103 protein-coding genes, 1 tRNA gene and 2 pseudogenes (2 of these 106 only partly in view) are annotated in these 114583 nt (G+C 67.6%); 51 read left to right on the forward strand and 55 right to left on the reverse strand.

What is annotated here, in order from left to right:
* Positions 1-813, forward strand: the 3' portion of a protein-coding gene (locus AC5Y4C_RS04195) for an SDR family oxidoreductase (RefSeq protein WP_499961991.1). 39 nt of this gene lie to the left of the window's left edge; 813 of the gene's 852 nt are visible here — the last part of the coding sequence; its start codon lies off the left edge, out of view; its stop codon occupies positions 811-813.
* Here AC5Y4C_RS04195 and AC5Y4C_RS04200 read toward each other — a convergent pair.
* The 5 genes from AC5Y4C_RS04200 to AC5Y4C_RS04220 form a co-directional block, all read right to left on the reverse strand.
* Positions 810-1358: a hypothetical protein gene (locus AC5Y4C_RS04200; RefSeq protein ID WP_499949966.1), complete on the reverse strand. Its 549-nt coding sequence runs from the start codon at positions 1356-1358 to the stop codon at positions 810-812. The two genes, AC5Y4C_RS04195 and AC5Y4C_RS04200, sit on opposite strands and share 4 nt — an antisense overlap.
* Before the next feature lie 99 nt (positions 1359-1457).
* The gene (locus AC5Y4C_RS04205; RefSeq protein ID WP_499905441.1) at positions 1458-2657 is read right to left on the reverse strand and encodes an O-succinylhomoserine sulfhydrylase; all 1200 of its coding nucleotides are present in this window, start codon (positions 2655-2657) and stop codon (positions 1458-1460) included.
* Complete coding sequence (locus tag AC5Y4C_RS04210) at positions 2654-3067, reverse strand: rhodanese-like domain-containing protein (protein WP_499905439.1); 414 nt, start codon at positions 3065-3067, stop codon at positions 2654-2656. The genes AC5Y4C_RS04205 and AC5Y4C_RS04210 overlap by 4 nt, the downstream gene beginning before the upstream one ends.
* 122 nt (positions 3068-3189) lie before the next feature.
* Complete coding sequence (gene purT, locus AC5Y4C_RS04215; protein ID WP_499962066.1) at positions 3190-4377, reverse strand: formate-dependent phosphoribosylglycinamide formyltransferase; 1188 nt, start codon at positions 4375-4377, stop codon at positions 3190-3192.
* Positions 4378-4431: 54 nt separating this feature from the next.
* On the reverse strand, positions 4432-4725 hold the full coding sequence (locus AC5Y4C_RS04220; RefSeq protein ID WP_499961989.1) for a UBP-type zinc finger domain-containing protein: 294 nt from the start codon (positions 4723-4725) through the stop codon (positions 4432-4434).
* 19 nt (positions 4726-4744) lie between these two features.
* On the opposite strand from AC5Y4C_RS04220, the gene AC5Y4C_RS04225 reads away from it, so the two are divergent.
* Positions 4745-6343 carry a Na+/H+ antiporter gene (locus AC5Y4C_RS04225; RefSeq protein WP_499961988.1) on the forward strand — a complete coding sequence of 533 codons (1599 nt, stop codon included), beginning with the start codon at positions 4745-4747 and terminating at the stop codon, positions 6341-6343.
* Here the strand turns inward: AC5Y4C_RS04225 and AC5Y4C_RS04230 are convergent.
* Positions 6340-6828 carry a MarR family winged helix-turn-helix transcriptional regulator gene (locus AC5Y4C_RS04230; RefSeq protein WP_499961986.1) on the reverse strand — a complete coding sequence of 163 codons (489 nt, stop codon included), beginning with the start codon at positions 6826-6828 and terminating at the stop codon, positions 6340-6342. The two genes, AC5Y4C_RS04225 and AC5Y4C_RS04230, sit on opposite strands and share 4 nt — an antisense overlap.
* 56 nt (positions 6829-6884) lie before the next feature.
* Here AC5Y4C_RS04230 and AC5Y4C_RS04235 point away from each other — a divergent pair, with 56 nt between their 5' ends.
* Positions 6885-8948 (forward strand): MMPL family transporter, encoded by a 2064-nt coding sequence (locus AC5Y4C_RS04235; protein WP_499961985.1) that lies wholly within the window; start codon positions 6885-6887, stop codon positions 8946-8948.
* On the opposite strand, the gene AC5Y4C_RS04240 is transcribed toward AC5Y4C_RS04235, so the two are convergent.
* Positions 8905-10020 (reverse strand): VIT1/CCC1 transporter family protein, encoded by a 1116-nt coding sequence (locus AC5Y4C_RS04240; protein WP_499961983.1) that lies wholly within the window; start codon positions 10018-10020, stop codon positions 8905-8907. The genes AC5Y4C_RS04235 and AC5Y4C_RS04240 overlap by 44 nt on opposite strands.
* Before the next feature lie 149 nt (positions 10021-10169).
* On the opposite strand from AC5Y4C_RS04240, the gene AC5Y4C_RS04245 reads away from it, so the two are divergent.
* The 3 genes from AC5Y4C_RS04245 (at position 10170) to AC5Y4C_RS04255 (ending at position 13636) form a co-directional block, all read left to right on the forward strand.
* Positions 10170-11423, forward strand: coding sequence for an alpha/beta hydrolase (locus AC5Y4C_RS04245; RefSeq protein ID WP_499961981.1), 1254 nt, complete (start codon positions 10170-10172; stop codon positions 11421-11423).
* Positions 11424-11515: 92 nt separating this feature from the next.
* Entirely contained in the window at positions 11516-12988 is a 1473-nt protein-coding gene (locus AC5Y4C_RS04250) for an alpha/beta hydrolase (RefSeq protein WP_499961979.1), read from the forward strand.
* 123 nt (positions 12989-13111) lie between these two features.
* Positions 13112-13636 carry a MarR family winged helix-turn-helix transcriptional regulator gene (locus tag AC5Y4C_RS04255; protein WP_499961977.1) on the forward strand — a complete coding sequence of 175 codons (525 nt, stop codon included), beginning with the start codon at positions 13112-13114 and terminating at the stop codon, positions 13634-13636.
* Between the two features lie 20 nt (positions 13637-13656).
* On the opposite strand, the gene AC5Y4C_RS04260 is transcribed toward AC5Y4C_RS04255, so the two are convergent.
* From AC5Y4C_RS04260 to AC5Y4C_RS04275, 4 genes are all read right to left on the reverse strand, one after another.
* A complete protein-coding gene (locus tag AC5Y4C_RS04260; RefSeq protein WP_499961975.1) occupies positions 13657-14103 on the reverse strand; it encodes an STAS domain-containing protein in 447 nt (148 codons plus the stop codon).
* A gap of 278 nt (positions 14104-14381) precedes the next feature.
* Positions 14382-15158, reverse strand: a complete 777-nt coding sequence (gene modA / locus AC5Y4C_RS04265; RefSeq protein WP_499961973.1) for a molybdate ABC transporter substrate-binding protein — start codon at positions 15156-15158, stop codon at positions 14382-14384.
* A 25-nt stretch (positions 15159-15183) separates the two neighbouring features.
* Positions 15184-15813, reverse strand: coding sequence for a PaaI family thioesterase (locus AC5Y4C_RS04270; protein ID WP_499905398.1), 630 nt, complete (start codon positions 15811-15813; stop codon positions 15184-15186).
* Positions 15810-17108 (reverse strand): adenylosuccinate synthase, encoded by a 1299-nt coding sequence (locus tag AC5Y4C_RS04275; protein ID WP_499905396.1) that lies wholly within the window; start codon positions 17106-17108, stop codon positions 15810-15812. The genes AC5Y4C_RS04270 and AC5Y4C_RS04275 overlap by 4 nt, the downstream gene beginning before the upstream one ends.
* A gap of 73 nt (positions 17109-17181) precedes the next feature.
* Between AC5Y4C_RS04275 and AC5Y4C_RS04280 the strand changes: the two genes are divergently transcribed.
* From AC5Y4C_RS04280 to AC5Y4C_RS04290, 3 genes are read left to right on the forward strand one after another with little or no spacing between them, the layout of a single operon-like run.
* Positions 17182-17880, forward strand: coding sequence for a peptidase M50 (locus tag AC5Y4C_RS04280; RefSeq protein ID WP_499961971.1), 699 nt, complete (start codon positions 17182-17184; stop codon positions 17878-17880).
* A 38-nt stretch (positions 17881-17918) separates the two neighbouring features.
* Complete coding sequence (locus AC5Y4C_RS04285; protein WP_499961969.1) at positions 17919-18698, forward strand: site-2 protease family protein; 780 nt, start codon at positions 17919-17921, stop codon at positions 18696-18698.
* Between the two features lie 52 nt (positions 18699-18750).
* Positions 18751-19644 (forward strand): cation diffusion facilitator family transporter, encoded by an 894-nt coding sequence (locus AC5Y4C_RS04290; protein WP_499961967.1) that lies wholly within the window; start codon positions 18751-18753, stop codon positions 19642-19644.
* Between the two features lies 1 nt (position 19645).
* Here the strand turns inward: AC5Y4C_RS04290 and AC5Y4C_RS04295 are convergent, their stop codons facing one another.
* Positions 19646-20059 (reverse strand): DUF3151 domain-containing protein, encoded by a 414-nt coding sequence (locus AC5Y4C_RS04295; protein WP_499905383.1) that lies wholly within the window; start codon positions 20057-20059, stop codon positions 19646-19648.
* 124 nt (positions 20060-20183) lie between these two features.
* Between AC5Y4C_RS04295 and AC5Y4C_RS04300 the strand changes: the two genes are divergently transcribed.
* Positions 20184-20969, forward strand: a complete 786-nt coding sequence (locus AC5Y4C_RS04300; protein WP_499905380.1) for an Rv0361 family membrane protein — start codon at positions 20184-20186, stop codon at positions 20967-20969.
* A gap of 16 nt (positions 20970-20985) precedes the next feature.
* Here AC5Y4C_RS04300 and fbaA read toward each other — a convergent pair whose 3' ends face one another.
* Entirely contained in the window at positions 20986-22023 is a 1038-nt protein-coding gene (gene fbaA / locus AC5Y4C_RS04305; protein ID WP_499905377.1) for a class II fructose-bisphosphate aldolase, read from the reverse strand.
* Between the two features lie 81 nt (positions 22024-22104).
* On the opposite strand from fbaA, the gene AC5Y4C_RS04310 reads away from it, so the two are divergent.
* The 3 genes from AC5Y4C_RS04310 (at position 22105) to AC5Y4C_RS04320 (ending at position 25674) form a co-directional block, all read left to right on the forward strand.
* On the forward strand, positions 22105-22758 hold the full coding sequence (locus AC5Y4C_RS04310; protein WP_499905374.1) for a DedA family protein: 654 nt from the start codon (positions 22105-22107) through the stop codon (positions 22756-22758).
* Positions 22759-22804: 46 nt separating this feature from the next.
* The gene (locus AC5Y4C_RS04315; protein ID WP_499961965.1) at positions 22805-24181 is read left to right on the forward strand and encodes an FAD-dependent oxidoreductase; all 1377 of its coding nucleotides are present in this window, start codon (positions 22805-22807) and stop codon (positions 24179-24181) included.
* A gap of 125 nt (positions 24182-24306) precedes the next feature.
* Positions 24307-25674 carry an HNH endonuclease signature motif containing protein gene (locus AC5Y4C_RS04320; RefSeq protein ID WP_499961964.1) on the forward strand — a complete coding sequence of 456 codons (1368 nt, stop codon included), beginning with the start codon at positions 24307-24309 and terminating at the stop codon, positions 25672-25674.
* A 19-nt stretch (positions 25675-25693) separates the two neighbouring features.
* Here AC5Y4C_RS04320 and AC5Y4C_RS04325 read toward each other — a convergent pair whose 3' ends face one another.
* The 9 genes from AC5Y4C_RS04325 to clpB form a co-directional block, all read right to left on the reverse strand.
* Entirely contained in the window at positions 25694-28264 is a 2571-nt protein-coding gene (locus AC5Y4C_RS04325) for a helix-turn-helix transcriptional regulator (protein ID WP_500008014.1), read from the reverse strand.
* 33 nt (positions 28265-28297) lie between these two features.
* Positions 28298-29398, reverse strand: coding sequence for a glycoside hydrolase family 76 protein (locus AC5Y4C_RS04330; protein WP_499961962.1), 1101 nt, complete (start codon positions 29396-29398; stop codon positions 28298-28300).
* 15 nt (positions 29399-29413) lie between these two features.
* Positions 29414-30055: a TrmH family RNA methyltransferase gene (locus AC5Y4C_RS04335; RefSeq protein WP_499961960.1), complete on the reverse strand. Its 642-nt coding sequence runs from the start codon at positions 30053-30055 to the stop codon at positions 29414-29416.
* Positions 30048-31418: an alpha/beta hydrolase domain-containing protein gene (locus AC5Y4C_RS04340; RefSeq protein WP_499962064.1), complete on the reverse strand. Its 1371-nt coding sequence runs from the start codon at positions 31416-31418 to the stop codon at positions 30048-30050. The genes AC5Y4C_RS04335 and AC5Y4C_RS04340 overlap by 8 nt, the downstream gene beginning before the upstream one ends.
* A 45-nt stretch (positions 31419-31463) precedes the next feature.
* Positions 31464-32360 carry a hypothetical protein gene (locus tag AC5Y4C_RS04345; protein WP_499905356.1) on the reverse strand — a complete coding sequence of 299 codons (897 nt, stop codon included), beginning with the start codon at positions 32358-32360 and terminating at the stop codon, positions 31464-31466.
* A gap of 12 nt (positions 32361-32372) precedes the next feature.
* Positions 32373-33158, reverse strand: a complete 786-nt coding sequence (locus AC5Y4C_RS04350) for an SDR family oxidoreductase (protein ID WP_499961958.1) — start codon at positions 33156-33158, stop codon at positions 32373-32375.
* Entirely contained in the window at positions 33145-33921 is a 777-nt protein-coding gene (locus AC5Y4C_RS04355) for an SDR family NAD(P)-dependent oxidoreductase (protein WP_499905350.1), read from the reverse strand. Before AC5Y4C_RS04355 ends, AC5Y4C_RS04350 begins: the two co-directional genes overlap by 14 nt.
* 6 nt (positions 33922-33927) lie before the next feature.
* Positions 33928-34782 carry a trehalose monomycolate transport factor TtfA gene (gene ttfA, locus AC5Y4C_RS04360; protein ID WP_499961956.1) on the reverse strand — a complete coding sequence of 285 codons (855 nt, stop codon included), beginning with the start codon at positions 34780-34782 and terminating at the stop codon, positions 33928-33930.
* An 85-nt stretch (positions 34783-34867) separates the two neighbouring features.
* Positions 34868-37414 (reverse strand): ATP-dependent chaperone ClpB, encoded by a 2547-nt coding sequence (gene clpB, locus AC5Y4C_RS04365; protein ID WP_499961954.1) that lies wholly within the window; start codon positions 37412-37414, stop codon positions 34868-34870.
* A gap of 187 nt (positions 37415-37601) precedes the next feature.
* On the opposite strand from clpB, the gene AC5Y4C_RS04370 reads away from it, so the two are divergent.
* Genes AC5Y4C_RS04370 through AC5Y4C_RS04380 form a run of 3 tightly spaced genes read left to right on the forward strand, consistent with a single transcriptional unit; the run spans position 37602 to position 40453 of the window.
* The gene (locus AC5Y4C_RS04370; protein WP_499961952.1) at positions 37602-38270 is read left to right on the forward strand and encodes a GAP family protein; all 669 of its coding nucleotides are present in this window, start codon (positions 37602-37604) and stop codon (positions 38268-38270) included.
* Positions 38271-38324: 54 nt separating this feature from the next.
* On the forward strand, positions 38325-39491 hold the full coding sequence (locus tag AC5Y4C_RS04375) for an FAD-binding oxidoreductase (protein ID WP_499961951.1): 1167 nt from the start codon (positions 38325-38327) through the stop codon (positions 39489-39491).
* Positions 39492-39550: 59 nt separating this feature from the next.
* Complete coding sequence (locus AC5Y4C_RS04380; RefSeq protein WP_499962062.1) at positions 39551-40453, forward strand: aldose 1-epimerase; 903 nt, start codon at positions 39551-39553, stop codon at positions 40451-40453.
* Here AC5Y4C_RS04380 and AC5Y4C_RS04385 read toward each other — a convergent pair.
* The 5 genes from AC5Y4C_RS04385 to AC5Y4C_RS04405 all read right to left on the reverse strand — a co-directional run bounded on the left by AC5Y4C_RS04385 (position 40450) and on the right by AC5Y4C_RS04405 (position 45037).
* Entirely contained in the window at positions 40450-40842 is a 393-nt protein-coding gene (locus AC5Y4C_RS04385; protein ID WP_499905327.1) for a heat shock protein transcriptional repressor HspR, read from the reverse strand. The two genes, AC5Y4C_RS04380 and AC5Y4C_RS04385, sit on opposite strands and share 4 nt — an antisense overlap.
* A 27-nt stretch (positions 40843-40869) precedes the next feature.
* Positions 40870-42039, reverse strand: a complete 1170-nt coding sequence (gene dnaJ, locus AC5Y4C_RS04390) for a molecular chaperone DnaJ (RefSeq protein WP_499905323.1) — start codon at positions 42037-42039, stop codon at positions 40870-40872.
* Between the two features lie 32 nt (positions 42040-42071).
* On the reverse strand, positions 42072-42734 hold the full coding sequence (gene grpE / locus AC5Y4C_RS04395) for a nucleotide exchange factor GrpE (RefSeq protein WP_499905318.1): 663 nt from the start codon (positions 42732-42734) through the stop codon (positions 42072-42074).
* Positions 42731-44584 carry a molecular chaperone DnaK gene (dnaK, locus tag AC5Y4C_RS04400; protein ID WP_499905314.1) on the reverse strand — a complete coding sequence of 618 codons (1854 nt, stop codon included), beginning with the start codon at positions 44582-44584 and terminating at the stop codon, positions 42731-42733. Before dnaK ends, grpE begins: the two co-directional genes overlap by 4 nt.
* A 204-nt stretch (positions 44585-44788) precedes the next feature.
* Positions 44789-45037 (reverse strand): Rv2628 protein family, encoded by a 249-nt coding sequence (locus tag AC5Y4C_RS04405; protein ID WP_499961949.1) that lies wholly within the window; start codon positions 45035-45037, stop codon positions 44789-44791.
* Between the two features lie 144 nt (positions 45038-45181).
* Between AC5Y4C_RS04405 and AC5Y4C_RS04410 the strand changes: the two genes are divergently transcribed.
* The 3 genes from AC5Y4C_RS04410 to AC5Y4C_RS04420 are packed head-to-tail and all read left to right on the forward strand — an operon-like array spanning position 45182 to position 46754.
* On the forward strand, positions 45182-45724 hold the full coding sequence (locus AC5Y4C_RS04410) for a hypothetical protein (RefSeq protein WP_499961948.1): 543 nt from the start codon (positions 45182-45184) through the stop codon (positions 45722-45724).
* A 31-nt stretch (positions 45725-45755) separates the two neighbouring features.
* Positions 45756-46166 carry a hypothetical protein gene (locus AC5Y4C_RS04415; protein ID WP_499961946.1) on the forward strand — a complete coding sequence of 137 codons (411 nt, stop codon included), beginning with the start codon at positions 45756-45758 and terminating at the stop codon, positions 46164-46166.
* A 27-nt stretch (positions 46167-46193) separates the two neighbouring features.
* Positions 46194-46754 (forward strand): hypothetical protein, encoded by a 561-nt coding sequence (locus AC5Y4C_RS04420; RefSeq protein ID WP_499905302.1) that lies wholly within the window; start codon positions 46194-46196, stop codon positions 46752-46754.
* Positions 46755-46835: 81 nt separating this feature from the next.
* Here the strand turns inward: AC5Y4C_RS04420 and AC5Y4C_RS04425 are convergent, their stop codons facing one another.
* From AC5Y4C_RS04425 to AC5Y4C_RS04445, 5 genes are all read right to left on the reverse strand, one after another.
* On the reverse strand, positions 46836-47282 hold the full coding sequence (locus AC5Y4C_RS04425; protein ID WP_499961945.1) for a hypothetical protein: 447 nt from the start codon (positions 47280-47282) through the stop codon (positions 46836-46838).
* Positions 47283-47287: 5 nt separating this feature from the next.
* Entirely contained in the window at positions 47288-48766 is a 1479-nt protein-coding gene (locus AC5Y4C_RS04430) for a dynamin family protein (protein ID WP_499905297.1), read from the reverse strand.
* A gap of 9 nt (positions 48767-48775) precedes the next feature.
* Complete coding sequence (locus AC5Y4C_RS04435; protein WP_499961943.1) at positions 48776-50656, reverse strand: dynamin family protein; 1881 nt, start codon at positions 50654-50656, stop codon at positions 48776-48778.
* A 99-nt stretch (positions 50657-50755) separates the two neighbouring features.
* The gene (locus AC5Y4C_RS04440) at positions 50756-51787 is read right to left on the reverse strand and encodes an IniB N-terminal domain-containing protein (protein ID WP_499950045.1); all 1032 of its coding nucleotides are present in this window, start codon (positions 51785-51787) and stop codon (positions 50756-50758) included.
* Positions 51788-52057: 270 nt separating this feature from the next.
* Entirely contained in the window at positions 52058-52591 is a 534-nt protein-coding gene (locus tag AC5Y4C_RS04445) for an Rv0340 family IniB-related protein (protein WP_499961941.1), read from the reverse strand.
* 200 nt (positions 52592-52791) lie between these two features.
* Here AC5Y4C_RS04445 and AC5Y4C_RS04450 point away from each other — a divergent pair, with 200 nt between their 5' ends.
* The 4 genes from AC5Y4C_RS04450 (at position 52792) to AC5Y4C_RS04465 (ending at position 61436) form a co-directional block, all read left to right on the forward strand.
* The gene (locus AC5Y4C_RS04450) at positions 52792-54666 is read left to right on the forward strand and encodes an Hsp70 family protein (protein WP_499961939.1); all 1875 of its coding nucleotides are present in this window, start codon (positions 52792-52794) and stop codon (positions 54664-54666) included.
* Between the two features lie 7 nt (positions 54667-54673).
* A complete protein-coding gene (gene iniR, locus AC5Y4C_RS04455; RefSeq protein WP_499961937.1) occupies positions 54674-57160 on the forward strand; it encodes an isoniazid response ATPase/transcriptional regulator IniR in 2487 nt (828 codons plus the stop codon).
* 102 nt (positions 57161-57262) lie between these two features.
* The gene (locus AC5Y4C_RS04460; RefSeq protein ID WP_500008021.1) at positions 57263-60121 is read left to right on the forward strand and encodes a heterodisulfide reductase-related iron-sulfur binding cluster; all 2859 of its coding nucleotides are present in this window, start codon (positions 57263-57265) and stop codon (positions 60119-60121) included.
* 22 nt (positions 60122-60143) lie between these two features.
* Positions 60144-61436, forward strand: coding sequence for a pyridoxal phosphate-dependent aminotransferase (locus tag AC5Y4C_RS04465; protein ID WP_499906304.1), 1293 nt, complete (start codon positions 60144-60146; stop codon positions 61434-61436).
* On the opposite strand, the gene rfbA is transcribed toward AC5Y4C_RS04465, so the two are convergent.
* From rfbA to dcd, 7 genes are all read right to left on the reverse strand, one after another.
* The gene (gene rfbA / locus AC5Y4C_RS04470; protein ID WP_499905275.1) at positions 61437-62303 is read right to left on the reverse strand and encodes a glucose-1-phosphate thymidylyltransferase RfbA; all 867 of its coding nucleotides are present in this window, start codon (positions 62301-62303) and stop codon (positions 61437-61439) included. It abuts the gene before it with no gap.
* Between the two features lie 9 nt (positions 62304-62312).
* Positions 62313-62681, reverse strand: coding sequence for a nuclear transport factor 2 family protein (locus tag AC5Y4C_RS04475; RefSeq protein WP_499961934.1), 369 nt, complete (start codon positions 62679-62681; stop codon positions 62313-62315).
* A 14-nt stretch (positions 62682-62695) separates the two neighbouring features.
* Complete coding sequence (locus AC5Y4C_RS04480; RefSeq protein ID WP_499961933.1) at positions 62696-63430, reverse strand: maleylpyruvate isomerase family mycothiol-dependent enzyme; 735 nt, start codon at positions 63428-63430, stop codon at positions 62696-62698.
* Between the two features lies 1 nt (position 63431).
* The gene (locus AC5Y4C_RS04485; RefSeq protein WP_499961932.1) at positions 63432-64718 is read right to left on the reverse strand and encodes a cytochrome P450; all 1287 of its coding nucleotides are present in this window, start codon (positions 64716-64718) and stop codon (positions 63432-63434) included.
* A gap of 5 nt (positions 64719-64723) precedes the next feature.
* On the reverse strand, positions 64724-66058 hold the full coding sequence (locus AC5Y4C_RS04490) for a UDP-glucose dehydrogenase family protein (RefSeq protein ID WP_499961930.1): 1335 nt from the start codon (positions 66056-66058) through the stop codon (positions 64724-64726).
* A 74-nt stretch (positions 66059-66132) separates the two neighbouring features.
* Positions 66133-67710: a DUF7159 family protein gene (locus AC5Y4C_RS04495; protein WP_499961928.1), complete on the reverse strand. Its 1578-nt coding sequence runs from the start codon at positions 67708-67710 to the stop codon at positions 66133-66135.
* Positions 67711-67935: 225 nt separating this feature from the next.
* Positions 67936-68523 (reverse strand): dCTP deaminase, encoded by a 588-nt coding sequence (gene dcd, locus AC5Y4C_RS04500; protein WP_499961926.1) that lies wholly within the window; start codon positions 68521-68523, stop codon positions 67936-67938.
* A 153-nt stretch (positions 68524-68676) separates the two neighbouring features.
* Here dcd and AC5Y4C_RS04505 point away from each other — a divergent pair.
* Positions 68677-68750 (forward strand) — tRNA-Gly (locus tag AC5Y4C_RS04505).
* A gap of 92 nt (positions 68751-68842) precedes the next feature.
* Here AC5Y4C_RS04505 and AC5Y4C_RS04510 read toward each other — a convergent pair.
* Positions 68843-70063 carry a cytochrome P450 gene (locus AC5Y4C_RS04510; RefSeq protein ID WP_499961925.1) on the reverse strand — a complete coding sequence of 407 codons (1221 nt, stop codon included), beginning with the start codon at positions 70061-70063 and terminating at the stop codon, positions 68843-68845.
* Positions 70064-70250: 187 nt separating this feature from the next.
* Between AC5Y4C_RS04510 and AC5Y4C_RS04515 the strand changes: the two genes are divergently transcribed.
* Positions 70251-70796 (forward strand): TetR/AcrR family transcriptional regulator, encoded by a 546-nt coding sequence (locus AC5Y4C_RS04515; protein ID WP_499905250.1) that lies wholly within the window; start codon positions 70251-70253, stop codon positions 70794-70796.
* Between the two features lie 254 nt (positions 70797-71050).
* On the forward strand, positions 71051-71329 hold the full coding sequence (locus tag AC5Y4C_RS04520; protein WP_500008054.1) for a WGxxGxxG family protein: 279 nt from the start codon (positions 71051-71053) through the stop codon (positions 71327-71329).
* A gap of 117 nt (positions 71330-71446) precedes the next feature.
* Here the strand turns inward: AC5Y4C_RS04520 and AC5Y4C_RS04525 are convergent, their stop codons facing one another.
* A complete protein-coding gene (locus AC5Y4C_RS04525; RefSeq protein ID WP_499961921.1) occupies positions 71447-72112 on the reverse strand; it encodes a VldE C-terminal domain-containing protein in 666 nt (221 codons plus the stop codon).
* 626 nt (positions 72113-72738) lie between these two features.
* Here AC5Y4C_RS04525 and AC5Y4C_RS04530 point away from each other — a divergent pair.
* Both AC5Y4C_RS04530 and AC5Y4C_RS04535 read left to right on the forward strand, forming a co-directional pair.
* Positions 72739-75000, forward strand: a complete 2262-nt coding sequence (locus AC5Y4C_RS04530) for a glycoside hydrolase family 183 protein (protein ID WP_499961919.1) — start codon at positions 72739-72741, stop codon at positions 74998-75000.
* 10 nt (positions 75001-75010) lie between these two features.
* The gene (locus AC5Y4C_RS04535) at positions 75011-75517 is read left to right on the forward strand and encodes a hypothetical protein (protein ID WP_499961918.1); all 507 of its coding nucleotides are present in this window, start codon (positions 75011-75013) and stop codon (positions 75515-75517) included.
* A gap of 6 nt (positions 75518-75523) precedes the next feature.
* Here the strand turns inward: AC5Y4C_RS04535 and purU are convergent.
* Both purU and AC5Y4C_RS04545 read right to left on the reverse strand, forming a co-directional pair.
* Positions 75524-76433 (reverse strand): annotated as a pseudogene (purU, locus tag AC5Y4C_RS04540) (formyltetrahydrofolate deformylase).
* Positions 76408-76794 (reverse strand): Rv0313 family protein, encoded by a 387-nt coding sequence (locus tag AC5Y4C_RS04545; RefSeq protein ID WP_499961916.1) that lies wholly within the window; start codon positions 76792-76794, stop codon positions 76408-76410. Before AC5Y4C_RS04545 ends, purU begins: the two are co-directional and overlap by 26 nt.
* 104 nt (positions 76795-76898) lie before the next feature.
* Here AC5Y4C_RS04545 and AC5Y4C_RS04550 point away from each other — a divergent pair, with 104 nt between their 5' ends.
* Positions 76899-77969: an NAD(P)H-dependent amine dehydrogenase family protein gene (locus tag AC5Y4C_RS04550; protein WP_499961915.1), complete on the forward strand. Its 1071-nt coding sequence runs from the start codon at positions 76899-76901 to the stop codon at positions 77967-77969.
* Between the two features lie 2 nt (positions 77970-77971).
* Here the strand turns inward: AC5Y4C_RS04550 and AC5Y4C_RS04555 are convergent, their stop codons facing one another.
* Together AC5Y4C_RS04555 and AC5Y4C_RS04560 are read right to left on the reverse strand one after the other, a co-directional pair.
* Positions 77972-79594 (reverse strand): virulence factor Mce family protein, encoded by a 1623-nt coding sequence (locus AC5Y4C_RS04555; RefSeq protein WP_499961913.1) that lies wholly within the window; start codon positions 79592-79594, stop codon positions 77972-77974.
* 149 nt (positions 79595-79743) lie between these two features.
* Complete coding sequence (locus tag AC5Y4C_RS04560) at positions 79744-81360, reverse strand: right-handed parallel beta-helix repeat-containing protein (RefSeq protein WP_499961912.1); 1617 nt, start codon at positions 81358-81360, stop codon at positions 79744-79746.
* A 67-nt stretch (positions 81361-81427) separates the two neighbouring features.
* On the opposite strand from AC5Y4C_RS04560, the gene AC5Y4C_RS04565 reads away from it, so the two are divergent.
* A complete protein-coding gene (locus AC5Y4C_RS04565) occupies positions 81428-81904 on the forward strand; it encodes a nuclear transport factor 2 family protein (RefSeq protein ID WP_499962060.1) in 477 nt (158 codons plus the stop codon).
* A gap of 10 nt (positions 81905-81914) precedes the next feature.
* Here the strand turns inward: AC5Y4C_RS04565 and AC5Y4C_RS04570 are convergent, their stop codons facing one another.
* From AC5Y4C_RS04570 to AC5Y4C_RS04580, 3 genes are all read right to left on the reverse strand, one after another.
* Positions 81915-82562 carry a L,D-transpeptidase family protein gene (locus AC5Y4C_RS04570; protein WP_499961911.1) on the reverse strand — a complete coding sequence of 216 codons (648 nt, stop codon included), beginning with the start codon at positions 82560-82562 and terminating at the stop codon, positions 81915-81917.
* Positions 82563-82674: 112 nt separating this feature from the next.
* Positions 82675-83103, reverse strand: a complete 429-nt coding sequence (locus tag AC5Y4C_RS04575) for an ankyrin repeat domain-containing protein (protein ID WP_499961910.1) — start codon at positions 83101-83103, stop codon at positions 82675-82677.
* Complete coding sequence (locus AC5Y4C_RS04580) at positions 83103-83282, reverse strand: hypothetical protein (protein WP_499905201.1); 180 nt, start codon at positions 83280-83282, stop codon at positions 83103-83105. Before AC5Y4C_RS04580 ends, AC5Y4C_RS04575 begins: the two co-directional genes overlap by 1 nt.
* Before the next feature lie 130 nt (positions 83283-83412).
* Here AC5Y4C_RS04580 and AC5Y4C_RS04585 point away from each other — a divergent pair, with 130 nt between their 5' ends.
* The 3 genes from AC5Y4C_RS04585 (at position 83413) to AC5Y4C_RS04595 (ending at position 89451) form a co-directional block, all read left to right on the forward strand.
* On the forward strand, positions 83413-84909 hold the full coding sequence (locus tag AC5Y4C_RS04585) for a bifunctional phosphatase PAP2/diacylglycerol kinase family protein (RefSeq protein ID WP_499961909.1): 1497 nt from the start codon (positions 83413-83415) through the stop codon (positions 84907-84909).
* A gap of 69 nt (positions 84910-84978) precedes the next feature.
* On the forward strand, positions 84979-86133 hold the full coding sequence (locus tag AC5Y4C_RS04590) for an oxygenase MpaB family protein (RefSeq protein ID WP_499961908.1): 1155 nt from the start codon (positions 84979-84981) through the stop codon (positions 86131-86133).
* An 84-nt stretch (positions 86134-86217) separates the two neighbouring features.
* Entirely contained in the window at positions 86218-89451 is a 3234-nt protein-coding gene (locus AC5Y4C_RS04595) for an ATP-binding protein (RefSeq protein ID WP_499961907.1), read from the forward strand.
* Here the strand turns inward: AC5Y4C_RS04595 and AC5Y4C_RS04600 are convergent, their stop codons facing one another.
* The 3 genes from AC5Y4C_RS04600 to AC5Y4C_RS04610 all read right to left on the reverse strand — a co-directional run bounded on the left by AC5Y4C_RS04600 (position 89452) and on the right by AC5Y4C_RS04610 (position 92236).
* Positions 89452-90309 carry a DUF5995 family protein gene (locus AC5Y4C_RS04600; protein ID WP_499961906.1) on the reverse strand — a complete coding sequence of 286 codons (858 nt, stop codon included), beginning with the start codon at positions 90307-90309 and terminating at the stop codon, positions 89452-89454.
* A 184-nt stretch (positions 90310-90493) separates the two neighbouring features.
* Positions 90494-91165 carry a phosphatase PAP2 family protein gene (locus tag AC5Y4C_RS04605; RefSeq protein WP_499961905.1) on the reverse strand — a complete coding sequence of 224 codons (672 nt, stop codon included), beginning with the start codon at positions 91163-91165 and terminating at the stop codon, positions 90494-90496.
* A gap of 12 nt (positions 91166-91177) precedes the next feature.
* Positions 91178-92236, reverse strand: coding sequence for an amidohydrolase family protein (locus AC5Y4C_RS04610; RefSeq protein WP_499961904.1), 1059 nt, complete (start codon positions 92234-92236; stop codon positions 91178-91180).
* 86 nt (positions 92237-92322) lie between these two features.
* Here AC5Y4C_RS04610 and AC5Y4C_RS04615 point away from each other — a divergent pair, with 86 nt between their 5' ends.
* The 5 genes and pseudogenes from AC5Y4C_RS04615 to AC5Y4C_RS04635 all read left to right on the forward strand — a co-directional run.
* Positions 92323-93702, forward strand: a complete 1380-nt coding sequence (locus tag AC5Y4C_RS04615) for a sulfatase family protein (protein WP_499961902.1) — start codon at positions 92323-92325, stop codon at positions 93700-93702.
* Between the two features lie 65 nt (positions 93703-93767).
* A complete protein-coding gene (gene stf0, locus AC5Y4C_RS04620; RefSeq protein WP_499905179.1) occupies positions 93768-94571 on the forward strand; it encodes a trehalose 2-sulfotransferase in 804 nt (267 codons plus the stop codon).
* Positions 94568-95491 (forward strand): sulfate adenylyltransferase subunit CysD, encoded by a 924-nt coding sequence (cysD, locus tag AC5Y4C_RS04625; RefSeq protein WP_499905177.1) that lies wholly within the window; start codon positions 94568-94570, stop codon positions 95489-95491. Before stf0 ends, cysD begins: the two co-directional genes overlap by 4 nt.
* 1 nt (position 95492) lies before the next feature.
* A complete protein-coding gene (gene cysC, locus AC5Y4C_RS04630; RefSeq protein ID WP_499961901.1) occupies positions 95493-97397 on the forward strand; it encodes an adenylyl-sulfate kinase in 1905 nt (634 codons plus the stop codon).
* Positions 97398-97501: 104 nt separating this feature from the next.
* Positions 97502-97870, forward strand: a pseudogene (locus tag AC5Y4C_RS04635) (amidohydrolase family protein); the annotation flags it as partial.
* A gap of 14 nt (positions 97871-97884) precedes the next feature.
* On the opposite strand, the gene AC5Y4C_RS04640 reads toward AC5Y4C_RS04635, so the two are convergent.
* Entirely contained in the window at positions 97885-98679 is a 795-nt protein-coding gene (locus AC5Y4C_RS04640) for a trans-aconitate 2-methyltransferase (protein ID WP_499961900.1), read from the reverse strand.
* Between the two features lie 105 nt (positions 98680-98784).
* Here AC5Y4C_RS04640 and AC5Y4C_RS04645 point away from each other — a divergent pair, with 105 nt between their 5' ends.
* Genes AC5Y4C_RS04645 through AC5Y4C_RS04655 form a run of 3 tightly spaced genes read left to right on the forward strand, consistent with a single transcriptional unit; the run spans position 98785 to position 101163 of the window.
* Positions 98785-99144, forward strand: coding sequence for a hypothetical protein (locus tag AC5Y4C_RS04645; protein ID WP_499961898.1), 360 nt, complete (start codon positions 98785-98787; stop codon positions 99142-99144).
* Positions 99145-99198: 54 nt separating this feature from the next.
* Positions 99199-100395, forward strand: coding sequence for an alpha/beta hydrolase family protein (locus AC5Y4C_RS04650; protein ID WP_499961897.1), 1197 nt, complete (start codon positions 99199-99201; stop codon positions 100393-100395).
* A 51-nt stretch (positions 100396-100446) separates the two neighbouring features.
* The gene (locus AC5Y4C_RS04655; RefSeq protein ID WP_499962058.1) at positions 100447-101163 is read left to right on the forward strand and encodes an MgtC/SapB family protein; all 717 of its coding nucleotides are present in this window, start codon (positions 100447-100449) and stop codon (positions 101161-101163) included.
* Positions 101164-101216: 53 nt separating this feature from the next.
* On the opposite strand, the gene AC5Y4C_RS04660 is transcribed toward AC5Y4C_RS04655, so the two are convergent.
* The gene (locus AC5Y4C_RS04660) at positions 101217-102101 is read right to left on the reverse strand and encodes an oxygenase MpaB family protein (RefSeq protein WP_499905162.1); all 885 of its coding nucleotides are present in this window, start codon (positions 102099-102101) and stop codon (positions 101217-101219) included.
* Positions 102102-102180: 79 nt separating this feature from the next.
* On the opposite strand from AC5Y4C_RS04660, the gene AC5Y4C_RS04665 reads away from it, so the two are divergent.
* Positions 102181-102798, forward strand: coding sequence for a TetR/AcrR family transcriptional regulator (locus tag AC5Y4C_RS04665; protein WP_499905157.1), 618 nt, complete (start codon positions 102181-102183; stop codon positions 102796-102798).
* Here AC5Y4C_RS04665 and AC5Y4C_RS04670 read toward each other — a convergent pair.
* Entirely contained in the window at positions 102795-103370 is a 576-nt protein-coding gene (locus tag AC5Y4C_RS04670; protein WP_499961896.1) for a VOC family protein, read from the reverse strand. The two genes, AC5Y4C_RS04665 and AC5Y4C_RS04670, sit on opposite strands and share 4 nt — an antisense overlap.
* A 75-nt stretch (positions 103371-103445) precedes the next feature.
* On the opposite strand from AC5Y4C_RS04670, the gene AC5Y4C_RS04675 reads away from it, so the two are divergent.
* The 4 genes from AC5Y4C_RS04675 to AC5Y4C_RS04690 are packed head-to-tail and all read left to right on the forward strand — an operon-like array spanning position 103446 to position 108387.
* A complete protein-coding gene (locus AC5Y4C_RS04675) occupies positions 103446-104084 on the forward strand; it encodes a TetR/AcrR family transcriptional regulator (RefSeq protein WP_499961894.1) in 639 nt (212 codons plus the stop codon).
* 1 nt (position 104085) lies between these two features.
* Positions 104086-105210, forward strand: a complete 1125-nt coding sequence (locus tag AC5Y4C_RS04680; protein ID WP_499961893.1) for an alpha/beta hydrolase — start codon at positions 104086-104088, stop codon at positions 105208-105210.
* Complete coding sequence (locus AC5Y4C_RS04685; protein ID WP_499961891.1) at positions 105186-106145, forward strand: 2-hydroxyacid dehydrogenase; 960 nt, start codon at positions 105186-105188, stop codon at positions 106143-106145. Before AC5Y4C_RS04680 ends, AC5Y4C_RS04685 begins: the two co-directional genes overlap by 25 nt.
* A 43-nt stretch (positions 106146-106188) precedes the next feature.
* On the forward strand, positions 106189-108387 hold the full coding sequence (locus tag AC5Y4C_RS04690) for an acyl-CoA dehydrogenase family protein (protein ID WP_499905135.1): 2199 nt from the start codon (positions 106189-106191) through the stop codon (positions 108385-108387).
* 55 nt (positions 108388-108442) lie between these two features.
* Here the strand turns inward: AC5Y4C_RS04690 and fadD2 are convergent, their stop codons facing one another.
* Positions 108443-110119, reverse strand: a complete 1677-nt coding sequence (gene fadD2 / locus AC5Y4C_RS04695; protein ID WP_499905131.1) for a long-chain-fatty-acid--CoA ligase FadD2 — start codon at positions 110117-110119, stop codon at positions 108443-108445.
* Positions 110120-110174: 55 nt separating this feature from the next.
* Between fadD2 and AC5Y4C_RS04700 the strand changes: the two genes are divergently transcribed.
* The 5 genes from AC5Y4C_RS04700 to AC5Y4C_RS04720 form a co-directional block, all read left to right on the forward strand.
* Positions 110175-111416, forward strand: a complete 1242-nt coding sequence (locus AC5Y4C_RS04700; RefSeq protein ID WP_499961889.1) for a DNA polymerase domain-containing protein — start codon at positions 110175-110177, stop codon at positions 111414-111416.
* A 113-nt stretch (positions 111417-111529) separates the two neighbouring features.
* Positions 111530-111964, forward strand: coding sequence for an Hsp20/alpha crystallin family protein (locus AC5Y4C_RS04705; protein WP_499905123.1), 435 nt, complete (start codon positions 111530-111532; stop codon positions 111962-111964).
* 133 nt (positions 111965-112097) lie between these two features.
* Positions 112098-112769, forward strand: coding sequence for a hypothetical protein (locus AC5Y4C_RS04710; protein ID WP_499905120.1), 672 nt, complete (start codon positions 112098-112100; stop codon positions 112767-112769).
* Between the two features lie 87 nt (positions 112770-112856).
* Positions 112857-114146, forward strand: a complete 1290-nt coding sequence (locus AC5Y4C_RS04715) for a bifunctional glycosyltransferase family 2/GtrA family protein (RefSeq protein WP_499962056.1) — start codon at positions 112857-112859, stop codon at positions 114144-114146.
* On the forward strand, positions 114143-114583 hold the 5' portion of the coding sequence (locus tag AC5Y4C_RS04720) for an ArnT family glycosyltransferase (protein WP_499961888.1). Its footprint extends 1518 nt past the window's final position; 441 of the gene's 1959 nt are visible here — the first part of the coding sequence; its start codon is at positions 114143-114145; its stop codon lies beyond the right edge, outside the window. Before AC5Y4C_RS04715 ends, AC5Y4C_RS04720 begins: the two co-directional genes overlap by 4 nt.

Consider the following 114583-nt stretch of genomic DNA (forward strand, 5'->3'; position numbering starts at 1 on the left):
GCCGCACGGGGCATCGGCCACGCGACCGCTCAGGCGCTGCTGCGGCGCGGCGCGCGGGTGGTGATCGGCGACCGCGACGTCAACGCGCTCGAAACCGCGGTGTCGGCGCTGGACCGGCTGGGACCTGTGTCGGCCTACCCGCTGGACGTCACCAATCGGCAGTCGTTCGGGGAATTCCTCGACAAGGCGCGCAGCGAGGGCGGCGGGCACATCGACGTGCTGATCAACAACGCCGGGGTGATGCCGATTGGGCCCTTCTTGCAGCAGTCCGAGCAGGCGATCCGCTCGGCGATCGAGGTCAACTTCTACGGCGTGCTGAACGGCTGTCAGTTGGTGCTGCCGGAGATGGTGGCCCGCCGCAGCGGACACATCGTCAACATTGCGTCGATGGCCGGCATGACAGCGGTGCCGGGTCAGGTGGTGTACGCGGGTACCAAGTTCGCGGTCGTCGGGCTGTCCACGGCAATGGCCGACGAATTCGCACCGGAGGGAATAGAAGTCAGCGCGATCCTTCCGACGTTCACCAACACCGAGTTGATCGCGGGCACGCACACCAGCTCCGCGCAGAAGCCGGTGCAGCCGGAAGACATTGCCGCGGCAGTGGTCAAGGTGCTGGACAGGCCGACCACGCTGGTGTCGGTGCCGCGGCAATTGCGGTTCATTGCCGCGCTGGCGCAGATGCTCGGTCCGCGAGGCCGGCGCTGGCTGAACCGCAAGCTCGGCAACGATCGCGTGTTCTTGGAATTCGACTCGACGGCTCGGCAACCTTACGAGGACCGCGCCCAGCACGCGTTGGGGGTCGACGACGGCTAGAGCTGCGGCCGCGGCCGCCCCGGCCGATGCGCCTCGATCGCCTCGATGTTCTCGAAGAAGCGGTCAGGTGAAAGCCGCAGCGCGACGCCGCTCGCGTCGGCGCCGACCAGGATCACCGACACGCTGTCGGGGAAGTCGTCGTGATCCTCGAGCTCGCTGTCGATGGTGAAGAACACCCGCGTGACCGCCTCGACGTCGTCGTCGTCGGGCTCGAAACCCGACGGCGCGAAGTGCCACACCGCCAGGCCGTGGATTGAATGTTCAGCGTCAAATGTCCAGCCGCGCTGGGTGATTCGGCGGTCGAAGCGGTCAGCCTGTGCCAGCAGATCCAACAGTTCGTCGGGGTGGCTGTCGTCGATTCCCTCCCCGACACCCAGTACGACGTCCGTGATGTCGCGCGCGTGGACGACGGTCAGTGCCCGGTCGAGCAGGTCCTCTTCGATCTCGTCGACCTCCTCCAGCAGCGACGTCAACGCCACCCATTCGGCACGCCGGCTCTGCCGCCTTTTACGACGCGCCTTCTTCGCGGCGCTCGGCTTGGACATGTGCCAGATGCTACGACGGCGTGCCGCGAAGTTGTCGGAACCGACGACCATCATGCCGGCATGGGCGAGGTCATCCGAGGCAGCGAGGCCGCACCAAAGCTACTTCAGCGCTTGGTCGAGGTCGTCGATCAAGTCGTCAGTGCCTTCGAGGCCGACCGAGATGCGCACCACGCCGTCGCCCAGGCCGATCGCCGCCCGGCCCTCGGGGCCCATCGCTCGGTGTGTCGTGGTGGCCGGGTGCGTGATCAGCGACTTCGCGTCGCCGAGGTTGTTACTGATGTCGATCAGCCGCAGCCTGTCCAGCACCTCGAACGCACGCTCCTTGGTGCCGCCTTGCAGCTCGAAGGTGATGACGGTGCCGCCGCCGGTCATCTGCCGCTTGGCCAGGTCGTACTGCGGATGCGAGGGCAGAAACGGGTAGCGCACCCAACTCACCGCCGGGTGGTTTTCCAGGAACTCCGCGATCCGCAATGCCGACGCGGTGCTGTACTCCATCCGCACCGCCAACGTCTCCAGAGCCTTGAGCAGCAGCCACGCGTTGAACGCACTGATCGCCGGCCCGGTGTGACGCATGAGCTTTTGCACCGGCCCGTCGATGTACTCCTTGTCGCCCAGGATCGCACCGCCCAGCACCCGGCCCTGCCCGTCGATGTGCTTGGTCGCCGAGTAGACGACCACGTCGACGCCCAGCGGAAAGCCCTGCTGCAGCAACGGTGTCGCAAAGACGTTGTCCAGCACCACTTTTGCACCCGCCGCGTGCGCCAGCTGGCACACCGCTTCGATGTCCACCAGCGACTGCATCGGATTCGACGGCGTCTCGAAGAACACCGCCTGCGTGGGCACCGACAGCGCTTCTTCCCACTGCGAGAGGTCGTCACCGTCGACGAACACGGTCTCCACACCCCAGCGCGGCAGGATCTCGTCGCACACCACGAAGCACGACCCGAACAGGCTGCGGGCCGCCACCAGCCGGTCGCCCGCTCCCAGCAGCGCCCCCAACGAAGTGAATACCGCAGCCATGCCCGTCGCGGTCGCAAAGCATGCGGGCGCGCCTTCGATCAGCCGCAGCCGCTCCTCGAACATCGAGATGGTCGGGTTGCCGTACCGCGAATACACATAGCGATCGATGCCGCCGGCGAACGCCTCCTCGGCTTCGGCGGCGTTGGAGTACACGTACCCCGACGTCAGGTACATGGCCTCGGCCGTCTCCTCGAAGCCGGACCGCATCAGCGCGCCGCGCACGCCGATGGTCGCCTGGCTGACGCCCTCGGGCAGCTCGGCGGGATCTTTGATACTCATGTCTGCTTCCAGGGCAAACCCACTGCGCGCCAACCTGATCCGCCGCGGTGCCCGTGCTCGTCGAGGTGTCCCTCGAACCCGTCCAACACGTTGTACGACGGGCCGATGCCGGCTGCCGTCGCAGCCTTCGCGGCGCCGATCGACCGGTTGCCCGAGCGACACAGGAAGACGACGGGTCGTTCACCGGGCTCGACACCGGCCTGGATGAGTTCGTCGATGAACTTTTCGTTGTGTGTGCCGTCCACCCTCGACCACTCGACGTACACGACGTCACGGCCAAGATCCGAGATGTCGGGAACTCCGACGAACCGCCATTCGGCGTCGGTGCGGCAGTCCACGAGCACCGCGTCGGGGTTGTCGCTCAGCAGTTTCCAAGCCTCTTCGGGCGTGATGTCACCTGCGTAGCTCACGCTCCGAAGTCTCCCACAACTCCTTCTGCTCTTCGCGCGAGCGCTCGTCGCCCCGTTCTGCTCTTCGCGCGAGCGCTCATCGCCCTGTTCTGCTCTTCGCGCGAGCGCTCATCGCCCTGACATCACCAGAATTTCCGCAGAGCGGCGGCCACGCGGTGCACCCGCTCGCGAGCAGTGGTCACATCGGGTGCGGTGGCCAGCGCCACACCTTGGCGGCGGCGTGGATGAGACGCCGCGTGCCCGAAGATCCGCACGTCGCTTTCCGGCACGGCGAGCGCGTCCGTCAGCGCCTGCGTCGCCCGCTCGGTGTCGACGTCACCGTCGGGTGCGACGAGCTGGCTGTGGGCGTAGACCACCTGCCCGGCGCCGGGCGTGATCATGATCGTGTCCAGCGGCAGGCCCAGGATCGCGCGGGCGTGCAGCTCGAACTGCGACAGCCGCTGCGAGCGCAGTGTTACCAGCCCGGTGTCGGTGGGCCGGGGGCTGACGTCGACGAAGTACACCTCGTCGCCCTTCACCAGCAGCTCCACCCCGTACACCCCGCGGCCGCCGAGGCCGTTGACAATCCGCGCCGCAACGGACTTGGCCGCGTCCCTGGCCGCCGCCGTCATGGTCTGCGGCTGCCAGCACTCCAGCAGTCCGCCGTCGACCTGCCGGTGCCCGATCGGCGCGCAGAACTGCACCTCGCCGCGCCCGGCGCCGCGCACGGTCAGCAGCGTCACCTCATGGTCGATGTCCACCATGGTTTCGGCCATCACCCGCGTGTTGGCCACTCGACCACCCGCCGCGGCCGCCCGGTCCCATGCCGGTGCCACGTCCTCCGGCCGCAGCAGCACCGACTCGCCCTCCCCCGGGCTGCCGCTCACCGGCCGCACCACCAGCGGGAAGCCTGCGTGCTGCGCGACCGCGGCCAGCTCGTCGGCCGACCCGGCGAACCAGAACGGCGCGGTCGGTAACCCGAGCTCGTCAGCGGCCAGCCTGCGCAAGCCCTCGCGGTCACCGCACAGCTGCGTGCTGCGCGGAGTGGGCACCACATCGGTCAGGCCGGCCTCGGCGACGGCCAGCAGCGCGTCGTAGGCGACGGCCGGCGTGCCGTCGGCGTCGACGGCGTCGGTCACGACGTAGTCCGGGCGCTCACGGTCGATCAGCGCGGTCAGCTCGTCGGCGTCAGTCAACTTGATCACGACGCTGCGGTCGGCCGCGTCATGCGCGGGCGCATCGGCCCGGCGGTCGACCGCCGTCACCACCACTCCGAGCCGCTGCAACGCGGTGACCAGCTCGCGGCTCAACTCGTCGGCGCCGAGCAGCATCAGGCTCAGCGGCCGCGATTCGTCGGTCACCTCGTCAGCCTCCCAGATCGACGCTCAGCCGAGCAGGACGTCCACGTAGCACCACCGCCAGCTCTCGCCCGGCTCGGCCGACCGCATCACCGGATGACCAGTGGCCCGGAAATGCGCGGTGGCGTGCTTGTGGAGGCTGGAGTCGCAGCAACCGACGTGCCCGCAGCTCAAGCACATCCGCAAGTGCGCCCAGGTGGACTCGCCCAGTTCGGAGCACTCCTGGCAGCGGCCGGGGGTCAGCGGCTGCGGCTCACGCGCGCCCGCGGCCGCAGCCAAGTGCTCGCAGGTCTCGGGGGGCTCGGGTGCGCGGCGCCGCATGCTGCTCAAGGATAGGGACGTGAACACGCCGCTGTTGCTGGTCCTCGTCGCGGCCGTGCTGTTGGCGGCGGTGGCTCGGCGCTACAACGTGTCCGCGCCGTTGGCTCTGGTGGTCGCGGGACTGGTAACCGGCTTGATTCCCGGCGTACCCTCTGTCGAGCTGAACCCCAACTTCGTGCTGTCGGTGATTCTGCCGCCACTGCTGTGGTCGGCCGGCTTGCAGAGCTCCTATGTCGCGTTGCGCAAGAACTTTCGCCCGATCGCATTGCTGGCGGTCGGTCTGCCGCTGGCGACAGCGTTCACTGTCGGCTTCGTCGCGTACCGCACGGTGCCCGAGCTGACGCCTGCGGCGGCGTTGACGCTCGGCGCGATCGTGGCGCCGCCCGATGCGATCGCCGCGCTCGCGGTGGGCCGCCGGCTGGGACTGCCGCGCAAGACGATGACGCTGCTCGGCGGCGAGAGCCTGCTCAACGACGCGACGGCGCTGACCGTCTACAAGGTGGCGCTGGCCGCGGCGATCGGCACCGCGGTCAGCTGGACGCAAGGCATAGGGACGTTCGCACTGGCTGCGGCCGGTGGCGTGGTGGTGGGCGCCCTGTTCGGCATCACGGTGGACTTCATCCGGTCACGCCTCGACGACCCGCTGGTGGAAAGCGGCATCGGACTGGTGGCGCCGTTCGTCGTGTACCTGGTCGCCGAGGAGATTCACAGCTCCGGGGTGCTGGCCGTCGTCGTCGCCGCGTTGTATCTGGGCCAGCGCTCCACGCACGCCAGCTATGCGACCCGGCTTCAGGACCAAGCGGTGTGGCGGGCCTTGCAGCTGATCCTGGAGTCGTTTGCGTTCCTGCTCATCGGTCTGCAGCTGCCCGGGGTGGTGCGTGAGATGCGCGGGATGCCGGCGGCGACGGTGATCTGGTCGTCGGTGGCGGTGTTCTTGACGGTGCTGCTGGTGCGGATCGCGTGGGTGTACCTGTTCACGTACGTGCCGCGAGCCCTGTTCGCCGGCAAGCGAGAAGGCGACCCGAAGCCCACGCCGGCCCAGGTCTTCGTGTTGGCGTGGGCCGGAATGCGCGGCGTGGTCTCGCTGGCCGCGGCGTTCGCGGTGCCGCTGTCGACGGTGTCCGGTGCGCCGTTCCCGGGTCGGCCGCACCTGGTGTTCCTGACGTTCGTCGTGGTGATCGGCACGCTTCTGCTGCACGGCCTGACGCTGCCGTGGTTGATCCGGATCCTCGGCGTGCAGAGCGACGACGCGCAGCGCGACGCGGTCACGTTGGCGGCGGCTCAAGACCGTGCCGCCCGCGCGGCCGAGGCACGGCTCGAGGAGCTGCTCGCCGAGCAACACCAGCGCGGCCCCGCCGACGTCCACGAGCATGCGGCGAAGATCCTGCAGCACTGGAACGAGCGGCGCCGCAACGCTGCCTGGGAGCGGCTGGGCCGAAGCGACGAGGAAATCGGCGAAGGGCCAGCCTCCGCGTTTCGCCGTCTGCGGCTGGAAATGCTTGCGGCAGAACGCAAGACGTTCATCGAGGAGCGCGACGCGGGCCGTATCGACGACGAGGTGCTGCGCACGGCGTTGCGCGGGCTCGACCTGGAAGAGGCCACGCTCAACCGCGACTAGGTGGAGTCTTCGCCGAGCTCGGCTTCGAATGCCCGCATCGCGGCGATCAGCGCGGTGAACACGCGATGGGCAGCGGCCAGGTCGTCGTCGGGCAGCTCTGCCATCGCCTCGCGGGTGTGCTCGGCCAGAGGGGCGAAAAAGGCACGGGCGACGGCCATTCCGTGTTCGGCGTACCGCAGCATCACCTTGCGACGGTCGGCCGGGTGAACTTCCCGGCGAATGTGGTCGGACCTGATCATCCGCTCGACCAAATAGGTGATCGCCGCCCCGGATACGCCCATGCGGTCGCGCAGCTCACCGGACGTGAGCGGCTCGCCGGCGCTGTCGGCCACCATCACGTGGAGCAGCGCGCGAAAATCGTTAGGGCTCACGCCATGTCGCGCCGCAAACAGCCGGCCGATCTGATCGGATTCGGCAGACAACGCGCGGACGTCGGCGGAGATCTGCTCTTCGAGGTCCGCGCGCGCACGCCGCTGTCTGGTCATCGACAGCAGCATACCTTCATTTGCTTAACTGTTAAGTATCTGAAATTATGCGCTCTATGTTCTGGGACAGGCTCGCAGCCGCAGTCACGGGCCGTCGGTCGTGGCTGATCGCTCTGGCCGTCGCGCTGCTCGGTGGCACCTTGATGGGCTTGGTCGGCAGCAACGCGGCCGGTACTCAGGCGCCGCAATCATTGCCCGCCAACAGCGAATCGGCACACGCCGACGCTGCCGCCGAGCACTTCCCGGCTGGCGACGCAGCAGCGGCGATCGTCGTGGTGACCCGCACCGACGGCGGTGTGCTGAGTCCCGCCGAGCTTTCGGCGGTCGGCTCGGTCGCGGGAACCCCGCCGATCCCGTCGCAGGACGGCAAAGCCGCTATTACCCCGGTGCCGCTGGACCCTGCGCTGTCCGGATTCGCGCTGCGCGACGCGATCGCATCGCTGCGCCACTTAGCCGACGACCGATTGCCGGACACTCTCACCGCGCATGTCACCGGCGGCCCGGCCTTCGGTGCCGACATCGCGAACTCGTTCAGCGGCGCGAACATCACGCTGCTGGTCGTCACGGCACTGGTCGTGGCCCTTCTGCTGATCATCACCTACCGCTCGCCGGTGCTGTGGCTGGTGCCGCTGGCTGTGATCGGGTTCGCCGATCGGGTCGCCAGCGGGGTGGGCACCGCGGTCGCCGGCGCGACCGGGTTGACGTTCGACGGGTCGACCTCCGGCATCACCAGCGTGCTGGTGTTCGGCGCCGGAACGAACTATGCGTTGCTGTTGATCTCGCGGTACCGAGAAGAGCTGCGGCACAACGCAGACCATCGCTGCGCGCTGCGAACCGCGGTTCGCTCAGCCGGGCCCGCGATCGCCGCGAGCAACGCGACTGTGGTCCTGTCTCTGCTCACCCTGCTCCTGGCAGTCATCCCTAGCACGCGAAGCCTGGGTGCGCTGGCTGCGTGCGGGCTCGTGGTGGCCGCGGTGTTCGTGCTGCTGGTGCTGCCGCCGCTGCTGGCACTGTTCGGCAAGCGGTTGTTCTGGCCCTTCGTCCCGCGCCCGGGCAGCGCCGAGACCGTCGACACCGGTCCGTGGCACCGCGTCGCAGAGGCTGTGTCACGGCGTCCGACGTTGGTAGGCGGGGTTGCGATCGTCGTGCTGGCGGTGCTGGCGACCGGTCTTGCAGGGACCAAGATAGGGCTATCGCAGACCCAGCAGTTCCGGGTCAATGCCGACTCGGTGACCGGATTCGACGTGCTCGCAACACATTTCCCCGGCGGCTTCTCGGATCCGACAATCGTCGTCGCCCAGACCGATCACACGGCTGCGGTGCAGCAGGCGATCGACGGCACACCGGGCGTGGTGTCGGCTCGGGTCACCGGCCAGTCACCGACCGGGCTGACCCGGTGGTCGGTGATCGTCGATGCCGCGCCAGCGTCGGATGGCGCATTCAAAGCCGTTGCCGCGCTTCGTAATTCAGTGCATTCAGCAGACCCGAGCGCGCTGGTCGGCGGCTCGGACGCGAAAGCGCTCGACGTGCGCGACGCTGCCGCCCGGGATCGGCTCGTCGTCATTCCGGCGATCCTTGGCGTAGTGCTGCTGGTGTTGTACCTGCTGCTGCGCGCGGCGCTGGCGCCACTGGTGCTGATCGCGGCCACCGTACTGTCCGCGTTTGCCGCGCTCGGGCTCGGCGGCTGGGCCAGCATCCACGTGTTCGGCTTTCCCGCGCTCGACAACAGCACGCCGCTGTTCGCGCTCCTGTTCTTGGTCGCACTCGGTGTGGACTACACGATCTTTTTGGTCACTCGCGCCCGCGAAGAGACAACCCAGCACGGCACGCGGCAGGGGATGGTGCGCGCCGTCTCGGCAACGGGCGGGGTGATCACCAGCGCCGGCATCGTGCTGGCAGCAGTGTTCTGTGTGCTCGGCGTGCTGCCGCTGATCGTGATGACACAGCTGGGAATCATTGTCGGCCTTGGCATTCTGCTCGACACGTTCGTGGTGCGCACGCTTGTCATCCCAGCCTTGTTCGCGTTGATCGGCTCGGCGATCTGGTGGCCCGCAATCAAATCCGAAGACGCTCCGGCTAGCCGCCCGCGGTCCCGAACAACAAGCCCAGCAGGTAGGTGATGGTGGCCGCGCCGTAGCCGATCAGCAGCTGACGCACCGCGCGGCGCAGCGGCGAGCCGCCCGACAGCAGACCGACCACCGCGCCCGTCGCCAACAAGGTGAGTCCGACCAGCGCGGCAGCGATCACCAACGCGGCGGTTCCGCGCAGGCCCGCGAGAAACGGCAGGACCGGGATCAGCGCACCGGAGGCGAAAAAACAGAAGCTGGACGCCGCCGCCCGCATACCCGTTCCGATCGCCTCACTGCGCTCGGCGTGGCTCTGGCCGCTGTCCGCACTGCCCAGGTGAGGCTGCTGACTGCGCAGGACTTCGTCGGCGTGGGCACTGGCCTGTGCCGCGTCCATGCCTCGCGCCCGATAGATCAGCGCGAGCTCGTTGGCGTCGACATCCAGCTGCGGCACCGCCGAGCTCGCCTGCGGGTGCGGGATGGACGCGTCCAACAGCTCGCGTTGCGAACTGACCGACACGTACTCACCGGCGCCCATCGATAGCGCTCCGGCGAGCAACCCGGCCAGTCCGGTGGCTAGCACCGTGTGCCCGGACGCCCCGGTTGCGCTGACACCCAGCACCAGCGCCAAGTTGCTGACGAGCCCGTCGTTGGCGCCGAACACCGCCGCGCGGAAGGTCCCCGACAACCGGTCGCGGCCCCGGCTGGCCAGTGCACGCACCACCTCCTCGTGGATGGTTTCGTCGGCCGCCATCGTCGGGGTCGCGTCGACGTCGGTGTCGTAGGCCGACCGGCCCTCGGCACGCTGGGCCAAGGCCAGCACGAAAACCGATCCGAAGTGGCGCGCCAGAAAGCCGAGCATCCGCGTGCGCAGATCTGGGCGGCGCGGCTTGCCGACCTGCGCACCGAGCAGGTCGAGCCAGTGCCGCTCGTGGCGGGCTTCCGCGGCGGCAAGAGCCAGCAGAATCTCGCGTTCCTCACCGCTGCGCCGTTGCGCCAGATCGCGATAGACGGCTGCCTCCGCGCGCTCATTGGCCAAGTGCCGCCGCCAGCGGCGCAGATCGGCCGCGGTCGGGCCTCCCGCAGCATCGCGTCGCGATCGGGCCGACTCGAACTCAGGGTCCATGAGGGCATTGTCGTCCCAGCGCTGACAGCGCCGGTTTTACGTATCCGCGAAAGCGCTGGCAGCGACGCCGCCATTCAATAGGATTCTCCGCGGGCACTGGGGACTCAGCGGCCAGTTCCCTTCGGCCCACAAGACCGGGGGTGGCTGCGATGAGGGTCTCGCTGCTGGACGGGTGGCTTCCGTGGGCGCTGCGGGCTGCCGCGTTGAGCGTGGTCCTGTTGGCCATCGGCTGGCGCACTCGGCACTGGCGGACACGGTGGCTTCCGCTCGTCGCCGTCGCCGCAGCCGTCGGTGCTGCCGCCGTCTGGTTTGCCGTGCCGGCCGTGCTGGGCATGGATGATCCACTGCCTGCCGAGGCGCCGGTCTGGGTGGCCGCGCTCCTGTTCGCGGCGCTCATACTCGTCGCGGGCTGGCGCGGCGAGCGGTGGTGGCGACGCGGGCTGGCCGCGCTGGCGGTACTGCTCAGCACGGTGACACTGGCCAACGCGGTCAACGCCGACGTCGGCTACTACCCCACACTGCGCGACGCGTGGTTGTCGATCTCGCATGCACCGATGCCCACTGTGGTGCAGCTTTCCCAGCTCAGTGCCGTCTCGCCGAGCACCCGCACCGGGCGCGTCGTCGCGGTCTCGATACCGGCTACTGCCAGCCACTTCCGGCACCGCCAAGAGTTCGTCTACCTGCCGCCGGCGTGGTTCGGCCGGCCGAGGCCGCACCTGCCGGTGGTGGAGCTGATCGGTGGTGTGTTCGCTGCACCCGACGACTGGATTCGCGCCGGGCACGCGGTGCAGACCGCCGACGCCTACGCCGAGCAGCACGACGGGCGCGCGCCGATCATGGTGTTCACCGACGCCACCGGTGATGTGGTCACCGACACCGAGTGCGTCGACGGCGCCGCGGGTAACGCCGAAGACCATCTCGTCACCGACATCCCGACCTATTTGAGGTCGACGTTCGGCGCCGCGGCGGGGCCGCGGAGATGGGCGGTGGCTGGCTGGTCGATGGGCGGCACCTGCGCGGTAAGCCTCGTGGTGGCACACGCCGCCGACTTCGGCAGCTTTGTCGACATCTCCGGTGATCTCGGACCCAACCTCGGCAGCAGACAAGACACGATCGCCAGATTGTTCAACGGCGACGCGGCGGCGTGGGCCGCTCACGATCCGCTCACCGTGATGGCCCGCCACGGCCGCTACCACGACACCGCCGGGCTGTTCGTCAGCGGCACCGCCGAGCCCACCCACCAACGCCACGCCAACCAGCTCGCCGCCGCGGCCCGCCGGGCCGGCATCGCCGCCGAGGTGCAAGTCCTGCCGGGGGAACACACCTGGAAGTTCGCCGCGCACGCATTCGCCTCAGCCCTGCCCTGGCTCGCCGCGCACCTGGAGTCCGACCCTACTCGGTGAACGTTCAGCGGATTCGGCGCAAGCTTTCAGCCTGATCGACAGGAAGGCTGGCTCAATGGCGTTGTGAAAGCAGGAGCGGCGCAGCGGCGGCAATGATCAACCTGCTCTTCGACGCTCCGCCGGCACCGCCGTCCCCCGCGCCGCCTGCACCGTCGTCTCCAGTGCCGCCGGTTCCACCACCGGACTGGGTGCAGGCACGCCACGGCGTCTCTCTGCTCGGCGGGTGGCTTCCCCTCCTCGTTCAGGTCGCCGCCGTCGTCGCGGTGCTGGCCGCGGTCGGCTGGCGATCCCGGCGCTGGCGCCTGGTGTGGGTGCCGGTGAGTGTGGCCGCTGGAGCCGTCGCGGCGTTGGCGGCACGGGCCTACGTCAATTCCGAAGGTCTGGCGTCAGATCCGGCGCCGGTCCAACTATGGCTGTGGACCGCCGTCTTCGTCGCCGCGATCGCGGTGGCCGTCGTCGGGTGGCGCGGCGCCAAGATCTGGCGTCGGGTGGTGTCGGTGCTGACCGTTCCGCTGACGCTGCTGGCGGTGCTGATCACCCTCAACCAGTGGGTCGGCTACTACCCCACCGTCCAGGGGGCATGGAACGCGCTGACCGCGGGGCCGCTGCCGGACGAGGTAGACGCCAAAGATCTTCCCGCACTTCGTAATACGGCGATGTCGACCGGCAAGTTGGTCAACGTCGACATTCCCGATGACGCCAGCGGCTTCAAGCATCGCAGCGAATACGTCTACCTGCCGCCCGCATGGTTCGACGGCGACACACCACCTCAGCTGCCGGCGGTAATGATGATCGGCGGCGAGTTCAACACGCCCGCCGACTGGATCCGCAGCGGCAACATCATGCCGGTCATCGACGGCTACGGCGCCAGCCACCCCGGGCAGGTGCCCATCTTCGTGTTCGTCGACGCCGGCGGTCGATTCAACAACGACACCGAATGCGTCAACGGCCCACGCGGCAACGCCGCCGATCATCTCATCAAAGACGTTCGGCCCTTCGTGATTTCGCGGTTCGGGGCGGCGCCGGACGCGGCCCGGTGGGCGGTGGTGGGCTGGTCGATGGGCGGCACCTGCGCAGTCGACCTGACGGTGATGCACCCCGAGCTGTTCTCCACCTTCGAAGACATTGCCGGCGATCACGGCCCGACCGCCGGAACCAAGCAACAGACCATCGATCGCCTCTACGGCGGCGACGCGGCGCAGTGGGCCGCCTACGATCCCGCCACCGTCATGGCCAAGCACGGACCTTACCGCGGCGTGGCGGGATGGTTCGAAGACACCATCAAACCACCCGCGGATCAACTGAATTCGGTGGTGGGGCACCTCGGCGCACGCCCGCATTCGGCCGCCCCGCAGGGATTCGGCGGACACGACGAGGGCAAAGACGCCGACCAGGCCGGCGCCGCCCAAGACCTATGCGCAGCGGCGACGAAGGTGAACATCAGCTGTTCGGTGCACAGCCAGGTCAGCTACCACACGTGGCAGTTCGCCGCCCGCGGATTCGCCGACGCCCTGCCATGGATTGCCGCACGGATCATGACTCCGCCCCAGGCCGCCAAGCCGTGACCACACCGGCGCTCTCGACCGGTTGGCCCTTGACGCCGCCCCAGCCGAAGCTGTGCGATGACTGAGTACCGCGACGATTCCCGCTTCGGCGGAGCAGTCAGCACCTGACGGAAACGGGCAGCCATGACCAAGCGCGCCGGCAAGCAGTTGTCCGGCCGCGCCGTACTGGAGGGGCTGATGTCCGCGGACTTGCGTGCGCTCACCGCGTACTCCGAACGCATCGGCCGCTATTTCGCCCAGGGCACCGGCGTCGGCAACAACGATTTTCACGCGCTGCTGCAGATCATGGTCGCCGAGACAACCGGTGAGCCGTTGACCGCGGTCACCCTGCGCCGCCACATGAACGTCTCCCCTGCCACCGTCACCTATCTGGTCGAGCGGATGATCACCGCCGGCCACATCCGCCGAGAACCGGACCCCACCGACGGCCGCCGTGCCCGACTGCGCTACACCACCGCAGGCATGGCGCTCGCACAGCAGTTTTTCACCCGGCTCGGCGCTCACATGCGCGCCGAAATGGCTGGGCTGACCGACGAGCAGCTCAGTTCCGCACACCAGGTGTTCACGGCGATGATCGCCGCGATGACGGTCTTCGAGGACGAACTCGCCGACATGCGCGATTCGGGGCCGACGTCAACCAAAGGCTAACGGCGCCAACCTGATTCGGCTCAGTTCTCCGACGTCATCAACCGCAACGTGCCCCGCGCGTGCTGCCGAATCCGCTGCAGCGCCTCGATCGCCGAGCCGACTGCGGGCAGCGTTTGGTCGGGATCGCCGATCCGCAGGAGTCGGACTACAGCCGGACTGGTGATCACCGACCAGCACACGCCGTGCCGAGCACACTCCACGCTGACCGTTTGCAGGGCCCGCAAGCCGTCCATGCCGACGAAATCGGTGTCGGCCATGTCGAGGATCAGCGCGCCTTGGGTGGGCACCGCCTCGCGCAACCACAAGCTCACCGAGTCGCTGTTGGCGGCGTCGATGTCGCCGCAGACCGTGATGATGGTCAGGGCGGGATCGGACACGCGTGCCCGCAGCCGGGCGCCTCGGCAGCTCAACTCGGCAACGCCGGATCCCGAATCCTCCTGCAGCCCGGTGAGTTTCAACTCGGCCATGGCGCTGGTCCTCATCTCCGCGCGGGACGCCGCGCGTTGCGTCGGCGCCGGCCGAAACGCCGTGGCGGTTCAGATGGCTCCGAAGAAGCCGTAGATGCCGGCTGCGCTCTCAACCCGCAAGACGCCTCCGCGGCCGCATCTGCTGCCGATGGAGGTGTTTCACAATTTAGTCCTATCCGTCGCCGATGGATAGGTTTCGGACGTTTCTGCTACACGACTGTCAATAAGCAGCGGCGGTCGCTGTTCACCGGGAACTGAGCCAACCGCGCCGCGCTTGTTCAGGGCTTGGCGAAACCGACTGCCGCCAGAATCTTCTGTCCGGCCTCACCGGTGACGAGATCGACGAATTTGTGTGCCAATTCTGGATTCTCGGACTGCTTGAGGACGGCAATCGGATAGGTGTTGACCGCTGCCGCAGCTTCAGGGAACCCCACAGCGGTGACCTTGCTGCCCGCGGCTTGCGCGTCCGTCACGTACACGACGCCGGCGTCGGCCTGTCCTGTCGTCACCTTGTTGAGTACGTCGGTGACTTGCGATTCTTCGCTGACGGGATTCAGCTGCACACCGGTGGCCTGCTCGACTTTATGAGTGGCCGACCCGCAAGGCACCTGCGGCGCACACACCACCACCGACAAGCCGGGTCGTGCCAAGTCCCGGAAAGAGCTGATCTTCTTCGGATTGCCCGGGGCCGCAACGATTGTCAACGTATTCGAGGCGAAGTTCACCGGGCTCCCGGACAGCAGGCCGGCCTGGGCAGCTTTGTTCATGTTGTTGGTGTCTGCCGAGGCGAATACGTCAGCCGAAGCGCCCTGGGTCAACTGGGTGACCAGATCCGACGACCCGGCGAAAGAGAATTCGACGTCGGCACCGGGGTTGTCCGTCTTGAATTGTTCGCCTATCTGGGTGAATGCCTTTTTCAGCGATGCTGCAGCGAACACGACGATTCTGCCGCTGTTCGACGACGAGGGCGCGGAAGTGTCCTTCGACGACCCGCACCCGGCGAGCAGCCCGACCACCATGAGTAGCGCCGCAGGCCATCGAGCCGCCCATGTCATGATTTCCCTCCTGGATCATCGGACGTCACGGCTGTCCGGGCAGGAGTCGCACCATCAGGCCGTGCGCCTCGGCAAGCAGCGCACCGTCGCCGTCGGTCAACTCCGCGGACACGAACGCCTTGCGACCTTCGGTCGAATCGACCCGGCCGCGCACGGTCAACGGCTGGTCGACCGGAGTCACCTTGCGGTAGTCGACATGCAGGAACGCCGTACGGCTGATGGGCCGGTTCGCCGCATGCACGACCATGCCGAACAGCCAGTCGAACAGCAACGGCAGCACGCCGCCGTGTACGGCGTTGTTCCCGCCCACGTGGTATCGGGTGAACTGTCCGCGCATTTCGACACCGTCGGACTGATAGCGAGTGAGCACCCACGGCGGCAACAGCAGGCTGCCCATCCCGGGCAGTTTGGGCGAGCGGCCGGCCGGGGCCACGCCCTCCGGCGCGACAGTGGGCGCCAACAGCTCGACGAGCTCTTCGGCCCGATCAGCCGCCTTGTCCCAGTCATCCTCGGAGGGATTGGCCGACACCGCAAGGTCTTGCAGCCGGCGCATCGCAGTGACGAACCGGACAAAACCCGGCGGCGGGTCGGTGGCCTCGTAGTCGGGGAAGCCGCCGTGCTTGCGGTAGTCGGGATCCATCGGCTCGCTGCTCATGCGCCCGTCCGCAGAATGTCGCGCCGGACGATGGTCTGGTCGCGTCCCGGGCCGACGCCGATGCACGAAACATGCGCCCCGGCAAGCTCCTCCACGCGCAGCACATAGTCGCGGGCCTTGGCTGGCAGGTCGTCGAACTCGCGTGCTCCGGAAATGTCCTCCCACCACCCGGGCAACTCCTCGAAAACCGGTTCGGCGCGCATGAATTCACTCTGTGTCATCGGCATCTCGTCGACCCGCTTGCCGTCGACCGTGTAGGCGACGCACACCGGAACCGTCTGCAAGCTGGACAGCACGTCGAGCTTGGTCAGGAAGTAGTCGGTGATGCCGTTGACGCGCGTCGCATAACGGGCCACCACCGCGTCGAACCAGCCGCAGCGTCGGCGACGGCCGGTGGTGACGCCGAACTCGCCGCCGGTCTTGACCAGATACTCGCCGTGCTCGTCGAACAACTCGGTGGGGAACGGCCCGGACCCCACTCTCGTGGTGTACGCCTTGAGGATTCCGAGCACCGCGGTGATCTTCGTAGGACCGATGCCCGACCCCACGCACGCGCCGCCGGCCGTCGGATTCGACGACGTGACATAGGGATACGTGCCGTGGTCGACGTCGAGGAGTGTGCCCTGCGAGCCCTCGAGCAACACGGTCTCTCCGCGGTCGAGGGCGGTGTTCAGCAGCAGCCGGGTGTCGGCGATGCGATGCGCGAATCCTTCGGCCTGCCGTAGCACCGTGTCGACGACGGTGTCGGGGTCCAGCGCCTTGCGGTTGTAGATCTTGACCAGCACCTGATTCTTGAATTCCAGTGCGGCTTCGACCTTTTGGGTCAACAGTGCCGGGTCGCGCACGTCGGCTACCCGGATACCCATGCGCGCGATCTTGTCCTGGTAACACGGTCCGATGCCACGTCCGGTGGTGCCGATCTTCTTGTTGCCGAGGTAGCGTTCGGTCACCTTGTCGATGGCGACGTGGTATGGCATCAACAGGTGCGCGTCGGCCGCGATCAGCAGCCGCTCGGTGTCCACGCCGCGCTCCTCGAGTCCGCTGAGCTCCGACAGCAGAACTCCGGGGTCGATCACCACGCCGTTGCCGATTACGTTCGTGACGCCCGGCGTCAGAATGCCCGATGGGATCAGGTGCAGCGCGAAATTCTCGCCGCTGGGCAACACCACGGTGTGCCCGGCGTTGTTGCCACCCTGATAGCGCACCACCCACTGGACGCGGCCACCGAGCAGATCAGTGGCCTTGCCCTTTCCTTCGTCGCCCCATTGGGCGCCGATCAGGACGATTGCCGGCATGGCGTAGTCTCCCGCTGAAATCGTGGTGCAGCCGGTGACCCACCCTATCCGAGCAATGCGCAGGAGTTTCGCTTTGACTGGCGATGAGCGCTCGCGCGAAGAGCAGAAAGCCACCGATGAGCGCTCGCGCGAAGAGCAGAAAGATACCGCCGTCGCTGTGCTGGCGTTCGACGGCCGCTCTCTGCCGTGGGTGCTGCGCGAGCTGCCTGTCGCCGACGTGGACGACATCGAAGGCGCGGCCCGGTCGTATCGCCGGCTGATCGTCGTCGGCTCGGACGCCGACCTCGCCACAGTGCTGACGACGCTGCTGCGCACCGAAAACCTGGACGTGGAAATCGGATTCGTGTCGGCACACCGGTCGCCGGCCACTCGCGCCTACGGGCTGGCAGCAGGCCGGCGCGGCGCCCGACGCGCGTTGCGCCGCCCGGCGCAGCGGGTGCCGCTGATCCGCGACGACACCGGCCACGCGATCGCCGGCGCGGCGATGTGGCGCGGCGCCGACGGCTTGTTGCACGGTGAAGCGGTGGTCGACGACACCACGCTGTTCGACGGCGACGTGGCCTGGGTGCGGATCGAGCCGACGGCCTCGATGCCCGGCCTGCGGGCGGCGGTGGTGACGGCGCGCGGTGAGCGGCGCCGCTGGGTCACCGGCCGCGCGGCCCAGCTCGGCACTACCGGTGCGGTGGTCGCCCGTGACGGTGTGGCCGCAGCACGCACGGTGCGACGGTCGACGTTCTATCGGCATGTCAAGGGTTGGCTGCTCGCACGGTAGAACCGGCAAGCCCGCGCACGGCAGGTAGTTTTCGTGGGGTGAACATCCGTCCGCTGCAGCAATCGGTGCGGCCCAGCCCGATTTTCTTGGCCATCTGCGCGACCACTGTGCTCGGCGGCGTCTTGGCGTGGCTCGCCGAGTCGTCCCGCACGCCGCTGGCGTATGCCGGGGTGTTCGTGTTCGTCATCGCAGGCTGGCTGGTGTCGCTGTGTCTGCACGAATTCGCGCACGCCTTCCTCGCGTGGCGCTACGGCGACCGCGACGTCGCGGTCCGCGGCTACCTGACCTTGAATCCGCTGCGTTACAGCAACCCGCTGCTGTCGCTGGGTTTGCCGATCCTGTTCATCGCGCTCGGCGCAATCGGGCTGCCCGGCGGCGCGGTGTACGTGGGCACCTCGTGGATGAAGCCCTGGCGACGCACGACCGTCGCGCTGTCCGGCGCGGGCGTCAACGCGGTGCTGGCTGTGCTGTTGCTTGTTCTCACCGCAGAGTTCGCGGACCTCGGGCATGCGGTGTTCTGGTCCGGCATGGCGTTTCTGGGCTTCCTGCAAGTGACCGCGGTCGTGCTCAACCTGCTGCCGATCCCGGGGCTCGACGGGTACGAGGCGCTGGAGCCACACCTGAGTTACGAGACCCAGCGCGCGCTCGAGCCGGCCAAACAGTTCGGCTTTTTGGTGGTGTTCATCTTGCTGATCGCGCCACCGCTCAACCACGCGTTCTTCTCGATCGTCTACCAACTGTTCGAGCTGTCCGGCGTGCCGAGCATCCTGGCGGCGTGGGGCAGCCAGCTGACGCGGTTCTGGTCCGCGTGGTTCTGACCTAGCGACGTAGGCCTTGCGACATATGCGCGGCGGCGCATAGATTGCGGGCATGGGCGCAGGTCACGACCACAGAGCAGCCGACGCCCGCGTATCCCGGATGGTTGCCGCGGCCGCTGTGCTGACCGTGTTCTTCGCCGTCGAGCTGACCACGGCGCTGCTGATCGGCTCGATCGCACTGCTCGCCGATGCGGGTCACATGCTCACCGACCTGGTCGCGCTGTTCATGGGACTCACGGCCCTGGTGCTCGCGCGCCGCGGCAGCAGCTCGCCCGCACGCACCTACGGCTGGCACCGCGCCGAGGTGTTCACCGCGGTCGGCAACGCGGTGCTGTTGCTCGGCGTCTCGGCGTTCATCCTCTACGAGGCGTTCGAACGGCTCGGCAACGCACCGGAAGTGCCCGGCGTGCCGATGATCGTCGTCGCGGTGGCGGGGCTCATCGCCAACGGTGTCGTGGTGCTGCTGCTGCGGTCCAGCTCGCGGGAGAGCCTGGCCGTCAAGGGGGCGTACATGGAGGTCGTCGCCGACACGGTCGGCAGCCTCGGTGTGCTCGTCGCGGGCGTCGTCACCGTCACCACGCACTGGCCGTACGCCGACGTCGTCGTCGCGGTGTTCGTCGCGCTGTGGGTGTTGCCGCGCGCACTGTCGCTGGCCCGTGCGGCGTTGCGCATCCTGTCCGAGTCGTCGCCCGCCCACATCGACGTCGACGAACTGCGCGCTGCCCTCCACGGCGTCGACGGCGTGCTCGACGTCCACGACCTGCACGTCTGGACCCTGGTACCGGGTAAGGACATGGCGACCGCGCACCTGACGAGCTGCGACGACTCGGCGCGAGTGCTTGCCGACGCGCGCGCGGTGCTCGCGGCACGCGGGCTGGAGCACGCGACGGTGCAAGTGGAGCCGCCCGAGGACGCCGACGACTGTCAGACCCAGGCGGACTGGTGACTCAGAGCCCGAGCTTGCCGCGGGCGCTGGGATCGCAGTCGTCGAGCAGATCCAGGCAGCGCTGGTACTCGTCGGTCTCGCCGATCGTGTCCGCAGCCCGGGCCAGCGCGGCCACGCATCGCAGGAAACCGCGATTCGGCTCGTGGTCGTAGGGCACGGGGCCGAAACCCTTCCAGCCGTTGCGGCGCAGTTGGTCCAGCCCCCGGTGGTAGCCGGTGCGCGCGTAGGCGTAGGCGGTGATCGCCTTGTCGTCGGCCAGGGCGTCTTCGGCCAGCTGCGCCCACGCGACCGACGCCGCGGGGTGAGCCGCCGCGACGATCGCCGGGTTCTCGCCGGCAGCCAGCTCGGCCTCGGCCTGCGGGTCGCCGGGCAGCAGAACGGGGTCGGGTCCCAACAAGTCGCCGAACTGAGTCATGCGCCCCATTGTGCCGTGCCGCCTTCGACGCTTCGCCAGCCTGACGGGCACCGCCCGCACGAGTCGTTAAGCTTCCGCGGAGACAACCCGTCGCCCTCGTGACAACCAGAGGACAGCCACACCCATGTCGAACCCTTCGGGTCCCGGCCAGGACGCCACGCCGGACGAAACCGCGGCCGACGACCGCCAGGACCGGGCCGAAGAGCCGCCGTCGGAGCATCCGACCGAGGCGATCAGCACCGCCGACCCGCAACCCGAGTTCGACACCGCCGAGCCCACCGAGGTGCTGTCGGGCCACGACGACGAGCCGACGCAGCGGCGCTACAGCGCGCCGTCGAGTTTCGACGCGCGGTCCACGGAGATCATCCGCACCGCCCCCGAGCCGGTGACCGAGGTCATCGCCGCCCCCGGTCAACCGAGACCCATTGGGCCGCAATCGATCCCGCCACGACCGGACGTTGCGCGGCACCGCAGCTGGGGTCTGGTGCTCGCGCTGGCGCTGGTGATCGCCGCGCTTGCCGCGATCGCCGTGCTGGGCACCATCTGGCTGACGCACCGGTCCTCGTCGAAGGCCTCTCAGGAAGACCTGGTGCGCCAGACGATCGAGGAATTCGACACTGCGATCCAAAAGGGCGACCTGGCTCAACTGCGCAGTATCACCTGCGGCGCCACGCATGACCGCTACGCCAACTTTCCCGACGACGACTGGGCCGCCACCCATCAGCGGGTCGCGGCCGCCAAGCAGTACCCGGTGGTCGCCAGCATCGACCAGGTGGTGGTCAACGACAAGCATGCCGAGGCCAACGTCACCACGTTCATGGCCTACGCTCCGCAGGTGCGGTCGACCCGCAGCTTCGACCTGCAGTACTTGGACGACCGCTGGAAGATCTGCGACGGGCCAATCGGTTAGGCGCGGGATCGCCGGCTCAGCCGGCGGTCACCGAACGGCCGGCGCTGCGCAGGTCGTTGCAGGCTTCGACCACGCGTTCACTCATCGCCGCTTCAGCCTTCTTCATGTAGCTGCGCGGGTCGTAGACCTTCTTGTTGCCCACCTCGCCGTCGACCTTCAACACCCCGTCGTAGTTGGTGAACATGTGCCCGGCGACCGGCCGGGTGAACGCGTATTGGGTGTCGGTGTCGACGTTCATCTTCACCACGCCGTAGCGCAGAGCCTCTTCGATCTCGGATTTCAGCGAGCCGGAGCCGCCGTGGAACACGAAGTCGAAGGGCTTGCTGTCCGGCGGCAGCCCGAGCTTGGCGGCGGCCACCTGCTGCCCCGTCGCGAGGATGTCGGGGCGCAGCTTGACGTTGCCCGGCTTGTACACGCCGTGGACGTTGCCGAATGTGGCGGCCAGCAGGTATTTGCCGTGCTCGCCGGCGCCTAGCGCGTCGATGGTCTTCTCGAAGTCCTCCGGCGTGGTGTAGAGCTTCTCGTTGATCTCGTGCGCGACGCCGTCCTCCTCGCCGCCCACCACGCCGATTTCGATCTCGAGGATGATCTTCGCGGCCGCGGTCTGTTTCAGCAGCTCTTTGGCGATGGCCAGGTTCTCGTCGATCGGCACTGCGGAGCCGTCCCACATGTGCGACTGGATCAGCGGGTTGCCGCCGTCGGCCACCCGCTGCTGGGAGATCTTGAGCAGCGGCCGCACGTAGCTGTCGAGCTTGTCCTTCGGACAGTGGTCGGTGTGCAACGCCACGGTGATGGGGTACTTCTCGGCGACGACGTGCGCGAACTCGGCCAGCGCCACCGCCCCGGTGACCATGTCCTTGACACCAAGACCCGAGCCGAATTCCGCTCCGCCCGTTGAGAATTGGATGATGCCGTCACTGCCGGCGTCCGCGAAGCCCTTCAGCGCAGCGTTGATGGTCTCCGACGACGTGCAGTTGATGGCCGGAAATGCGAACTCGTGCTGCTTGGCGCGGGACAGCATCTCGGCATAGATCTCGGGCGTGGCGATGGGCATGGGGTTCCTTTCGCCGTGGTCAAGGCGCTGCGGGAATGTGCCTGAAGTATCCCACCGGAAGCGACGGTATGTTGGGTCGTCATGAGCACGACGCTCGCGGCGTTGCCGGCAATCATGGACCCGTGGACTTACATCGGGCCCAACGGCCTGTTCGCGTCCGCGATCCTGCCCGGCATCCTGGTCATCGTCTTCATCGAGACCGGCCTGCTGTTCCCGTTCCTGCCCGGTGACTCGCTGCTGTTCACCGGAGGGCTGCTCGCCGCCAAGGGGACGCTCGACATCTGGACCCTGGCGATCGCAGTGCCGCTGGTGGCAATCGCCGGTGACCAGACCGCGTACTTCATCGGACGCCGGATCGGCCCCGCGCTGTTCAAGAAAGAAGATTCCCGCTTCTTCAAGAAGCACTACGTGACCGAATCACACGAATTCTTCGAGAAATACGGGCCGTTCACGGTCATCCTGGGCCGCTTCGTGCCGTTCGCGCGGACGTTCGTTCCGGTGATCGCGGGTGTCTCGAAGATGCGCTACCCGCTCTTCTTGGGTTTCGACATCATCGGCGGATTCGCCTGGGGCGCCGGCGTCACGCTGGCGGGCTACTTCCTGGGCAACATCTCCTTCGTCAACCGTCACCTCGAGCTGATCATCCTCGGGATCGTGTTCGTGTCCATCCTGCCGGCGCTCATCTCCGTCGGACGCGGGCTGCTGGCGCGCCGGCGGGCAGCCAAGGTGGAGTAGGCCGCTACGCTGTCGGCCTTCTCGGCCTGCCATGACGATCGGCGTCATGGCGAGAATCGGTAACCATGCGGTTGTCCTCGGTGCGAGTATGGCGGGCCTGCTGGCCGCGCGGGCGCTGGCTGACTTCTATGTCACCGTCACGATCGTGGAGCGAGATGTGCTGCCTGACAGCGTCGCTCACCGCCGCGGGGTGCCGCAGGGCCGTCACGTGCACGGTTTGCTGCCGCGGGGTGCCCAGGCATTCGAGGAACTGCTGCCTGGCGTACTGAGCGAACTGACTCGCGACGGCGCACGCTATTTCGACGGCAGCGACATCTCTCGGCTGTACTACAACCTCAACGGGCACCGGATGGCCCCGACGGGTTCGGCGCCTAGCTTCACCGCATACTTGGCCAGTCGTCCGTTTCTGGAGCAGCACATCAGAGACCGAATCAGAGCGATTCCCAATGTCAGCGTGGTGCAGGGCCACGACGTGGCGGGCCTGACGGCGGTGCCATGGCGGGTCACCGGCGTGCGGACGGTGAACCGGCAGAGCCGCGAGGAGTCAATTCTTTCGGCCGATCTCGTGGTCGACGCAACGGGCCGTGGTTCGCGCACACCGTCATGGCTTGCGGCTCTAGGGTATTCACGTCCCGCGGAAGAACACGTTGTGGTGCAGCTGCGCTATTCGACGTTGTGGCTGCGGATGCCCGCTGATGCCATGCATGAAATGGGTGCTCTGGTTGGTCCGGTGCCGGGCCGCCCGACCGGACTGGGCTTGCTCGGCTGCGAGAACAACACGTGGTTGCTGACGCTCCAGGGGATGGCCGGGGTCGAGCCGCCCACCGACCCCAGTGAAATGTTCGATTGGGCAGGGAAATTCGCGCCAAACCATATTCTGGATGTGCTCCGCACCGCCGAGCCGATCAGTGAGGTGGCACAGCATCGATTCCCGTCGAGCCAATGGCGCCGCTATGACAAACTGCGCCGCTTCCCTGAGGGGCTGTTGGTTACCGGTGACGCGGTCTGCAGCTTCAATCCGATCTACGCCCAAGGCATGACGGTGGCCGCTTTGCAGGCGTTGGCCTTGCGCGACTGCCTCACACGCGGGACGACGGGTCTGGCGCGGCGGTATTTCCGCGCGACGGCCAAGCCGGTACGCCAGGCCTGGCAGTTGGCGACGGGCGGCGATCTTGCTCTGCCCGAGGTCCGCGGTGAAGAGCGTTGGCCCGCAAGGCTGTTCAACAGCTATGTCCAGCGCGTGCTCACCGCAACCGAATATGACACCGCCGCGGTGGATCAGTTCAGCCGAGTGACGTCACTGTTGGATCCGCCGACCCGGCTGCTTAGACCGGCGACGCTCTGGCGGGCCGCCGCCGCGAATTATCGGCATCCGCGTCGCCAGCCGGCCGATGAGGCAAGACCTATCGCTGTCGTGCAGTAGGTAGCTCGCTGTCGTCTGTCAAGGTCGGCGGGTGAATCTGTGGATGGATTCCCGACTGTGGATAACAGTCCGTGAAATCGGTTGCGGCGCAATGACTTGTCGGTGGGTGTCTTTAGATTCGGGGCATGAGTTCTCGCGCGTTCGATGCGGCGTCGGCCTTGTGCGACCAAGTCGATGCCGCACTCGACGCGTTCGACAAGCTCGACGTCGACGGGCTCTCGACCGCGGAGCGGCTGGTGTTGTTGGAGCGCCGCGAAACGTGGCGGCGCCGGCTGCCCGCCGCCGAGCACACGCTCATCGCGGAATTGACCCACGCCCCGGCCGACGAGCTCGGCGGGCGGCTACCCCAGGTGCTGGCCAACCGGCTGCGGATCTATCGCCGCGAGGCGCTGCAGCGCGTCGACGAAGCCGCCGACCTCGCCCCACGGCGGGCGTTGACCGGGGATCCGCTGCCACCGAAGCTCGAGGCCACCGCCGCCGCACAGCGCGCCGGAACCGTCAGCGCCGAACACGTACGCATCATCCGGTCGTTTTTGGCGCATCTGCCGTGCTGGATCGCCGCACCCACCCGCGCAGAAGCCGAAGCGCGGCTCGCCGACATCGCCGGGCGCCACCGCCCCGACGAACTGCAACGCGCCGCCGACCACTACACCGACGTACTCAAGCCCGACGGCGACTACACCGACGAACACCGCGCCCGCCGCCGCGGCCTCACCATTTCCCCGCAAGCCCCCGACGGCATGTCCAAAATCAGCGGCTGGCTCGACCCCCAGCTGCGCGCCGGCCTGGACGCCGTGCTGTCCAAATGGGCCGCGCCGGGCGCCTGCAACCCCGCCGACGACACCCCCACCATCGACGGGCAACCATCCGAGCAAGCCGCCACCGCCGATGAGCGCAGCGCCGCCCAACGCAACCACGACGCCCTGGCGGCGATGGTGCGCGCCACCTTGATGTCCGGCCATCTGGGCAGCCACCAGGGCCTGCCGGTGACCATCACCGCCACCGTCGCGCTCAATGATCTCCAAAACAAGGCGGGCAAGGCCCACACCGGCTCCGGCAGCTGGTTGCCGGTCACCGACCTGATCCGCATGGCCGCCCACGCCTACAACTACCTGCTGATCTTCGACCAGACCAAGCCGGTCCAGCTCTTCAGGGGCCGCGCCACCCGGCTGGCCACCCCCGAACAACGCCTCGTCCTGTATGCGATGGAGCGCGGCTGCTCCCACCCCGGCTGCGACGTCCCCGCCTACTGGTGCCAAACCCACCACGTCACGGATTGGGCCCACGGCGGCCCCACCGATATCGACAACCTCACCCTGTCCTGCGGACCGCATAACCGCGACGCCACCACCGGCTGGCAAACCCGAAAACAGCCCGACGGAACCACCGAGTGGATCCCACCCACGGAGCAAGACCACGGCCAGCCCCACACCAACACCTACTGGCACCCCGACCGCATGCTCGACGACGAAAACAATGACGATCCCGGGTAGGACGATCCCGGGTAGGCCGTCAGCGCCCGCCACGCACGATCGCGGCCAGTTCCTCGCGGGTGTTCGCGCCCACCCGCTGGCAGGCCCGGTACACGTGTCCTTCGACAGTGCGCACCGACATGACCAACCGGTCGGCGATGTCGCGGTTGGACAGGCCCGCCGCCACCAGCTCGATCACGTCGCGTTGCCGACCGGTCAGCGGGATGCCCAGCTGACTGCGCAGTGCGGGGGTGCACAGCCCACCGCACTCGTTGGCGAGCTCCTGCGCAATCGCCGCCGCATAGGAACCCCGGCTGCGCTTCTGACCCTGAACGAGCACCGCGGCAGCTTGGCCGGCACTGTCGGCCGCAGTGGCCCTGTCACCGAGGGCTCGGTAGTCAGCCGACACCGCCAGCAGCCCCTCACCGTCGCCAGCCTGGAGCGAACGAGCATGGCGCGCAACACAATCCGCCAGCGGCAGCGACAGGTCGCCGGCGAGTTCACGGGCACGCGCCGCACCCGAACCGTCACCCCACTGCGTCGCGGCCTGGATACAGGCCAGTTCGTGAGTGGGTTGGTCGCGGTCGCGCGCCTCCGTAGCGGCCGCCTGCACCACCGCCACGGCCTCGGACAGCGATCCACCGGCGGCCAGTGCCCACCCTCGCGCCACCGCGAGACCGGTGTGCATGAACAGGAAGTCGTCCGGCACGCGCGCGGCAGCAAGCGCGGCGAACGCCTCCTCCGGCTGGCCCAGCTTCGCATGCGCCTCCGCCAGCGCGAAGCAACTGGCTGCACGCAAACCTGTTGTGACACTGTGATTCTCGGCGCCTGCCAGCGCTTCGTGCAGCAGCCGCACCGCGCGTGTCACGTCGCCGCGCATCAACGCGGCGTTGCCCAGCAGCAGCGCGAGGTTCGCGTATGCCAGGCCGGGAAGGTCGCGGGCGGTAGCGGCCAAAGTCTCGGCCGCCGCCACGAATTCGCCGATGCGGCCCGTGAGTCGGCATGCCCGCGCATACACCCCGGCGTACCAGAACCGCAGCGGCGACGCCTGGAACGACGTGGTGGCCCGCCGCAGTGCGTCGTCGGCCACCGCCGGGAGATCGTCGACATGACCGAGCGCCCCCATCGCCATGGTCAACGCCACCGATGCGACGGTGGCGTGGAAGTCGCCCAGCGCGCCGGATTCGATTGCGGCACGGGCTTTTTCCTCTCCGCTGCGGCACCGGGCTCCGACCACCTCCACACACGCCTCGATCGCCAGCCGCTCGGAAGACTCCGGCAACGCCGCCAGAATCGCAGCGGCGTCGCCCGGCCGGGCCAGCATCCAGATCAAGTTGGCTGCCCGCACCGTCGCCCAGTAGTCCGACGAGCCGGACATCCCCGACAGCACCGCCTCGGCTTGCTCGCCGCGGCCCAGCATCACGAGGTTCATGGCGAGAATGTCAGAAGCTTCGTCAGCGCCGGCGTCGGCCGCGGCCCGCGCGAATCGGTCAGCCAGGTCGAGGTCGAGCAGCGTCATCGCGGACCGCGCGGAGTCCAGGAACAGTTGCGGGTCGGGCGGGAGGTCGGATTCCAACGTCAGCAGCGCCCGACGCACGGTCGCGTAGACGTCGGCGTCGCCCTCCTTTTCCAGCCGCTGCGCCAGCCTGCCGCGGATCTTGGACAGGTACATTTCGCCGGCCGTGGCGCGTCGCACCTCCCCGAACAGCGGATGCGCCAACCGGACCATCAGCGCGCCGCCGGTGCGCTCGACGGTGACCAGGCGCAACTCCTCCGCGCGTTCCAGGTCGCGACGCCGCACCAGCGCGCAGATCACATCCACTCCAAGCGGCTCAGCCTGCGACAGGACGTCGACCACCATGGCCACCCCCGGGGTGAGCCGGCCCATCTCGCGTCCCACCATGTCCGCCACACTGGGCGTGGCCGCGATGCCTTCGTCGGCCATCCACACCCCGGCCACCTGACGGAATCGGCCCGCCGCCACCTGGTCTCTGACGAGCTGACGCAGGAACAGCGCGTTGCCGCCGGTCAGTTTCCAGAACCGCTGGGCAACCCGGGTGTCGACGGGACCACCCAAGTCGGCCTCGATCACGCTGCGGGTGGCCTCGGCCGACAGCGGTGCCAAGTCCAGCCGGGCAAGCAGGTCGTTCTTCCACAACGCCGTCACAGCGTCCGGCTCCTGGCCGCCGCTGCGCAACGTGACCACCAGCCGCACGCCCCGGGTCTGCGCCAACTGGTGCACGACGTGCGCTGACAACCCGTCCAGCAGGTGCGCGTCGTCGACCCCGATCAGCGCCCGGCCCCGTTGTCGTTGAGCCACAAAGGAATTGATGATTCGCCGGACATTGGGAAGCGGCTCGGCCATCGGGTCGGGAAGCGCGCTGGCGAAAGCGCCCAGCGGCAGGGAGCGCGCCGATTCCGTGCCGACGATCCACTCGGTCCGCTCCCCCGCCGCCTGCGCACGGGCCAGCACCTCACGGGCGAGCCGCGTCTTGCCCACCCCCGGCGCGCCGACGACCGCCACACCCGCGTACTTGCCACCCGCACCGAGCGCACGCCGAATGTAAGCAAGTTCGCCGTCCCGGCCGGTCAGCGGATCGCCGCTGATCACCGGCCGAATATAGCGCCGATCCGGCGCCGGCGGTCATTCCGCGCTCAGCGCGTGCGCTGCCTCCATCAGCATCCACCCCGACAGCTGCACGGACAGGTCGCGTTCCGGCACCGCCGACGAGTACACCGCGCCGCCCGAGAACTGTGCGCCGGCGCTCTCCGTGGTCGGTACTTGGGCGGTCCGGTCCCAGTGCGCGCCGAACAGGGGTAGCCCGTCGACGGTCTGGCGGAATTCCCATGCCAACTGCGCCGACGTCAGCACTATTCTGCGGGCGGTGTCCCGGGCGGCGACGTCCTCGGGGCTGTCTCCGGGAAGCGCCGAGGCCACCAGCGCCAGATAGCGGACGGTCACCCCGCCGAACAACCCGCCGTCGCCGCCGCCCTCGCTCTTGAGCACGCCGTCGGTCGTCATGTTCTTCTCGACCGCGGCCACCAACCGGTGCACTCGGGGCCGATGACGGTCGTCGCGCGTGCGCACTGCTAGTTCGGTTTCCAGGCCGAGCACCACACCCTGGCAGTAGGTGAACTGGGCGCGATCCAGCGAGCCGTCCTTGATGCCGTCGAACACCAGGTGCGACTGCGGATCGATCAGCGTCTCGTCGATCCAGTCGGCCATCAGCTGGGCTTGCCGCAATTCGCCGTTGCGGGCCAAAAAGATTCCCGCGGGGCCGTTGGCCGGAGCGTTGAAGAAGCGGTCCTGTTTGCGCCACGGGATGCCGCCGCCGAATTCGGGCATCCACGCGCGAGTGAACTGCTTGGTGAACGTGCGCAGCGCGCGCTCGCGTTCGACACCGGCGAGCCGGCCGCACCGTTCGAGAGCCAGCGCCAGCCACGCCATGTCGTCGTAGTAGCTGTTGGTCCAGCGACCGAGGTTGCGCAGATGGTGCCCCCGGATCTGCGCAGCGATGCGCTCGCGCCGCTGCGGCTGCGGATCGCGCAGCTGCGCGTCGACGAGGCAGTCCAGCAGATGTGCTTGCCACCAATAGTTCCAGCTGCCGAACAGCTTGTCGCGCCGGGTCGGCGGCCAGGCCACCACACCCAGCTGAGTGCCCGGCATCCCCCACAACCGCGTCAAATGGCGTGCGGTGACGGCTGCTTCGGCGCTCGCAGCGCGATTGGCCCACTGCTGTTCCATGACCGCGATCCTGCCTTACCAGGCGTAGTTTAGGTCGGCATGCGCACGGATCCACGCATGCATCGCGATGCCCGCGGCGACGGACGCGTTGATGCTGCGGGTCGAACCGAACTGCGCGATGGACACCGTCAACGCCGCGCCGCTGCGCGCCTCCTCGGTGATGCCCGGGCCTTCTTGGCCGAAGATCAGCAGGCATTCCCGCGGCAGCGTGGTCTCCTCCAAGCGCGCTGCCCCGGGCACATTGTCGACCGCGACGACGGTCAGCCCGGCGTCGCGCGCGAAGGCGAGCAACTCGGCCGTCGTCTCGTGGTGGCGCAGTCGTTGATAGCGGTCGGTGACCATGGCTCCGCGCCGATTCCACCGTCGCCGCCCGACGATGTGCACCGTGTCGACGGCGAACGCGTTCGCGGTGCGCACCACGCCACCGATGTTTGCGTCGTGGCCGAAATTCTCGATCGCGATGTGCAGCGGGTGACGCCGGGTGTCGACGTCGGCGATGATCGCCTCTCGCGTCCAGTAGCGGTAGGCGTCGACGACGTTGCGGCGGTCGCCGTCGCGCAGCAGCTGAGGGTCGTAGCGGGGATCGTCCGGCAGCGGACCGGACCAAGGCCCGACGCCGGGGCTCTCGCCCCATTCGGTGGGGCCCGACTCAGTCATGCCGCTCGCCGGGAAAGGTGGCGGCGGCGAGTTCGAGGATTTCGGCGCGGTCCGCGGCCACGATGAAACCCGCCGCGATCGCTCGGTCGAGCGCCTCGGTGAACCGCTCGAGGTATTCCGCTGCGCCGGCGGGATACAGCCGGGCCAGCGTGGCGGCGTCGAACAGCTCACCGAAGCCGAACAGCGCCGACATGTCGCCCTGACCGGGGCTGCTGCCCGAGGTCCGGGCCACCGGAACGTCGACCCAGGGAGTGCGCACACCGCCTTGCGCTACTCCGTTTTCATCGAGGGCCAGCCCGAGCGGTTCGGTGGTCAGCGCGATCGGCGGGGCGGCGGGCGGTGATGCGCCTTCGCGCACCCAGTCGTCGAGCCTGGCGATGGCGCCCTGTAGGACGTAGTGGTGTTGCGGCGCGAAATTGATTGCGTGCGAGAGCTTTTGGCCCATGAACTCGTTGGTCGGCGCGTAGGCGGCCGCAATCCGATCGACGGGTTGGAATCCGTCGTCGATGAACCCGACGCGGATCGTGTAGTTGTCGGCGTGAGCGGTGCCGGGCACCTCCCAGACGCGCAACCGCTCGTTGTCGGGCTGGCGGGCACGGTGATAGCCGGGGCGGATGACGTCGAGTAGATCGGTTTCGGTGATCACGCTGAGCACCGGAGCGCGCAGGTCGGTTCGGAATTGCACGGCGTCCGGAAGGCCGGTCGGTTCGAAGACGTTCGCCCCGTCCAGCGGCGCGGCCGGCCCGAATCGAGAGTGGACCAAAAAGCCGTCATAGGTTTCGGTGATCGGGTCCACGGCATTGACATAGCTGGTGAGAAACGCCGCAGACTGCGACTCCCCCACGGCCACAACATGTTTCGCCTCGATGCCGTCGATGGCGCCGTCTTGAACGAGCTGGCCGACCTGGGTGAACATGTCGTACGAGAACGCGTCCCCGGGATGGTTGAGCGCCGAATAGCGTTGTGCATCCTGTGCTTTCAACGACATGTCGAGGCCGGTGAGGCTGGCCCCGCCGTCGACGCCCACCTTCTGCGCCGACACGGCGACGTACGCGTAGCCGGCCCGGACGATCTCGCGGTGCGCCATGAACCAGACAGCCGCCGCGTCGATGCCGCCGCTGACGTTCAGCCACTCGACGATCACGGTCCCGTTGAAGCCGGCCTCCGGGGTCAGCACGACCATCCGCGTGGTGTAGTCCGCCTTGTCCGATGCCGCCACGCGCCAGTGTCCGTCGGGCCCGAGCTCGTCGACGGGTGAGTAGCGCGTTGCGGTCCCGGAGACGAAGAACTCAGCCGCGCGATATCCCAGTGTCGCTATGTCGTAGGCGCCGAGCAGCAGATTGGGGCGGCCGGGCACATGCATGACGTCGGGCACACGTCATCGATACCACGCCCGCCCGGCGGCAGTTCACTCACCGGTGGTCCACACCGCCGCGTGCGTGCCGACGATGGACAGCGTCGCGTACAGCACCGCCTGGTTGATCTCGCCCTGCGTACACAGCGACGCGTCCACCTGCACGCCGTCCAGCTTCGCGTAGGGCATCACCAGCACCGAGGAGCCGTACGTCGCGCACGCGTGGCTGAGTCCCTGCCCCGCGGGCAGCGTCGGCGCCACCACCACCATCAGCGGGCCACCGCGCTGCGCCGACTCGTCGCGGTACTGCTCCTTGATCGCCGAAATCTCCAGTCCCACAAGCATGTAACCGTTTCCGTTAAAGGCGGCCGGATCGCCCAGAGACGTGGGGTTGAGCATCGTGCCGTCGGCCCGCCAGGCCGCCACACTGGTCGACTTGACCGTGATGCCGGTGTCGTTGCGGTTGGTCGGCAGGATCCCGACCGGAAAAGCCAGCGGGTAAGCAGCGGTGGTGCCGGCGATCCGATCATGCGGCGAGTACACGTAGACGCCGCGCACCGCGCTCTGGTCGTCGATCGGACCCAGGCATACCGTGCCGGTGAGCCGATCGGGATTCGGGGCGCCAAGCGGCGAGATCTTCAGCGACGCAACGTCTTTGCAGCTACCGATGCCGTCTGCTTCGACCGGGTGAGCCGGCGTCCCGTACAGCCCGAAGCGGATCTCCTCCGGCTTCGCGTGCGGCTTGCCCGGTTCGGCCGGGGCGGCGTCGACGTCGACCAGCACATGGTTGGCCTCCCACCGCAGATTCGTGACCGACATGTTCCAGCCCAGGATCGCGGCCGACTCGCCCACCTTCGCCGCCGCCGCGCCGTAGGGCTGGGGCGGGTGCTCGCTTGCCGCGCATCCGACAGCGAGCAGGGCGAGCGTGAGCAGGGCGACGACTACGCGCACCGGATCGATGCCTTAATGCGACAGCCGCTTGTTGACGAGTCGCGACATCCAGGCGGGGCTGATTTGCGCGAGGTAATACGCCAGCTTGGTCTGCGTGCCAACCGGGTGATGAACCTTCGGCACCCGCGACCGTCGGTGCACTACGCGCCATGCCGCGTCGGCGATGTCGTCAGGGGTGAGGTGGACGCCCAGGGATTCGGTGGTTCCGGTGCGCACGTCGGTGAGCATCGCGGTGTCGACGAACAGGGGCCACAGCGCGACCACCGTGATGTCGTGAGCGCGCCATTCCAGATCCAGCGCCTCGGTCAGCCCGCGGACCGCGAATTTCGTTGCGCTGTAAGACGCCAACTCGGCCTGGCCGTAGATCGCCGAGGCCGAGCACATGTTGAGCACGCGGGCGCCGGGGGTGTCGCGCAGGTATGGGAACGCCGTGTGGCAGCCGAACATCACGCCGGTGACGTTGACGTCGACCAGCTGCTTGTGCCGCGCCGGCGGGATGTCGACGAAGTGACCGGCCGACAGCAGGCCGGCATTGTTGACCAGGATGTCGAGCCGTCCGCCCGCGGTGTCGGTGAACTCCCGCAGCGTTCGGTGCCACGCGTCGACGTCGGTAACGTCCATCTGCGCGGTCCACAGCGACCAATTCTGGTGAGCTGCTTCAGATTTCAGGCTGGCCAGTGAGGTGGCGTCCACGTCGACCGCGCCGACCGTGTAACCCGCGGCGGCGAACCGGCGTGCGATCGCCAGCCCGATTCCGCGGGCGGCGCCGGTGACGAAGATCGACTCAGGTGCGGCCACGGCCCCGTCCCACCCTTTTGGTCATGAACCGCACCACGTCTCGCGGCACCAAGCGGCTGGCGGTGGTCAGCACCTTGTACTGCACCCCGGGGATGATCACCACTTTGCCTTTCGCGACGTCGGCCAGGCAGTCGTCGACGACGTCGTCGACCTCCAGCCACAGCACCGACGGCGTCTTGGCCATGTCGATGCCGGCCCGCTGGTGGAACTCGGTTCGCACGAACCCCGGGCACAGCGCGTGCACGCCGACGCCAGTGCCGGCCAGGCCGTTGGCCAGCCCTTCGGAGAACGCGATCACCCACGCCTTCGACGCCGAGTAGGTCGACCCGCGCCCGGACACCAGACCGGCCACGCTGGCGACGTTGATCACGGTGCCCAGCCGGGCGTCGAGCATCGGCGGCAGCGCCGCGCGGGTGAGGTGCATGACGGCGGTGACATTGACGTCGAGTTGGGCCTGCAACAGCGCCGGGTCGGCCGTCCAGAACTCCCCTGACGTGCCGAAGCCGGCGTTGTTGACCAGCACCCGCACACCGTCGGCGAGCCGCATGGCGACGGCGGCGCGGCCGTCTGCTTGGGCGAGGTCGGCGGTCAGGATCTCGACGTTGGTGCCGTGCGCTCGATGGAGCTCGTCGGCCAGTTCACGGAGGCGTTGGGTGGTGCGCGCGACCAGGGCGAGATCGTAGCCGTCGACCGCGTAGCGCCTGGCGAATCCCGCGCCGATGCCCGACGTGGCACCGGTGATCAGGGCAACGGGACGCGGCATCCGCGGCTACGGCTGAAAACTCGCCGGCCCCGGGCGGCTCGCGCGGGTCTGCTGCGGGCGGCGGACCGGTTCGGAGTGCGGCGGCTGGCGAGTCGGATCAGGGCGGCCGGGCTGCCGGAGTGCTTCGGTGCGGCCGGGATCGGCGCGGTAATCAGGCGGCGTGCGGCCGGGATCGGCGCGGTAGTCGGGCGGGGTGATCGGCCGGCCGGGTGCGCCGTTGCGTCTGGCCGAGGCCTGCCCGATCGCCTTGTTCGGCACCGGCGGCAGCACCCGCAGCAGGTCGTTGAATTGGCGGACCGTGCGCAGCCCCTCGTCCCACTCGGCGCGCGTGCTGGTGATCGGCATGCTCACCAGCGTCCAGTTCTGCTCGTTCCACATGATCTCGGCGCAGTCGGGCGCGGTGTGGGCGAACGTCACCATGCGGCGGTCACACGCGCGGCGGGCGGCGTCGAGGTTCGTCGAGTACACCATCCGCGGGCCGATCGCGCCGAGCAGCCACATGTCGTTCTCGCGCGGCTCCTTGAGGCCCTTGAGCCGCAGATCCATCACCACGTTGGTGCCCACCTTGCGATGCAGCGCGATCACGGTCGCGACGTCTTCGAGGTCGAAGATGTAGACCGCTTCGCCTCGGATCTGCCCCAGCACCACGTTGCGGGCGGTCACGTCGCCCACGGTGGACATCACGCCGCGCTTCCAGCGCTTGACGATCTCGGCGTCCTCAGGGGTGTAGTCGAAGCCGTGCGAGCGCGCCCACGAGCGCCGACGGCGACCGTGGTTGTGGCGCCGGTCGAGGTCGACGTACAACAGCACGCCGGCGCTGACGAAACACAGCGCGGACAGCGTGAACCAAAGCGGAACCATTAGGACCTAGCCTATCTGCTGCGGGCAAGCCTGCGATTTCGGCGCGCTGACGGTCGCTGAGCGCACGTCAGCGCGCCGAAATCACTTAGCCGAGCACCAGCGAATCGCCGTCCGGGCTGACGTTGACGGGCACCGTGTCGCCGTCGTGAATCTGGCCGGACAGCAGCATCTTGGCCAGCTGGTCGCCGATGGCCTGCTGCACCAGCCGACGCAGCGGCCGAGCGCCGTAGACGGGATCGAACCCGCGCTGAGCCAGCCACCTCTTCGCCGGCAGCGACACCTCCAGCTGCAACCGCCGCTGAGAGAGCCGCTTCTGCAGCTGCGCCAGCTGGATGTCGACGATCTGCACCAGCTCCTCGGGGTTGAGCCCCTCGAAGATCAGCACGTCGTCCAGGCGGTTGATGAACTCGGGCTTGAACGTCGCACGCACCGCGGCCATCACCTGCTCTTCGCTGCCGCCCGCCCCGAGGTTGGACGTCAGGATCAGGATCGTGTTGCGGAAGTCGACCGTGCGGCCCTGGCCGTCGGTCAACCGGCCCTCGTCGAGCACCTGCAGCAGCACGTCGAACACGTCCGGGTGTGCCTTCTCGATCTCGTCGAACAGCACCACGGTGTACGGCCGGCGCCGCACCGCCTCGGTCAGCTGACCGCCCTGCTCGTAGCCGACGTAGCCCGGAGGTGCACCGACCAGGCGAGCCACCGAGTGCTTCTCGCCGTACTCGCTCATGTCGATGCGCACCATCGCGCGTTCGTCGTCGAACAGGAACTCGGCCAGCGCCTTGGCCAGCTCGGTCTTGCCCACGCCCGTCGGGCCCAGGAACATGAACGCCCCGGTGGGCCGGTTCGGGTCGGACACGCCGGCCCGGCTGCGCCGCACCGCGTCCGCCACCGCCGTGACCGCCTTGCGCTGGCCGACGACGCGCTTGCCCAGCTCGTCCTCCATGCGCAGCAGCTTGGCGGTCTCGCCTTCCAGCATCCGGCCGGCCGGGATGCCGGTCCAGGACGACACGACTTCGGCGATGTCGTCGGGGCCGACCTCCTCCTTGAGCATCACGGCTTCGCGGGCCTGGGCCTGCGGCAGCGCAGCCTCGAGCTTCTTTTCGACCTCGGGGATGCGCCCGTAGCGCAGCTCGGCGGCCTTGGCCAGATCGCCGTCGCGCTCGGCGCGCTCGGACTCACCCCGCAGCCGTTCGAGCTCTTCCTTGAGCTCGCGGACGGTGTCGATCGCGTTCTTCTCGTTCTGCCAGCGGGTGGTCAGCTCGGCCAGCTTCTCCTTCTGGTCGGCCAGTTCGGCGCGCAGCTTCTCCAGCCGCTCCTTGGACGCGTCGTCTTCTTCCTTGGACAGCGCCATCTCCTCGATCTCCAGCCGGCGCACCAGCCGCTCGACCTCGTCGATCTCCACGGGCCGCGAGTCGATCTCCATCCGCAGCCGCGACGCGGCCTCGTCGACCAGGTCGATCGCCTTGTCGGGCAGGAAGCGGGCCGTGATGTAGCGGTCGGACAGCGTGGCCGCGGCCACCAGCGCGGAGTCGGTGATCCGCACGCCGTGGTGCACCTCGTAGCGCTCCTTCAGTCCGCGAAGGATGCCGATGGTGTCCTCGACGGACGGCTCGCCGACGTAGACCGGCTGGAAGCGGCGCTCCAGCGCCGCGTCCTTTTCGATGTGCTTGCGGTACTCGTCGAGCGTGGTCGCGCCGACCAGCCGCAGCTCGCCGCGGGCCAGCATCGGCTTGATCATGTTGCCGGCGTCCATAGCGCCCTCGCCGGTAGCGCCGGCGCCGACGATCGTGTGCAGCTCGTCGATGAACGTGATGATCTGCCCGGCCGAGTTCTTGATGTCGTCGAGCACGGCCTTGAGCCGCTCCTCGAATTCACCGCGGTACTTGCTGCCCGCCACCATGGACCCGAGGTCCAGGGCGACAATTGTCTTGTCCCGCAAGCTTTCTGGGACGTCCCCGGCGACGATGCGCTGGGCCAGGCCCTCGACGATCGCCGTCTTGCCGACGCCGGGCTCACCGATGAGCACCGGGTTGTTCTTGGTGCGCCGGGAGAGCACCTGCACCACGCGTCGGATCTCGTTGTCGCGGCCGATGACCGGGTCGAGCTTGCCTTCACGGGCCCGCGCGGTGAGGTCGGTGGAGTACTTCTCCAGCGCTTGGTAGGTGCCCTCCGGGTCGGGGCTGGTGACGCGGGCGCTGCCGCGGACCTTGACGAACGCCTCCCGCAGCGCCTGCGGCGACGCGCCGTGGCCGGTGAGCAGCTTGGCGACGTCGGAGTCGCCGGTGGCGAGGCCGACCATCAGATGCTCGGTGGAGACGTACTCGTCGTCCATCTCGGTGGCCAGCTGCTGCGCGGCCGTGATCGCGGCCAGCGATTCGCGCGACAGCTGCGGTTGGCTGCTGGCGCCGCTGGCGCTGGGCAGCCGGTCGAGCAGGCGCTGCGCCTCGGCCCGAATGATCGCCGGGTCCACACCGACCGCCTCTAACAGCGGCGCGGCGATCCCGTCGTTCTGCGTCAGCAGAGCCATCAGCAGATGCGCCGGGCGGATCTCCGGATTACCAGCGGCGCTTGCCGCCTGTAGAGCCGCGGTCAGCGCCGCCTGAGTCTTCGTGGTCGGGTTGAACGAGTCCACGACGGTCCTCCGATCTTTCACATGAAGTCTGGAAAAATGCTTGTCGCGATGTTCAACGTCGTCAAGGTTGAGTCTGTTCCGCTCAAGTTCCCTTCTTTTCTGCGAACGTGCGGTTTCACACGCGACACGCCGGGGTCGGCGTACAAAACCGCACAGGCGGCGCCTTCCACGATCAAGATGCTGGGCTATGGCCACGACCTGGGGCACGGTGCTCACGGAGCTCATTCCGCTCGCGTCGGTGATCACGCTGTCGCCGCTGTCGATCATCCCGGTGGTGCTGGTGCTGCACTCGGCCCACCCGCGGCCCGCCGCGCTGGCGTACCTGCTCGGCTGGGTCGTGGCGCTGACAGCGCTCACCGCGGCGTTCGTCGGGATTTCCGGCCTGCTCGGTCAACTCGACGAGCCGCCGCGCTGGGCGTCGTGGCTGCGCATCGTCGTCGGCATCGCACTGATCGTGTTCGGCGTCTTCCGCTGGTTCACCCGCCACCGCTCCGCACATCTGCCCGGCTGGATGCGTCAGCTCACCAGCGTCACGCCAGTCAAAGCGGGCGGCTACGGCGCGGCACTGGCCGTGATCAATCCGAAGGTGCTTTTCATCTGTGCCGCAGCGGGATTGGCCATCGGCAGCGAAGGTATCGGCGTGGCCCGCGCAGGGCTGGCGGTCGGATACTTCGTCGCGATCGCCGCATCGTCGGTGGCGCTGCCCGCGCTGGCGTACGCCGTCGCCGGTGAGCACCTGGACGCGCCGCTGTCGACGCTGAAGGACTGGATGCAGCGACACAACGCCGCTCTGGTCGCGGCGATCTTGGTCGTGATCGGCGTGCTGGTGCTGTACAAGGGTGTTCACGCGCTGTGACGCCGCGGCCACGCGCGAAGCACAGCAACTGCCAGATGCCTACAATGGCCCGGCGTGGGCCTGGAGGATCGCGACGCGCTGCGCATTCTGCGCGCGGCCCTCGATCCCGGCGACGCCGACAACGAACTCGTCCGGCGGTTCTACACGCGCTGGTTCGCCATCGACCCGGCCATCCGCGACCTGTTTCCTCCCGACATGGCCGGCCAGCGTGCGGCATTCGTCCAGGCGCTGTGGTGGGTGTTCGGCGAGTTCGTCGCCCAGCGCTCCGAAGAGCCCGTCGCGTTTCTGGCGCAATTAGGCCGTGATCACCGCAAATACGGTGTGCGACAACAGCATTACCGCACCTTGCACGACGCGCTGTACGCCAGCTTGCGCAGCCACCTGAGCGAGCACTGGACCACCGCGGTCGACGACGCCGCCCGCGAAGCGCTGACATTGATCACCGGGGTGATGAGCGGCGCCGCCGAAGCCGAGTCCGGTCCGGCATGGTGGGACGGCACGGTCGTCGAGCATCGTCGCGCGTCGAGGGACATTGCGGTGATCCGCCTCCAGCTCGACCGCCCGATGGACTACGAGGCCGGCCAATACGTGAATGTCCATGTGCCACAGTGTCCTCGACGCTGGCGCTACCTCAGCCCCGCGATTCCCGCCGACCCCACCGGGGCGATCGAGTTCCATGTCCGCGCCGTGACCGGCGGACTGGTCAGCACTGCGCTCGTCGCCGAAACCCGCGTGGGGCATCGGTGGCGGCTGTCGGCCCCGCTCGGGGCGCTGCGGGTCGACCGCACCGGCGGCGACGTGCTGATGGTGGCCGGCAGCACCGGGCTGGCGCCGCTGCGTGCGCTGATCATGGATCTCACTCGCTTCCTCGACAATCCGCGGGTGCACCTGTTCTTCGGCGCCCGCTATCCCTGTGAGCTCTACGATCTGCGCACGCTGTGGCAGATCGCCGCACAGAATCCCTGGCTGTCGGTGTCACCCGTGTCGGAGTACAACAGCAATCCGCCGTGGGCCGCGGACTATCCGGACGTCGACCCGCCAAGAGGCCTGCACGTGCGCCAGACCGGCCGGCTGCCCGAGGTGGTGACCAGGTACGGCGGCTGGGGCGATCGCCAGATCCTGCTCAGCGGTAACGCGGCGATGATCGCCAACACCAAAGCGGCGCTGATCGCCAAAGGTGCACCGCCCGAACGGATTCAGCACGATCCGCTGGTGAGCTGAGCTCGAACCACGCCAGGCGGCGAGTACCCCTGTGGCACAATCCCACGATGGCCCCCGCCATGGCCGACGTCGAGACCGTCACGCTGGCAGACCCGTCCTCGGCACTCACCGCGACCTACGTGCCGATCGCCGGAATGGTCGGCACCTCGCTGAACGACGACGGGGCCGAGTTGCTGGGTCAGCGCCGCGGTCTGCACGCCTACATCACCGTCGGCAAGACCATGGGCATTCCGCTCCTGTACCCGTGGGCAAACCGCTTGAGCGCCAACACATATCGCGTAGGCAAGGCAGCGGTGACACTGACGCCCGGAATCGGCGGAGTCCGCACGGACCAACATGGCGTGGTGATCCACGGGGTGATGGCCGCCTACGACGGGTGGGAAGTCACCGAGCGGACGGACAACCGGCTCGTCGCCCAAGTGGACTACGGCGGCACCCCGCGCCTGCTGGCCAGCTTTCCGTTCCCGCATCTGCTGACCATGGACGTCACGCTGGCCGACCGCACGCTCACCGTCCGCACCACCGTGACGCCCACGACCAAGGCCGACGTGCCGTTGTGTTTCGGGTACCACCCCTACCTACGGATTCCTGACGTTCCGCGCGCCGAGTGGCAGATCGAGCTGCCCGCCATGCGTTACTGCTCGGTGAACGCCTGGATGATCCCGACGGGCGAGACGCAAGAGCGCCCGGCGATCACCGAGACGCTGGACGACAACTACTTCGACGACAGCTACGACGAGGTCAAGCCCGGCTCGGTGTTCGCGATCTCCGGGGGCGACCGGCGCATCGAAGTCCACTTCGACGAGGGCTACACGGCGGCACAGGTCTTTTCGCCCAGCGACGACGACGTGGTGTGCTTCGAGCCGATGTGCGCGCCCACCGACTCCCTGCGCCGCGGCACCTATCGCGTGACCACCCGAGACGAGCCGGCCACCGCGACGTTCTCCATCCACGTGGGTTAGCGGCGCGAGCGCTGCGGCTTGCGCGGCTCCCACACCACCAAGGCCGTCGACTTCGGCATCACGGCCAGATCGCGGCGCTGGTTGGCCCGCAGTTGCTCGACCTCCTTGGTCAGCTCGGCCACCCGTGACTGCAGCGCCTCCACCTGGTTGGTCAGCTCGATGATCCGTTTGATACCGGCCAGGTTGACGCCTTCGTCCTGCGACAGCCGCTGCACCTCGCGCAGCAGTTCGACGTCACGCTGCGAGTAGCGGCGGCCGCCGCCGGTGGTCCGCCGCGGCGTCACCAGGCCGAGCCGGTCGTAGGTGCGCAGCGTCTGCGCATGCATGCCGGCCAGTTGCGCGGCCACCGAGATGAGAAAGGTCCGGGATTCGTCTGAGGACTTGCTCATCTGTGCTGCCTCCTGCTCTTCGGGCGCTCATCGGCCCGGCCAGCCGGCCCGCGGGTCGAACCCGCTGGCCTTCTCCGCGGCCGCGTACTTCTCCAGCGCTTCCAGTGCGGCGCCTTCGAGGTTCGGCGGCACAGCTACTTTCACGGTCACCAGCAGGTCGCCACTGCCGCCGTCACGCTTGGGCACACCGCGGCCGCGCACCCGCAGGATGCGCCCGTCGGCTGTGCCCTTCGGCACCCGCACGCCGACCTTGCCATCCAGCGTCGGCACGGAAAGCGTTGTCCCCAAAGCCAATTCGGCAAAGCTGACGGGGACGGTGACGGTCAGGTCGTCGCCCTCGCGGCCGAACACCTTGTCCGGTCGCACATGCACGGTGACGTACAGGTCACCCGACGGGGCGCCGCGCAGCCCGGCTTCCCCCTGCCCCGGCAAGCGGATCCGCTGGCCGTCCTGCACACCCGGTGGAATCCGGACGTTGATGGTGCGGGTGCGGGTGGCCACCCCGGTGCCTTTGCACTCCGGGCACGGGTGCTCGATGATTGAGCCGGTGCCGCGGCAGTCCGTGCACGGCTCGGAAAATCCGAACGCGCCCTGGTTGCGGTTGACCACCCCAGAGCCATTGCAGGTGCTGCACACTTTCGGGCTGGTGCCCGGCCGGGCTCCGCTGCCATGGCAGTTGGTGCACGGTGCGGGACTGGTGAGCCTCAGCGGCATCATCACGCCCTTGGTGGCCTCGACGAAGTCGAGCTCGGCCTCGGTCTCCAGGTCGTTGCCGCGGCGCGGACGGCTGGGCCGGCTGCCTGCACGGCCGAACAACCCGCCGAACAGATCGCCGATGTTCGCGCCGCCGGTCTGGCTGGCGGAGTCGAACAGGTCGTTCAGGTTGAACTCGCTGCCGTTCCCGGGCCCGAAGCCACCGAAGTTGCCGGCCGAGAACCGGCGCCGGCCGAAGCCGCCCTCGGCAAACAGCCGCCGCGTCTCGTCGTACTCCTTGCGCTTGGCCGGATCCGACAGCACGCTGTGCGCCTCGGACACCGCCTTGAACCGCTCGGCAGCCGTCGGGTTGTTCGGATTGGCGTCAGGGTGAAGGTCGCGGGCCAGCTTGCGGTAGGCCCGCTTGATTTCGTCGGCGCTGGCGTCAGAGGAGACGCCCAGCTCCTTGTAGAAGTCTTTCTCGACCCATTCGCGTTGGGCCATGGTGCGTCACCTCCTTTCGATGCTGTTCAAGCTCAGCCAGCTGACTGTTCTGATTCTGCGGCCTGGCCGTCTTCCGCGTCGGCATTGCCGGCGGACTGCTGCCCGTCGGTCGCGTCCTCGACGGTGTCGACGACCCCGACGAGCGCGTGGCGCAGGATTTGCTCACCCAGCCGGTAGCCCCGGCGCATCACCGTCCCGATCACTGGTCTGGTGCCGTCGCCCTCGTGCTGGACGGCCTCGTGCAGCGACGGATCGAACTCCTCGCCTTCGGTGCCGAACGACTGCAGACCCAGCCCCTCGAGCGTCTTGGTGAGCTTGTCCGCGAACGCCTTCAGCGGCCCGGACTCCAGATCGCCGTGGCGGCGGGCCGCGTCGAGATCGTCGAGAACACCGAGCAGTTGACTGATCACTGCACCCTTCGCGCGTTCGGCGGCCACCTGCTGGTCGCGCAGCGCACGCTTGCGGTAGTTGGCGAAGTCGGCCTGCACCCGTTGCAGGTCGGCGATCAACTCACCGGCCTTGTCCTCCGCTTGACCTGCGGACGCGGCGTCCTGCCCGGCGGCGTCCGGGCCCGGCCCACCGGGGGCCGGGCCGGACGCGCCCTCACGCACTTCGCCGGTCTTGGGGTCGATGCGGCGCTTGTCGGTGACGACGACCGGTTCTTCCGGGTGCAGTGGTTCGTTTTCCGAACTCACTTGTCCTCCCGTCCTTCGTCGACCACCTCGGCATCCACCACGTCGTCAGCACCCGACGCGTTCTCCGCGCCGCCGCTGGCGCCTTGCGAAGCCTGGGTGGCTTCGTAGATGGCCTGCCCCAGCGCCTGGCTTTCCTGGCCGAGCCGTTCCATCGCGGACTTGATCGCGTTGATGTCGGTGCCGCCCAGGGCCTGCTTGGCGTCGGCGATTGCCGCGTCGACCTTGCTCAGCACGTCCTCGGGCACCTTCGAGCCACCCTCGGCTCCACGCTGCTCGGCGACGAACTTCTCGGTCTGGTAGATCAGCGTCTCGGCCTGGTTGCGGACCTCGGCCTCCTCGCGGCGCTTGCGGTCCTCCTCGGCGTGGGCCTCGGCGTCCTTGATCATCCGGTCGATCTCCTCCTTGGACAGGCCGGAGCCTTCCTGGATGCGGATCGTGTTCTCCTTGCCGGTGCCCTTGTCCTTGGCGGTGACGTGCACGATGCCGTTCGCGTCGATGTCGAACGTGACCTCGATCTGCGGCACGCCGCGCGGCGCCGGCGGGATGCCGGTCAACTCGAAGCTGCCGAGCAGCTTGTTGTGCGCGGCGATCTCACGCTCACCCTGATACACCTGGATCTGCACCGACGGCTGGTTGTCGTCGGCCGTGGTGAAGGTCTCCGACCGCTTGGTGGGGATCGTGGTGTTGCGCTCGATCAGCTTGGTCATCACGCCGCCCTTGGTCTCGATACCCAGGCTCAGCGGCGTAACGTCAAGCAGCAGAACGTCTTTCACCTCGCCCTTGAGCACGCCGGCCTGCAAGGCGGCACCCACTGCGACGACCTCGTCCGGGTTGACGCCCTTGTTCGGCTCCTTGCCGCCGGTGAGTTCCTTGACCAGGTCGGTCACCGCGGGCATCCGGGTGGAGCCGCCCACCAGCACGACGTGGTCGATGTCGGAGACCGAGATCCCGGTGTCGGCGATGACCTGCTGGAACGGCTTGCGGCAGCGGTCGAGCAGGTCTTGCGTGATCCGCTGGAATTCCGCGCGCGTCAGCTGCTCGTCGAGGAACAGCGGGTTCTTGTCGGCGTCGACGGTGATGTAGGGCAGGTTGATCGAGGTGCTCTGCGAGCTGGACAACTCGATCTTGGCCTTCTCCGCGGCCTCACGCAGCCGCTGCATCGCCATCTTGTCCTTGGTCAGGTCGATGCCGCTGGTGCCCTTGAACTTGTCGACGAGCCAGTCGACGATGCGCTGATCCCAGTCGTCGCCACCCAGGTGGTTGTCACCGCTGGTGGCGCGGACCTCGACCACACCCTCGCCCATCTCCAGCAGCGAGACGTCGAACGTACCGCCACCGAGGTCGAACACCAGAATGGTCTGCTCCTTGTCGGCCTTATCGAGGCCGTAGGCCAGCGCGGCAGCCGTCGGTTCGTTGATGATGCGCAGCACGTTCAGGCCGGCGATCTGGCCGGCGTCCTTGGTGGCTTGCCGCTGCGCGTCGTTGAAGTAGGCGGGCACGGTGATCACCGCGTCGGTGATGTCCTCACCCAGGTACGCCTCGGCGTCGCGCTTGAGCTTCATCAGCACCCGCGCGCTGATCTCCGGGGCGGTGTACTTCTTGCCGTCGATCTCGATCGACCAGTCCGTGCCCATGTGGCGCTTCACCGACCGGATGGTGCGGTCGACGTTGGTCACCGCCTGGTTCTTGGCGGGCTGGCCGACCAGGACCTCGCCGTTGCGCGCGAACGCGACGACGGACGGCGTAGTGCGGGAGCCCTCGGAGTTGGCAATGACGGTTGGGTCGCCACCTTCGAGAACGGCGACGACGGAGTTGGTGGTCCCGAGGTCGATTCCGACCGCACGAGCCATGGTGTTTCCTCCTGCTGTATATGAACGTCTGCTGAGCGAACTAGGCTCAAGTCTGCTCTGCCGGCATTCGCCGAGTCAAGCCAGAGTTGAGTCGTAATCACTCAAGTTGGTCGAGTCGTGCAACGGGTGCGACGACCGGTTTGTTCCCGCGGCATGCGAATTCGGCGCGCGAAGTTCCTAGGTTTTGCGCGCCGACATCGCAACTCAAGCGGCCACGGTCACGTCGACGGACAGCAGGTCTTCGAGCGCGTGGGCGGTGGGCCAGTCGCCGCTGCCGACGGCGCGCGCCAGTTCGTCGGCCATGGGGCTGTCGACCTCGAGCTCGGCCAGCCACGCCGCGACCGTGGCGGCGATCTCATCGCTGCCCACGCACACGGCACGGCCGCGGTGCAGCCGGTCGGCGACCTGGTAGACGGTCTTGCGGGATGTACCGCGGGGCCAGATGGTGCTCATCGCTTGCTCCTTGTCCGTGTCGCGGCCTTGGTGCCGCTCATCGGTAGGAGCGCCGCGCCTGCCCATCAGTGACACTTTTCGGGCGGCGGCCCCGCGCGAGTCACTACAGCATCTCCTGTCACTCTTGCGTAGAGTTCAGACGTCATGAGGTCGACTCTTGCGGCGGTATTCCTGGTCGCGGTGATGGCGCTGGCCGGATGCACGTCGTGGACCGACGGCAAGCCGGTCGCCGTCCCGTCCAATCCCACCGAGCCGACGTTCCCGACGACCCGCCCGACCCGCACGCCGCCGAGCACAACGACGCCGACGCGCGCCCCGACGACCACCACCACGACGCAGCCGGGCGGCCAGACGCTCGCCCCGAACGAGCAGGGCTACGTGTTCGTCGAAACCAAGTCCGGCAAGACCCGCTGCCAGATCTCCCGCACGGCCGTCGGCTGCGAGTCCGAATTCGCGAATCCGCCGATCCGCGACGGCTTTCCCGCCAACGGCGTCAACGTCACCGCAGACGGTCAGCTGAAGTGGCTGGTGGGCAACCTGGGCGACATCCAGCCCGTCACTCTGGATTACCGCACGTATCACGCGCAGGGCTGGACCATTGTCGCGGACGAGTCCGGCACGCGCTTCACCAACGACAGCACCGGCCACGGCATGTTCGTCAGCATCGAGAGGGTCGACTCGTTCTGACCCGGGCTCGCCGAGCCCATACGATCACGCCGTGCCCTACCGCGACGACGAGCGGCCCGACTCCGCCGAACCGAGCGAGCTTCCCTGGTATCAGACCAGCGGTGCCGTCACAGCCGCAGGAATCCTCGGCGTCGTCGTGGTGATCGTGCTGATCGTCGCCGTCATGCGGACGGCCGACAATTCCACCCGGCCGGCCAACGAGCTTCCGCTGCCCTACACGACCACGACAGCTGAGCCCACGACGACGACCACCACGACCACCACAACAACGACGCAGACCACCCCCACAACCACCACCACCACCTCGGAAACCACGACCACGACGACAGCCACCACGACGACCACCGAGGACACCACCAGCGAAACCACCACCACGACAACCAGTCGGACGTCGGGCCTGCGCGCGACGCCAAGTCCACATCCGCTGTTCCCCCACGGCTGACGAATCGTCGCCCCTTAATATCCGTCCATGGGGGTAACAGAGTCGTCGGGCGACTTCGACTACCTGTGGGAAGAGCTGGAGGAACCGGCCGAGGCGGAGTCGCGCTTCGGCTCCGGGTTCGACGACGACGACGACCTCGACGACTTCGGCGATGTGCGCCCGCGCACGCCGGTGCCTTGGTACCGCAGGAAAACTGCGGTCGTGGCCATCGGGGCGATCGCGGTCGGTGTGGTTGCGATTCTCGTCTCGGCGGTGCTGCTGGTGTCGCGCAGCTCCCGGGGACCGCAGACCAGTGTGCCCAGTGTGTCGACCACGCCGCCGTCGTCCGTGCGGTCGGCGCGTCGCCCGACGCCGAACGCGACGATCCCGCCGAATGCGACGCTCCCGCAGAGTTCGCCGGCCCCGCCGCCCGCGGCTACGCCGCCTGCGAGTGAGCCGTCTGCCAGCACGCCCGCGGTGGTCGCGCCGCCGCGCCAGCAACCACCGGAGCCTGCGAAACCGCCGCAGATCGGCGTCACCCGCTCCCCGGTGACGCGGTCGCCGATCAGCGTGCGGCCCGCGCCACGACCGGCTTTCCCTCACAACTGAGCGCCACCGGCTACCATCAAGCCCCGTGTCTCAGTACGGTCCGCCGGAAGACCCCAACTACTACCGCGACGAGCCGACCGCCTACAGCGCGTACGGCCAGCAACCGCCCGGCCCGCCGCCCGGTCCGCCGGAGGAACCGCCGGTGCCGTGGTACCGCAAACCCTGGGTCCTCGTCGCATTGGGCGCACTGGGCGCCATCATCCTGGCGCTGATCATCTTCGCGATCTTCGGCGGCAACAACTCCGACGACAACAAGCCGCTCAGCCCGGTGACCAGCACAACACGGACGTCGCCGACGCTGACCACGACGCCGACGACGACCACGACCGCCGAGACCACGGAGACCAGCACGGCGACCACGACGTCGCCGACCACCACCACTGAGCCGACGACAACCACCCCGAGCACCAGCACCAGCACCAGCACGACCGTCAGCGTCAGCACGAGCACCAGCACGATGACGATCACGATCCCGGCGATTCCGGGCTTGCCGACGCCGCCGCAGTGACGCGCCGGGCCTTCGCTCACGACGCCTAGGAATACGAGAACTGCGCCACCAGCGCTTCGGCGCTGCGCACCGCCGCCCGGCACGCGCGCGTGGTGAACGGGTCGTTGAGCGGATGCTCGGCGCGGCGGCGCCACCGCTGCGCCGCCGCGAAGGCCGCGCGCGGACCGTCGTACGGCGCGTCGGGCGTCAGCCCCAGCCTGCTGGCCGGATCAGTGCCCGAACCGCCGATGATGCGTCGCAGCGAGGCCATCTCGTCGTCGTTCAACGTCGTTGGACGCGAACGTAATTGGCTCAGCAGCCGCAACTCTTCGAAAGCGTGCGTGTCAGCCAGCAGCGGATCGATGTCCGCCAGGATGGCCGGCGTCGCCGGGATCGGGTTGACTTCGACGAACCGCCGCAGCGACAGCAGCGCGGTGTGCGCCTTCAACAGATCCGAGCGCTGCGCGAACTGCTGGTCGATCACGTCGCGCAGCTCCACCAGCCCGCTGCGCTCCAGCAGTTCGTCGGCCAGCGCCACCGAATCGCCGACGCCGGATCGCAGTACCGCGATCGAGATGCGGATGCCGAACATGCCGAACCGGTCCAGCAGCTGCGAGCGGGTGGCGGCATCGACGGGCAGCGAACTGTCCTCGCGCGCAAAGCGATCCGCCGACAGCATGGCCTTGGCCAGCTCGGCGGGCTCCACGCCGGCCAGCTTCTGCAGCGCCACGAATTCGCTTTGGCGAAGCGTTCGGGCGGTCAGCGCCAGCAGCCCCGACACGGGCACCACAGCCTGGCAGATGCCGGTCTTGTCCATCTCCTCGGTGAACCGCTTTGCGACGTCCTTGGCCGACAGCATTGCGTCGATGCGCCCGGCCCCGATCTCGTCGGCGCGCGACGCCACCCCGATCACTCCCAGCGCCCCGGCAGAACCGCCGACCAGCTCGCCGATCTGCTTGAGCAGCGCGATGTCCGTCGCATTCAGCGTGCGCAGCAGAAACACCACCGCGTCAACCCGCGGCACGCCGTCGTCAGGCACAAGCAGCCGCAGCGTGCGCGCCGACACGTCGCTGTTCAGCGACGATGTGCCCGGGGTGTCGACGATCGTCGCGTCGATCAGCTCAGCGGCCGGCCACTCCACGTCGAGGTCGGCAACTTCGACGGGGTCGACGCCGCCGAGGTCGAACGTCAAGCCGTCGCCCCGGATGATCGGCACGTTCGTGCGCCGGCCGTCGCGGTGGTTGGCGGTGACCTTGGGCACTGGCCCGTGCCGGAACCAAGTCACGATGCGGGTGGCTTCGGTGGCGTCGGTGGGGGCGATGTTCTCCCCCACCAGCGCGTTGACCAGCGTGGACTTGCCGGCCTTCAAGCTGCCGGCCAGGGCGATGCGGATCGGCTGGTTGAGCCGCCAGCCAATCCATTCGAGTTCGCTGTGCAGGTCGGCGCGCTGCCGGTAGGTCGGATCGTTGCGGTAAGCCCGGATCGTGCCGCCGAGGATGGCGCGGACCTGATCGCTGGTGCTCACCGGTCAATGTTAGGTGGCGCCGCGCAGCGGAACCCGCGGCGCAGGGCGCACCGGACCGCTCACCACGGGCGTTGGGGCGGCCAGCTCCGCCGCCTTTGCCGACACCTGTCGCAGAATGTTGAGCTGGCGCTCGAGTTCGGCGATGCGCTGGTTGCGCTCGTTCTCCTCCAGCCGCGCCGAGGTGAGCATGGCCTGCAGTGACTCGTTGAGCGATCGGCTGGTCTGGTTGGCAATGCCGCGGTAGTGGTTGCGCAGCTGGCGGTGGATGGCCTGCAGCCGGTCGCGCGATTCCTTGGTGACGACGAACGAGATGTCGTCGACGAACCGGCGCACGTTGTTCTTCGCCTCGTTGCGCACGCGCAGCATCCGGTTCTCCATGTCCTCCTTGTAGGCCTTGCGGCCCAGCAGTAGACCGGCGCCCACCGACAGCGGGTTGAACATGCCGAGCCCGGCCAGCGAGCCCAGCATGCCGAACATCAGGACACCGCCGTAGGAGCCGCGCATCCCGCTGACCACCTTGCTGCTGACGCTGACGGGCTTGGCGTCCATCCGCGCCAGCGACTTGAAGCCCGAGAAGGTGGCACCCATCTGCCGGGCGCTGATCTCCGGGGCCTTCACCTGTTGCAGACCGGCCTCCTCGAACGTGCGTGCCACGTCCTTGGCCAGCGCCTCGGCGCGCTGGAACGCCCAGACGAAATTGTCGCCCACCGCTTCGGCCACTGCCTGCTCCAGTTCGGTGCCGATCTCGGCCCAGTGCAGTGTCGGGTCGCAGCCGTCGATGACGGACTCGAAATGCTGTGTGATGGCACGGAACCGCGACCGCAGATCGTGGTCGACATCGGCGGTCAAGTCGGCGATCCCGTCGTTGAGCACCTGCTGCCACAGCGCCGATGCGGCCAGCGCGTCCTGCGCCTCGGCCTTGCGGCGTTCCAGGTCGGCGGTCAGCCGCTCACGCAAGCCAGGGTCGTTGAGCGTCGACAGTTCCGACTCCAGCGTCAGCGTCAAATGCTCTGCGGCAGAACGCAATTCATTGAGCACATGGTAACGCACCCGGTCGTTCTCTCCGGACAGCACCTTCTCGGACAGGAATTGCACGATCGCGGGGAAGTTCGACTCCTCGTTGAGTTCCTTGTCGTTGAGCGAGATCGCGTGGCTGCGCAGCAGCGACGACGCCGGAATCAGCGGAATGTCGAGTCCAGCCCGCTTGAGGTGGGCGGCGTCGGCGTCGACAACCGCGCGCCAGTGCGGGTACAGGTCGATCTTCGTGGCGACGATCGCGGCCACCGGGCAGATCTCGTAGGCCTGCCGGATGAACGTCATCTCCGGTTCGGTGAACTCCTGGCTGGTGTCGCTGACCATCAGCATCGCGTCGGCATCGGGTAGCAGCCCCAGGGTGGCGGCCAGGTGCGGCTGGCCGTGACCACCGACGCCCGGGGTGTCGATGAACACCAGCCCGCCCTTGAGCAGCGGGCTCGGCGCAATCACCTCGACCCGAAGCACCTCGCGGCCGCCGGCCTGCGGAGCGCGGCGCAGGTCCTTGTTGATGTCGGTGGTGGGGATCGGGATCGCCTCGGCACCACCGTCGCCGGTAGCGACGATCAGCTGCGCGGCGGCCTGCTCGCCGTAGAGCACGACGGTGGTCAGCACCGTGGACTCGTCGTCACCAACCCGCGCGACCGGCATGTTCAGCAGCGAGTTGAGCAGCTGGCTCTTGCCCTGCTTGAGCTGACCGGCGATGACCACCCGGATCTGCGGGTCGACGATTCGGTCGCGGGCCGCGGCCAGCCGGTCGATCAGATCGTCGCGCTGGTTGGTCTCGGCGATCCTGCGGGTGTGGTCGATCAGCTCGACGATGACCCGGGCCTGCCGCGGATCAGGAGGCTGCGTCACGTTGTGTCCTTCCTCGGCGCTACCAACCGTATGCGCAAAAACCTGGCGGGGACCATTGCGGTCCCCGCCAGGTCGTCAACCAAGCGGCTGTGCGTCCGATCAGAAGCCCAGGTGCATGTCGTGGGTGTTCTGATGCGTCTGCACAGTGGTGTTGTCGTGCGTCGACGCGTCGTACGACGGCGAGTACGTCGACTGGTTGTCGTGCACCGAGCTGTTGTACGACTGGGCGTTGCTGTACGACGCCGCGTTGTCGTGCACCGAGCTGTCGTGGGTGGAGGTGTACTGCGACGACCAGTCGTGCACCGAGTTGTCGGCCACCGACGTCGACGTCGTGGTGGTGTGGGTGTTCACGACGCTGTGGGTGTTGTCGACGCCGCTGTAGTTGCCAGTGCCGTCGATGTTGGTCGTGGTCTGGTTCCCGTGCACCGCCGTCCAGTCGGTGTTGCCCTGCGCCGAGCTGGTGGTCCCGTGGCCGGAGGTCTGGATCACCGTGCCGTCGTGGGTCTCCAGGACGTCGTGGCCGGCGGCGGTGTTGCCCTGGCTGAACGAGTTGTCATGGCCGTACGCGAAATTCGAGTCCGCCCCGGTGTGGATGTTGCCGTTGTTGACCGAGTTCGCGTTGCCCAGCACAGCGCCGTCACCGCTGACGATGTCGCCCCGGTTGTCGCCATTGACTGCGACCGCGCCCTGCCCGTTGGCCGTGGTGGTGGTCTTGTCACCCAGCGTGATGTCGCCGAAGCCGAGGTTGAAGGCGCCCTGCTGTGCGTTGGCGCCCGCGTCCTGGTTAGGGCTCATCACCGGCGTGTTGTTGTGGCTGGCGAAATCGGTATCGGTCCGGTTGCCGCTGAGGAAGTCGGTCTGCGGCGCATACGTCGGCGACCAGGTGGGCGACGGCGCGAACGTCGGCTCCCAGCCGTAGTGGTTGGCCACCGCACGCTGCAGGCCCACCACCGGGTCGCCGGCGCCCAGCGCGAGGCTCGGCACCGCGGTGGCAGCCACCGACGCCAGCTGCGCCGGGGCGACGTTGCCCAGCCCGGCGTCCAGCAGCGCCTGCTCGGGCTGCGCGACGTAGTCGGCAGCCGCCTGCGGGTCGCGGAACAGGTTGAGGATGAAGTCGATCAAGCTGATCATCGAAGTCCCTTTCGGTTGTCTCGGGTTTGCCCCTCACCGGCCTGCCCGGTGTCTGCTAGCCACGGTATGGAGCTGCGACTCGACTCGGAACGGGGTCGAGTCCCCTACCTCCACGCCCCTGTACCGGGGTGGTCCAGCAACTTCCGTTAGGGGATTAGGGGATTACTAGGGACATATCGGGAGTCCCCCAGCTGATGCACAGTTTCGCCAGCTCAAACGACGAACGCCCCCACATGCCGAAGCGTGCGGGGGCGTTCGAGGGTGTTCGCGTCAGAACAGCGGGCCGTCGAAACCGTGGGCGTCGTGCGCTGCACCGGGATCGAAGTGCCCATGGTGGTCGTCAACCGGATGCTCGAAGCCGGGGTCGACCGTTGCCGGCTCGACCACTGGCGCCGGGTCATGGGCGTCGGGCGCAGGGGCCGCCAGCGGCTCCGCCTCGAATGCGCCGAGGTGGCTGAACTGGTCGATACCGGCGTCCGGTTGAGTCAGGCCCGGTTGGTCGAGCACGAAGTCCTGGGTGGGAGCCTCGATGCCGGCCGCCGGCACGTGGTCGGAGAACGCGTCGAACGCCGCAGTCGCGGCCCCACTGGCCCAGACGTTCGCATCCCCGGCGTCGGCTCCGAAGGCCGGGCTCGCGATCGACAGCGACTCCGACACCACCGGGATCAGGTTGTTGACGTCGGCACTGGTCACGTCGGTGAGATGAGCGTCGGCGATGGCTTGCTGCGGGTTGTCCGCGTAGCGTGCAGCGGCGTCGGGATCGCGCACCAGCGACATCACGAAGTCCAGTAGCTCATTGGCCATGGCGCCGATGTTAACGATCACCAGCTAATAACGGATCGGTGTCAAAGCCACTGCCGACACGGCGACGTTAGGGGATTGGCCGTTAGGGGATGAGGCGCGGTTAGGGGATGTCGCATGACGACCCCTCCCCGGCGCCGCTATCGTGAGGAACGGCCGCCGACGCTGCCACTGAACCGTGTCGACGACAAGGACCCTTCGAGATGACCGACTCCCTTGGGCTGTCCATCGGGATGACCAACCTGGTCGCGGCCCGGGTCGGCGCTGCGCCGGTCACGCGCCGCGCGGTGTTGACGCTCTATCCGCACCGCGCCCCCGAGGTGGGCGTGCCGGTCGAGAACCCGAACGCGGCCGAACCAGGTCTGGTGCTGTCCGGCTTCGTCGAACGCGTCGGTGATCCGGTGCCTCTGGTGGCGCCGGACGGGACCACCTACCGCGCCGACTGGCTGCTCGTCGAGGCCCTCGACGCCATGGCGCAGACCGTCGGCGACGGCTCGGCCGCCTCACAGGTCACCATCGCTGTGCCCGCGCACTGGGGTCCGGCGGTGCTGGGCGCGCTGCGAGGGGCGCTGCGCACCAAGCCCAACCTGTCGGCGGGCGGCGTGCCGCCGGTGCTGGTGTCCGACGCCGTGGCCGCGCTGGCCGCGTTGGCGACCAGCCCGGGATTGCCGGCGAGCGGAATCGTCGCGTTGCTCGATTTCGGCGGCAGCGGCACCAGCATCACGCTGGCCGACGCCGCCAACGATTTCCAGCCCATCGACGAAAGCCTGCGCTACACCGAATTTTCCGGCGCTGCGATCGACCAGGCGCTGCTCACCCATGTGCTCTCCGACATCAACCAGTCCAGCGGCGCCGACCCGGCCGGCACCACCGCCGTCGGTGCGCTCACTCGGCTACGCGAACAGTGCCGCGACGCCAAGGAGCGGCTGTCTGCTGACACCGCCACCGACCTGTCGGCTGAACTTCCCGGCTATGACTCCGATATCCGCGTCACCCGCGCCGAACTCGAGAACCTGATCAGCGGCCCGCTGGCCGGGGTACTCGCCGCTCTGGAAGAACTCTTGGGCCGCAACCGAATTCCCGCCGCGTCGCTGTCGGCGGTCGCCACTGTCGGTGGCGGCGCCGCGATCCCACTGATCACCCAGCGGCTCTCGGAGCAGTTCCGCGTGCCGGTGGTCACCACGCCGCGGCCGGCACTGAACACTGCGGCGGGCGCTGCGCTGCTGGCCACCCGCGGGCCGGGCGGCGACGCGCCGACCGGACTGGCGACTGCGGCCACCGAACCGCCCACCGGGATGGCCGCCGCCGCGTGGGCCGCCGGGGCTGCCGGCGCAGCCGCCAAGGAGTCGGCCGCCGACGGCGCCGCGTCGGCCACGTTCCGTGCGCTCGCGTGGTCGGAAGATGCCGGCGGCGACGAACCGGCGCCCTATACCGGCGCTCAGTACGCCTACGAGCCGGAGCCCACCAGCGCGCGGCCGCAACTCGAGTTCGCTCCTCCGCCCGAGGGTCCGCATGAGGCAGAGGAGCCGTTGCCCTGGTACCGGCGGCCCCAGGTGCTGTTCGCGGCGGCACTGGTCACGGTGCTGGTCTTGACAGGCGGCCTGGTGTGGACGCTGACCAGCGAGTCCAGCCCGATGCGCTCGACGCGCACTCACACGGCGACGGTGCCGGCCACCACCAACCCCGAATCCCCGGGCGCGCCGCTGACCGACACGGTGACGTTCACCGGCACGGACGGTAGCCCGACCGTCGTCACGCCGCCGCCGTCGGCCACCACCCCACCGAGTTCGCCGCCCGACACCACGACGTCGGAGACCACCACCTCGGCCACGACCACGACGCAGACCACGACCACCACCACGCAGCCGACCACCACGACCACCACCCAGCCGACCACTACCACGACGCAGCCGCCGACCACCACCACGCGACCGCCCACCACGACGACGCGACCGCCCACCACCAGCGCGGCGCCGCCCACCTCAGCGGTCAGCAACCAGTCCGCGCCCACGTCGGCTCAGTTGGCGCCCAATACACCGAGGCCGCAGCTCAGCGCGACAGCGCCGGTCAGCCCCTGACAGCCCGATGGACCAGCCGGCGTTGCACGAGCTGCCGCCCCAGGCACGCGAGCTCGTTGACGCGGTCACCACCAACCCGACCGACCCCGTCAAGGCCGTCGTCGTGGGCGGTATCGGCACCGGGAAAACCGCCACACTGACCGCGATCCGCACTGCGCTGCGGGCCGGCGGCATCGACGTCGCCTCCCGTCCGGATGTGCATCGGAGTGCCACGGCGATCGTCGTCGACGACGCGCACCTGCTTACGCACCAGCAGCTCACCACCCTCGCCGAGCGGGTCGACGATCCGTGCGCGACCGTCGTCGTCGCCACCGAGCCGTATCAACATTCGGCTGCGCTTCGCACGCTCACCATGGCGATCGAACGCGAGCGTCCGGCGGTGCTGCTCGGTGCGCTTCCGCCCCAGGAGCTGCACCGCCTGGCCACAGCGGCCCTCGGCGCGCCGCCGACCGCCGAGGTGGTTCGCGCTCTGATGGCCGCGACCGCCGGATTGCCGTTTCTGGTGCGGGCGGCGCTGAGCCGCCCGGGCGACGACGCCTCACCCGCCATCGCGATCGCCCAGTCCGCCCGGTTCGCGCTGATCGACCGGCTGCGCGCAGTCGACGAGCCCGTCCTCGAGGCGCTGCTGATCGGATCGCTGAGCCCCGACCTCGGTGCCGCTGACCTGGCGGCCGCGCTGAGCATCAGCACCGACGACGCTCAGCGGCTGGTCGACCGGGCCCGAGGCAGCGGACTCCTCGAGCCCTCCCACAGCCCGGCGTTTCTGCGGTCGGTGCACCGCGCGGTCACGCAGATCGTCGGTGCAGCACGCCACCACGACGTCGAAAAGGCTTTGCTCACAACACAATTGGAGCTGTCGACGCTGCCGGCGGACTTGGCGTTGCGGCTCGCCGAACACGGCATGCGCGACGAGCGGCTGGCCACGGTGCTGGAAACTTACGCCGAGCGCTCACCCGACCGCGCCGCCGCGGCCCGGCTGTACCGCGCCGCCGTCGACGCCGGCGCGTCGCGGCTCACGGCCCGGCTTGCCGACGCGCTGGCGCTGACCGGAGACTGCGCGACGGCCGGCCGGCTCGCCGACGACCTGCTCTCGTCCGACGACCCCGCCGAGCGTGCCGCCGCGGTCCGCATCGCCGCGTCGGTAGCTGCCCATGACGGCAACGCCGACCAGTCCGCCGAGCTGTACCGCTGGCTCGGGCCGCACCCCGACGCGGTGGTCAGCTCCGCCGGCGCGGTGGTGCTGCTGGGCGCGGGCGACGCCGCGGCCGCCCGCGGGTCGATAACAGCCCCGGCCGGCGGTCCGCCCACCGCCGCCGCCCGAGCCGCCCGCAGCCTGGCCGAAGGCCTGCTGCAGACACTGGACCAGCCGTTCACCGTGGCGGTCGCCAAGCTCGGGCAGTCGCTGACCGCCGGCTCGTCGGCCCGTTTCGTCACGCCGGATACGCCGGCGGCCCTCGTCGCGCTGACGGCGTTGCATGCCGGCGATCCGGTCCGCGCACGCAGCGTGCTCACCCGCGCGCTGCAGGACGGCAGTGCGCCGCACGCCGAGCACCGGCACCGGCTGCTGCTGGCCTGGACGAAAATGCTCGACGGGCAGCTCGCGTCCGCGAGCGCCGAAGTGACCGTCGACGATGCCGTGCTGCACCGCCGGGATGCGTTATGGGCCGCCGCACTGCGCACCGGGCTGGCGCGGCGCACCGGCGACAGTGGCGCACTTCAGCGGCACTGGTACACCGCGATGGAAGTACTGGCCGAGTACACGATCGACCTGTTCTCGCTGCTGCCGCTGGGCGAGCTGTGGGTGGCCGCGGCACGGCTGCGGCAGCTCGAGCGGATCCGCTACGCCGTCGAGCAGGCTCTAGAGCTTCTGGAGCGGCTCGGCAAGCCGGTGCTGTGGTCGGTGCCCTTGCACTGGTCGGGCGTGCACGCCGGCATCCTGGCCAACTCGCCGGATGCGGTGGCACCCCACGGGCAGGCGCTGACCGCGGCCGCAGCGACCAGCCCGTTCGCGAAAGTGCTGGCCGGCGCCGGGCGGGTCTGGCTGCGGGTGCTGGCCAATCAGGTCGAACTGGCCGAAGTCACGGCGGCTGCGCGCGGTCTGGCGCAGTACGGCCACACCGCCGACGGCACGCGGCTGGCCAGCCAGGCGGCTTTGCAGGCGCCCGACGCCCGCGTATCCGGGGCGATGCTGCAGCTGGCGCGCGATCTCAAGGCCAGCGCTGCGCTCGACGAGCAGCCGGTAACACCGTCGCAGCAGCGCGCTGTCGAGCCGGCGCGTCCCGCGGCGCGGGACTCGGCGCGGCTGTCCGAGCGCGAACGCGAGGTCGCCGAGCTGTTGCTGTTGGGCATGCCCTACCGCGACATCGGCAATCAGCTGTTCATCTCCGCCAAGACCGTCGAACACCACGTCGCCCGGATACGACGGCGCCTGGGTGCTGAATCCCGCTCCGAGCTGCTGTCGATGCTGCGGGCGATGCTGGCGCCGCAGCCCTGAGGTTAGGTCAACCTTTGTCGCGCCCGTAGCGGCCGAGATGTCACTATGAGCAGGCAAGAAAGACAAGTTACTGACCAGTAGCAAGCTGGGGAGGCGGCGCGCGTGGACACTCAGCAGGTGATCAGGCTCGTGGTTGGCCTGGGGTTGACGGCGCTGGTTTTGGTGTTTGCGGCGCGCCGGGTGTGGTGGCTGTTCACTCTCGTGCGATCGGGTCAGCCGGCCAGTGGCCGCACCGACAACCTGGGCAGGCGGATCTGGACGCAGGTCGAGGAGGTCTTCGGGCAGACGCGGCTGCTGCGGTGGTCGATTCCCGGCCTGGCCCACTTCTTCACGATGTGGGGCTTTTTCATCCTGCTGACGGTCTACATCGAGGCCTACGGCGTCCTGTTCAATCCGAAGTTCGCGATCCCGATCATCGGCCATTGGCCGGTTCTGGGTTTCCTGCAGGACTTCTTCGCGCTGGCCGTGCTGCTGGGCATCACCACGTTCGCGATCATCCGGCTGATCCAAGGACCCAAGGAGCACGGTCGCGATTCGCGGTTCTACGGCAGCCACCTCGGCGGCGCGTGGCTGATCCTGTTCATGATCTTCAACGTCATCTGGACGTACGCGCTGTTCCGCGGCTCGTCGGTGAACAACGGAAACCTGCCGTACAACTGGGCGGCGTTCTTCTCCCACGCCATGGGCAAGGTGCTGTCACCGCTCGGGCACAGCGGCAACGAATACATGGAGACCGTTTCGCTGCTCCTGCACATCGGCGTGATGCTGGCGTTCTTGATCATCGTGCTGCATTCCAAGCACCTGCACATCTTCCTGGCGCCCATCAACGTGACGTTCAAGCGCCTGCCCAACGGGCTCGGGCCGCTGCTGCCGATCGAATACCAGGGCAAGCCAATCGATTTCGAGGATCCGCCGGAGGACGCCACCCTCGGTCGCGGCAAGATCGAGGACTTCAGCTGGAAGGGCATGCTGGACTTCGCCACCTGTACCGAGTGCGGGCGCTGCCAGTCGCAGTGTCCGGCGTGGAACACCGGAAAACCGTTGTCCCCCAAGCTCGTGATCATGGACCTGCGCGACCACTGGATGGCGAAGGCGCCCTACATCCTCGGCGACAAAGTCACGCCTGACGAGAGCACACCCGAAGGTGGCCTCTCCGAGAAGCTGGCCGGCGATCGCCACGAGGAAGTGCATCACGTGCCGGAGTCCGGGTTCGGGCGGGTCCCGCCGGAGTCGCCGCTGCAGGCGACGCGCCCGCTGGTCGGGACGGCCGAGCAGCTCGGCGTCATCGACCCCGACGTCTTGTGGTCGTGCACCACGTGCGGAGCGTGCGTCGAGCAGTGCCCGGTGGACATCGAGCACATCGACCACATCGTCGACATGCGCCGCTACCAGGTGATGATGGAGTCGGAGTTCCCGTCCGAGCTGTCGGTGCTGTTCAAGAACCTCGAGACGAAGTCGAATCCGTGGGGCCAGAACGCCTCCGACCGGCTCAACTGGATCAGCGAGGTCGACTTCGACGTGCCGGTGTTCGGCGTCGACGCGGAGTCCTTCGACGGCTACGAGTACCTGTTCTGGGTCGGCTGCGCCGGCGCGTTCGAGGACCGCGCCAAGAAGACCACCAAGGCGGTCGCCGAGTTGCTGTCGATCGCCGGGGTGAAGTACCTGGTGCTCGGCGCCGAGGAGACCTGCAACGGCGACTCGGCACGCCGCTCCGGCAACGAGTTCTTGTTCCAGCAGCTCGCCGCGCAGGCGGTCGAGACGCTCAACGGCGTGTTCGAGGGCGTCGAGACCGTCGACCGCAAGATCGTCGTCACCTGCCCGCACTGCTTCAACACCCTCGGCCGGGAATACCGCCAGCTCGGCGCCAACTACACCGTGCTGCACCACACCCAGCTGCTGAACCGGTTGGTGCGGAACAAGAAGCTGGTTCCGGTGAAGCCGGTGGGCGGCGAAAACGGCCAGGACGTCACCTACCATGACCCGTGCTACCTCGGCCGGCACAACAAGGTGTACGAGGCGCCGCGCGAGTTGATCGGCGCGTCGGGCGTCACGCTCAAGGAGATGCCGCGCCACGCCGAGACCGGGCTGTGCTGCGGCGCGGGCGGCGCGCGGATGTGGATGGAAGAGCACATCGGCAAGCGGGTCAACCACGAGCGCGTCGACGAGGCGCTGATGACGGTGTCCGACGGCGCGAAGATCGCGACGGGCTGCCCCTTCTGCCGCGTCATGATGACCGACGGCCTCACCGACCGTCAGGAGTCGGGCAAGGGTGAAGGCGTCGAGGTGCTCGACGTGGCTCAGCTGCTGCTGGGGTCGCTGGACAAGAGCACTGTCACGCTGCCGCCGAAGCGCTCTCCCGAAGAGAAGAAGAAGAAGGCTGCGGCCCCGGCGGCCGAGGCTCCTGCGGCAGCGCCGTCGGCACCAGCCGCAGCCGCACCGTCGGGAACCAAGGAAGCCAAGCCGGTCACCGGGCTGGGTATCGCAGGCGGCAAGCGCCCCGGCGCCAAGAAGTCCGCGCCGGCGCCTGCTGCCGAAAAGCCGTCGGCGACAACCCAAGCCGCGCCTGCCAAGGGACTCGGCATCGCCGCCGGCGCCAAGCGGCCGGGCGCCAAGAAGGCCGCACCGACCGCCGAGCAGCCGGCCGAGCAGGCGTCCGAGGAGCAGCCCGCCACCGAGGTCACTCAACCCGCGAACGCGGCGCCCGATCAAGCCAAGGCTGAGCCGGCGCCGGTCAAGGGGCTCGGCATCGCGGCTGGGGCCAAGCGGCCCGGCGCCAGGAAGACGAGCGCGCCCGCGGCCTCGGCTCCGTCGGCTCCGGCTCAGCAGTCGGAGCCTGAGCAGCCCAAGCCTGCGGACACCGAGCAATCGAAGCCCGCTGATGACGGCAATGGCAGCGCGCCGACGCCTCCGGCTAAGGGCCTCGGCATTGCCCGCGGTGCCCGGCCGCCCGGCAAACGGTGATCCGGGCGAGCGGCGAAATGCGCTGGACGCCAATGGCACCATGGTGGACGTGACTACTCACCAGGTCCCGTGGCAGGCCACCGGTCATCACGACCGGCAGCGCACGTTCACGCAGTCGACCAAGCTGCAGGACGTTCTCTACGAGATCCGCGGGCCGGTGCACGAGCACGCGTCGCGCCTGGAGGCCGAGGGCCACCGCATCCTGAAGCTCAACATCGGCAACCCTGCGCCGTTCGGTTTCGAAGCGCCGGACGTCATCATGCGCGACATCATCCAGGCATTGCCCCACGCGCAGGGCTATTCGGACTCCAAGGGGATTCTGCCGGCGCGGCGGGCGGTGGTCACGCGCTACGAACTCGTCGAGGGGTTCCCCCGGCTCGACGTCGACGACGTCTACCTAGGCAACGGCGTCTCTGAGCTCATCACGATGACGCTGCAGGCGTTGCTGGACAACGGCGACCAGGTTCTCATCCCCGCTCCTGACTACCCGCTGTGGACGGCGTCCACGTCACTGGCCGGCGGCACCCCCGTGCACTACCTGTGTGACGAAACGCAGGGCTGGCAGCCCGATGTCGCTGACATCGAGGCGAAGATCACCGAGCGCACCAAGGCGCTGGTGGTGATCAACCCGAACAACCCGACCGGCGCGGTGTACAGCCGCGAAGTGCTCGAGCAGATGGCCGATCTGGCGCGCAAGCACCAACTGCTGCTGCTTGCCGACGAGATCTACGACAAGATCCTCTACGACGACGCCAAGCACATCTGCATGGCGTCGGTGGCGCCGGATCTGTTGTGCCTCACCTTCAATGGGCTCTCGAAGGCCTACCGGGTGGCCGGCTACCGGGCCGGCTGGCTGGCGATCACGGGACCCAAGGAGCATGCGAGCAGCTTCCTGGAGGGCATCAGCCTGCTGGCCAACATGCGCTTGTGCCCGAATGTGCCTGCGCAACATGGCATTCAGGTGGCCCTCGGCGGGCATCAGAGCATCGAGGATCTGGTGCTGCCGGGTGGGCGGTTGCTCGAACAGCGCGACGTGGCGTGGCAGAAGCTCAACGAGATCCCCGGGGTGTCGTGCGTGAAGCCGCAGGGTGCCCTGTATGCCTTTCCGCGGCTTGACCCCGAGGTGTACGACATCGTCGACGACGAGCAGCTGGTGCTGGACCTGTTGCTGCAGGAGAAGATCCTGGTCACGCAGGGCACGGGCTTCAACTGGCCGGCGCCCGACCATCTGCGCATCGTCACGCTGCCGTGGGCGCGGGATCTCGCCGCGGCCATCGAGCGCCTCGGCAACTTCTTGGTCAGCTACCGGCAGTAGTCATTTCCGCTCAAGCAGTTCCAGCAGATAAGCGCCATAGCCGGATTTGAGTAGCTGGTTGGCCCGCGCGTACAACTGCTCGTCGTCTATGAAGCCGACGCGCCACGCCACCTCCTCGGGCACGCTGACCTTCAGGCCTTGTCGCCGTTCGATGGTGCGTACGAAGTCGCTGGCGTCCAGCAGCGAATCGAAGGTCCCGGTATCCAGCCAGGCGGTGCCACGAGCCAGCACCTCCACGGAGAGCTGCCCGCGGTTCAGGTAGGCCTGGTTGACTTCGGTGATCTCGTATTCGCCTCGGGCCGACGGCCGCAGCGATCGTGCGATCTCGACCACGTCGTTGTCGTAGAAGTACAGCCCGGGCACCGCGTAGTGCGATTTCGGTGTCGCGGGTTTTTCTTCCAGCGACGCAGCGGTGCCGTCGGCGCCGAATTCCACCACCCCGTACGCCGACGGGTTAGCCACCCAGTACGCGAAAATCGCTCCGCCGCTGACGTTTTGGAAGCGTCGCAGGCTGGTGCCCAGGCCCGGCCCGTAGAAGATGTTGTCCCCCAACACAAGCGCGACGGTGTCGTTGCCGATGTGCTCGGCGCCGATGACGAAAGCCTGTGCCAATCCTTCGGGACGAGGCTGCACGGCGTAACTGATGTGGATACCGAACGCCGAGCCGTCGCCCAGCAGCCGCTGAAACCCGGCAGCATCGGCCGGCGTCGTGATCACCAGGATGTCGCGGATGCCGGCCATGATCAGCGTGGACAGCGGATAGTAGATCAGCGGCTTGTCGTACACCGGGAGCAACTGCTTGCTGACACCCATCGTGATCGGGTACAGCCTGGTGCCCGCGCCGCCCGCGAGGATGATGCCGCGCATCTGCCGCCCCTACAGGTCGGCCAGGTCGTCTTCGGTGAGCTCGGTGGCAGCCAGCGCTGACTTCAGGTCATCGTGCTGGAACACCGACGTCACCTTGTCGTGCACCACCCGGAACGCCGACGCCGTCACCTGCGGGGAACCAGCGTCACCAACGTGCTGCTCGACGACGACGACGCCGTCGTGCACATACATCCGCCCGGGCTCGACGAGAAATCCCTTGGACGACGCCCAGTTGCGCAGCGCCTCGTGGCCTTGCACAGCACCGTGCGCGTCGCCGATCTCGATGTCGCCGGTGGACAACTCCACCAGCGTGTCGAGATCCTGCGCATTGAGAGCGTCGTGCCACGCCAGGACGGTCGCGATCTCCGAAACGGTCATGACTGGACCGTAGCTCAGAACGGGGTGCGGTCCAGCCACCCCCGCCAGACCTGGTCGTCGCCGAAGACCTGGATCCGCTGATCATCGGCGGGGATGCGGCGGGTGATCGCCAGCAGCAGCGACGTGACGTCGCCGCGCACGGCGACGGTGGATTTCGCGTGCTGCTGATCGAGCCGCAGTGTGCCGCCGCCCTCACTGATCGTCCATTCGCCACCTTCTGCGGCGTGCAGGTGCAGCGACTGTCCGTCGGCCAGCGGCATGTGGTCGCCTCCGGCCCGGGTCACCACCCGCTCGAGCCATTCGGTCAGGCAGTCGGTGGCGACATCGGTCGGCAGCCGGAATTCGCGGCCCAGCGCCAGTTCCGCGTCGGCGCGGTGCACGGCCACTTCGTGGACGCGACGGCGGACCCACCACGCTGCCGGACGCGGACCCAGAAACGTCCACACCTCGGTGTCGCCGCCGGTACTGGACACCGCGTCGAGCAGCTCTTGGCCGCCACCGCGCACCCAGTCCGCCGCGCCGTCGGGATCGTCGGGCGGCTTGCCGTTGCGCACCTCACGGGGATCGAGAGGTTCTGCGCGCCGTTCGGCGACGATCTGCGCGGCCCATCGGTGCCCGCGCCCCACGTGCCGCAGCAGGTGCTTGAGTGTCCAGCCTGGGCAGGTTGGCACCGGCGTCGCGGGATCGGCAGTACGCAGCACCTCGGCGAACGCGGCGTCCTCGTCGAGAAGCGATGCGGCGAAATCCATTTCAGGCACCCAACATGATCGGCAATGACGCCCAGCCGCGCAGCACCCGGGTATCGCGGCGGCTGCCGCTGCCGGCGAGCCGCGCGTTGGGGTAGCGGTCGAAGAACGAGCGCAGGCCCACTTCACCTTCAGCGCGGGCCAATGCGGCGCCCAAACAGAAGTGTCTGCCGCTGGAGAACGACAGGTGTTTGTTGGCGTTCGGCCGCTCGATGTCGAAGCGGTGTGGGTCGTCGAACACGGCCGGGTCGCGGTTGGCACCGGCCAGATAGATCACCACCAGCTCGCCGCGCGGGATCGTCGTGCCCGCGATCTCGACGTCGCGCCGTGCGACCCGCGCACTCAACTGCACCGGGGAATCCAGCCGCAGAATCTCCTCGACCGCATTGGGCCACAACTCCGGGCGTGCCGCCAGCGTGGCGAGGTGTTGGGGGTTCTCCAGCAGCATGCGAATTCCGTTGCCCAGCAAGTTGACTGTGGTTTCGAAGCCCGCGGCCAGCACCAGGCCGGCGGTGGCTTGCAGCTCGCGGTCGGTGAGCCGGCCGTCCTCGTCGGCGGCCAGGGTGAGCTGGCTCAGCAGGTCGTCGCCGGGATTGCGGCGGAGCTTCTCGAGGTGGTCGGCCAGCCACGCGTTGAAACCGGAGACGCCTTGGTACACCTGGTTGTACTGCTTCCACGACAATCCGATGTCCAGGCTCGGCGCACCGAGCTCGCCGTACTCGAGGATCTGCGGGCGGTCTTCGTCGGGCACGCCCAGGATGTCGCCGATGACGGCGACCGGCAGCTGTGAGCAGTACCGCGCGACGATGTCGACGACGCCGCGCGTTTCGCCGAGGTCGTCGAGGAGCACCTTGGCGGTTTCTTCCACGCGGTCGCGCAGCGCGGCCACCGCGCGGGTGGTGAACACCGACGACACCAGCTTGCGGTAGCGGGTGTGTTCGGGCGGCTCGACCGACAGCAGCGACGGCGGCTCCAGCGGATGCAGCAGGCCGGTCTTGGTCTTCTGGTTGATCCAGCGCAGGGGCTTGGGCAGGTTACCGCCGAGCTCGATCACGCGGAAGTCGTCCGAGCGCAGCAGTTCATGGGCGATCTCGTGGTCGACGGTCAAATAGACCGCGCGGCCTTTGACAATGCGGCCGCGGGAGCGTAGCTCCTCGATGAACGCGATGGGGTCGGCCCTCACAGCAGGATCGGCGATCATCCGAGCCTGCGGATCGCCGCTGCGCAACCCGATCGACGCCAGCGCGCGGACGAAGCCGTGCAGCGCGAGCCAGCGAATCCTCTGTCTCATGCCGATCAGGCTACGCCGGGGACTCGCCTTCCCAGGGCGAACACCCGCCAGCCCGCTGCACGCCACCGCGCGGCATCGAGGCAATTGCGGCCATCCACAACCACTTTCGCGTGCACGACGTCGCCGAGCTCGGCCGGGTCGAGGTCGACGAACTCAGGCCACTCGGTGAGCACCAGCACCGCGTCGGCGCGCTGGCAGGCTTCGGTGACGCAAGTCGAGTAGTTCAGCGTGGGGAAGATGCGTCGCGAGTTCTCCACGGCCTTGGGGTCGTAGACGTTGACGGCCGCGCCGTTGAGTTGCAGCATGTCGGCCACGTTGAGTGCGGGCGAGTCGCGCACGTCGTCGGACTCGGGTTTGAACGCCGCGCCCAGCACGGCGACGTTGGCCCCGAGCAGCGATCCGCCGCAGGCCCGTGTTGCGAGCTCCACCATCTTGGTGCGGCGGCGCATGTTGATGCTGTCGACCTCTCGCAGGAACGTCAGGGCTTGGCTGGCGCCGAGTTCGCCGGCCCGCGCCATGAACGCGCGGATGTCTTTGGGCAAGCAGCCACCACCGAACCCGAGGCCGGCGTTGAGGAATCTGCGTCCGATGCGAGCGTCGTGGCCCAGCGCGTCGGCGAGCACAGTGACGTCGGCGTCCGCGGCCTCGCACACCTCCGAGATCGCGTTGATAAACGAGATCTTGGTAGCCAGAAAGGCATTCGCCGCCACCTTGACGAGCTCGGCGGTCTGCAGGTCGGTACACAGCAACGGCACACCGTCGTCGATGAGCGGTGCGTAGAGCTCCTCGATCGCCGCCTTCGCGCGCTGCGAATCCTGTTGCACGCCAAGGACTATTCGATCCGGGTGCAGGGTGTCGTGAACGGCGAACCCCTCGCGCAGGAACTCGGGGTTCCAGGCGATTTCCACATCGACGCCCCAAGGCGCCAAATGCGTTGCCTGACGGACTAATTCGGCTGCCGTACCGACGGGAACAGTGGATTTTCCGACGATGACGGCAGGCCGGCTCAGCCTAGGAACCAGGGCGTCGATCACCGCGTGGACATGCCGAAGGTCGGCACCGTATTCGCCTTTCTTTTGCGGGGTGCCGACACCCAGGAAGTGCACGTCGGCGAACTCGGCGGCGTCGTCGTAGTCGGTGGTGAACCTTAGCCGACCAGCCGAGATGTTATCCTGCAACATTTTCCGCAGTCCGGGCTCATAGAACGGCGCCTCGCCGCTGTTCAGTTTGGCGACCTTGCCGGGGTCGACGTCGACGCCGACCACCTCGTGGCCGAGCTCGGCCATGCCGGCGGCGTGAGTGGCGCCGAGGTAGCCCGTGCCGAAGACGGTGCACCGCATACCCCCGGTATAGCGGCCCGGGGTGAGCTGACCGCGTCGGGACACCAAGCGTCAGGACAACGGGAGGTTACGTGTCAGCTGCCGGGCCAGTACGGCCACGACGGCATGCGGGGACCGCCGACCGGGCCCGACGGTTGCTGCGGTTGCTGATTGCGCGGCTGCTGCGGGGTCGCCGGCTGTTGGTTGACCGGGGGGTACTGCTGCTGCGGAATGTTCACGGGCGGTTGCCAATCCGAGTCCGGCGGCGGCTGCGACGGCGGCGTCCATCGCGGCTTCGACGGCGGAGTCCACGGAGGGGTCTGCGGCTCGCTGGTAGGCGGCTGCTGCGGATACCACGGCGGGCGGTACACCGGTCGCGGCCACGGCAACTGGATGATCGGGGGCGGCAGAACCACCGGCGGTGCGATCACCGGTGCCGGCGCAGCGGGCACGGGCTCAGGCGCCGGCGCCGCCGGCACCGGTGCGGGCGGTGGCGCGGCAGGAGCGGGCGCGGGGGCCGCAGGTGGCGGTGCGGCCGCCGGTGCCGCTGCCTGAGGTGCCTGGACGAACACGGTCCGCGGCGCCTGCGGCGCCTCCTGCGCGACGGGCACCGGAGCCTTGATGGTTTCGGGTGCCGGGGCAGCCGGTGGTGGGGGTGCCGGTTGCGCGACGGGCGGCGCCGGTTGAGCGGTGCTGGGCACGACGATGCTCTCACCGGGACTCGGCCGCTGATCGACGGTGGGCCTGATGCTCACCGCCAGTGAGATGACGAGCGCCACGACGCCCACCACGAAAATGCTTGTCAGAGTGCTGCCGACGAGGAGGAATGGCCGCCGGGTCTCGTCTTCGGCGGCGACGTCCTCGTCCACTACCGGCGCCACGGCACCGGCGGGCCGCAACTGGGTGGCCGCGAACGCCGGGTCGATTCGGTAGGCGTCCTCGGCCGGCAAGCCGTCGGGATCTTGGGAGTACGCGAGCCCGACCGTCGTCGCTTCGAAACGCGGTGCACTGGCGGCTGCCAGCGCGGCGCCGCGGGCAAGCGCCATCTCAGAGTCTTCAGGGGCGCTCACGGGAAGCGTCACTAGCTGCTCGAGGTGTTCCTTGACGGAGGTGACGTCGACGCCCGAGCCGACGACGAACAGGCCGCCGGGCCGGGGCTCGTGGTTGTCCAGATCGGTGACCATGTCCGCCATGACGGCCATGGCGTCGGCGCTGTGCAGATCGCGGTTCACCACCTTGACGATCGAGCCGTCGCGCGTCTCGACCACCGACAACGTCGCGGTGTCGCGCTCGACGAACATCAGCGCGGTCTTGTCGTAGCCGACGGCCCGGCCGACAGCCTGGGCGAGCGCGCCCGCCGCGTGAAGTTCGGAGACGAGCATGACGTCTTCGATGCCGCGGGCGGCCAAGCCGTCGCGCAGGGCGCTGGCCTCGTTGTGGTCGGACCACGTCACGCCGGTGGCGATCAGCCGGTGTCCGCCGGCCAGAGCACTCTGCTGAGTCCCGAGAATGGCAGAGATCACCTGATCGGCCGCACTCGAGTTTGCTGCTCCCTCAGCTGCCGTGATGTCGAAGACGTCGTGATCGACGGTGAGACCGTCGGCTTTATCGCCTTCGACCAGCACCATGCGGACCGTCGTGGGTGTCATCGACACGCCAAGTACGCTGTCCACAGCCCCTCCATTTAGTTTGCTATCTAGCTTAGGCCCGCTGGGGCGTTATCCATCAAGAAGCTCGTCAACTAGTGGCTTCATCGCACGATCAGCCCGATGCGTTACATCCCCCGACGTTAGCTGATCTTGACGAAGTCACCGGTGGACAGCACTTGCTGGGCTCCGCAGAACCTGCGGGATAAACCCTACTCGTAATACACGATGGAAGCGCGGGCTGCGTTCACGCTACTGAGTGGGTTCCGGCGATGTGCTGATGAAGTTCTGATAGGAGCGCGACGGCGTGGGTCCGCGCTGTCCCTGATACTTCGAGCCCACCTTGGCGCTGCCGTACGGATGCTCGGCCGGACTGGTGAGGCGCAGCAGGCACAGCTGGCCGATCTTCATGCCGGGCCACAGCGTGATGGGAAGGTTGGCGACATTCGACAGCTCCAGCGTGATGTGGCCGCTGAAGCCCGGGTCGATGAAGCCGGCGGTCGAATGGGTGAGCAGGCCGAGCCGGCCCAGTGACGACTTCCCCTCCAGGCGGCCGGCGAGATCATCTGGCAGAGTGCACAATTCGAGCGTCGAACCCAGGACGAATTCGCCGGGGTGCAGCACGAACGGCTCGCCCGGCAGCGGTTCGACGAGGCTCGTCAGCTCGTCTTGTTGCAGGGCCGGGTCGATGTGGGTGTAGCGGGTGTTGTTGAACACCCGGAACAGGCTGTCCAACCGGACGTCGATGCTGGAGGGCTGCACCAGCGTGTCGTCGAAGGGGTCGAGGGCCAAGCGGCCGGCGTCGATCTCGGCGCGGATGTCGCGGTCGGAGAGCAGCACTCGTCGAGCCTAATGGCTGCGTGGCGGCATGGTCGCCCGCTAGAACTCCGCTGACTGTGCGCTCAGGGCGCGCCCTACTCGCACTTTTGCGCCCTACCGGCACAGTCAACGGCGAGCGAGCCGCTGGGATTGCTATCCTTCGTCAGCACCAGCGCCGATGTAGTTCAATGGCAGAACATCAGCTTCCCAAGCTGAGAACGCGGGTTCGATTCCCGTCATCGGCTCCACGTCTACCAGCGCAAACGCGGTTGAACCATTCGAATGTCGGCCCTCGGTGTGGGGGTGCGCCGAGCAAGTCCCTTGTCGGCGACAAGACCGCCTATTCGCAGGCCAGTTCGAGGCTTTCCAGGCGGCGCACAAGGAGGCTCGGCAGCCACCGCCCTGTTTCGGCGGCTTCAACCATTGACGTCCGCTCAAGGAGCTGACCAATCACAATCTGAGCTTCCAATCGCGCAAGTGCGGCTCCGAGGCAGAAGTGCGCGCCCTTGCCGAACGTGATGTGACCCTTTCCGCCGGACCGGTCTAGTCGGAATCGATCGGGATCGTCGAAGTGGGCTGGATCGCGATTTGCCGCCCCCCATAACAACAGGAGGTGCGAATCCGCCGGAAGTTCTACACCGCACAACGTCGTGTCGCTGACGACGTGGCGGTAATGGCCTCGAAACGGTGGTTCGTAGCGCAATACCTCCTCAAGAAATGCGCCGAGTAGTTTCGGTTGCTCGCGCACCTGCTGTTGGATATCGGGTCGAGTCGCCAAAAGCCAAGCAGCGGAACCGATTAGCGATGCAGTTGATTCGCCACCGGCACTGAACAGAATTATCATCATCGCCTGAGCGGTGAGTTCTTCCATTTCACCCGACGCGCACGCCGTGGCCAGATCGCCGAGCAAGTTGTCCTGCGGGTCCGCTGCGGCCTGCTGAAACTGATCGGTGATGTATGCGGCGAGTTCCATAACGGCGACGCCGGCAGCGTTGAGTTGGTCTTGGCTGACAAGGCCCTCGACCACCTGAGTCGCCGCGTATCCCCACCGCACGAGCTTGTCGATGTCAGTGTCTGGAACGCCGATAATTCGCCCGACGATCATCATTGGCAGTCGGTTTGCCATGGCGCCCATCCATTCGATGCGCCCGTCTCGCACGTTGGCGTTCCAGAGCCGCTCGGCTGTTTCACGGATGAACGGCTCGAAGGCGCGAATACGCTTCGCTGCCAGTTGCGGAAGCAACGCTTTCCGGTGCGCCGTATGCGCGGGCTCGTCGGCGGTGGCCAGCACATGGCTCTTTCCGCCTAACCCTTCCATCTCAAAAGCACCCACCGAGCCGCCAGGCTGATAGGTCATCGTCGCGGTCAGATTCGAGGAAAAGTCTTCGGGGCGAGCGATGGCGTCGTTAACCGCATCCCAGCTGCACACCGCATAGAAAGCGGAATTGCCAATCTGATGCACCGGTGCTGTGTCCAACATCCGCCGGTAAAGAGGGTAAGGGTCTTGGATGCACTCATCATCGAACAACTCAATGCCCAGTTGGCCATTGTCGGACGTCATTTCTCTACGCTGACCTGCTCCGACAGTGCGCGTCAACCAGTCTGGAGAAGTTGAAATCCAGCCTGGACGCTTCGCATGGCGGCCGTCTCAGGTTGCATCCTCCACCGTGCATAAATGCTGAGATCTGCTGCTGGTTTCGTCTCAAGTCTGAGACGATATGGATCGTCCTTTAGGAGGGAATGATCCGTTGGCCCGAGACGATTGGCTCCTTGGCGGCGAGCGGCGTACGGCAGCCGCAGACCGAATTTATGCCGCGGCTACCGACCTCGTCTTGCGGGACGGACTGGACGCCTTCGACATGGACGCCTTGGCCGCACGAGTGCACTGTTCGCGGGCGACTATTTACCGCTACGCCGGAGGCAAAGCCCAGATCCGCGACGCCGTTCTACTTCGCCTGGCGGCCCGCATCGTCGACTCGGTCCGACGTGCCGTGAAAGACCTGAGTGGCGCAGAGCGAGTGGTAAAGGCAATCACAGTCGCACTCGAACACATTCGATCCGATCCGATACGCCAAATGATGATGGGCTTGAGCGCCGGTCGTGATCTGACCGAGCTTCCTTCGTCGCCGGTGCTGGGTCGTCTCGCCGCCGACCTCACCGGCATAACCGACGACGACCCGCAGGCGGCCCAATGGATCGTCCGCGTCGTCATGGCGCTGGCGGTCTGGCCAATCGGCGACAGCGAACTGGAACACCAGATAGTGCGGCGCTTCATCGCACCAGCATTCAACTGACGGGGCGGCTTCGGCCTTTTGAGCGGCGGGCTCATGTCGCTGTCACGACGTCGGCACAACTCACGGCCAACTCCTTGCGATCCGAGCGAATCCACTACTGCCGCGCACAACGAGACCAATTGTTTCGCAATGATGACGTCCTGGGTATAGGACCCGCCACGACGTCAGATACGTCGTTGATGGCGGATGAAGTAAAGAAGCTGCTTCGAGTTCGTCCCGCTGACCGACTCATGACCAACGAGGGGAACATCGTCATGCGCAAAGCAATTGCAATCATGTCCACGACGGGGGCACTGCTGTTCGGGGGTGCGGGCATCGCGCACGCCACCACGGCCAATGAACCCGCTCCTGCTTCCACCACCAGCTATGTGGCAGCTGATGACAACGACAACGACAGCGGTAAGAACGGCCTGTGGGGCCTTATCGGGCTGCTCGGTCTGGGTGGCCTGCTCGGCCTTCGGCGGCGAAACGACGCCTACCGCGGCACCGGAACCACCGGGACGACGGGCGCTCCCGGGGGCGGCGTCCGCTAGGAGCCACACGTCATAGCGACGTAGCGACACCACATTCGGCGCAGCCCGGCTCGGGCAACAAGCGCAGCCGATCGGCGTAAGCGTCGAATGTGGTGTCGCACGTCCGACAGCCGCAGCTCAGCGCACGTATATCTCGTCGCCTGTCGGGTAACCCCCGCCGATAGTGGTGACGTGGACGTGGTCGAAGTGGCCGGCCGCACTTCCTTGCGGACCGTTCGGCGTGTAGTAGACACCCCGCCAGATTGCGTCCTGAATACCCAACCGATCGGCGTTCTTCAACACGTACGCGACGATCTGGTTACCCAACTCGATCCCTTCCTCCGAGCTGGGGTCCGGAATCATCACGTCGAGCGCCAGGCCGTTGGGGTGCCATCTCAGCGCATCCGGCCGCACGCCGCCGATGCTGTGAATCTCGGGGAATATCGCGCTGATGCTGCGGGCCGTCAGGATCGTCTTGACCTGCAGTCCCTGCTCAGGTGCTACTCCGGCGGGCAACGCTTGCGGTAACTGAACCACCCGATATCTCGACGCTGCTGCCGGTTGAGCCGGCGGGTCCGCCTCTGCCACCTGGATCAGCGACGCTGACGCGCGCACCATGGGTGCCGCCGCGACGATCTCCGCGCAGCACCGCCCAGGAGTCTCGACTACCGGTTCGACCGTCTCGCTCGCGGCGGATGTGTGCATGTCTCCCCCGGCGGCGAAAAGCACGGCTGCCGGGGCAATGAAAGCCGCAAATCCGACTGGCGGCTTCCGTCGGCTCTTGGGTAGTGAGTGTCGGCCCACGCCAAGCACCATACGAGGTGAAGGGCCATTATCACAATTTCATAACGGCGCGCCATCCAGCAGCGGGCCGCCACTAGCGGAACCCGGGGCCTTCGGCTGAGAGCCCAGCACTTCCGGAAAGGCGATGAAGTACGTCTGAGACGACGCGCAGCTGGCTGCCGACTGTCCGCGTTCAGACGCCGCCCCACCGACGCCCTGGCCATCGACGCCATCGTGGCCGCCCGCAATTCGAACCCGTTGATCGCCTGGGGGACTTCACCCCGGCCCCGCGCATCTCAACCTGCTCTGACTCATTGGGGGATGCGCTATGCGTCAGGCGTTTTCATTACGCTGCTCGGCACGGCATCGGCACCGAATTCGGCTCCCAAGCGAATCATCAAGAGCCACAGTCGATTCAGACGTTGCCGCAAGCCGCTTCCACAGCTCAACGGAGCACGCCTTGCTGCACTGCGCGGCGGCAGCGCGGTGCGGGCAACAACGAATCGTAGAACAGCGCCGATCGAAGTCACTGTTTTCACACCAAACACCGCTGTGGTGTGAGACAGTCCTTTTCGGGGTCGGGGCTGCATCATCGAGGGGACATCATGGGTGCTGCGGCTTGCATAGGTCGCGTAGGGGGATTGGCCGTGGCGCTGGGCGTCGGGGCCGCGGTCGTGACCGGTCAAGGGGTGGCATCGGCCACGCCGACCGGTTCTGACGCATCCGCGCAATCCGACTCCGGTCAGGGCAGCACAGGCACCCCAGCTGCGGAATCCGGTGGGACCGTGGCGAAGAAACCCACGGCGGCCACCGCGCAGGAGTCGACAAAGACCGATTCGTCGTCGACATCGAAGACCAGTCTTGGTTCGTCTGCTGCGACACCGCCGGCGAAACCGGGTGACGTGGTCAGCTCCGGCGGCGCACTCAGCAGCCAGCGCATCACCGACACGCTGAGCCGAGTGGCCGACACGTTCAGTAAGATCCGCTCCGGACTCACCCCGCAGCAGGACGCGCAGAAGTCGCCGTCGCAGGACTCCGACTCCCCCACCGCGGCACAGACGCCGACGAAGACGCGGCTCACCATCGGCGACAAGGTTGCGCTTCGGAAGCGATCGTCGTCCAACGGCGCAACGGCAGACGCCCCTGACACTGCGAACAGCGGACTTACGTCGCCGTCAGCCTCAGTCGACGCCCGCACTGTCACCAGTGCAGCTCATGACATCACCTCGACCACACTTGCGCCCCAGCGCCAATTGACCTTCGCTGCAACGGCATTGACGACGGCGTACAAGGCGTCGAAGGCGTCGGCTGCTCCGGCGACAGTTCCGGCGTCCGCGCCGCAGATCGTGGCCGAGCCGAAGCCGGCGGCGCCGACGACCGCCAATGTGCTCGCAAACGCCTTGTCGGTCTTGGGCATCGGCCCACTTGCCGGCACCGTCCCCGGCGGTCCCGTCGGAGGTCCGATCGCGTTGACGTTGCTCGCGTTGGCAGCACGCCGGGAGACCGAGCAGAAGTTCGCCGAGGCCGCGCGCGTCATGACGACGAGCAGCGCGCCGGTCACCACCGCATTGCTCACCGATACGACGCCCACCTCTGCTCTGATGGCGCCCACTGCGGCCGTCACCGTCGACCCGTATCCGGGGACGACGAAGACGCCGACGGCGATCAGCGCCACCACGGACTTCATCGAATACGTGACAGGGCCTGGCGGTTTGAACAAGACCGACGTCCGCTTCGGCATCGGCGGCACCGACGTTGGCACCATGTGGGACAACGGAATCAAGGACGATCCCACCACGCCGGTCAACGAGCACCAGGTCCTGATCGCATTCGGCGACACCTTCGGAAACCCGTACCCGGCGCGCACCGGCTTCTGGCGGATGAACACGTTGTTGCGCACTCCCGACGCCACCCTCAACAACGGCATGTACGTGCCCAACAGCGTAAAGGGAGACATCTTCAGCGGTGCGTCGACGATCGCGCCGGAGGGCATCGACCCGAAGGAGATCGTCGACCGCAACAACATCAAGGGCTACGCCAAGGGCACCGAAACCACGATCATCCCGACCGCCGGCATCTCGGTGACCGACGCCAACGGCCACACCCGCCAGTACGTGGACTTCATGTCCGTGCGCAAGTGGGGCGCGCCGGGCCAGTGGACGACGAACTACTCGGGCATCGCGTACTCCGACGACAATGGCCAGACATGGCAAGTCGCCGATTCCAGCATCCGCCCCGCGGGCTATGGATACGCCAGCAAGCCCTTCGTGTCCGGTAACCAGCACTTCCAGCAGGGCGCCTACGTCAAGGGCGTGCAGATCGGCGCGGACGGTCAGGCCGTGCGGGATGCCAACGGGCAGTTGGTGAACGACGGATACGTCTACTCGTACGGAACGCCGGCGGGACGTACCGGAACGGTGTACCTGTCGCGTGTCAAAGAGGCCGAGATCCTGGACCAGACCAGATACGAGTACTGGAACGGAAAGACGTGGGTGGCCAACAAGCCCTCGGCCGCCACGGCAATCCTGCCGAAGACGACGGCCCCCGGCTTGTTGGGGCTGTTCGGATTCAAGACGACCCCCTCGGTGAGCGAGATGTCGGTGCAGTACAACGAGTACCTCGGCAAGTACGTGATGATGTACGGCGACGGAAACAACAACATCGTCGTGCGCACCGCGACGACTCCGCAGGGAACATGGTCGGCCCCAACGACATTGGTCACGTCAGCGCAGATGCCAGGGCTGTATGCCCCGATGATCCATCCATGGTCGGGCACGGCCAACCTCGCACCGGAGGACCAGAAGTACCTTTACTGGAATCTGTCGACGTGGGACAACTACGAGGTGCGGCTGATGCGCACCGATCTGACCAGGACGAACCTGGTTCCCAGCCCTGCGCTCTCGGTCTGACCTTCGGGCGATGAAGCAGCGCAAGTGCAGTGCGGTGGTATCAGCGGTCGTGGCCGCGGTTGCCGTGGCGCCAGCGGCACACGCTGAACCCCTTGTGCCACAACCAGGTTCGTCGTGCGCGGAAAGCCTCAGCGGTGCGCTGACGCAGCTGCTCGACTACCAGGCGCGCGTGACCACCTATCTGCAATGCCGCAGGCAAGCGAGTGGCGGCTCTCAGTGGCAGGTGTTCGACGACCCTTACCCGAGCGGTGACCGTTGGTTCAGCTTCGGGCCGAAGATGATCCTGCACGGTGAAGGGCAGCCCAACCGCGAGATCGAATCCGGCGATTGGACTGCCACCCCGCAAGACCCGGACACCACGTGTAAGGCTGAACAAGTCGGCGTCGTCAGCGCGGGCACAGTCGGCGCACCGCAGGTCGCGACCGGCCAACCCAGACAGCCGCTGAGATTTCGCGTTGTGCCGCTGATGTTCACCATCGAGCTCAGCGGCGTCTGTCTGTGGCAGAAGGTCGGCTGACCCTTCTCAGAAGACAATCGTCTGGTTGCCGTACCGGATCACTCGGTCCTCGCAGTGCCACAGCACGGCCCGCGAGAGCACCGCGCGTTCGACGTCCGCGCCCAGCCGCGCGAGATCGTCCACGCTGTGCCGATGGTCGACGCGCACCACGTCCTGCTCGATGATGGGGCCTTCGTCGAGCTCCTCGGTCACGTAATGCGCAGTCGCGCCAACGATTTTCACGCCGCGCTCCTTGGCCTGTCGGTACGGTGCGGCACCGATGAACGCGGGCAGAAACGAGTGGTGGATGTTGATCAGCGGGCAGCCGACCTCGTCGAGGAAGCGCGGAGTCAGCACCTGCATGTAGCGCGCCAACACCACGAGGTCGACGTTGCCGCGCAACAGCTCGAGCTGGCGCTGCTCGGCTTGCTCCCGAATCTCCTTGGCGGCCGGTATGTACATGAACGGCACGCCGAACGGGCGCACGTCGTCGGCCAGGTCGGCATGGTTGGCGATCACCATCACCACCGACATGTCCAGCTCGCCGCGGCGATTGCGCCACAGCAAGTCGAGCAGGCAGTGGTCTTGCTTCGACGCCATGATGGCCACCCGTTTGCGCTTGGCGGCCTCGGTCAGCCGGAAGTCGATGCCGAACTTCGTGGCGACCTGCTCGGCGAACTCCCGTTCCAGCGTCTCGCGGGCCGCGGACAGCCCTGGCAGGTGAAAGATGGTGCGCTGCATGAAGATTCCATCCGTCTGTTCGGTGGAATGCTGGTCCAGCGACACGATGTTGGCACCGGCCTGCGCCAGGAATGTGCTGACGGCAGCCACCAGTCCGGGCCGGTCGGCACACCGCAGCAGCAACCGACCGATGTCCTTGACGGGCAGGGGAACCCGGCCCTCGGGGTACCTCAGGCCGACTCTTCGGTCGCGTCAAGCACGCTGACCGCGATCCCGTACGGCAAGAACCGCACTTTGCGATTGGGATCGGTGTTGGTCTTGTTCGCGCGCAGCGCGTCGAGTTCGGTGGGATACACCTGCTCGATGCGCGCGGCCCCCTCGTCGTCGACGGTGTAGATGGCCCAGACGCCGTCGCCGGTCTCGCCGGCGGTTTCCGGCTGCCCGCGCCGACCCGGTCGGGTGAACTCGTCGAACAGCGTCGACCAGCCGGCACGCTCACCGGGGAGGCTGAAGACCCTGCCGATCTGTTCGAAGGTGTCGCGCAGTCCCTCGCCCGCCTCGCGGACCACTCGCTCGAATTCGTCGGGATCGAATCCGAACGGTCCATCCTTGCCCATGACGCCTCCTGACGGCAGCGGTGTTTGCTCCAGTGTGCGCTCAACAGGTTCGATGCGCTACGCAATCCGGTCCATCGGCACTGCCGCTGGCCTATGCTGTGCGAGTGCTCAACACCAAGCCATATCGGATCGTCCAGTGGACAACAGGCAACGTCGGCAAGAGTTCGGTGGAGGCGCTCGCCGCGAACCCGAACTATGAAATCGTCGGCTGCTACGCATGGTCGCAGGACAAGGCCGGCCGCGACGTCGGCGAACTCTGCGGTATCGCACCCTTGGGGGTGACCGCGACCAACGATGCCGACGCGCTGCTCGCGCTGAAGCCCGACTGCGTGGTCTACAACCCGATGTGGATCGACGTCGACGAACTGGTGCGCATCCTGTCCGCCGGCGTCAACGTGGTGTCCACCGCGTCGTTCATCACCGGACACAACCTCGGCGCCGGCCGCGACCGGATCGAGGAGGCGTGCCGGCAAGGCGGTTCGACGATGTTCGGTTCCGGCGTCAGCCCGGGCTTCGCCGAACTGCTGGCGATCGTCGCGGCCACCGGCTGTAGCCGCGTGGACAAGGTCACGATCGCCGAAGCGTCCGACACCACGTTCTACGACTCCCCCGCGACCGAGATTCCGGTAGGTTTCGGCACGCCGATCGACGACCCCGAGCTGCAGCCCATGGCAGCACAAGGCACCGCGGTGTTCGCCGAGGCGGTGCGGCTGGTCGGCGACGCACTGGGCGTCGAGTTCGACGAGGTGGTGTGCGAAGCGGAGTACGCCAAGACCACCCAGGACCTCGACCTCGGTTCGTGGACCATCAGCGCCGGTTGCGTGGCCGGCGTCTTCGCCAGCTGGCAGGGACGGATCGGCGGCAGAACAGTCGTCGACCTCAATGTGCGATGGCGCAAGGGGCAGACGCTCGATCCGGACTGGAAGATCGAAGGCGACCCGTGGAAGATCACCATCGACGGAATGCCCACCGTGACAATGAATGTGGGGTTCCTGCCGCCGCCGGACTTCCTCGAGAAGGCCAAGACCATGGCGGACTTCATGAGCCTCGGGCACACCATCACCGCGATGCCGGCGATCCACGCAATCCCGGCCGTCGTCGCCGCCTCACCGGGCATCAAGACGTACGCCGACCTGCCGCTCACACTGCCTCGAGGAACCGTGCCGCACAGCTGAATTCAGCTCGCGGGTGCCAGCATCTGCATCCAGCCGTCGTCGCCCGTTCCGGCCGAGTCGCGCACCGTGTATCGGCTTCCGTCGGGCGCGACGACCTCGCCGCTCTGCGGGTTGTAGATCGCAGTGGGAAGCTGCGCCGGCGTATAGGTGCACGGGTTCGGCTGCTGGCCGCTGCACGCCACACTGCCCTGCCCGGGCCGCGACAGCGGATCGGACAGCGGCGCCGGAGTTCCATTGGGCGGCAACAGGTTTGCGGGCAACGGGTTCAAGCCGTTGTTGACGCTGGGCGCCGGGATCACCCGACCGGGCTCCACCGGCTGGTCACAGCGGGCGGCGGGCGCCGGGCAGGTGAGGATCTGGTTCGGATCGCCGTACCACGGGTTGGTGCCCATCGGCACATACGGCTCGTTGCTGTGGCACTCCTGCGGCGTCGCGGCCCGCTTGCCCGGGACGTCGGCGCACGGATAGTTGCGCGCACCGCGAACCACGTTGCCTTGGAAGTCCTTCGGGATCTTGCAATAGGTGCCCGACGGCAACGGCGCTGGCGAGGTGTCGGCAGGCGCGCGCCACTGCGACGGCGGCAAAAAGCCGGTCAGGCACGGCGGCGGACTGTTGAGGGCAGCACCGAAACCCGGCGGCACAGCCTGCAGGGTCAACGCAGAGGCACCGATTCCGACGAACAGGGGACCGAGCGCGAAATTGATGATGCCGTAACCCGGAAAGATGGAGCCGGCCTCTAGCTGTGCTGCGCCTTGCGGGAAGATGACGAGAGACTGTTCGACGCCCTTGTGGTAGCGCTTGAGCATGTCGATGACGATTTCGAGGTTGGCCAGTGTCTGCGGCAGTGAATCGCGCACATCGGAGAACACCGCGTTGAGCTGATCGGCGGTGGGAGCGGCCTGCTGCAAACCGCTGCGCAGCGCCGCGTCCTGTTCAGCGGCCTGGGTGCCGATCGAATTCAGGTTGGCCGCCCAGGTTTCGATGTTGTCGCGCGAATTCACCTGCGAATCCAGAATCGGCGACGAGTTGGCGACGATGTCGTTGACCGGAGTCAAGTTGTCACGGAAGTCGCTGGCAATCGCGGTGGTCGAATCCACCAGCCTCTGCAGCGCCGGCCCCAGGCCGCCGACCGCTTGTGACGTCTCGTTGAGCAGCGTCGCGATCTTGTCCTTGGGCAACGCGTTGAGTCCACGGTTGGTCGCGTCCAGGGCCGGGCCCACGTCCGACGGCACGGTGCTGCGGGTGATGGTCTGCCCGTCGTGCAGGTATTGCTTGACGTTGCCCGTCGACACCAGGTCCAGGTACTGCTCACCGACCGCCGACACCGAGTGCACGTTGGCCGACGCGTCCGCCGGAATCTTGTACCGATCGTCGATGCTCAACGTGGCGCGCGCCCCGCGCTCGGTGGGCTCCACCTCGACCACCCGCCCGATCGCGATTCCTCGGTACGTCACGTTCGCCGTCCTGTACAACCCACCGGACCGCGGCAACTCCGCGTACAAGGTGTACTGCCCGATGCCCATCAACCGCGGCGCTTGCAGGTAATAGAGGCCCAGCACCCCCAGCGCGAGCACGGTGAGCACGACGAAGATCACCAGTTGCAGCTTGATGAACCGGTTCAGCAAGTGCGCTCACTTTCTACCAGACGCAGTTGCGCGTTATGCGCAGGACTGCAAGCGGTTTCCGGCTCGAATTCGCTACGGAGGTTACCGCACCATGTGTGCGCTCGCTGACCTCGGAGTGCTCCGCGACGCTGGCCCTCGAAGCGAAAGCGCTACCGGCTCGCCGACTCCAGCGCGAAGGCCGTCGCGCCCACGATCTCGTTGTCGACCACCTCGTTCTGCACCGAGCCGCGGCCCACGAACACGCCTGAATAGTGCTGGCCGCGAATCTCGTTGCCCAGCACGATGTTGCCGGACGAGCCGACGAAATCCAGGTCGATGACGGGTTCGTCGGCCTCGGCCGCGCCCAGTTCGACACCGAAGAAGTGGAACTGCCCGCTCTGGCCCCGGTTGTTGTCGACGATGGTGTTCTTGGCGACGACGTTGAACAGCGCGGTGCGCACCATCTTCACCCCACCGCCGAAGTTTCCGACGATGTTGTTCGCGAAGATCTCGTTGTACAGCGCGTTGTCGATCGAGATGCCGGGCAGTTTGGCCATCGACGTGCCGTCGGCAGCTCGGCCCGCCGCGAGCACCGAGTCCAGCTTCAGCACCTCGTCCGGCTGCCCCCAGCGTCTCCCGTTGTCAGCCACCAGATTTGCCGCGAACACGTTCGCGGTGGCGCCGTTGTCGAAGCAGATGCCCTCTTTGGCATTGCCTTCGATGTGGTTGCCGACGAACACGTTGGCGATCGCGCCGTCGTTGTAGATGCCCGACGACAGGCCGTCGCGGATGTTATTGCCGACGATCACGTTCTGCTCGGGGTTTTCCAACCGCTGCACCAGCGGCGTGGTGAGCACCCAGTAGTTGTCCGGCAGAAAGAACGAGCCGGGGTTGTCGGCGATGCCGGTGCCCCGGCCCGTCAGCACGATGCCGGCGGTCCAGTTGGAATGCCCGGTGAGATGGTCTATCTGGTTGCTGTCCACCAGCGCTTTGGTGACCGGGCCGTGAAGCAGAACGCCGGCGCGCTGCACGTCGTGCAAGCGGTTCGCGTGGATGTCGACCGCTGATGCTCTGCCAGTCACCACGATGCCGTTCTGCGTCAGCCCGCGTACGTCGTTGCCCTCGATCGCGATCCCCGAACCGCCGTCTACCAGAAAGCCGTTCGTGCCGCCGGTGACGTTGGCGTTGATCACTGCGACGTCACGTGCACCCACGATCTTGACCAACCACAGCGGCGGCGTCTGGCCCGGCTGGATCACCGCATCCGCGAAGTCGACCACGACGTTGTGTCCGGTGATCGTCAGCGGGGTGTCGGCCTGCAGTGTCCGGCTGGCCACTGTGATGTGGGCCGCATCCGCACCGGTGATCATCCGCTCGAGTTCGGAGAACCGGCTGCCGGTGAATGTCATTGCGCGCAGGGGCTGCTGGCGCAGCGCGGGCAGCACCGAGCGGTTGACGGCCACGGTGTCGCGGGCCGTCGACCACGCCGCCATCGCGGTGCCGCTGCCGATCTTCAGCAGTTGCGCGCGCTGATACACCTGCGTGCGGTTGGCGATCTGAGCGGCCAAGTCGCCCGGGCCGTTGTGCAGCGGCGGCATGTCGAGCTGCTGGCGCAACGTGAACGGGTACAGCGGCGCCGCGGCCGGCGCTGTCGGTGAGGCATGCGCACCCGCCGGGGGCGGCTGGCTCTCGACCGCGGCCGGCACCGACGTCGGCGCCGAGCACACGGCGACGGCCGCGACCGTGAAAACGGCGGGCAGCCGAATCACCCACCGAAACCTGCGCATGCGCGCATCATCTCACCGCACGCTCGGTTGCCACGCCAGACTCGCGCCAGTTCCCTGCGCGCCGGGTTTGTGCTGCAATGCTGACGTGACCGACACCGCCGCCGACCTGCAAGCCATCGAGCGCGTCAAGTACCGCTACCTGCGGGCACTCGACACCAAGGACTGGGAGGCCTTCGCCGACACCCTGACCGACGACGTCACCGGCGACTACGGCGAGCGGTTGCACTTCACCAACCGCGCGGACCTCGTCGAGTACATGCGCTCGTCGGTCGGTCCGGCCGTGATCACCGAGCACCGCGTCACCCACCCGGAGATCACCGTCGACGGCGACCAGGCCACCGGCGTCTGGTACCTGCAAGACCGCGTGATCGTCGCCGAGTTCGACTTCATGCTCATCGGCGCCGCGTTCTACCGCGACACGTACCGGCGCACGCCGCAGGGCTGGAAGATCAGCGCCACCGGCTACGACCGCACCTATGAGGCCACGATGTCGCTGCAGGGGCTGAACTTCACGCTGAAAACCGGTGCGGCGCTTCATATTTGAGTGGCACTGATCACTTCCCGATTGCGATCAGCGCACCCGGACGCAGCCACTGGATGATCTTCACCAGGGTGGCGTCGTCGATCGCGACACAGCCGGCGGTGGGGCCGCCGTCGGTGGCGTGCATGAAGAACCCGGCGCCGTTGCCCGGCACGCGTTCCTTGGTGTTGACGCCCATCACCACTGAATGCACGTATTCGGGGATGTCGAGGTTCTCGCTGTCCGAGGTGTCGAAGTGGCACTGCTCCTTCTTGCAGTGCTGGTGGGTGTTGAACGTCGGACTGTGCGGGTCGCCGTCCCACCAGTCGTCCGGACCCACTTGCAGATACGGAAGCCCGCCGCCGGGCGACGGCGCCGTGCCGAACACGTAGTCGAGCGTGAAGACTCCCATCGGGGTGGCGGGATAACCGTCCTTGGATTGCGGCGTCATGCCGGCGGAGCCGATGTGCGCCGGAATGCCCGCCGCGACGGGCTGCCAGCCGGCGGCACTGCGCTGCCAGACGTCCATCTTCGCCGTCGAATCACCAACGCCCACAACCGAAATGACCTGTGTGGCCCCTCCTACCGAGCGGGCGAACCACGGCGTGAAGTCCGCGCGGCCCGTCGGCGCAGCGACCATCGCGATGACGGTCGCGGCGAGAACAGCGACGAGACGGCGCACGCCTCATCGTCGCCACCGGCGTGGTTAGGGGTCAAGTCAAGGTTCAGCCACAACTCGGTCACAGCGACCGCACCGGCGACATCGTTGACGGCTTAAAGGAACCGCGAGTGTCTTATTGGCCCGCGTGTTCTTCGAGCAGTTCGATCAGGGCTTCAGGGAAGCCGGCGATCATCTTGGCGAGTTCGAGCGGTGGTTGATGACCTTCGCCCCGATTGGGATCTGCACCATGCTCGAGTAACAGCCGGATGATGGCCCCGGGCGGCTCGGTCTTGTTGTAGTTGTAGACAGCCATCCAAAGCGGGGTGTTGCCCCACACATTGATCGGGTCGATGTCGACCCCCCTTTCGACGAGCGCTTTCGCAAAGTCCAGGCGGCCGTAGTCGGCCGAGATATGCAGCGGCGTCATGCCTTCAGGACCCGGCGCGTTGACGTAGTTGCCGGCCGCCAATTCGACGGCGAAGGTGTCAATGTCGTTGTGCAACACGGCCCTATGGATCGGTTTCATCGGATCGATCTTGGGCGGCCTGCCGCTACGGGCCATCAGTGAAGCACCTCAGAATCGGCGAATAGCGACCGGCACACATCGTCAACGGTACTGACGTTGCCGAGAAAGGCCCTGTGTACGGCGTCGCCCAGCTCGGCGATGTCGTCGACAAGCTGCCCGCGGCGGTCGGCCGCAACAACCAGCGTCTGATAGATCAGCAGCCCCTCGAAGCGCACACTCGTTGGTGATCCGCGGCGTCATCGACGAATGGGACCTCGGGCAATGACTCAATGCCGTCCGCGTGACCGGAGGCTTGACCAGCGCGCCGTCGCGTTTCGCGGCCGGATGCCCGGGATAGGTTGACGTATGCACTTTCCTGGGCCGCGACGCGACCGCGGGCTGCGGCAGATCACCAGAGGCCTCGGAACGCTGGACGAGAGCGTCTTCGACGCCGTCGCCAACTCCGAAAGCCAATTGCTCGACCTCACGATGCCCCGGCTTACCCGCGCCGCGGACCACTCGAAGCTGTGGTTGGCGATCGCAGCGGTACTGATGGCGTCGCGGCGGCCGTCGGCGCAGCGGGGCGCGGTCCGCGGGGTGCTCAGCCTGGCCGTGACCAGCCTGCTGACCAACCAAGGGGCCAAGCGGCTGCGGCGCCGCCCTCGGCCCAGCTATCTACGGGTGCCGCTCGCGCGCCAGACTCATCGCCACCCCACCTCCAACTCACTGCCGTCCGGTCACTCGGCGAGCGCGGCGGCGTTCGCGGTGGGCGTCGGGCTGGAGAACTCGGTGCTCGGGCTGGTGCTGGCGCTGCTCGCGGGGCTGGTCGGCCTGTCGCGGGTGGCCACCGGCGCGCACTACCCCGGCGACGTGTTCATCGGATTCGGCATCGGCGCATCGGTCGCGGTGCTGGGCGCTCGGGTGGTGCCGCCGGTCGTGCCGCGCAATCTGCCCACCGCTGAGCCGCTGAAGGTCCAGACGCCGCCCCGGCCCGATGGCGCCGGTGTAGTCATGGTGGTCAACCCGGCGTCGGGCGGCGGCGCGGGCGCCGAGATCGCCGCGCGCGTCCGGGAATCGTTACCGGCGGCCGAGATCGTCGAACTCGGCCCTGACGACGACCTCGTGCCTGCGCTGAAATCGGCCGCACAACGCGCTCAAGTGCTGGCCATCGCCGGCGGCGACGGCTCGGTGTCGTGCGCGGCGGGCGTGGCCGTGGAGGCCGGGCTGCCGCTGGCGGTGTTTCCCGGCGGCACCTTCAACCACTTCGCCAAGGACATCGGCTGCGACACCGCCGACAAGACCATCCGTGCGATCAAGGACGGCAACGTCTTCTGCGTCGACCTGGTGTGCTTCAACGACGACAACATCGTGATCAACACCGCCAGCATCGGCGCCTACCCGAAGTTCGTGCAGACCCGAGAGCGGCTGGAACACAAGATCTCCAAACCACTCGCCAGCGCGTACGCCATGCTGCACACGCTGCGCCACGACGAGCCGGTACGGATCGCGTTCGACAACCGGGAGATGCAGACGTCACTGTTCTTCCTGGGCAATTCCGCTTACTTACCATCGGGATTCGCGCCGTCGCGGCGGACCCGAATGGATGACGGGCTGCTGGACATCCGGATCCTGGAGACGGGTCCGCGGCTGGCCAAGCTGCGCATCCTGACGTCGCTGATGCTGGGCCGCTTGGAGCGCAGCCCGCTGTATCACGAACGGCAGGTGCCGGAGTTCAGCTTCCGCTGTCTCGACGGTCCGACGACCATCGCGCATGACGGCGAAGTCGGCTCGAAGCACGAGTCGGCCAGCTTCAGCGTGCGGTATCGGGCGCTAGCGGTGTTCCGTCCGCCGCCGCGCCGATAGCCGATAGCCGATCGGGCTCGAATCGGCATTCCGTCGGCGCACGGACCCGAATGCTGGGAAGCTGAACGCGTGGCCGGCGCCAGCACCCGGTGGACCGACGCAATGCTCGACAGCAAGCGGCGGGAGGGAGATCCGGTCGCTGACGAGGCCGTCGCTGAGGTCCTCGAACAGGGCGGCGTCGAGGCAGTCAACGCGGTCATGAAAACGCTGATCCGCACCGACGACCCGGTGCCGCCGGAACTGCCCGACCGCCTCAAGGCGTACCTGGCTGACACGTTGCCGTTGCCGCAGTGGGCGGATGCGGCTCGTATCGAGCGGGGACAACGGCTGTTCGAGACGTGGGGTCTGCATATCTCGTGCTGCTTGTTCTGCGCGTCGCTGACGTCGTCGTACGCGGCGGCAAACGGCGTGAAGGTGCTCGCCATGACCGCCCGGCTCGACAGCGACGCGCGCCGACGGGTGATGGAGACAGGGCAGTTCTTGGTCGACGTGCTCAGCGTCGGCGGGCTCGATGACAACGGCAAGGGCCGTCGCGTCATCCAGAAGGTCCGGCTGATGCACGCCGCAGTGCGCCACCTGATCAAGGCGCGCAACCAAGGACAGCCCGGACTGTGGAACTACGAACAGTGGGGCGAGCCCGTCAACCAAGAAGACCTGGCCGGGACCATGCTCGCGTTCTCCTACGTCGTCGCCGACCCGCTCCGCCGCCTCGGCGTGCGGCTGCCCCCTGAGGACATCGACGCGTATCTGCACCTGTGGACCGTGATCGGTCACCTCATCGGCCTGGATGACGACATGCGGGTGGACGACGCGGAGGAGGCTGCTGCGCTCGTGGAGATCATCCGGCGACGCCAATTCGCCGCCTCGCCGGAAGGACAGCAGATGACGGCCGCGCTGCTCGAGCTGCTGGACAAGATGACCCCGGGCTATCTGTTCGACGACACCATCCCGCCGTTGATCCGCCACCTCATCGGAGACAAGACCGCCGACCTGATCCGTGTTCCGCGCGACCTCGGTTTCTTTTCCCGCCTGGCCAACTGGTTCTTGGTCAACGTCCTCGACAGAGCCGGAGAGCGGTCCCGGCGCTTCGGGCCGATGTCACGGCTGGCCGAACCGTTCGGTCGTGAACTCCTCCGGGGCTTGTTGACGTTGGAACGCCGCGGCGACCGCGCGGACTTCGCCATTCCGGACCACCTCGCCCTCCAGTGGCAGCTGCGGGCGTGACGACGGTGCCGGGCCGATACGCGCCCGGCAAGGCCGTCGGTGAAATGGACTGCAATATCGCCCAGGCGGTGCCACGATATTGACGTGGGCGACCGTAAGGGCCACCCAGAGGTCAACGGCGCAGGCCGGGACAGCGGCGGTTCGATCAACGAGCTCCTGGACCGGGCGGTGGCGGCCATCAATCGCGGTGACCGCGCGGCCGCCTCTGCGTTGGCCGGTCAGGTGCTGGCGGTCGACGCCTCGAACACCGACGCGGAAAAGCTGCTGGCCGAGGACTTCCCGGACGTCGGCGGCGCCGGCGAGATTCGGCGCCTGACCATCCTGTTCGTCGACCTGGTCGATTCGACGGTGCTGTCGACGCGGGTGGAGCCGGAAACCTACCGCATGCTGGTCGGACGCTATCGCGAGTACGTCGTGCAGATCGTCGACCGCTACGGCGGCCACATCGGCTCGACGAAAGGCGATGGGCTACTCGCCGTCTTCGGACACCCCACCGCGCACGAGGACGGGGCGCAGCGCGCGGTGGCTGCCGGGCTCGACATCACCCGCGCCGTCACCCGGCTGAGCGAACAAGCCATGCGCCGACTCGACGTGGGACTCAGCGTGCGTGTGGGCATCCATCGTGGGCTGGTGTATCTGGACATCGCCCAAGACGACGTGTACGGGTTCGCCGCGAACCTCGCCGCGCGGATCTCCTCGCTGGCCGCGCCCGACACCGTGGCTGTCTCGGACGCTGTCGCAGCGCTGGTCGCGGACGCCTACGAGCTGGTCGCCGGCCCAGCCGCCGCGGTCAAAGGCGTCGAGAGTCCGGTCAACCACTATCGGGTGCTCGGCGAGCGACCGCATGCCTTGGCGCCGTCGTCGCCGCCGATGATCGGGCGTCACCGGGAGCGCGCCTGGCTGCAGCAGGTGTGGCAGCAGGCATGCGACGGTGAGGCCAGGTATCCCGGCGTCGCATTCTGCGGCGAACCGGGCATCGGCAAGACGCGACTGGCACGCGCGGCGGCCGACATCGTCGAGCAATCGGGCGGTGTGGTCGTCGAACTGCGAGGTTCGCCGCTGCACACCGAGACCGGCCTGCATCCGGTCCGGCGTCTGCTCGAAAGACGCTGCGGCATAACACGTTTGACCACGGGTTCGGAGCGGTTGCGGCTGCTGGAGACTGAGCTGCGCGCGCATGGCCTCGATCCGGTCGACGCGGTGCCGCTGCTGGCGCCGGTGCTGGGCGTGGGCGCCGAGCACGGCTACACCCCTGCCGCTGTGGAAGGCCGCACGCTCTACGAGCTGATCGGCGCGACCGTGCACCGGTACGTGCTGGCGTGCCTACGAGATCGGGCGGGGCTCGTCGTGGCCGAGGATGTGCACTGGTTCGACACGTCGACCATCGACTTGCTGGACGCCGTTTTGGCCTCGGCCGACGGGCGGGTGATGGTCGTCATCACCACACGCGACCAGAACGTTATCGAAAAGCATTGGCCGGTAACGCTTTTCGAGCTCTCGCCATTGAGCGAAGCGGAGTCTGACGCGCTGATCGACGCGCTGGCCCCTGAGGTGACCGACGCTCAGCGGGCCGCGGTGCGCGAGCGTTGCGACGGCGTGCCGTTCCACATCGAGCACGTGGTCGCCGGCCTTGAGGCCAGTGAGCCGCAGGGACAGGTGCCCGAAGCGCTGTACGAACCGCTGTTCGCCCGACTGCACACCCGCGCCGACGTGGTGCCGGTGGTGGAAGCGGCGGCCGTGATCGGGCGAAGCGGCGACGTGGCGCTGCTGCGGCAGGTCGTCGGTGACGAAGCGGACGTCGACGCGGTGCTGGCCGACCTCATGCGGGTGCGGGTGTTCGAGCGCAACGACACCGGCGGATGGCGGTTCCGCCACGAGCTGATCCGGGAAGTAGCCGCCGAGTTGGCGCCACCGACCGTGCATCGAAAGCTGCATGCCAGAACCGGACGAGCACTCACCGACACGGTCCCTGGCGTCGAACCCGATTGGCGTGTCATCGCACGGCATTACGCCCATGCGCACCGCTTCGCCGAGGCTGTCACGGCGCTGCGCAAGGCCTCCGTCGCGGCGCGCCGGCGGGGCGCTCTGCATGAGGCTCAGACATGCCTGACCGATGCGCTCAACCAGCTGACCCACTGCGCCGCTGGTGCCGCGCGCGACCGTCAAGAGATCGCGATCCGGCTAGAACGCGGATTTTTGGCGGGCGCGACGCAGGGCAGCATGAGCGGCCAGGGCCCGGCGGACTTCGAACGGTGCCTCGAGCTGGCCAGCGCCGAGAACTACGACGACGAACTGTTCGCCACCTTGACCGCGTTGATCGGCTACTACGTGCCGCGTGCCGAGTTGCGCCGCGCGCATGAGCTGCTCGAATCACTGTCGGCCCGGGTGACCAAAGACCGGCCGTGGAGTGAGCCCGTCATCGCGTCGTCATTGGGTTCGGTCACGTGGTTGCAAGGCGACTTCATTTCTGCGCGAAGCCATTTGCGTCGAGCGTTGGCCGACCAGTCCGCCGCCGACCCGCGGGTGCTCGACACCGCGTGGTGGGTGGCCATCGACCCGATCTCGTCGGCGCATACGTATCTGGCGCTCACCTACGCGATGGGCGGCGACCTCGACGCGGCGAATGCGCACTTGGCGGAGTCGGTGCACCGCTGCGAAGAGCTGGGATTTCCGCAGAACGCCTACAACCGGGCTCACACGCATTTCGTCGACATCTGGGTTCGGCTGGAGACCGGGCAGTACGCGGCGGCATCCGCTGGCGTGGCCGCTCTTCGCCAGTTGAGCGAGCAGTCAGGCTTGGATTTGTGGCGGCTGGTCGGTTCCACCGAGAACGCCACCGTCAAGGCGCTCAACGCGATGGACGCCGGTGCCGACGCAGCCGTCCTGGCCGGCGCGGCCGAGAAGATCGCCAAACGCGTGGACGGCTCGCGTCTTTTGCATCTCAACCTTTATCTGACGTTTCACGACGCGGTGATCGGCCGCGTGCTGACGGCAGCCGGCAAGCCCGAAAAGGCCCGTCGCCGGCTCGAGTCGGCATTGCAGCACGCCGGCGAGACCGGGATGCACTTCTACGACGCCGAGTTGATGCGACTGCGCGCGCACACCCTTGCCGACCCGCAATCGCGACAGGCGGCGCTTGCGGCCGCGGTCGAGGCGGCCCGCCGTCAGGAGGCACCGTTGTTCGAATTGCGTTGCGAGCTGGACTATTTCGAGACCGTCGGCTTCGCGCGCCGACGTGAGCTGGCCGACGCGCTGGCCCGCTTCGCCGGTGACGCGCGCTGGCCCGAATGGACCCGGGCCCAGCGCTTGCTCAGCTGATCAGCGGGATGCGGTTCGCACCAGGTACGCCTTCTTCATCGGCGCGGGGTCCTCGGCTTTTCCTTTGAGCGCGGCGATCGTCTCGGCGATGTCCGGTTTTTCGTGTTTCGAGATCGTGCGGGTGAACCAGGGGAACGGCGCCCACCGGCCCAGCGGTTGCAGATACCAGGCGCCGACAGCCGCCGTGAACGCCGACTGGTTGACCCGAGCCTCGATCTCCCGGTCGGAATTCAGCGCCATGTAGACCGCGAATTGCCATGCACCCCTGCGCAATCTCTTCAGCAGGCGCTTGATCAAGAACACCTCGCCCGGCAGCAGCCGGCGTACCCACATGAGCACCGGTGAACGCTCGCTGACGATATCGAGCATGCCGTGCACTTGTGAGGCCAGGATCGCGTTGACGCGGTTGAAGTCGGCCTCGAGCGCGGCCAAATCCTGCTGGGCGGTGGCGAAGGCAGCCAGCCCGAGGTCCAGGCTGATGTGGGCGTTCATCCCGGTCATCAGATGCTGCAGGATGGTGGCCTGGCCGTCTTTGGCGCCGACGAACGACACCTCCCACGGAAGGGTCAACCCGCTGTACTGATCGGGCAGGAAATAGGCGTTCAATGCGTTGAAGTACCGGCTCGCAAAGACGATGTCGAGCTTCTCCATCCGCGCCCCGTCGTCGAAGTCGCCGTCGTCGATCGCCTTGCGGATCGCGACCGTCGTGCGCTTGTAGAGCGCCGCGAAGTAGCCGATCGTGCTGCGCGCTTCGACCGACCAGTCGATCACCTGATCGAGGTTGCGCACCACGTCGTCGATGCCGGCCGGCTCCCGAAGCGGTTCCCAGCGCGGGGAAACGGGGACCTGTGTTGCCATGTCGGACGACCCGGTTCTCGTGGTGGCCGCGGCGGACCGACCATTGACCAGTCTCAGGTCGTCTGCCGACGTGCTGAGCACAATTTCCATTGCCTGCCGCCTCAATCTATCCGGCCGCGACCGGGGTGTGGCGTGAACGAACTCAACAGTGGCATGCAGTTGCGCAACGGGGATGAGTACTCGACTACTCGACTGTGCCGACAGCGTGCGCTTCCGGTGCCGCGGGCGCGGCGAGCGGAAGCGGACGGATCGCGAAAAGGCATGCGACAAACCACAGGTAGCCCAGTGCCCAGCCGGCCAGCACGTCAGAGGGGTGATGGACGTTGAGCACCACCCGGCCGACTCCTACCGCAACCACCACGAGCGCGGCCACGGTCACCGCGGCAAGCCGCGCGCGGGCCTGCCACATGCCGGTCGAAATCGTCATCAGCGCAAGGACACCCGCCATGACCCCCAGCGCATGACCCGACGGGAACGAGGTCGAGCTGGCCGCCACCAATGCGCCTGACGGCCGCGGCCGGTCGGCCAGGTCCTTGGCGATCTGGGTGACGACGCCGCTGAGCCCGATGGCCGCCACCACGAAGAGGATGACCCGCAGATTGCGTCGCAGCAGTGCGACCACCACGACGCCTGCGCCCACGACGCGAAACCCCGCCGGACCCAGCACCGTGCACAGCACATCCCAAAACGTCACCCACGCATGGTGTTTCACGCCGAAGCGGTGCAGGGGTTGCAGCGCAGCGTTGTCGACCGCCGGCAACCACGCCCAATGCATCGCGTATGCCAGCCACAGCAAGCCGTAGCACGCGGCGGCCACAGCGGCGATGACCAGCATGGCCTTGCTGCGCTTGCCCATGCGACCAGACTGTCACGGCCGCGGCCCGGCGCCGATGCGGTACACCCGCTTGGCGTTGTCCCGCAGCATCGGGCCGTCGTGGAAACGGTCGCACAGGATCTCGCGCAGCACCCAAATGACCTCAGCTAGAGCGATGTTCGGCTTGTCCATCGGATAGTTCGACGCCCAGAACGTCCGCTGCGGACCGAAGGCCTGGTCGAGGTGCGTCACCAGCGGCGCGATCGCGTCGCGGAACTGCTCGCGCGGCAGCCGCCCGAGGCCCAGCACCGGCATGCCCAGACCCGAGTGTTTGGCGACCACGTTAGGTAACTCAGCCAGCGCGGAGATGCCGTCGCGCCAACGGGACAGGATGCTCGCGCGCCCCGCGGCGGTGTGCCCGGTGTGGCGGCCGCACGGCGCAAGCGCGCCGACCGGCGTCGCATAGTGGTCCAGCACGAACGTCGTCTCCGGATATTCACGCGCCAGCGTCACGGCGTCCGGCAGCTGGTGCCCGTAGACCCAGACCTCGAAGCTCAGCCCCCGCTCGGCGACGGCTTGGAAGCCGCGCAGGAAGGCCGGCTCGGACAGCAGGTGCGGTCGGCTGTCCCAGTCCATGATTCCGCGGTCGGCACTGTTCGCGGCGACGCAGCGCACTCCTCGCACGAGCGCACTGGCCTGCAGGTGGGCGTCGAGAACCTTTGCTATCTGCGGCTGGGAGGGATCGGCATGCGCCACGATGGCGCCCAGGGCCGGGGCGCTGGCTTCGCCGAACGGCAGGGCACTGACCCACCGGGTCTCGTCGGCGCTGCCCACCGGCTCCTTGCTGCGCCATCCGGCTTCCACGTGCACGACGGATTCGACGCACAGCGGCGCTGCGTCGGCCGTGTAGTCAGGGGGCAGGTATTCGTTGAGCAGATACTGCGGATCGCCGGCGAAGTCGCGCGCGGCCCGCGGGAACATGCGCATCATCACCGGCCTGGCGAACGGTGCCCGCCGGATGATCTTCGCCGGCCCGGACACCACCCGCGGCGTCGTGAACGGATCCCACTGGTGGATGTGCGCGTCGACCACCACGCGTGTGTCGTCTGCCACGATGTCAGTTTGGTGCTCGGCCGCCCGCCAATCGCGATGATCGAAAGAATTGGCAGCGCCGGGCCGAATGTGGAAGGTGGCCAACCGTGAGACGTCGCGACAACGTGCTGCTCGTGCACTGGCACGACCTGGGCCGCTGTCTGGGGGCCTACGGCTACGCCGATGTGTCCAGCCCACGCCTCGACCAGCTCGCGGCAGAAGGCATCTTGTTCACCCGTGCGCATGCCGCCGCGCCCCTGTGCTCGCCCTCGCGCGGAGCGTTGTTCACCGGCCGCTATCCGCATAGCAACGGCCTCGTCGGACTGGCCCATCACGGCTGGGAGTACCGCGCGGGCGTGCGGACCCTGCCGCACATGCTGTCCGAGCACGGTTATTACTCCGCGCTGTTCGGGATGCAGCACGAAACGTCCTACCCGGAGCGGCTCGGATTCGACGAGTTCGACGTGTCGAATTCGTACTGCGACTACGTGGTCGAGCGGACCCGGCAATGGCTGGCCGAGAGCGCCCCGGCCGAGGGCGACCAGCCGTTTCTACTCACAGCAGGCTTCTTCGAAACCCACCGGCCGTATCCGCCGGACCGCTACCAGCCGGCCGACCCTGAAGGGGTCGACGTGCCCGGCTACCTTCCCGAAATACCGGAAGTGCGCGACGATCTCGCGGCGTTCCACGGCGCGATCTCGGTCGCCGACGCCGCAGTGGGCCGGCTGCTCGACACGCTGCGCGACACAGGCCTGGACGAGAGCACCTGGGTGGTGTTCTTCACCGACCACGGCCCGGCGTTTCCGCGAGCCAAATCCACGTTGTACGACGCGGGCACCGGGATCGCGTTCATCGTGCGACCGCCGGTGGGCCGCGGCATCCCGCCGCGTCGATACGACGAATTGTTCAGCGGTGTCGACCTGGTGCCGACGATTCTCGGGCTGCTCGGCATCGACGTGCCCGACGACGTGGAAGGCGTGTCACACGCCGCGAACCTGCTGGCGTGCGGGGCGGCACCCGTGCGCGGGCACGTCTACACCGAGAAGACGTATCACGACTCGTTCGACCCGATCCGGGCGATCCGCACCAAGGAGTACAGCTACATCGAGAACTACGCGCACCGCCCGTTGCTGGATCTGCCGTGGGACATCGAGGAGAGCCCGTCGGGAAAGGCGGTCGCCCCGCATGTGCGCGGGCCTCGGCCGGAGCGTGAGCTCTACGACCTCGTCGCCGATCCGGGCGAGTACCGCAACTTGCTCGAAGGCGAGCACAGCGAGCACGCGGAAGCCGTGGCGCAGGATCTGGCGGTCACACTTCACGAGTGGCGGCAGAAGACCGGCGACGTGATTCCGTCGGTGTTCGCTGGCACCCGCATCTCGGCGCGCTACACCGAAACGTATCTGCTCATCCGCGGCCGCCGGCCCACGTCGCGGTCGGGCATCGCCGCCGACAGGGGCATCGAGCATGAAACCAGCGCGCGGCAATAGTTCCGCTCACATTGATCAAATGTGCAGCTCAGCGCACAAATCGAGGTGCAGTTAGGCTTTCGTCCGTGCCCGATCACCCGTCGTCGTATCTGGTTCTCGCGTCCCAGCGCAGCGGCAGCACACTGTTGGTGGAATCGCTGCGCGCCACCGGTGTGGCAGGCGAGCCGCAAGAGTTCTTCCAGTACCTGCCGACCACCAGCCAGCCGCCGCAGCCGCGGCAGTGGTTCGCCGATGTCACCGACGAATCGATCCTGCGGCTGCTCGATCCGCTCGAGGAGGGCACCCCGGATCTGGCGCCGGCCGAGATCTGGCGTGACTACATCCGAACCGTCGGGCGCACGCCGAACGGCGTGTGGGGCGGCAAGCTGATGTGGAACCAGACTCCCCTGTTGTTGGAGCGCGCCCGCCAGCTGCCGAACCGTTCAGGCGACGGTCTGCTCGCCGCGATCCGCGACGTGATCGGCGAGGTGCCGGTGCTCGTGCACGTGTACCGGCCCGACGTGGTGTCGCAGGCGGTGTCGTTCTGGCGGGCCGTGCAGACCCGGGTGTGGCGCGGCCGCCCCGACCCGGTGCGCGACGCGCGCGCGGAGTACCACGCGGGTGCCATTGCGCACGTGATCACCATGCTGCGCGAGCAGGAAAAGGGTTGGCGCGCATGGTTCGACGAGGAGGGCATCGAGCCGCTCGACGTGCCGTATCCCGTGCTGTGGCGCAATCTGACGCAGATCGTGGCGACGATCCTCGAGGCGTTGGGGCAGGACCCGCGGCTCGCCCCGCCGCCAGTGCTCGAGCGCCAGGCCGATCAACGTTCCGACGAATGGGTGGACCGCTACCGCGCGGACGCAGAGAGGTTGGGATTACCGACATGACGACTTCGACACCGGTCGAGGCGCGGCGCGTTGACGAACTGCGCCTGCTGGAGGCCGAGGCCGTGCACATCATCCGGGAGGTGGTCGCCGAGCTGGAACGGCCGGTGCTGCTGTTTTCGGCCGGCAAGGACTCGATCGTGCTTCTTCGATTGGCGGAGAAGGCTTTTCGGCCCGCGCCCCTTCCCTTTCCGGTCATGCACGTCGACACCGGACACAACTTCGGTGAAGTCATCGAGTTCCGTGACCGCAGGGTCACCGGCCACGGGCACAAGCTGATCGTCGCGTCGGTGCAGGAGTCCATCGACTCGGGTCGGGTGGCCGACCCCGGGCCGGGCGCGTCACGCAACCGGCTGCAAACCCGCACGCTGCTGGATGCGTTGGAGGCCGGCGGATTCGACGCGGCGTTCGGCGGTGCGCGCCGCGACGAGGAGCGGGCCCGCGCCAAGGAGCGCATCCTGAGCTTCCGCGACGAATTCGGCCAGTGGGATCCGCGCGCGCAGCGGCCCGAGCCGTGGTCGCTGTACAACGGGCGGATCCGCAAGGGCGAGCAGGTGCGGGTGTTTCCGTTGTCCAACTGGACGGAACTGGATGTCTGGCGCTACATCGAGCTGGAAAATCTCGAGCTGCCGTCGATCTACTTCGCACATCAGCGTGAGGTGTTCGAGCGCGACGGGATCCTGCTCGCGGTGTCGGAATACGCAGCACCGCGCGACGGCGAGACGTCGGCGGTCGAATGGGTGCGCTACCGCACGGTCGGCGACCTGACGATCACCGGAGCGGTGCGGTCCCGGGCCACCGACATCAGCGGCGTGATCGCCGAAATCTCAGCGGCCACAGTGTCCGAACGCGGCGAGACGCGGGCCGATGACCGCACGTCGGCCGCCGCGATGGAAGACCGCAAACGTGAAGGGTACTTCTGACATGACTGCGACCAGCGAAGCCCCGGGCGAAGCCGTCCCCACCGTGACGCGGCAGCTGCTGCGGATCGCGACCGCCGGGTCGGTGGACGACGGCAAGAGCACGCTGATCGGTCGGCTGCTGCACGACACCGACAGTCTGCCGCTGGATCACCTCGAGGCTGTCACCGACGAGCATGGCGTGGCCGACCTGGCCGCGCTGTCCGACGGATTGCGCGCCGAACGCGAGCAGGGCATCACGATCGACGTCGCCTACCGGTTCTTCTCCACGCAGACCCGCAGCTACATCCTCGCCGACACCCCGGGGCACGAGCGCTACACCCGCAACATGTTCACCGGGGCGTCCAACGCGCACGTCGCGATCCTGCTCGTCGACGCGCGCGCCGGGGTGCTGCGGCAGACGCGCCGGCACGCATGGATCGCAAAACTGGTGGACGTCAAGCACTTCGTGGCCACCGTGAACAAGATCGACCTCGTCGATTTCGACCAGAATCGGTTCCGCGAGGTCGAACAACAGCTGCAGCAGATGGCGGCTCGCCTCGGGCTCCCGGAGATCACGGTGATTCCGATCGCTGCGAAGCACGGCGACAATGTCGTAGACCGGTCGCAGCGCACGCCGTGGTACAGCGGGCCGACACTGTTGGAGTACCTGGAAGGTGTCGAGCTGGCCGCTCCGCAGGCCGAGGCCAGGCGGCTGCGGCTGCCGGTGCAGTGGGTGTCGCGGCCGACGGCATCGCAGCGGCGCCGTTACACCGGCCGGCTCTCGGCCGGCACGCTGCAAGTCGGAGATCCGGTGGTGTCGCTGCCGGCCGGTACCCGCTCGACGGTGACTGCGCTCGACACGCTGGACGACAGTCGCTCGGTTGCCGTTGCGCCGCTGTCGGTTTCGATCGAGCTGGCCGATGACATCGACGTCGGACGCGGCGACGTCTTGGTCAGCGGCGCCGACGACGCCGTCCTGCCCGTGCTGGCCCGGGAGATCGAGGCCACGGTGTGCTGGTTCGCCGACACGCCACTGCGGGCGGGCGACCGGCTGGCGCTGAAGCAGGCCACCTCCACCGTGCGGGCCACTGTGCAGGAACTGCACACGCGTCTGGACCCGGAGACGCTCGACGAGCTCGACAATCCAGTCGAGTTGGGGCTCAACGACATCGGCCGGGTCACGTTGCGTACCAGCTCGGTGCTCGTCGCCGATTCGTATGCCGACAACCGCGACAGCGGCGCGTTCATCCTCATCGACGAAAACAGCAACGACACCGTTGGCGCCGGCACCATCCTGGAACCGCGTGAGGTCAAGCCGGGTACACAGACGCGGACCGACATCCGTTGGCACCCGTCGTCGCTGGACCGCTGGTATCGCTGGTCCAAGACCGGCCAGCCCGGGGCGACGATCTGGTTCACCGGCCTGCCCGCCTCGGGCAAGTCGACCATTGCGGTGGGCGTGGAGCGGGCGCTGGTGGAGTCCGGCCGGGTGGCGTATCTGCTCGACGGGGACAACCTGCGCCACGGGCTGTCGGACGATCTGGGGTTCTCGCCGGGCGACCGCGCCGAAAACATCCGTCGCGTGGGGCATTTGACGCGTCTGCTCGCCGATGCAGGCGTGGTGGCGTTGGCGTCGTTGGTGTCACCGCTGAAATCCGACCGGGAGATCGCGCGGGCGCTGAACGAGGCGGCCAAGCTGCCGTTCATCGAGGTGTATGTCGCGACGTCGTTGGAGGAATGCGAGAAGCGCGACCCGAAGGGGCTGTACGCGCGGGCCCGCAAAGGCGAGGTCAAGGGGCTGACGGGCGTAGACGCACCCTACGAGCCGCCGGAGAACCCGGACCTCGTGCTCGACACCACGGGAGCCGATCTCGACGAGCTCGTCGGCCGCGTCATAGCCCTGCTCAACGAACGCAGCCCGCGGTAGACGCCGAAACGGCACAGGAGGGGCCGGTGAGCGAAGACGACGAGGTGCGGCAGGTCTGGGCGACGCTCGGGCTGCCCGGGATCGTCGACGTGCACACCCATTTCATGCCGAAGCGGGTGCTCGACAAAGTCTCGGCATACTTCGACAGCGCTGGACCCCTCATCGGACGACGATGGCCGATCACCTACCGCACCGACGAGCAGCATCGCGTCGAGACGCTGCGGCGGTTCGGCGTGCGACGGTTCACGTCGCTGGTGTATCCGCACAAACCGCAGATGGCCGCCTGGCTCAACGACTGGTCCGCCGAGTTCGCCCGCCAAACGCCCGACTGCCTGGCTACGGCCACGTTCTTCCCCGAACAGGACGCGGCCGCCTACGTCGGCAGGGCAATTCGCAACGGCACACGAATCTTCAAGGCGCACTTGCAAGTCGGCGACTACGACCCCAACGATCCGCTACTGGACGATGTCTGGCTGCGCCGCGTGCTTCATGACAATGCCGCTGAGCTGTTCTCGCTCTGAGGTTTGTGCCCGACGGCGAAGATCCGCCGAAACGCAAACAGCGTGCCGTGCGGTCCAGCCGGATAGGCGCCCCGCAGTTCGGCCGCGAGTTGTGCGGTGAACTCTTCCGCATCGGCCGGCGACAACGCGGCGAGGACCGGACGTAGGCCGGTGCCGCGAATCCACTCCAGCACAGGGTCTTTGCCCGTGAGCACATGCAGATAGGTGGTCTCCCAGACGTCGGCGCGCAGCCCGGCGTCCAGAAGCACCGCCGCATACGACTCAACGGTGCCGACCGCGGGCATGCGGTTCTCGACAGCGCGCAGCTTGCCCGCCCACTGTGGAGCGGCGGCAAGTTGTCGCATCAGCACATGCGACGGCGAGTCGAAGTTGCCCGGCACCTGGACGGCCAGCCAGCCGCCGGCCGGAAGTGCGCGAGCCCACGCGGCAATCAGCTCGTGATGGAGTGGAATCCATTGCAGCACAGCGTTACTCACGACGACATCCACGTCGTCGGCTGGTTGCCAGTCGCCGGCGTCCCGGACGGAGAAGATCACGTTGGGCACCTCGGGCGCCTCGGCGATCATCTCCGGTGACGAGTCGAAACCTTCGACGACGGCATCGGGCCAACGCTGCGCCAGCGTCGCGGTCAGATGGCCCTGGCCGCAACCGACGTCGACGACGTGCCGGGGCGCGACCGCCCCGATTCGCGCCGTCAAGTCGAAAAACGGTCGGTCACGCTCGGCGGCGAAACGGCCGTACTGCGCGGGGTCCCATCGCATCCACGCCAGCGTATCCGCGCTGCCTCGTGCCGCGAGCATCCACGGGTTTTGCGTCGCCGACCGTTACAGTCGATGAATTCTCACCGTGCGATCAGGAGGTCCTTGATGCCCCGACGCCACCTCCCGCTTACCGTGCTGGCAGCCGCCGTGTTGGCCGTCGCCCCGGCCTGCTCGACAGGAAAAGCGCCGCACGAGAAGACCACCACGCCGACGACCACGTCGGTACCCGCGCAGTCGCACGGTGTGTACGAGAAGTGCCTGATCGACCACGGTGTACCGGCTCCGCCGGCCGGGCCGCCTCCCGGTCCGGGTCCGGTGCCGGCGGGCCCGCTGCCCGGGCCGGTCGAGGGCAGCCCCGGTGCCACACCGCCACCGCCGCCACCCGGTGTGGACAAGGCGACCTGGGACAACGCGCAGAAGGCTTGCTCGTCGCTGCAGCCCACCCCGCCCACGACCGGCCCCTGAGTTAGCATCCGCTTAGCGGGTCTATGGACCCGGTGAAAGAAAGGCCGGCCGGCAATGACGTCAAGCGCTGACCCCGTCGAGCCACCCTTACCAGTTCCCAACGTCGCCGGTGCTGACGCCGGTGCGCGCGGCCTGCCCGACCGTTCCGAGCTGTCGATCGGTCAGCGGCTCACTGTCGACGTCTCCGCCGTCGCCGACGTCGGGTTGCGCACGTTTGTCGCCTCGCTCGTCGGTGCGGCGATGGTGCCGCCGATCCTGGCGGAACTGGTGCGCCGCTCCGACACCGCACGCGAGCGCGACCACATGCGGTTCTACGCCGAACTCGCAGCCGAACACGATCCCGCCGCGTCGTTCCCCGCGCCGCAAGAACCACCCCGCATCTACTCGCGCCCGGCCAACCCGATCGCAGAGTGGCTGGCCCACGGCCGCGTGCACAACATCCAGTTCCAGAGCAGCTTCGAGCCCGTGAACCCCGCGCTGCGCGAGCGGTGGCGTCGGCTGGAGCGCAACAACGTCGTGCGGGCGCAGCATTGGCGACACGAGGACGGGCCGCATCCCACGTTGTGTTTGATCCACGGGTTCATGGGTTCGCCGTATCTGCTCAACGGGTTGTGGATGTCGCTGCCGTGGTTCTACCGGTCCGGCTACGACGTGCTGCTCTACACGTTGCCATTCCACGGCCGGCGCGCCGAAAAGTATTCGCCCTTCAGCGGATACGGCTACTTCGCGGGCGGTCTGACCGGCTTCGCCGAGGCCATGGCACAGGCCGTCTACGACTTCCGGTCCCTGCTCGACTATCTCGAGTTCACCGGCGTGGAAAAGGTTGCGCTGACCGGCATTTCGCTGGGCGGCTACACCACCGCGTTGATCGCCGGAGTGGAAGACCGCCTCACCGCGGTCATCCCGAACGTCCCTGTCGTCTCGGTCGAAGACGAGCTGGAGGACTGGTTTCCGGCGAACAAGCTTTTCGCGTTGGGACGCAAGCTCGGAGAGATCGACCGAGACGAGTTCGTCGCCGCGTCGGCGTATCACTCGCCGCTCAACTACCCGCCGCTGGTGCCCCGGGACCGTCGGCTCATCATCACGGGACTGGGCGACCGGCTGGCACCTCCTGAGCAGGCGGAGATGCTGTGGCGGCACTGGGACCAATGCCATTTGCACTGGTTTCCCGGCAACCACATCCTGCACGTCAGCCAGCCCGAGTACTTGCGCCGGATGACGCGGTTCCTGCGCCCGCTGATGTTCGGCTGAGCGTGTCCGCCCGCCGGCGTGCCGGCAGTGCGAGATGATTCCCGCATGACGTTGCCGGGCCTGGACCTGTTCTTGCGGGTCGGGCTTGCCACGTTGTTGGGCATCGCGATCGGTGTCGAGCGCCAGTGGCGCGCGCGGATGGCCGGGCTTCAGACCATGGCTCTGGTGTGCATGGGCGCGGCGCTGTTTTTGATCATGGGCGCCTATACCTTTCACCGCGAGCAGGACCCGACTCGGGTGGCCGCTCAAATCGTCACGGGCATAGGCTTCTTGGGCGCCGGTGTGATCATGAAGCAGGGTTCGTCGGTGGTCGGGTTGAACACGGCGGCGACCTTGTGGGCCACCGCCGCCGTCGGCGGGCTGGCCGGGGCATGGATGTGGCGCGAGGCCGTCGTCGGGGCCGCTGTGATCATCGCCGCCAACACGTTCCTGTCGCCGCTCGCGGCGCGCATGGATCACGTGCGCTCGCGGACCGGGCGGGAGATCCCGCCCGCCGACTACGCGTTCGAACTGCAGTGCGCAGCGGACGCGGAGGCGCGCGTCAAGGTGTTGTTGCTCGACGCGTTGACTCGGCCCGGCCTCCAGTTGACGTCGGTGGGCTCGATGGCCACGTCCACACCTGGCGAAACCCGACTGCGCGCCGAGCTCTCGGCGGCCACGCGGTACGACGAGGTGCTGGAGAACGCCGTGCGGACACTGAGCATGGACCCCGACGTCAGATCGGCGCGGTGGTCGACGCTGGGTGAGGCCGGCGTGCAGTTCATGTGATTTCGGTGCGCTAACCGACGCGCAGCGAAGGTTTGCGCACCGAAATCGCGGGGTCAGACGAGCGGGCGCCCAGTACGCATCCGCCAGTCCAAGTCACGCAGCAGCACGTTGAACGGGAACTCCTGGACGAACTTGGGCGCCATGTTGTTGGCGACGCGGATCGCCGCCATCAGCCGGTCGAACCTGCGCTGCCGACGCTCGTCCCACGGCAGCCGCATTTCGTCCCGAAACCGTTGCGGCAGAAAGCCAGTCGTGATCAACAACCCGACGCTGTCCAGCGGTTCTTGCAGCCGGCGCGGCAAGGAAATGGGCGGCCGGCCCGCCGCGATCGGATACAGGAACTTGCGGACGGTGTCGTCGATGTGCACCTTTTCGAGCGACTCGCGCCAGTACTCGTCGAAAGCGGCGCGGTCCTTCGGCCACATCTCCGGCGGCACCTGCAGCGTGGTGCCGAACGCCATCGCGTCGCGGTAGTGCGCGTCGGCGGTTTCCTCGTCCATCTCGCCGACGAACAACCGCTCCACGTCGACCACGCCCTTGTACATGCAGGCGGCCACCCACAGCTGCAACTCGGGGTCGAAAGCGTGGTAGCGCACGGGGCTTTCGGCCGTCGAATACACCTGTGCGTGTGCCCGGTTGACAGCGCGGCGGTACGCCGCCTTCTGTTCCTCGGTGCCCGCGACCGCAACCGCGATGTAGGTGAACGTGGTCCGCGCTCGTTTGATGGGATGGCGGTCGATGCGCCCGCTTTCCACGCGGCTCTCCACCACGCCGTAGCCGACGCCCGGGCGGGACAGCTGCATGATCACGTTCGCAGGACCGGCCAGTAGGCCCACGCCCATCATTCCGGCGTCGGTACGCCTATTGATGCGACGTGCTCGCCGCACCGGGGCGGATACCGGCTGCTCGACGTAACTGTGTGGCTCGGCGACCGTCATGGGCACCCCTATCGAGAAATCTGCGAACGCGCGTTTCCTGAAGTTTCCCAGCGCGCGCCAAGGGTGTCAAGATGGTGCGATGGCGCCGACGAGCACTCGGCCGTATCGCGGCGTGCAACCTGACGACCGCCGCGCCGAGCGGCGAGCCAGGCTTCTCGACGCCGGGCTGACCATCCTCGGGTCGCAGGCCGGCCCGGATGCGTTGACGGTACGCGGCCTTTGCCGGCAGGCCAACGTCTCCGCCCGCTACTTCTACGAAAGCTTCTCCGACAGAGACGAGTTCGTGGCCGCCGTGTACGACTGGGTGATCACCGAACTCGTCAGCACCATCCGGGCCGCGGTGACAGCCGCACCGCAGAACGAACAGGCCCGCGCAGCGATGGCCAATCTCGTGTCGTACATCGACGAAGACCCGCGCGTGGGCCGGCTGGTGTTCAGCACCGAACTGGCCGATCCGGTGGTGGTGCGCAAGCGCGAGGAGTCCACTGCACTGATGGCGATGCTGCTGGGCCAGCATGTCGGCGAGACCCTGCGACTGCCTGAGGACGACAACCTGCGGGCGGCATCGCAATTCGCGGTCGGCGGCGTGCGGCAGGCGCTCAGTTCATGGCTGGGGGGTCAGGTCAGGTCGACGCCGGCCGCGCTGGTCGAGCAGCTGGCCTGGTGTATCGACCGACTGAACCCGCGGCGCGACTAGGCTTGTGCGGGCACTCGCCGGTCGGCGGCCGTCTTGGGTTGGGTGACGATCTCAGATTCGCTGAATTCCTTTGTCCAGCAAGCGAATTCGAGTGTGATGCCGTCGGGGTCGTGGAAGTAGAACGACCTGACGTAGACGCCGGGATGCAACTGCGCGGCGACCTGGTTCTCGCTCTCGTCGTGGTTGAGCACCGGCCCGACACGCACGCCCTTGTCCTTGAGCTTCTGACGGTATTCGTCGAACTTTTCGGCGGGCACGTGAAACGACAGGTGGTTCATGGAACTGACCGCACTGACGATGTCGCCGATCCCCGGAAGGTTCCTGGGCGCGGAGATACCCGGCACCGCGTCCGGCGCGTCGCGGAACCAGAAGAACGCGACACAGTCACCGTTGCCCGCGTCGAAGAAGAAGTGCTGACCGACTCCACCGGGCAGGTCGAGCGCCTTGATCAGCGGCATGCCCAGCACATTGCGGTAGAAGTCGACGGTGCGTGCCATGTCCGAGCACACCAGCGCGACGTGATTGATGCCGCTCAACGCGAACTCGGTGTTGGTGTTCTGCGGCTTGATCATGACGTCCCCTCCGGACCTTCTCAACAGCCAAACATGAATCTAACATCAGATTCAGATTTAGCTCAATGGTTGGGAGTGACGTTGGCGCAACCGAACCAGCCCTCGAGGCAGCCACTGCCCACGGCGCGCGGTCGCCGGACCCAGGCCGCGATCGACGCGGCCGCCCGTGACGTGATTGCGCGCAAGGGAATTCTGGCGACGACGATCTCCGACATCGCTGCGCAAGCACGGCGCTCCACCGCGTCGTTCTACAACTATTACGAATCCAAGGAGGCCATGGTCCGCGAGTGGGCGGTGCGATTCCGCGACGAAGCCGGTGAACGCGCGGAAGCCGTGACGCGCCACGGTCTGTCGAATCGCGAACGCGCACGTGAGGCCGCGGCTGCGCACTGGCACACCTACCGCCACCGGCTGGCCGAGATGATCAGCGTGTCGCAGCTGGCCATGGTCAACGACGACTTCGCCGCGTACTGGGCCGACATCTGCGCAATCCCGATCTCGTTCATCACACGCATGGTCGAACGCGCTCAGGCGGAGGGCTATTGCCCCGACGACGATCCGCACTTGATCGCCGTCGCGATCGTCTCGATGTTCAACCAGTTCTGCTACGTGCAGCTCTCCGGTCGCCACCCCGACGAGGTCGACGACGACGCGTGCATCACCACGCTCGCGAACATCTTCTACCGTGCGATCTATTGCAAGGAGGCGGCCTGACATGTCGCCGACACCGGGGGTGATCCGCGAGTTCGTGGGCCTGACGTCGCCGACCGCACGGCGAGCCGGCGCCGGCGGGCACCCGTGCCAAGGCTTGTATCACCGTGGCGTGGGCCGCAAACCGAAGGTGGCGATGATCGCCACGCATTACCAGATCGACTTCTCCGAGCACTACCTTGCCGACTACATGGCCACGCGCGGCGTCGGCTTCCTCGGCTGGAACACCCGATTTCGCGGCTTCGAAAGCAGCTTCCTGCTCGACCACGCCCTGGTGGACACCGGGGTCGGCGTGCGTTGGTTGCGCGACGTCCAGGGTGTCGAAACCGTGATACTGCTTGGCAATTCGGGCGGTGGCTCTTTGATGGCGGCATACCAGTCGCAGGCCACCGAACCGAACGTGGCGCCGGTGGCCGGAATGCGGCCCGCAGCCGGGGTGAACGAGCTGCCAGCCGCCGACGGGTACGTCGCCAGCGCCGCGCATCCCGGCCGCCCCGATGTGCTGACCGCATGGATGGACGGCTCGGTAGTCGACGAAAACGATGCTGTGGCAACAAATTCCAGTCTCGACATCTTCGACGAACGTAACGGCCCGCCGTTCTCACCCGAGTTCGTCGAGCGTTACCGTGCCGCGCAGCAAGCACGCAATCACGCGATCACCGACTGGGTCGAAGCCGAATTCGAACGGGTTCGCGCGGCGGGGTTTTCGGACCGGCCGTTCACCGTGATGCGCACCTGGGCGGATCCGCGGATGGTGGACCCCACACTGGAGCCCACCAAGCGGCCACCGAACATGTGCTATGCCGGGGTGCCTGCGAAGGCCAACCGTTCAGCGCACGGCATCGCCGCTGCCTGCACTCTGCGCAACTGGCTGGGCATGTGGAGCCTGCGCCACGCACAGACGCGAGCCGAGCCGCATCTGGCCCGCATGACCTGCCCGGCCCTGGTGATCAACGCAGAGCAGGACACCGGGGTGTTCCCGTCCGACGCGCAGCGCATCTACAACGCTCTGGGCAGCAGCGACAAAACGTCGGTCTCCATCGACAGCGACCACTACTTCACCACGCCCGGGGCGCGCAGCGAGCAGGCGGATACCATCGCCAAGTGGATCGCCAAACGGTGGCGGTAAGAGTCCTGGCCCACTTCACCCCCGGGCCCAAGGTGCTGAACTTCCTTCAACACCAAGCGGATTGGCTCGACGTCCGCTATTGCGCCGAGGACGACGACGCCACCTTCTATCGCGAGCTGCCCCAGGCAGAGGTGATCTGGCATGTGCTGCGGCCGCTGTCCGGATCTGATCTCGCGAAGGGCAAGCGGTTGCGGCTGGTCCACAAGCTGGGCGCAGGCGTGAACACCATCGACGTGGCCGCGGCGAGCTCGCTGGGCATCGCGGTCGCCAACATGCCCGGCGCCAACGCGCCGTCGGTCGCCGAAGGCGCAGTGCTGCTGATGCTCGCGACCCTGCGCCGGCTGGTCGAATTGGACCGGGTGACCCGAGCCGGCGCGGGCTGGCCGACGGACCCGTCCCTGGGAGAAACCGTCCGCGACATCGGCAGTTGCACGGTCGGGCTCGTCGGCTACGGAAACATTGCGCGCCGCGTGGAGGCGATCGTCGCCGCGATGGGAGCCACGGTGCTGCACACCAGCACCGGCGACGACGGCATAGCCAGCTGGCGCCCGCTGCCAGCGCTGCTGGCCGACAGCGACATCGTGTCGCTGCACCTGCCGCTCACCGACGCGAGCGCTGGACTGCTCGGCAGCGGCGCGCTCGGGGCGATGAGGAACGACGCGGTGCTGGTGAACACCTCGCGGGGGCCGATCGTCGACGAAGCCGCGTTGGTCGAGGCGCTGACTACCGGCCGGCTCGCCGGCGCAGGCCTGGACGTGTTCGCCGTCGAACCCGTCGCCGCCGACAACCCGCTGCTGCGCCTCGACAACGTGGTGCTGACGCCGCACGTCACCTGGTACACCGCCGACACGATGCGGCGCTACCTCGTCGAGGGCGTCGAGAATTGCGCGCGGCTGCGGGACGGGCGCCCGCTGAACAACGTCGTCAACGAGTAATCTCAGACCCAACCCACCGGTTATTCGATGGAAGGCGCACCCCATGCCTCTGGCAATCACGACCGAACACAAGGACCTCGCCGAATCCGTGCGCGCGCTGGTCGAACGGGTGGCGCCGTCGGAGGTGCTGCACGAGGCGCTGGAAACACCGATCCCCAACCCGCCGCCGTACTGGAAGGCCGCAGCCGACCAGGGCCTGCACAGCGTGCATCTCGACGAGTCCGTGGGTGGGCAGGGCTTCGGCATCCTGGAGCTCGCGATTGTGATCGCAGAATTCGGTCGCGGCGCTGTGCCAGGGCCGTTCGTGCCGTCGGTGATCGCCAGCGCGCTGATCGCCGCGCACGACCCGCACGCGAAGGTGCTCGGCGACCTGGCGTCCGGCGCGGCGATCGCGGCCTACGCACTGGAGTCGTCGCTGACCGCGACCCGACAGGGCGACTCGTTGGTGGTTCGCGGTGAGGCCCGCTCGGTGCCGTCGGCCGCGCAGGCCTCGCTGCTGGTGCTGCCGGTTGCCGGCCTCGACCCGGAGACCAGCGGCACCGAATGGGTGGTGATCGATGCGGACGCGCTGGAGATCGAACCGGTGCAAAGCGTCGACCCGCTTCGGCCGGTGGCGCACGTACGGGCCAACGCCGTCGAAGTGCCCGCCGACCGCGTCCTCAGCAATCTCAACGTGGCCAGCGCACGCACGCTGGTGACCACGCTGCTGTCGGCCGAGGCCGTCGGCGTGGCACGCTGGGCCACCGACACCGCGGCGGCATACGCGAAGATCCGCGAGCAGTTCGGCCGGCCCATCGGGCAGTTCCAAGGCGTCAAGCACAAATGCGCGGAAATGGCCGCCGACACCGAGCGGGCCGTCGCGGCGGTGTGGGACGCCGCCCGGGCGATCGACGAGGGCATCGAAAACCCGGAGGCCGCGGCGGAATTCGCGGCCGCCGTGGCCGCGACCCTGGCACCGTCGGCCGCGCAGCGCTGCGCCCAGGACTGCATCCAGGTGCACGGCGGCATCGGATTCACCTGGGAGCACGACACCAACGTGTACTACCGGCGGGCGCTCGGCATCATCGCCGCGTTCGGCCGAATCTCGGACTACCCGCAGCTGGTTGTCGACACCGCGACCAGCACCGGGATGCGCAAACTCAACATCGACCTCGACCCGGAGACCGAGAAGCTCCGCGACGAGATCCGCGCGGAAGTGGCTGCGCTCAAAGCACTTCCGCGGGAGCAGCGCACCGCCGCAATTGCCGAAGGCGGCTGGGTGTCACCCCACTTGCCCAAGCCGTGGGGCCGCTCGGCGGGGCCCGTCGAGCAGATCATCATCCAGCAGGAGTTCGAGGCCGGTCGGGTCAAGCGGCCGAACCTCGGCATCGCGGCGTGGCTGGTGCCGTCGATCGTCGCGTTCGGCACCGAAGAGCAGAAGCAGCGCTTCCTGCCGCCGACGTTCCGCGGCGAATTGATCTGGTGCCAACTGTTTTCCGAGCCGGGAGCCGGTTCGGACCTGGCGAGCCTGACGACGAAGGCCACCAAAGTCGACGGCGGCTGGCGCATCACCGGCCAGAAGATCTGGACGACGGCCGCGCAGTACTCGCAGTGGGGTGCGCTGCTGGCCCGCACCGACCCCAGCGCGCCCAAGCACAACGGGATCACGTACTTCCTGCTCGACATGTCCAGCGACGGCGTGGAAGTCAAGCCGCTGCGTGAGCTGACCGGCAACGCGATGTTCAACACGGTGTTCATCGACGACGTGTTCGTCCCCGACGACCTGGTGCTGGGCGAGGTGAACCGCGGCTGGGAAGTCAGCCGCAATACCCTTACGGCAGAACGGGTTTCGATCGGAAGCAGCGAGGCGCCGTTCTTGGCCAACCTCAATGGCCTGGTGGAGTTCTTGCGCGACGGCCATTTCGACCAGGTGGCACAGAACCGGGCGGGCCGGCTGATCGCTGAGGGCCATGCGGCCAAAGTGCTGAATCTGCGCTCCACGCTGTTGACGATCGCCGGATTCGACCCGATGCCCGCGGCCGCGGTGTCCAAGCTGCTGTCGATGCGCACCACTCAGGGCTACGCCGAATTCGGGGTGTCGTCGTTCGGCACCGACGGCGCGATCGGCGACCCCGACACGTTGCAGGGCAAGTGGGTGCAGTACCTGCTGGCCAGCCGTGCCACCACGATTTACGGCGGTACCTCGGAGGTGCAGCTGAACATCATCGCCGAGCGGCTGCTGGGCCTGCCCCGCGACCCCTAACCCCTTGCGATTTCGGTGCGTTTACGTGCGCTGAGCGCCGGTAAACGCACCGAAATCACAGCTTGCGGAGTTCGCGTTTGAGGATCTTGCCCGTCGGGTTGCGCGGCAACTCGTCGAGGAACACCACCTCGCGCGGCACCTTGTAGCGAGCCAGATGCTCGCGCACGTATTTCTTGATCGCGTCCTCGTCGATGCTCGAACCCTTCCGCTTCACGACGAAAGCCCGCAAGCGCGCGCCCCACTCCGGGTCCTCGACGCCCAGCGCGGTCGCCTCGACGACGTCCGGGTGGCCGCTGATTAGATCTTCGACCTCAGCCGGGAACACGTTTTCGCCGCCGGAGACGATCATCTCGTCGTCGCGTCCGGTCACATACAGCAGCCCGTTGTCGTCGAAGTAGCCGACGTCGCCCGATGACAGCAGCCCGTCGATGATCTGCTTTCCCCCGCCGCCGGTGTATCCCTCGAACGGCATGAAGTTGCCGACGAAGATGCGGCCCACTTGTCCTTGCGGCACTTCATTGCCCTGGTCGTCGAGAATCTTGACCTTCGCGCCCTTGACCACGGGCCCCACCGTCGCCGGGTTGATGTCGAGGTCTTGCGGCCGCGCGATCGTGGCGAACGCGACCTCGGTGGACCCGTAGAGGTTGTAGATCACCGGTCCCAGCCGCTTGGTGGCGCGCGTGGCCAGCTCGGCGCCCAGCTGCGAACCGGAGACGAACACGATGCGCAGCGACGACAAGTCGTAGCTGCGCTCGGCGCTGTCGAGCGCGTCGAGTATGCGCGACAGCATCACGGGCACCACGACAAGTGCTGTGGCACGGTACTTTTCGATGTCCTCGATCACCGTGAGCGGGCGGAACTTGCGGCGCAGCACCAGCGTGGAGCCAAGTGTCATCGCGATCGTCGCATGCAGATAGCCGAGCGCGTGGAACATCGGTGACGGCAGCGCCGTCACCTCACCCGCCTTGAACGGCACATGCGAGAGGATCCCGCCGATCGGCGCCAAGGTGGGCGGGGTGTGCCGCGTGGCGCCTTTCGGCGTGCCGGTGGTGCCGCTGGTCAAGATCACCAGCGACGCGGTTTTCGACGGTTTCGGAGCGGGTGCTGTGTTCCCGCCCGCGACCACATCGGCCAAGGCCTTGTCCGTGCTGCCGGACGGCTCGTCCCGATCGGGGTTGTGCCCGAGCGCCCGCAGCTTGCCGAGTTCGAAGTTCGCCTCCGACACGGCCTGCGTGTATTCGTCGTCGTAGATGAGCAGTCGGGCGCCCTCACGGTCGGCGACCTCGGCGATCTGGCGGCCGGAGAAATCGGTGTTGAGCAGGATCGTGCGCGCGCCCACCCGCGCGCAGGCGTAGTTCGCGACCAGAAACCAGCGGTGGTTGCGGGCGAGAATCGCCACCCCGTTGCCGCCCTGAACACCCATCGCGACCATCTCGTTGGCCACCGCGTTGACGGCGTCGTCGAGCTCCTTGAACGTCATGGTGCCCTCGTCGTCGATCACTGCGACGCGGTGCGGCGCGCGGCGGGCATTGACCGACGGGATCATCCCGATCTCACCCCACCGCGCGATGTCGGCGGCCATCGCGGCAACCATTTGCGGCGACTCGAGCTTCAGCGCGCCGGCCTCGAACATTTTTCGGACGTAATGCAATTCGGCCGCGCCACGCTCGGCGTACTGCTTGGCCTTCGCGGCCGCTTGCGTCGCCAGTTCGACGGGGTTGAGAGAAACCATGCGCATACCCTATGTGACCGGCATCTCACGGCGGGATCGAACTTACGATGGCGGTATGGCCGGCCCGATGACGTTGGAGGTGGCCGGCCGCCGAGTCGACATCACGCATCCGGACAAGGTCGTCTTCCCGCCCACCGACGGCCATCCGGCCCGCACCAAGCTCGACCTCATCAGCTATTACCTGTCCGTGGCCGACGGCGCCCTGCGCGGCGTCGCCGACCGGCCGATGATTCTCAAGCGCTTCGTCAAGGGGCTCACCGAAGAGGCGATCTTCCAGAAGAGGGCTCCGCAGAATCGGCCGGATTGGGTCGACGTCGCGGAGCTCAAGTACGCCTCGGGCACGTCGGCCAAAGAAGCGGTGATCCACGACGCCGCCGGCCTGGCATGGGCGGTCAACCTGAGCTGCGTGGACCTCAACCCGCATCCGGTGCGCTCCGGTGACCTCGAGCACCCCGACGAGTTGCGCATCGACCTGGACCCTGTGCCGGGCGTGACGTGGCAGCAGATCGTCGACGTTGCGCTCGTGGTCCGCGAGGTGCTGGCCGACCACGGCCTGACAGGCTGGCCGAAGACGTCCGGCTCACGCGGATTCCACGTCTACGCCCGGATCGCGCCGCACTGGCCGTACCGGCAGGTGCGCCTTGCCGCCGAAGCCGTCGCCCGCGAAGTCGAGCGGCGGGCACCGGATTTGGCCACCAGCCGGTGGTGGAAAGAGGAACGCCAAGGCGTGTTCGTCGACTTCAACCAGAACGCCAAAGACCGCACGACCGCCTCGGCGTACTCGGTGCGCGCCACGCCCGACGCAAGGGTGTCGACGCCGCTGTACTGGGACGAGGTGCCCACGTTCCGCCCTGAGGCGTTCACGATGGACACGGTTCCGGCGCGGTTCGCCGACATCGGCGATCCGTGGGCCGAAATGGACGCCACCACAGGCTCTTTGGAGGGGCTACTGGAGTTGGGGCAGAGGCTGGGTCCCGCGGAGAAGCCACCGAAGACCACGGGCGGCTCCGGTCGCCGCCGCTCGACGATGCCGCTGATCGAGGTGGCGCGGACGAAGACCAAGGACGAGGCGTTGGCCGCACTGGAGACCTGGCGGTCCCGGCATCCCGAGGCGGCCGCGCGACTGCAGCCGCCCGACGTGCTCGTCGACGGCATGCGCGGACCCAGCTCGATCTGGTACCGCGTCAGGATCAACCTGCAGCATGTGCCGCCAGCGCAGCGGCCGCCGCAAGAAGAGCTGTTGGCCGACTACAACCCATGGGAGGGCTACTCGGGGCCGCAGTGGCTGCGCGGATGACGTTGGGACCGAACCCATTTCGCCTGTCCACTCGGGGCGCGGACGGAAATACGATCGCAGTCGCAGTCGTTTTTTGTGGCAGAAAAAGACATCCGACGAGTTCGGCAAAGGAGGTGAACACCATGCTCTGGTTCGATCCGTTCTTCCGCGATATCGACCGCTTGACGCAGCAGGTGTGGGGTTCGCTGGGCGCTCCGGGCCGACCGGCGGTGCTGCCCATGGACGCATGGGGTGAGGACGGCAAGTTCGTCGTCGAACTCGACCTGCCGGGTATCGACGCCCAATCGGTCGACGTGACCGTCGACAACAACGTGCTCACCGTCCGTGCCGAGCGGCCCCAGAACACCGACGGCCGGAACTGGTTGGTCGCCGAACGCCCGCATGGCGTGTTCAGCAGGCAGATCTACCTTGGCAACAACCTCGACGCAGACCATGTCGCCGCTGAGTACACCGATGGGGTGCTGCGGCTGACCATCCCGGTGGCCGAGCAAGCCAAGCCGCGCAAGATCTCCATCGAGGCCGGCGAGAAGAAGGCCATCAACGCCTGACGATGGCCCGAACTCGATCACACAGTCCGCGCCGCAGCCGTGACCGCGCCCGTATGGGACCGTCACTCACGCTGCGGCGCCCTTGTGCGCAGACCCAGCGCATGCTCCTCCGAGCGCCTGGCAGGATCGACACGTGAACCGGCGACACGATCGGGGACGCGACAGGCTGCTGGCCATCGTGACCTCCCACCGAGCACTGACCGGTGAGGTCGTCAAGGCGGCGCGCCTGATGGCCGCCCAGGACCGGGGCGAGTTCGCTGCGCATCTCGATCGGCATCGCGCTGAATTGAACGTCATAGCAGGCGAATTCGGGATCTGGGCGGGAAGCTTCGGCGAGTGGGCCAAGATCGACGTCGCCCCCGCGATCTTTGCGCCGGCCACCGAACCGTCGGCGCCGATGCCCGACGCACAATTCGAGGCCGAACTGAGGCTGGCACGCGAAGCCCTGAAGTCTCGCCGCCGCGACGTGCTGGCCACCCTGGCTGACGCCCGCGACGAGCTGCGGTCCGCGGGACTGCCGGTGGACCAGCTCACCGCGTACCGCCGGGTGATCAGGGTATGGGCCGGCGAGGCCGTCGACCTCGTGACCGAAGTGCACCGATTGGCGGTCGCCGACCGATACCTGCACCGGCTGGAACTGCTGTCCGCGCAGAGCGACACCGACGCCGAGCTGCACCACGCGGGCAGCGCATTGCTACGGCAATGGATGCACGAACTCGAAGAGCCCGACCGCGAGGGCGAACTGGCATTCGCCGAAGTCTGCGGTTACGGGGCTCTGGTACAGCTGTACCGGTCGACGTCGTGAGCCGCTGTTTTCACAGCTGACGCATAGCCATCCCCCACGCTGCACCCACCGTCGGCACTGACGATGAGAGCCATGACGGACACCGTGATGGATCTCTTGCCGATGCCCGCCGATCCGGTGGATCAGAGTCGTCGGGTCTTCGCGTCGCGGCCCGACGCCGTGCAACTCGCTCGCGCGGCCGGCACTCCCGTGCTCGATGTGGTGGTGCCGGTGTTCAACGAACAGGCGGCGCTGGCCGGCTCGATCCGCCGGCTGCACCGATACCTGCACGAGCACTTCCGCATCCCCGTGCGCATCACGATCGCCGACAACGCCAGCGTCGACGCGACGCCGCGGATCGCAGCCCAGCTGGCCGCCGAACTCGACGACGTGCGCGTGGTCCGGCTCGAGCAGAAGGGGCGTGGCCGGGCGCTGCACCATGTGTGGTCTACGTCCGACGCGCCGGTGCTGGCCTACATGGACGTCGACCTGTCCACCGACCTGACCGCGTTGGCGCCGCTTGTCGCGCCGCTGATTTCGGGTCACTCCGATGTCGCGATCGGCACACGGCTGAGCCGCGGCTCGCGTGTGGTCCGCGGCGCCAAGCGGGAGGTGATCTCCCGCTGCTACAACCTCATCCTCAAATCGACTCTGGCGGCGAAGTTTTCGGACGCCCAGTGCGGGTTCAAGGCGATTCGCGCCGACGTGGCGCGTGAGCTGCTGCCCCATGTGGTCGACACCGGCTGGTTCTTCGACACCGAGCTGCTGGTGCTCGCCGAACGCGCCGGGCTGCGGATCCACGAGGTTCCTGTGGACTGGGTCGACGACCCCGACAGCCGCGTGGACATCCTGGCCACCGCCGCGGCGGACCTCAAAGGTGTCGCTCGGCTGGCGAAAGGCTTTGCCACCGGGGCGATCCCGATCGCCGAGATCGCTGCGCAGCTGGGTTCGGCACACTCGGCGCCACCGGAATCGCTACTGCGACAGGCAGTCAGGTTCTGCGCGGTCGGCGTGGCCAGCACCATCGCGTATGTGGTGCTGTTCACCGCGCTGCACGCCGCGATGGGCGCGCAGGCTGCGAACCTGATCGCGCTGCTCGTGACGGCCGTGGCCAACACGGCAGCCAACCGGCGGTTCACCTTCGGGGTCCGCGGGCGCGGCAATGCCGGTCGCCACCACGTCGAGGGGCTGATCGTGTTCGGCATCGCGCTGGCGATCACCAGCGGCGCGCTCGCCGCGCTGCAGGCTGCGGGCGACCCCTCCCGCAATGTCGAGTTGGCCGCCGTGGTCGTCGCGAACCTCGTGGCCACCGTCGTGCGGTTCGTGCTGTTGCGCGGCTGGGTGTTTCATCCGCGCCGCCGATCACCGTCCGCCGCCACCCAGGAGCGATCTGCATGACCGCCACCGCGCTGACCCCCGACCGAACCCTCGACACCCCTCCTGCGGTCGACGCCGCGCCGGCGAATCCGCGCTGGGCGACGCCGGCGCTGGCGGCGCTGCTCGTCGCGACTGGCGGGTTCTGGTGCATCGGCCTGGGCCGCATGGGCTGGGCGAACGCGTTCTACGCGGCCGCGGTGCAAGCGGGCACCAAGAGCTGGAAGGCGTTCCTGTTCGGGTCGTCTGACGCCGGCAACTCGATCACCGTCGACAAGCCGCCGGCATCGCTGTGGCCCATGGAGATCAGCGGCCGCATCTTCGGACTCAACAGCTGGTCGATGCTGCTGCCGGAAGTGCTCTTGGGAGTGGCGTCGGTCGCGTTGCTGTATGCGATCGTCAAACGGAATTTCGGTCCGGCGGCCGGCCTGATCGCCGGGGCCGCGCTGGCGCTCACACCT

The sequence above is a fragment of the Mycobacterium sp. NGS35 genome (genome assembly GCF_059812855.1).

Bases quoted from the DNA above. Each gene is read 5' to 3' on its own strand.
- dnaK (WP_499905314.1), bottom strand. From the start codon at position 44,584: ATGGCTCGTGCGGTCGGAATCGACCTCGGGACCACCAACTCCGTCGTC.
- AC5Y4C_RS04245 (WP_499961981.1), top strand. From the start codon at position 10,170: ATGAGGGTCTCGCTGCTGGACGGGTGGCTTCCGTGGGCGCTGCGGGCT.
- AC5Y4C_RS04650 (WP_499961897.1), top strand. From the start codon at position 99,199: ATGACGTCAAGCGCTGACCCCGTCGAGCCACCCTTACCAGTTCCCAAC.
- AC5Y4C_RS04335 (WP_499961960.1), bottom strand. From the start codon at position 30,055: ATGACTGAGTCGGGCCCCACCGAATGGGGCGAGAGCCCCGGCGTCGGG.
- cysC (WP_499961901.1), top strand. From the start codon at position 95,493: ATGACTGCGACCAGCGAAGCCCCGGGCGAAGCCGTCCCCACCGTGACG.
- AC5Y4C_RS04405 (WP_499961949.1), bottom strand. From the start codon at position 45,037: ATGAGCACCATCTGGCCCCGCGGTACATCCCGCAAGACCGTCTACCAG.
- AC5Y4C_RS04480 (WP_499961933.1), bottom strand. From the start codon at position 63,430: ATGGATTTCGCCGCATCGCTTCTCGACGAGGACGCCGCGTTCGCCGAG.
- AC5Y4C_RS04200 (WP_499949966.1), bottom strand. From the start codon at position 1,358: ATGTCCAAGCCGAGCGCCGCGAAGAAGGCGCGTCGTAAAAGGCGGCAG.
- AC5Y4C_RS04295 (WP_499905383.1), bottom strand. From the start codon at position 20,059: ATGACTCAGTTCGGCGACTTGTTGGGACCCGACCCCGTTCTGCTGCCC.
- cysD (WP_499905177.1), top strand. From the start codon at position 94,568: ATGACGACTTCGACACCGGTCGAGGCGCGGCGCGTTGACGAACTGCGC.
- AC5Y4C_RS04255 (WP_499961977.1), top strand. From the start codon at position 13,112: ATGACCAAGCGCGCCGGCAAGCAGTTGTCCGGCCGCGCCGTACTGGAG.
- AC5Y4C_RS04320 (WP_499961964.1), top strand. From the start codon at position 24,307: ATGAGTTCTCGCGCGTTCGATGCGGCGTCGGCCTTGTGCGACCAAGTC.
- AC5Y4C_RS04510 (WP_499961925.1), bottom strand. From the start codon at position 70,063: ATGACGTCCGACAATGGCCAACTGGGCATTGAGTTGTTCGATGATGAG.
- AC5Y4C_RS04270 (WP_499905398.1), bottom strand. From the start codon at position 15,813: ATGAGCAGCGAGCCGATGGATCCCGACTACCGCAAGCACGGCGGCTTC.
- AC5Y4C_RS04330 (WP_499961962.1), bottom strand. From the start codon at position 29,398: ATGGAACAGCAGTGGGCCAATCGCGCTGCGAGCGCCGAAGCAGCCGTC.
- AC5Y4C_RS04645 (WP_499961898.1), top strand. From the start codon at position 98,785: ATGCCCCGACGCCACCTCCCGCTTACCGTGCTGGCAGCCGCCGTGTTG.
- AC5Y4C_RS04410 (WP_499961948.1), top strand. From the start codon at position 45,182: ATGAGGTCGACTCTTGCGGCGGTATTCCTGGTCGCGGTGATGGCGCTG.
- AC5Y4C_RS04300 (WP_499905380.1), top strand. From the start codon at position 20,184: ATGTCGAACCCTTCGGGTCCCGGCCAGGACGCCACGCCGGACGAAACC.
- AC5Y4C_RS04715 (WP_499962056.1), top strand. From the start codon at position 112,857: ATGGATCTCTTGCCGATGCCCGCCGATCCGGTGGATCAGAGTCGTCGG.
- ttfA (WP_499961956.1), bottom strand. From the start codon at position 34,782: ATGGTTCCGCTTTGGTTCACGCTGTCCGCGCTGTGTTTCGTCAGCGCC.
- AC5Y4C_RS04605 (WP_499961905.1), bottom strand. From the start codon at position 91,165: ATGGGCAAGCGCAGCAAGGCCATGCTGGTCATCGCCGCTGTGGCCGCC.
- AC5Y4C_RS04575 (WP_499961910.1), bottom strand. From the start codon at position 83,103: ATGGCCCGTAGCGGCAGGCCGCCCAAGATCGATCCGATGAAACCGATC.
- AC5Y4C_RS04440 (WP_499950045.1), bottom strand. From the start codon at position 51,787: ATGATCAGCTTGATCGACTTCATCCTCAACCTGTTCCGCGACCCGCAG.
- AC5Y4C_RS04205 (WP_499905441.1), bottom strand. From the start codon at position 2,657: ATGAGTATCAAAGATCCCGCCGAGCTGCCCGAGGGCGTCAGCCAGGCG.
- dnaJ (WP_499905323.1), bottom strand. From the start codon at position 42,039: ATGGCCCAACGCGAATGGGTCGAGAAAGACTTCTACAAGGAGCTGGGC.
- AC5Y4C_RS04680 (WP_499961893.1), top strand. From the start codon at position 104,086: ATGTCGCCGACACCGGGGGTGATCCGCGAGTTCGTGGGCCTGACGTCG.
- AC5Y4C_RS04660 (WP_499905162.1), bottom strand. From the start codon at position 102,101: ATGACGGTCGCCGAGCCACACAGTTACGTCGAGCAGCCGGTATCCGCC.
- AC5Y4C_RS04420 (WP_499905302.1), top strand. From the start codon at position 46,194: ATGGGGGTAACAGAGTCGTCGGGCGACTTCGACTACCTGTGGGAAGAG.
- AC5Y4C_RS04485 (WP_499961932.1), bottom strand. From the start codon at position 64,718: ATGAGACAGAGGATTCGCTGGCTCGCGCTGCACGGCTTCGTCCGCGCG.
- AC5Y4C_RS04560 (WP_499961912.1), bottom strand. From the start codon at position 81,360: ATGCGCAGGTTTCGGTGGGTGATTCGGCTGCCCGCCGTTTTCACGGTC.
- modA (WP_499961973.1), bottom strand. From the start codon at position 15,158: ATGACATGGGCGGCTCGATGGCCTGCGGCGCTACTCATGGTGGTCGGG.
- AC5Y4C_RS04235 (WP_499961985.1), top strand. From the start codon at position 6,885: ATGTTCTGGGACAGGCTCGCAGCCGCAGTCACGGGCCGTCGGTCGTGG.
- AC5Y4C_RS04670 (WP_499961896.1), bottom strand. From the start codon at position 103,370: ATGATCAAGCCGCAGAACACCAACACCGAGTTCGCGTTGAGCGGCATC.
- AC5Y4C_RS04355 (WP_499905350.1), bottom strand. From the start codon at position 33,921: ATGCCGCGTCCCGTTGCCCTGATCACCGGTGCCACGTCGGGCATCGGC.
- rfbA (WP_499905275.1), bottom strand. From the start codon at position 62,303: ATGCGCGGCATCATCCTCGCGGGCGGCGCGGGCACCAGGCTGTACCCG.
- AC5Y4C_RS04545 (WP_499961916.1), bottom strand. From the start codon at position 76,794: ATGGGCAAGGATGGACCGTTCGGATTCGATCCCGACGAATTCGAGCGA.
- AC5Y4C_RS04450 (WP_499961939.1), top strand. From the start codon at position 52,792: ATGACCGACTCCCTTGGGCTGTCCATCGGGATGACCAACCTGGTCGCG.
- AC5Y4C_RS04240 (WP_499961983.1), bottom strand. From the start codon at position 10,020: ATGGACCCTGAGTTCGAGTCGGCCCGATCGCGACGCGATGCTGCGGGA.
- AC5Y4C_RS04315 (WP_499961965.1), top strand. From the start codon at position 22,805: ATGGCGAGAATCGGTAACCATGCGGTTGTCCTCGGTGCGAGTATGGCG.
- AC5Y4C_RS04490 (WP_499961930.1), bottom strand. From the start codon at position 66,058: ATGCGGTGCACCGTCTTCGGCACGGGCTACCTCGGCGCCACTCACGCC.
- iniR (WP_499961937.1), top strand. From the start codon at position 54,674: ATGGACCAGCCGGCGTTGCACGAGCTGCCGCCCCAGGCACGCGAGCTC.
- AC5Y4C_RS04220 (WP_499961989.1), bottom strand. From the start codon at position 4,725: ATGCGGCGCCGCGCACCCGAGCCCCCCGAGACCTGCGAGCACTTGGCT.
- AC5Y4C_RS04600 (WP_499961906.1), bottom strand. From the start codon at position 90,309: ATGGCAACACAGGTCCCCGTTTCCCCGCGCTGGGAACCGCTTCGGGAG.
- AC5Y4C_RS04665 (WP_499905157.1), top strand. From the start codon at position 102,181: ATGGCGCCGACGAGCACTCGGCCGTATCGCGGCGTGCAACCTGACGAC.
- fadD2 (WP_499905131.1), bottom strand. From the start codon at position 110,119: ATGGTTTCTCTCAACCCCGTCGAACTGGCGACGCAAGCGGCCGCGAAG.
- purT (WP_499962066.1), bottom strand. From the start codon at position 4,377: ATGCTGCTCGGCGCCGACGAGTTGAGCCGCGAGCTGGTCACCGCGTTG.
- AC5Y4C_RS04275 (WP_499905396.1), bottom strand. From the start codon at position 17,108: ATGCCGGCAATCGTCCTGATCGGCGCCCAATGGGGCGACGAAGGAAAG.
- AC5Y4C_RS04370 (WP_499961952.1), top strand. From the start codon at position 37,602: ATGGCCACGACCTGGGGCACGGTGCTCACGGAGCTCATTCCGCTCGCG.
- AC5Y4C_RS04520 (WP_500008054.1), top strand. From the start codon at position 71,051: ATGCGCAAAGCAATTGCAATCATGTCCACGACGGGGGCACTGCTGTTC.
- AC5Y4C_RS04475 (WP_499961934.1), bottom strand. From the start codon at position 62,681: ATGACCGTTTCGGAGATCGCGACCGTCCTGGCGTGGCACGACGCTCTC.
- AC5Y4C_RS04260 (WP_499961975.1), bottom strand. From the start codon at position 14,103: ATGGCCGAGTTGAAACTCACCGGGCTGCAGGAGGATTCGGGATCCGGC.
- AC5Y4C_RS04690 (WP_499905135.1), top strand. From the start codon at position 106,189: ATGCCTCTGGCAATCACGACCGAACACAAGGACCTCGCCGAATCCGTG.
- fbaA (WP_499905377.1), bottom strand. From the start codon at position 22,023: ATGCCCATCGCCACGCCCGAGATCTATGCCGAGATGCTGTCCCGCGCC.
- AC5Y4C_RS04640 (WP_499961900.1), bottom strand. From the start codon at position 98,679: ATGCGATGGGACCCCGCGCAGTACGGCCGTTTCGCCGCCGAGCGTGAC.
- AC5Y4C_RS04230 (WP_499961986.1), bottom strand. From the start codon at position 6,828: ATGACCAGACAGCGGCGTGCGCGCGCGGACCTCGAAGAGCAGATCTCC.
- AC5Y4C_RS04585 (WP_499961909.1), top strand. From the start codon at position 83,413: ATGCACTTTCCTGGGCCGCGACGCGACCGCGGGCTGCGGCAGATCACC.
- AC5Y4C_RS04385 (WP_499905327.1), bottom strand. From the start codon at position 40,842: ATGAGCAAGTCCTCAGACGAATCCCGGACCTTTCTCATCTCGGTGGCC.
- AC5Y4C_RS04310 (WP_499905374.1), top strand. From the start codon at position 22,105: ATGAGCACGACGCTCGCGGCGTTGCCGGCAATCATGGACCCGTGGACT.
- AC5Y4C_RS04700 (WP_499961889.1), top strand. From the start codon at position 110,175: ATGGCCGGCCCGATGACGTTGGAGGTGGCCGGCCGCCGAGTCGACATC.
- AC5Y4C_RS04535 (WP_499961918.1), top strand. From the start codon at position 75,011: ATGAAGCAGCGCAAGTGCAGTGCGGTGGTATCAGCGGTCGTGGCCGCG.
- AC5Y4C_RS04340 (WP_499962064.1), bottom strand. From the start codon at position 31,418: ATGCATGTGCCCGGCCGCCCCAATCTGCTGCTCGGCGCCTACGACATA.
- AC5Y4C_RS04445 (WP_499961941.1), bottom strand. From the start codon at position 52,591: ATGGCCAATGAGCTACTGGACTTCGTGATGTCGCTGGTGCGCGATCCC.
- AC5Y4C_RS04290 (WP_499961967.1), top strand. From the start codon at position 18,751: ATGGGCGCAGGTCACGACCACAGAGCAGCCGACGCCCGCGTATCCCGG.
- AC5Y4C_RS04250 (WP_499961979.1), top strand. From the start codon at position 11,516: ATGATCAACCTGCTCTTCGACGCTCCGCCGGCACCGCCGTCCCCCGCG.
- AC5Y4C_RS04380 (WP_499962062.1), top strand. From the start codon at position 39,551: ATGGCCGACGTCGAGACCGTCACGCTGGCAGACCCGTCCTCGGCACTC.